Origin of the sequence: Janthinobacterium sp. SUN100 (assembly GCF_030397705.1) — a bacterium.
Classification (GTDB): domain Bacteria; phylum Pseudomonadota; class Gammaproteobacteria; order Burkholderiales; family Burkholderiaceae_D; genus Janthinobacterium; species Janthinobacterium kumbetense.
In genome coordinates this window covers 224,090-339,432 of the sequence record NZ_JAPUBU010000002.1, presented here as the reverse complement: position 1 = coordinate 339,432, position 115,343 = coordinate 224,090, and the positions used below count along the sequence as shown (strand labels likewise).

The 115,343-nt window shown below is 63.2% G+C and carries 98 protein-coding genes and 1 tRNA gene (2 of these 99 running past the window's edge); 52 read left to right on the top strand and 47 right to left on the bottom strand.

Features of this window, described 5'->3' with window-relative positions; all coding sequences use genetic code 11:
- Both O0881_RS13780 and O0881_RS13775 read right to left on the bottom strand, forming a co-directional pair.
- Positions 1 to 147, bottom strand: the beginning of a protein-coding gene (locus O0881_RS13780) for an ABC transporter ATP-binding protein (RefSeq protein ID WP_289911777.1). Its footprint begins 726 nt before the window's first position; only the first 147 of its 873 coding nucleotides appear in the window; its start codon is at positions 145 to 147; its stop codon lies beyond the left edge, outside the window.
- A complete protein-coding gene (locus O0881_RS13775; protein WP_077402228.1) occupies positions 144 to 524 on the bottom strand; it encodes a GntR family transcriptional regulator in 381 nt (126 codons plus the stop codon). The genes O0881_RS13780 and O0881_RS13775 overlap by 4 nt, the downstream gene beginning before the upstream one ends.
- A gap of 226 nt (positions 525 to 750) precedes the next feature.
- Here O0881_RS13775 and O0881_RS13770 point away from each other — a divergent pair, with 226 nt between their 5' ends.
- A complete protein-coding gene (locus O0881_RS13770; RefSeq protein ID WP_289911776.1) occupies positions 751 to 3,021 on the top strand; it encodes a hypothetical protein in 2,271 nt (756 codons plus the stop codon).
- Here O0881_RS13770 and O0881_RS13765 read toward each other — a convergent pair.
- The 4 genes from O0881_RS13765 to O0881_RS13750 form a co-directional block, all read right to left on the bottom strand.
- Positions 3,018 to 3,767, bottom strand: a complete 750-nt coding sequence (locus tag O0881_RS13765) for a DUF72 domain-containing protein (RefSeq protein ID WP_289911775.1) — start codon at positions 3,765 to 3,767, stop codon at positions 3,018 to 3,020. The genes O0881_RS13770 and O0881_RS13765 overlap by 4 nt on opposite strands.
- A 69-nt stretch (positions 3,768 to 3,836) precedes the next feature.
- Positions 3,837 to 4,592 carry a UDP-2,3-diacylglucosamine diphosphatase gene (locus O0881_RS13760; protein WP_077402238.1) on the bottom strand — a complete coding sequence of 252 codons (756 nt, stop codon included), beginning with the start codon at positions 4,590 to 4,592 and terminating at the stop codon, positions 3,837 to 3,839.
- Positions 4,593 to 4,678: 86 nt separating this feature from the next.
- A complete protein-coding gene (locus tag O0881_RS13755; RefSeq protein WP_070289832.1) occupies positions 4,679 to 5,170 on the bottom strand; it encodes a peptidylprolyl isomerase in 492 nt (163 codons plus the stop codon).
- A 73-nt stretch (positions 5,171 to 5,243) separates the two neighbouring features.
- Positions 5,244 to 5,873, bottom strand: coding sequence for a peptidylprolyl isomerase (locus O0881_RS13750; RefSeq protein WP_289911771.1), 630 nt, complete (start codon positions 5,871 to 5,873; stop codon positions 5,244 to 5,246).
- 279 nt (positions 5,874 to 6,152) lie between these two features.
- On the opposite strand from O0881_RS13750, the gene cysS reads away from it, so the two are divergent.
- The 11 genes from cysS to O0881_RS13695 all read left to right on the top strand — a co-directional run bounded on the left by cysS (position 6,153) and on the right by O0881_RS13695 (position 20,349).
- On the top strand, positions 6,153 to 7,550 hold the full coding sequence (gene cysS / locus O0881_RS13745) for a cysteine--tRNA ligase (RefSeq protein WP_289911770.1): 1,398 nt from the start codon (positions 6,153 to 6,155) through the stop codon (positions 7,548 to 7,550).
- Positions 7,550 to 8,260, top strand: coding sequence for a DNA-3-methyladenine glycosylase (locus O0881_RS13740; protein ID WP_077409058.1), 711 nt, complete (start codon positions 7,550 to 7,552; stop codon positions 8,258 to 8,260). Before cysS ends, O0881_RS13740 begins: the two co-directional genes overlap by 1 nt.
- 54 nt (positions 8,261 to 8,314) lie before the next feature.
- Positions 8,315 to 9,289 carry an acetyl-CoA carboxylase carboxyltransferase subunit alpha gene (locus tag O0881_RS13735; RefSeq protein WP_034756951.1) on the top strand — a complete coding sequence of 325 codons (975 nt, stop codon included), beginning with the start codon at positions 8,315 to 8,317 and terminating at the stop codon, positions 9,287 to 9,289.
- A gap of 100 nt (positions 9,290 to 9,389) precedes the next feature.
- A complete protein-coding gene (tilS, locus tag O0881_RS13730) occupies positions 9,390 to 10,808 on the top strand; it encodes a tRNA lysidine(34) synthetase TilS (protein WP_289911769.1) in 1,419 nt (472 codons plus the stop codon).
- Positions 10,809 to 11,004: 196 nt separating this feature from the next.
- Positions 11,005 to 12,252, top strand: coding sequence for an aspartate kinase (locus tag O0881_RS13725; protein ID WP_035817435.1), 1,248 nt, complete (start codon positions 11,005 to 11,007; stop codon positions 12,250 to 12,252).
- A 110-nt stretch (positions 12,253 to 12,362) separates the two neighbouring features.
- Positions 12,363 to 12,455: transfer RNA gene (locus O0881_RS13720), tRNA-Ser, on the top strand.
- 336 nt (positions 12,456 to 12,791) lie between these two features.
- Complete coding sequence (locus tag O0881_RS13715; protein WP_289911768.1) at positions 12,792 to 14,837, top strand: multicopper oxidase family protein; 2,046 nt, start codon at positions 12,792 to 12,794, stop codon at positions 14,835 to 14,837.
- 67 nt (positions 14,838 to 14,904) lie between these two features.
- Positions 14,905 to 16,608, top strand: coding sequence for a tyrosinase family protein (locus O0881_RS13710; RefSeq protein ID WP_289911765.1), 1,704 nt, complete (start codon positions 14,905 to 14,907; stop codon positions 16,606 to 16,608).
- On the top strand, positions 16,605 to 16,964 hold the full coding sequence (locus O0881_RS13705) for a hypothetical protein (RefSeq protein ID WP_077402257.1): 360 nt from the start codon (positions 16,605 to 16,607) through the stop codon (positions 16,962 to 16,964). The genes O0881_RS13710 and O0881_RS13705 overlap by 4 nt, the downstream gene beginning before the upstream one ends.
- Positions 16,965 to 17,011: 47 nt before the next feature.
- Positions 17,012 to 19,198: a LodA/GoxA family CTQ-dependent oxidase gene (locus tag O0881_RS13700; protein WP_289911763.1), complete on the top strand. Its 2,187-nt coding sequence runs from the start codon at positions 17,012 to 17,014 to the stop codon at positions 19,196 to 19,198.
- Positions 19,198 to 20,349 carry an FAD-dependent oxidoreductase gene (locus tag O0881_RS13695; RefSeq protein ID WP_289911762.1) on the top strand — a complete coding sequence of 384 codons (1,152 nt, stop codon included), beginning with the start codon at positions 19,198 to 19,200 and terminating at the stop codon, positions 20,347 to 20,349. The genes O0881_RS13700 and O0881_RS13695 overlap by 1 nt, the downstream gene beginning before the upstream one ends.
- On the opposite strand, the gene O0881_RS13690 is transcribed toward O0881_RS13695, so the two are convergent.
- From O0881_RS13690 to tssK, 4 genes are read right to left on the bottom strand one after another with little or no spacing between them, the layout of a single operon-like run.
- Positions 20,346 to 20,801 (bottom strand): hypothetical protein, encoded by a 456-nt coding sequence (locus O0881_RS13690; RefSeq protein WP_289911760.1) that lies wholly within the window; start codon positions 20,799 to 20,801, stop codon positions 20,346 to 20,348. The genes O0881_RS13695 and O0881_RS13690 overlap by 4 nt on opposite strands.
- Positions 20,802 to 20,842: 41 nt before the next feature.
- The gene (gene tssI / locus O0881_RS13685) at positions 20,843 to 24,664 is read right to left on the bottom strand and encodes a type VI secretion system tip protein TssI/VgrG (RefSeq protein ID WP_289911758.1); all 3,822 of its coding nucleotides are present in this window, start codon (positions 24,662 to 24,664) and stop codon (positions 20,843 to 20,845) included.
- Positions 24,664 to 25,446, bottom strand: a complete 783-nt coding sequence (gene icmH / locus O0881_RS13680; RefSeq protein WP_289911757.1) for a type IVB secretion system protein IcmH/DotU — start codon at positions 25,444 to 25,446, stop codon at positions 24,664 to 24,666. Before icmH ends, tssI (O0881_RS13685) begins: the two co-directional genes overlap by 1 nt.
- Before the next feature lie 9 nt (positions 25,447 to 25,455).
- Complete coding sequence (gene tssK / locus O0881_RS13675) at positions 25,456 to 26,802, bottom strand: type VI secretion system baseplate subunit TssK (protein WP_099664665.1); 1,347 nt, start codon at positions 26,800 to 26,802, stop codon at positions 25,456 to 25,458.
- A gap of 289 nt (positions 26,803 to 27,091) precedes the next feature.
- Here tssK and O0881_RS13670 point away from each other — a divergent pair, with 289 nt between their 5' ends.
- The 8 genes from O0881_RS13670 (at position 27,092) to tssH (ending at position 36,452) form a co-directional block, all read left to right on the top strand.
- A complete protein-coding gene (locus O0881_RS13670; RefSeq protein WP_257218664.1) occupies positions 27,092 to 27,664 on the top strand; it encodes a hypothetical protein in 573 nt (190 codons plus the stop codon).
- Between the two features lie 73 nt (positions 27,665 to 27,737).
- Positions 27,738 to 28,247, top strand: a complete 510-nt coding sequence (gene tssB, locus O0881_RS13665; RefSeq protein WP_077402277.1) for a type VI secretion system contractile sheath small subunit — start codon at positions 27,738 to 27,740, stop codon at positions 28,245 to 28,247.
- A gap of 1 nt (position 28,248) precedes the next feature.
- Complete coding sequence (gene tssC, locus O0881_RS13660; RefSeq protein ID WP_099664664.1) at positions 28,249 to 29,733, top strand: type VI secretion system contractile sheath large subunit; 1,485 nt, start codon at positions 28,249 to 28,251, stop codon at positions 29,731 to 29,733.
- A gap of 33 nt (positions 29,734 to 29,766) precedes the next feature.
- Positions 29,767 to 30,258 (top strand): type VI secretion system tube protein Hcp, encoded by a 492-nt coding sequence (locus O0881_RS13655; RefSeq protein WP_035817450.1) that lies wholly within the window; start codon positions 29,767 to 29,769, stop codon positions 30,256 to 30,258.
- A 95-nt stretch (positions 30,259 to 30,353) separates the two neighbouring features.
- Positions 30,354 to 30,845, top strand: a complete 492-nt coding sequence (gene tssE, locus O0881_RS13650; RefSeq protein WP_035817453.1) for a type VI secretion system baseplate subunit TssE — start codon at positions 30,354 to 30,356, stop codon at positions 30,843 to 30,845.
- Between the two features lie 2 nt (positions 30,846 to 30,847).
- On the top strand, positions 30,848 to 32,692 hold the full coding sequence (gene tssF / locus O0881_RS13645) for a type VI secretion system baseplate subunit TssF (RefSeq protein WP_289911755.1): 1,845 nt from the start codon (positions 30,848 to 30,850) through the stop codon (positions 32,690 to 32,692).
- A complete protein-coding gene (gene tssG / locus O0881_RS13640) occupies positions 32,656 to 33,741 on the top strand; it encodes a type VI secretion system baseplate subunit TssG (protein ID WP_289911753.1) in 1,086 nt (361 codons plus the stop codon). The genes tssF and tssG overlap by 37 nt, the downstream gene beginning before the upstream one ends.
- Positions 33,742 to 33,794: 53 nt before the next feature.
- Positions 33,795 to 36,452, top strand: coding sequence for a type VI secretion system ATPase TssH (tssH, locus tag O0881_RS13635; protein ID WP_289911751.1), 2,658 nt, complete (start codon positions 33,795 to 33,797; stop codon positions 36,450 to 36,452).
- A gap of 13 nt (positions 36,453 to 36,465) precedes the next feature.
- Here tssH and tssA read toward each other — a convergent pair whose 3' ends face one another.
- Genes tssA through O0881_RS13600 form a run of 7 tightly spaced genes read right to left on the bottom strand, consistent with a single transcriptional unit; the run spans position 36,466 to position 45,753 of the window.
- Positions 36,466 to 37,500, bottom strand: a complete 1,035-nt coding sequence (gene tssA, locus O0881_RS13630) for a type VI secretion system protein TssA (RefSeq protein ID WP_289911749.1) — start codon at positions 37,498 to 37,500, stop codon at positions 36,466 to 36,468.
- Between the two features lie 48 nt (positions 37,501 to 37,548).
- The gene (locus O0881_RS13625) at positions 37,549 to 38,361 is read right to left on the bottom strand and encodes an OmpA family protein (protein ID WP_289911748.1); all 813 of its coding nucleotides are present in this window, start codon (positions 38,359 to 38,361) and stop codon (positions 37,549 to 37,551) included.
- A gap of 2 nt (positions 38,362 to 38,363) precedes the next feature.
- Complete coding sequence (gene tagF / locus O0881_RS13620) at positions 38,364 to 39,347, bottom strand: type VI secretion system-associated protein TagF (RefSeq protein WP_289911746.1); 984 nt, start codon at positions 39,345 to 39,347, stop codon at positions 38,364 to 38,366.
- Positions 39,344 to 43,108, bottom strand: a complete 3,765-nt coding sequence (gene tssM / locus O0881_RS13615; RefSeq protein ID WP_289912230.1) for a type VI secretion system membrane subunit TssM — start codon at positions 43,106 to 43,108, stop codon at positions 39,344 to 39,346. The genes tagF and tssM overlap by 4 nt, the downstream gene beginning before the upstream one ends.
- 53 nt (positions 43,109 to 43,161) lie before the next feature.
- Positions 43,162 to 44,598, bottom strand: a complete 1,437-nt coding sequence (locus O0881_RS13610; RefSeq protein WP_289911744.1) for a hypothetical protein — start codon at positions 44,596 to 44,598, stop codon at positions 43,162 to 43,164.
- A 31-nt stretch (positions 44,599 to 44,629) separates the two neighbouring features.
- Complete coding sequence (locus O0881_RS13605) at positions 44,630 to 44,899, bottom strand: PAAR domain-containing protein (protein ID WP_077402302.1); 270 nt, start codon at positions 44,897 to 44,899, stop codon at positions 44,630 to 44,632.
- 11 nt (positions 44,900 to 44,910) lie between these two features.
- Positions 44,911 to 45,753 (bottom strand): M15 family metallopeptidase, encoded by an 843-nt coding sequence (locus O0881_RS13600; protein WP_077402306.1) that lies wholly within the window; start codon positions 45,751 to 45,753, stop codon positions 44,911 to 44,913.
- A gap of 220 nt (positions 45,754 to 45,973) precedes the next feature.
- On the opposite strand from O0881_RS13600, the gene O0881_RS13595 reads away from it, so the two are divergent.
- The 5 genes from O0881_RS13595 to O0881_RS13575 are packed head-to-tail and all read left to right on the top strand — an operon-like array spanning position 45,974 to position 52,923.
- Positions 45,974 to 46,777, top strand: a complete 804-nt coding sequence (locus tag O0881_RS13595) for a hypothetical protein (RefSeq protein WP_289911742.1) — start codon at positions 45,974 to 45,976, stop codon at positions 46,775 to 46,777.
- Positions 46,774 to 49,677, top strand: a complete 2,904-nt coding sequence (locus O0881_RS13590) for a type VI secretion system Vgr family protein (RefSeq protein WP_289911741.1) — start codon at positions 46,774 to 46,776, stop codon at positions 49,675 to 49,677. The genes O0881_RS13595 and O0881_RS13590 overlap by 4 nt, the downstream gene beginning before the upstream one ends.
- Positions 49,678 to 49,679: 2 nt before the next feature.
- Positions 49,680 to 50,600 (top strand): DUF4123 domain-containing protein, encoded by a 921-nt coding sequence (locus O0881_RS13585; protein WP_289911740.1) that lies wholly within the window; start codon positions 49,680 to 49,682, stop codon positions 50,598 to 50,600.
- Positions 50,601 to 50,613: 13 nt separating this feature from the next.
- Positions 50,614 to 51,276 (top strand): hypothetical protein, encoded by a 663-nt coding sequence (locus tag O0881_RS13580; RefSeq protein ID WP_289911739.1) that lies wholly within the window; start codon positions 50,614 to 50,616, stop codon positions 51,274 to 51,276.
- 3 nt (positions 51,277 to 51,279) lie between these two features.
- The gene (locus tag O0881_RS13575) at positions 51,280 to 52,923 is read left to right on the top strand and encodes a DUF2235 domain-containing protein (RefSeq protein ID WP_289911737.1); all 1,644 of its coding nucleotides are present in this window, start codon (positions 51,280 to 51,282) and stop codon (positions 52,921 to 52,923) included.
- Positions 52,924 to 52,941: 18 nt separating this feature from the next.
- Here O0881_RS13575 and O0881_RS13570 read toward each other — a convergent pair whose 3' ends face one another.
- From O0881_RS13570 to tssI (O0881_RS13520), 11 genes are all read right to left on the bottom strand, one after another.
- The gene (locus tag O0881_RS13570) at positions 52,942 to 54,045 is read right to left on the bottom strand and encodes a hypothetical protein (RefSeq protein ID WP_289911734.1); all 1,104 of its coding nucleotides are present in this window, start codon (positions 54,043 to 54,045) and stop codon (positions 52,942 to 52,944) included.
- The gene (locus O0881_RS13565) at positions 54,042 to 54,878 is read right to left on the bottom strand and encodes a PoNe immunity protein domain-containing protein (protein WP_289911733.1); all 837 of its coding nucleotides are present in this window, start codon (positions 54,876 to 54,878) and stop codon (positions 54,042 to 54,044) included. Before O0881_RS13565 ends, O0881_RS13570 begins: the two co-directional genes overlap by 4 nt.
- Before the next feature lie 2 nt (positions 54,879 to 54,880).
- On the bottom strand, positions 54,881 to 55,798 hold the full coding sequence (locus O0881_RS13560) for a PoNe immunity protein domain-containing protein (RefSeq protein ID WP_289911732.1): 918 nt from the start codon (positions 55,796 to 55,798) through the stop codon (positions 54,881 to 54,883).
- Between the two features lies 1 nt (position 55,799).
- Entirely contained in the window at positions 55,800 to 56,681 is an 882-nt protein-coding gene (locus O0881_RS13555; RefSeq protein ID WP_289911731.1) for a PoNe immunity protein domain-containing protein, read from the bottom strand.
- On the bottom strand, positions 56,678 to 57,754 hold the full coding sequence (locus O0881_RS13550; protein ID WP_289911730.1) for a type VI immunity family protein: 1,077 nt from the start codon (positions 57,752 to 57,754) through the stop codon (positions 56,678 to 56,680). Before O0881_RS13550 ends, O0881_RS13555 begins: the two co-directional genes overlap by 4 nt.
- 233 nt (positions 57,755 to 57,987) lie before the next feature.
- Positions 57,988 to 59,013, bottom strand: a complete 1,026-nt coding sequence (locus tag O0881_RS13545) for a PoNe immunity protein domain-containing protein (protein ID WP_289911729.1) — start codon at positions 59,011 to 59,013, stop codon at positions 57,988 to 57,990.
- 107 nt (positions 59,014 to 59,120) lie between these two features.
- Positions 59,121 to 60,146, bottom strand: a complete 1,026-nt coding sequence (locus tag O0881_RS13540; RefSeq protein WP_289911727.1) for a PoNe immunity protein domain-containing protein — start codon at positions 60,144 to 60,146, stop codon at positions 59,121 to 59,123.
- 136 nt (positions 60,147 to 60,282) lie between these two features.
- Positions 60,283 to 60,441 (bottom strand): hypothetical protein, encoded by a 159-nt coding sequence (locus tag O0881_RS13535; protein ID WP_289911726.1) that lies wholly within the window; start codon positions 60,439 to 60,441, stop codon positions 60,283 to 60,285.
- Positions 60,442 to 60,504: 63 nt separating this feature from the next.
- On the bottom strand, positions 60,505 to 61,530 hold the full coding sequence (locus O0881_RS13530) for a PoNe immunity protein domain-containing protein (RefSeq protein WP_099664642.1): 1,026 nt from the start codon (positions 61,528 to 61,530) through the stop codon (positions 60,505 to 60,507).
- Positions 61,531 to 61,532: 2 nt separating this feature from the next.
- Complete coding sequence (locus O0881_RS13525; RefSeq protein ID WP_289911724.1) at positions 61,533 to 63,293, bottom strand: hypothetical protein; 1,761 nt, start codon at positions 63,291 to 63,293, stop codon at positions 61,533 to 61,535.
- Positions 63,290 to 66,454, bottom strand: coding sequence for a type VI secretion system Vgr family protein (gene tssI / locus O0881_RS13520; protein ID WP_289911723.1), 3,165 nt, complete (start codon positions 66,452 to 66,454; stop codon positions 63,290 to 63,292). Before tssI (O0881_RS13520) ends, O0881_RS13525 begins: the two co-directional genes overlap by 4 nt.
- Positions 66,455 to 66,739: 285 nt before the next feature.
- Here tssI (O0881_RS13520) and O0881_RS13515 point away from each other — a divergent pair, with 285 nt between their 5' ends.
- The 7 genes from O0881_RS13515 (at position 66,740) to O0881_RS13485 (ending at position 71,985) form a co-directional block, all read left to right on the top strand.
- On the top strand, positions 66,740 to 67,345 hold the full coding sequence (locus tag O0881_RS13515) for a hypothetical protein (RefSeq protein WP_289911722.1): 606 nt from the start codon (positions 66,740 to 66,742) through the stop codon (positions 67,343 to 67,345).
- Between the two features lie 130 nt (positions 67,346 to 67,475).
- Positions 67,476 to 68,177 (top strand): DUF2325 domain-containing protein, encoded by a 702-nt coding sequence (locus tag O0881_RS13510; protein WP_289911720.1) that lies wholly within the window; start codon positions 67,476 to 67,478, stop codon positions 68,175 to 68,177.
- A 59-nt stretch (positions 68,178 to 68,236) separates the two neighbouring features.
- Positions 68,237 to 69,073: a TlpA disulfide reductase family protein gene (locus O0881_RS13505; protein WP_289911719.1), complete on the top strand. Its 837-nt coding sequence runs from the start codon at positions 68,237 to 68,239 to the stop codon at positions 69,071 to 69,073.
- Between the two features lie 123 nt (positions 69,074 to 69,196).
- Positions 69,197 to 69,472: a metal/formaldehyde-sensitive transcriptional repressor gene (locus tag O0881_RS13500; RefSeq protein WP_099664637.1), complete on the top strand. Its 276-nt coding sequence runs from the start codon at positions 69,197 to 69,199 to the stop codon at positions 69,470 to 69,472.
- 10 nt (positions 69,473 to 69,482) lie between these two features.
- Positions 69,483 to 70,457, top strand: a complete 975-nt coding sequence (dmeF, locus tag O0881_RS13495) for a CDF family Co(II)/Ni(II) efflux transporter DmeF (RefSeq protein WP_289911718.1) — start codon at positions 69,483 to 69,485, stop codon at positions 70,455 to 70,457.
- 90 nt (positions 70,458 to 70,547) lie between these two features.
- A complete protein-coding gene (locus O0881_RS13490; protein ID WP_077402365.1) occupies positions 70,548 to 70,889 on the top strand; it encodes a zinc ribbon domain-containing protein YjdM in 342 nt (113 codons plus the stop codon).
- Positions 70,890 to 70,956: 67 nt separating this feature from the next.
- Entirely contained in the window at positions 70,957 to 71,985 is a 1,029-nt protein-coding gene (locus tag O0881_RS13485; protein WP_289911716.1) for an RNA methyltransferase, read from the top strand.
- Here O0881_RS13485 and O0881_RS13480 read toward each other — a convergent pair.
- Positions 71,982 to 72,386, bottom strand: coding sequence for a hypothetical protein (locus tag O0881_RS13480; protein ID WP_289911715.1), 405 nt, complete (start codon positions 72,384 to 72,386; stop codon positions 71,982 to 71,984). The two genes, O0881_RS13485 and O0881_RS13480, sit on opposite strands and share 4 nt — an antisense overlap.
- Positions 72,387 to 72,448: 62 nt before the next feature.
- The gene (locus O0881_RS13475; protein WP_289906693.1) at positions 72,449 to 72,676 is read right to left on the bottom strand and encodes a protein L; all 228 of its coding nucleotides are present in this window, start codon (positions 72,674 to 72,676) and stop codon (positions 72,449 to 72,451) included.
- Between the two features lie 125 nt (positions 72,677 to 72,801).
- Here O0881_RS13475 and O0881_RS13470 point away from each other — a divergent pair, with 125 nt between their 5' ends.
- Entirely contained in the window at positions 72,802 to 73,479 is a 678-nt protein-coding gene (locus tag O0881_RS13470) for a phosphoribosylanthranilate isomerase (protein ID WP_289911714.1), read from the top strand.
- Here the strand turns inward: O0881_RS13470 and O0881_RS13465 are convergent.
- From O0881_RS13465 to O0881_RS13435, 7 genes are all read right to left on the bottom strand, one after another.
- Positions 73,476 to 74,381 carry a LysR family transcriptional regulator gene (locus O0881_RS13465; RefSeq protein ID WP_289911710.1) on the bottom strand — a complete coding sequence of 302 codons (906 nt, stop codon included), beginning with the start codon at positions 74,379 to 74,381 and terminating at the stop codon, positions 73,476 to 73,478. The two genes, O0881_RS13470 and O0881_RS13465, sit on opposite strands and share 4 nt — an antisense overlap.
- A gap of 198 nt (positions 74,382 to 74,579) precedes the next feature.
- Entirely contained in the window at positions 74,580 to 75,095 is a 516-nt protein-coding gene (locus O0881_RS13460) for a 4'-phosphopantetheinyl transferase superfamily protein (RefSeq protein WP_289911709.1), read from the bottom strand.
- A 21-nt stretch (positions 75,096 to 75,116) separates the two neighbouring features.
- Positions 75,117 to 79,172 (bottom strand): Pls/PosA family non-ribosomal peptide synthetase, encoded by a 4,056-nt coding sequence (locus O0881_RS13455; protein ID WP_289911707.1) that lies wholly within the window; start codon positions 79,170 to 79,172, stop codon positions 75,117 to 75,119.
- Between the two features lie 148 nt (positions 79,173 to 79,320).
- Entirely contained in the window at positions 79,321 to 80,028 is a 708-nt protein-coding gene (locus O0881_RS13450) for an anaerobic ribonucleoside-triphosphate reductase activating protein (RefSeq protein WP_289911706.1), read from the bottom strand.
- The gene (gene nrdD, locus O0881_RS13445; RefSeq protein WP_092610345.1) at positions 80,018 to 80,218 is read right to left on the bottom strand and encodes an anaerobic ribonucleoside-triphosphate reductase; all 201 of its coding nucleotides are present in this window, start codon (positions 80,216 to 80,218) and stop codon (positions 80,018 to 80,020) included. Before nrdD ends, O0881_RS13450 begins: the two co-directional genes overlap by 11 nt.
- Positions 80,215 to 81,963, bottom strand: coding sequence for a ribonucleoside triphosphate reductase (locus tag O0881_RS13440; RefSeq protein ID WP_289911704.1), 1,749 nt, complete (start codon positions 81,961 to 81,963; stop codon positions 80,215 to 80,217). The genes nrdD and O0881_RS13440 overlap by 4 nt, the downstream gene beginning before the upstream one ends.
- 122 nt (positions 81,964 to 82,085) lie before the next feature.
- Entirely contained in the window at positions 82,086 to 82,496 is a 411-nt protein-coding gene (locus tag O0881_RS13435) for a hypothetical protein (protein ID WP_289911702.1), read from the bottom strand.
- Positions 82,497 to 82,660: 164 nt separating this feature from the next.
- Between O0881_RS13435 and O0881_RS13430 the strand changes: the two genes are divergently transcribed.
- Genes O0881_RS13430 through O0881_RS13420 form a run of 3 tightly spaced genes read left to right on the top strand, consistent with a single transcriptional unit; the run spans position 82,661 to position 85,161 of the window.
- Complete coding sequence (locus O0881_RS13430) at positions 82,661 to 83,695, top strand: peptidase U32 family protein (RefSeq protein WP_289906743.1); 1,035 nt, start codon at positions 82,661 to 82,663, stop codon at positions 83,693 to 83,695.
- A 9-nt stretch (positions 83,696 to 83,704) separates the two neighbouring features.
- A complete protein-coding gene (locus tag O0881_RS13425) occupies positions 83,705 to 84,601 on the top strand; it encodes a U32 family peptidase (RefSeq protein ID WP_034783050.1) in 897 nt (298 codons plus the stop codon).
- A gap of 20 nt (positions 84,602 to 84,621) precedes the next feature.
- Positions 84,622 to 85,161, top strand: coding sequence for an SCP2 sterol-binding domain-containing protein (locus O0881_RS13420; RefSeq protein ID WP_289899053.1), 540 nt, complete (start codon positions 84,622 to 84,624; stop codon positions 85,159 to 85,161).
- Positions 85,162 to 85,194: 33 nt separating this feature from the next.
- Here the strand turns inward: O0881_RS13420 and O0881_RS13415 are convergent, their stop codons facing one another.
- On the bottom strand, positions 85,195 to 85,458 hold the full coding sequence (locus tag O0881_RS13415; protein WP_077402408.1) for a heavy-metal-associated domain-containing protein: 264 nt from the start codon (positions 85,456 to 85,458) through the stop codon (positions 85,195 to 85,197).
- 248 nt (positions 85,459 to 85,706) lie between these two features.
- Here O0881_RS13415 and O0881_RS13410 point away from each other — a divergent pair, with 248 nt between their 5' ends.
- The 15 genes from O0881_RS13410 (at position 85,707) to O0881_RS13340 (ending at position 104,864) form a co-directional block, all read left to right on the top strand.
- A complete protein-coding gene (locus O0881_RS13410) occupies positions 85,707 to 86,573 on the top strand; it encodes a transporter substrate-binding domain-containing protein (RefSeq protein WP_289911699.1) in 867 nt (288 codons plus the stop codon).
- Between the two features lie 261 nt (positions 86,574 to 86,834).
- Entirely contained in the window at positions 86,835 to 88,517 is a 1,683-nt protein-coding gene (gene aspT / locus O0881_RS13405) for an aspartate-alanine antiporter (protein ID WP_289911697.1), read from the top strand.
- Positions 88,518 to 88,573: 56 nt separating this feature from the next.
- On the top strand, positions 88,574 to 90,262 hold the full coding sequence (gene aspT, locus O0881_RS13400; RefSeq protein ID WP_099664622.1) for an aspartate-alanine antiporter: 1,689 nt from the start codon (positions 88,574 to 88,576) through the stop codon (positions 90,260 to 90,262).
- Positions 90,263 to 90,338: 76 nt separating this feature from the next.
- Positions 90,339 to 91,949 carry a bifunctional aspartate transaminase/aspartate 4-decarboxylase gene (locus O0881_RS13395; protein WP_099664621.1) on the top strand — a complete coding sequence of 537 codons (1,611 nt, stop codon included), beginning with the start codon at positions 90,339 to 90,341 and terminating at the stop codon, positions 91,947 to 91,949.
- A 177-nt stretch (positions 91,950 to 92,126) separates the two neighbouring features.
- Positions 92,127 to 93,551: a TolC family protein gene (locus O0881_RS13390; RefSeq protein ID WP_289911696.1), complete on the top strand. Its 1,425-nt coding sequence runs from the start codon at positions 92,127 to 92,129 to the stop codon at positions 93,549 to 93,551.
- Positions 93,552 to 93,553: 2 nt separating this feature from the next.
- Positions 93,554 to 94,528, top strand: coding sequence for an HlyD family secretion protein (locus tag O0881_RS13385; RefSeq protein WP_289911695.1), 975 nt, complete (start codon positions 93,554 to 93,556; stop codon positions 94,526 to 94,528).
- Between the two features lie 6 nt (positions 94,529 to 94,534).
- Positions 94,535 to 95,716: an ABC transporter permease gene (locus tag O0881_RS13380; RefSeq protein ID WP_289911694.1), complete on the top strand. Its 1,182-nt coding sequence runs from the start codon at positions 94,535 to 94,537 to the stop codon at positions 95,714 to 95,716.
- Entirely contained in the window at positions 95,713 to 96,864 is a 1,152-nt protein-coding gene (locus tag O0881_RS13375; protein WP_289911691.1) for an ABC transporter permease, read from the top strand. Before O0881_RS13380 ends, O0881_RS13375 begins: the two co-directional genes overlap by 4 nt.
- Before the next feature lie 170 nt (positions 96,865 to 97,034).
- Positions 97,035 to 98,615, top strand: a complete 1,581-nt coding sequence (locus O0881_RS13370; RefSeq protein ID WP_289906706.1) for an AAA family ATPase — start codon at positions 97,035 to 97,037, stop codon at positions 98,613 to 98,615.
- Positions 98,612 to 99,097, top strand: coding sequence for a hypothetical protein (locus O0881_RS13365; RefSeq protein ID WP_289911688.1), 486 nt, complete (start codon positions 98,612 to 98,614; stop codon positions 99,095 to 99,097). The genes O0881_RS13370 and O0881_RS13365 overlap by 4 nt, the downstream gene beginning before the upstream one ends.
- Positions 99,098 to 99,106: 9 nt before the next feature.
- Complete coding sequence (locus O0881_RS13360) at positions 99,107 to 100,078, top strand: hypothetical protein (RefSeq protein WP_289911685.1); 972 nt, start codon at positions 99,107 to 99,109, stop codon at positions 100,076 to 100,078.
- Entirely contained in the window at positions 100,075 to 101,853 is a 1,779-nt protein-coding gene (locus O0881_RS13355) for a VWA domain-containing protein (protein WP_289911683.1), read from the top strand. Before O0881_RS13360 ends, O0881_RS13355 begins: the two co-directional genes overlap by 4 nt.
- Before the next feature lies 1 nt (position 101,854).
- Positions 101,855 to 102,448: a hypothetical protein gene (locus tag O0881_RS13350; RefSeq protein ID WP_289911682.1), complete on the top strand. Its 594-nt coding sequence runs from the start codon at positions 101,855 to 101,857 to the stop codon at positions 102,446 to 102,448.
- Entirely contained in the window at positions 102,445 to 103,824 is a 1,380-nt protein-coding gene (locus O0881_RS13345; protein ID WP_289911679.1) for a capsule biosynthesis protein CapK, read from the top strand. Before O0881_RS13350 ends, O0881_RS13345 begins: the two co-directional genes overlap by 4 nt.
- Positions 103,821 to 104,864: an AAA family ATPase gene (locus O0881_RS13340; RefSeq protein WP_289911678.1), complete on the top strand. Its 1,044-nt coding sequence runs from the start codon at positions 103,821 to 103,823 to the stop codon at positions 104,862 to 104,864. The genes O0881_RS13345 and O0881_RS13340 overlap by 4 nt, the downstream gene beginning before the upstream one ends.
- Here the strand turns inward: O0881_RS13340 and O0881_RS13335 are convergent.
- A complete protein-coding gene (locus O0881_RS13335; RefSeq protein ID WP_289911676.1) occupies positions 104,821 to 105,399 on the bottom strand; it encodes a TetR/AcrR family transcriptional regulator in 579 nt (192 codons plus the stop codon). The genes O0881_RS13340 and O0881_RS13335 overlap by 44 nt on opposite strands.
- A gap of 179 nt (positions 105,400 to 105,578) precedes the next feature.
- On the opposite strand from O0881_RS13335, the gene O0881_RS13330 reads away from it, so the two are divergent.
- A complete protein-coding gene (locus O0881_RS13330; RefSeq protein ID WP_289899040.1) occupies positions 105,579 to 106,382 on the top strand; it encodes an SDR family oxidoreductase in 804 nt (267 codons plus the stop codon).
- 18 nt (positions 106,383 to 106,400) lie between these two features.
- Here O0881_RS13330 and O0881_RS13325 read toward each other — a convergent pair whose 3' ends face one another.
- The 8 genes from O0881_RS13325 to ugpC all read right to left on the bottom strand — a co-directional run.
- Positions 106,401 to 107,393, bottom strand: coding sequence for a GyrI-like domain-containing protein (locus O0881_RS13325; RefSeq protein WP_289911675.1), 993 nt, complete (start codon positions 107,391 to 107,393; stop codon positions 106,401 to 106,403).
- A gap of 49 nt (positions 107,394 to 107,442) precedes the next feature.
- Entirely contained in the window at positions 107,443 to 108,729 is a 1,287-nt protein-coding gene (locus tag O0881_RS13320; RefSeq protein WP_289911673.1) for an aminotransferase class I/II-fold pyridoxal phosphate-dependent enzyme, read from the bottom strand.
- 94 nt (positions 108,730 to 108,823) lie between these two features.
- Positions 108,824 to 109,735: a PfkB family carbohydrate kinase gene (locus O0881_RS13315; RefSeq protein ID WP_289911670.1), complete on the bottom strand. Its 912-nt coding sequence runs from the start codon at positions 109,733 to 109,735 to the stop codon at positions 108,824 to 108,826.
- Complete coding sequence (locus tag O0881_RS13310; protein ID WP_289911668.1) at positions 109,732 to 111,378, bottom strand: alpha-amylase family glycosyl hydrolase; 1,647 nt, start codon at positions 111,376 to 111,378, stop codon at positions 109,732 to 109,734. Before O0881_RS13310 ends, O0881_RS13315 begins: the two co-directional genes overlap by 4 nt.
- A gap of 2 nt (positions 111,379 to 111,380) precedes the next feature.
- Positions 111,381 to 112,271: a maltose ABC transporter permease MalG gene (gene malG, locus O0881_RS13305; protein WP_077402472.1), complete on the bottom strand. Its 891-nt coding sequence runs from the start codon at positions 112,269 to 112,271 to the stop codon at positions 111,381 to 111,383.
- Positions 112,272 to 112,281: 10 nt separating this feature from the next.
- Positions 112,282 to 113,793: a maltose ABC transporter permease MalF gene (malF, locus tag O0881_RS13300; protein WP_099664600.1), complete on the bottom strand. Its 1,512-nt coding sequence runs from the start codon at positions 113,791 to 113,793 to the stop codon at positions 112,282 to 112,284.
- A gap of 97 nt (positions 113,794 to 113,890) precedes the next feature.
- On the bottom strand, positions 113,891 to 115,111 hold the full coding sequence (malE, locus tag O0881_RS13295) for a maltose/maltodextrin ABC transporter substrate-binding protein MalE (RefSeq protein ID WP_077402478.1): 1,221 nt from the start codon (positions 115,109 to 115,111) through the stop codon (positions 113,891 to 113,893).
- Positions 115,112 to 115,219: 108 nt separating this feature from the next.
- Positions 115,220 to 115,343 carry the final stretch of a sn-glycerol-3-phosphate ABC transporter ATP-binding protein UgpC gene (gene ugpC, locus O0881_RS13290; protein ID WP_251351135.1) on the bottom strand. It continues 962 nt past the right edge of the window, so the window shows 124 of its 1,086 coding nt (coding positions 963-1,086); its start codon lies beyond the right edge, outside the window; it ends in the stop codon at positions 115,220 to 115,222.

Here is a 115,343-nt window from a genome sequence, read left to right as displayed (position 1 = left end):
GGTCTTGCCGGAACCGTTAGGCCCGATCAAGCCGACGATGCGCCCCGGCGCGATATCGAAGCTGATGTTGTCGATGGCCACCTGCTTGCCATACTGCTTGCGCAGGCCGCGCGCGCTGATGACGCTGTCCTTGTTCAATGCATTCATGCGTTCTCTCCGTGTGCGCCGCCGTCGCGGCTCGCTTGCAGCAGTTGATCGAGATCAAGGCCCAGGCGGGTGATGTGTTCCAGCAAGGCTGGCCATTCTTCGCGCAGGAAGCGTTCGCGTTCGCTGGCCAGCAATTTGTCGCGGGCGCCTTCCAGTACATACATGCCGAGTCCTCTGCGTTTTTCTACCAGGGCATCGTCGACCAGTTCCTGGTAAGCGCGCGAGACCGTGATGGGATTCAATTGATAATCGGCCGCCACCTGGCGCACCGAAGGCAAGGCGTCGCCGGACTGCAGCACGCCATCGAGCATCATGCCCACCACCCTGGCCTTGAGCTGGCGGTAGATGGGGCTATTGTCGTTCCATTCCGCGCTCATGGGATGCGCTCCGACAAGGGCGGGGCGGGGCGGCGCGTAAAAAGTGCTGTAGGCATCGAAGCTCCGTGATGTATTGGGTTGGTGTTGTAGTGAACTATAACAGTGTAAATATAAATGTCAACATTTTCATGTTTCTCTATCCATGGAGAAACTATAATGTTGCATGTTTGAGAATCTTACTTGATAACTTTTGGCGTGCATCGTCGCCACAACCATGAAAGCAGAAATGATAAATTGCTTTGGAGAAGTACAAAACCTGTTCAGGCGTGCCGGTTGCGGCGCCGCCCTGTTGGCCCTGCTGAGCGCCTGCGGCGGCGGTTCCGGCGGCGGCACGGCCACGCCGTCCACCACGCCTGCCGTTGAAACGACGCGTTACCTGCTCGGTGGCACGGTCAGCGGCTTGCTGCCTGGCGCCAGCGTCGTGCTGGCGAACGGCACGGATAAAGTGACCGTCACGGCCAACGGTCCCTTCAGTTTTGCCGGCAAGCTGGCGGCGGGCACGGCGTATCAAGGCAAGGTCGACAGCGCTTCCGCCGGCCTGGGCTGCAGCATCGCGCAAGGCGCGGCAACGATGGGCAGCGCCGACGTCAGCACCCTGGCCGTGCGTTGCCTGCCCATCGTGCTGGCGGGCGTGCAGGAGCAGATCCAGCGTGTCGATGGCATGGTGCAGGATGGCGCGGGCAATTATTACTTCGCCGATTCGTCCACGCAGGTGATCCACAAGCTCGCCCCTGACGGCAGCCTCAGTATTTACGCCGGCGTGCCGGGCAAGGCTGGTGCCGTTGACGGGCCTGGGATCAGCGCGACTTTCTATATGGGCGGCGGGCGTGCACCGCTGGCGATCGACGACAAGTCGAATTTGTACGTGGGCGACAGCTGCAATGGACTGGTGCGCAAAATTACGCCAGAAAGGATGGTCACTACTTTGGCCGGCAAGCGCCGCGCCAATTGCAGCGCGATACCGCCCGAGCCGAATGGCACGCCGGTGTATGCCGATGGGCCGGGAGCGCAAGCGGGGTTCGGATGGATCTCCAGCATGGCCGTGGAGCGTAATGGCGATCTGCTGCTCGTCGATGATGGGCAGTTCCAGCTTCGCCGGGTGACGCCAGATGGCGTGGTCAGCTCCGTGCATGTCATGTTTTTCGAACCGAACAGCCAGCTGCGGGCAGGGCAGGTTGGTCAGATTGCGGTCGATGCCAGCGGTCTCATTTATTTGAGCAACTATGGCGGCAGCAAGATATATCGCCTTGATAATAACCAGGCTTTCCTGATGGCTGGCAATGCGAGAACGACTGGCTACGATGGCAAGGGCGTCAATGCCAGCTTCAGGGGCGTACGCAATATGGTGTTCGAGCGCAACGGCAATTTGTTGCTGGTCGACCGCGACGCCATCCGCCGCATGGCGCCCGATGGCGAGGTGACGACGGTCGTGGGGCGCCTGGTGCCTGATGCTGCGGGGAAACCTGTCGACTGGAAAAACCTCGCGCTGATATTGCGCGAGAATTCAGGCGCCATGCTGGTCTTCGATTTTGCCTTGCAACGGCTGAGCCGGGTGGATGCCGGCAACAGGATTACGACCGTGCCGGTCATTCTGAGCGAAGCCGGGCCGGCGGACGGCGTGGGCGCGGCAGCCCGCGTGGGTGCGGTCAGGGCATCGGGCATGTGCAGCGACCCTGCAGGGAATGTCTATCTGCTCGATGCGGCCAACAAGGTATTGCGCCGGCTCGCGCCGAATGGCAAGCTGGAAGTCCATGCGGGGATTGCCGGCCGCGCGGGCAGCGATGACGGACCACGGCTCAGCTCGACCATGCTCAGCCCCGTGGCGATCGCTTGCGGTGCGGATGGCGCCGTGTATGTGGCGGACAGGGCGCCGAATGTATCTTCATTTAATTTGCGCAAGATCAACGCTGACGGGGTCATGTCCACCATCGAGCAATTGCCGACTGGAATGACAGGCATTCAGCAGTATATCCTGGCGATTGACAAGGATGGCTATATCACATGGACGGAGTCCTTCGGCGAGGGCATTTACCGGCGCCCGCCCGGTGGCGTATTTTCCTTGTTTGTATCTTTTGAGACGCTCGCGCGCTCCTTCAGCGACAGCGATTTCGGCTTGCAAGATATTCTGCCCTACAGCATGGTGTTTGACAGCAAGGGGGAGATGTATTTTGATGACTATTATCATCAGGTGGTATTCAAGGTGAATCGTTCCGGCGCCGTGAGCGTGTTTGCCGGCACCCTGTACTCGACTAAAAATATCGACGGTGCACCTGGCGTGGGCAGCCTGTCCTTTGCCGGCATACCCAGCCTGGCCATCGACAAGGCCGACAACCTGTACCTGAGCGGCCAGGATGGCGTGCGCAAGATCGATACGGCCGGGGTCATTTCCACACCGCAACTGGCATGGGGCAATCCCATCGTGGACATCGTGGCTTTTGGCAACGGTACCCTGTATGGCTATACCGCCCGCGCCATCGTCCAGACGCCCTTGCCTTAAGTGGAGCGATGCGCAGGCGCGGCTGGCGACTCCATCAGCCGCGCCTGCAATTCCAGCGCATTGAACAGGGCGGCTCCGGCCGCCGTGTTGTCGAAGATGCACCAGCTATCCGCCTGTGTTTGTGCGTGCAATTCAGCGGCCAGCGCCGCCAGGTAGTCGGCCGGGTAGTCGGAATAGTATATTGTCGGGCTGCCGTGCAGGCGCAGGTAGGCCACTTCCGTCGTCGGCACGTGCGGCCCCGGCTGGCCGGCGGGCGGATCGGCGCGCACGCGCGTGATGCGCTGCGCGGTCAACAGTTCGGTGGCCTGCGCCGCGAACCAGCCTGGGTGGCGCGCCTCGCAAGCGAGCATGCTGCCGAAGCGCTGGCGCAGCGCCTGAAAAAACTGCACGGCCACGTCCGCCTCGAAATGCAGGCTGGGCGGCAGCTGCACCAGCACGCAGCCCAATTTATTTCCCAGTTGCATGACTTCTCCCGCAAAGCGATCCAGTTCGGCCGCACAGTTGCGCAAGCGCCGTTCGTGCGTGATGCTGCGCGGCAATTTCACGCTGAAGCGGAAGTGCTCGGGTGTGCTGGCGGCCCAACGCGCGTAAGTGGCGCTCTGGTGCGGGCGGTAGAACGAGCTGTTGATTTCCGCGCAGGGCAAGACCTGGGCATAGCGCTGCAGGTGGCTGCCATCGAGGGGGAAGTGGCTGGCGGCGGCGCTGGACAGGCTCCAGCCGGCCGTGCCGACGTAATGAGTATGCATGCTGCCATTACAGCAAGGTCGGTCGGGTTCGGCTATCGGACAAACGCCCGTGACGTGGTCGGCGCCAGCCTAGTCGATGATGTCGCCGTTCAAGTCATGGCGCGTGATGTTGCCGCGCGCATCGATGGCGATCCAGCCGCCGCGCGGCTGTTGTGGCGGCGTCACGTCGCATTCCCAGTCGGGCAAGACATAGCGCAAGGTTTCGTCAACTTTATGCAGGGCGGGGCGGTGCGTATGGCCGTGGATCATGACGGTGCTTGCGTGTTCGGCAAATACTTGTGCCACGGCATCGGGCGTGACATCCATGATGTCCATGGATTTTTCGCCATTGTGCTCGCGGCTGCTTTTGCGCAAGCCGTCGATGATCGCCTTGCGCTGCGCCAACGGCATGGATAAAAACTGTTTTTGCCAGGCAGGCTGGCGCACCATGGCGCGAAACTCCATGTATTGGACGTCTTTCGTGCATTCGGCGTCGCCATGCAGCAAGACGATGCGTCGGCCGGCAAGCGTGGCCACGTGCGGTTCGCTGAGCAGGGTGGCGCCGGCGGCGGCGGCAAAGCCGGAGCCGACGAGAAAGTCGCGGTTGCCGGCGATCCAGTAGACGTGCACGCCCGCATCGCTGACGGCGCGGATGGCGGCCGTCATGCGCGCATTGAACGGGTCTTCCAGGTCATCGTCGCCGGCCCAGTATTCGAACAGGTCGCCTAATAGATACAGCGCTTGCGCATATTGCGCATGGTGTTCCAGGAAAGAAAGAAACGCCGCGCTGGTGCGCGGGTGCGAGCTCTGCAAATGCAGGTCGGAAATAAAGAGTGCGGCAGGCATTGTCATCGTTCAACGCTCCCAAAAAGTGATGTACATGGAGAGGCGCAAACGCTGCAATGCCTGTTATTCATGGTGCCAGAGCCGAATTAAGCGGCTTCTACCTTCTCGATGATGACGTCGGTGACTGGCACGTCGGCGAACATGCCGGCGCGCGAGGTTTTCACGGCGCGGATGGCGTCGACGACTTCCTTGCCGTCGGTGACTTTACCGAACACGGCGTAGCCCCAGCCGTCCTGGCCCGGGTAGTCGAGGAAGCTGTTGTTCTTGATGTTGATGAAGAACTGGGCCGATGCCGAGTGCGGGTCCGACGTGCGGGCCATGGCCAGGGTGTAGGTATCGTTTTTCAGGCCGTTCTTGGCTTCGTTTTCCACGGTGGTGTCGGCTGGCTTTTGTTTCATGCCTGGCTCGAAACCGCCGCCCTGGATCATGAAGCCGTCGATGACGCGGTGGAAAATCGTGTTGTCGTAGTGGCCGGCTTGCATGTAGGCCAGGAAGTTGGCAACCGTTTTCGGCGCTTTTTCGGCGTCCAGTTCAGCGGTGATCTTGCCCAGATTGGTGGTGATGATGACGGAGGTCATGATGATCCTTAATAAATTGGATGAATAATTGATTCAGCGGCGCCAGGCAGGCGGGCACCGCAAAAACGCTATTTTACAGTTTTGCGGGCGCTGTCTTGAGTAAAGTCGCCGATTCGATCACCACGGGGGTGACGGGCACGTTCTGGTGCGGGCCCTTGTCCGCCACGGGCACGGCCTTGATCTTGTCGACCACGTCCATGCCGCTGACGACTTTGCCGAACACCGTGTAGCCGAAACCGTCGCGGCCAGGGTAGTCGAGCGGGCCGTTGTCGTTGACGTTGATAAAGAATTGCGCGGTGGCCGAATGCGGGTCGCCCGTGCGCGCCATGGCGATGCTGTAGGTTACGTTCTGCAAGCCGTTCTGCGCTTCGTTCTTGATCGGCGCTTTCGTCGGTTTCTGCTTCATGTTCTTGTCGAAGCCGCCGCCCTGTATCATGAAGCCGTCGATGACGCGGTGAAATACGGTGCCCTTGTAGTAACCGCTGTTGACGTACTGCAGGAAATTGGCCACGCTTTTCGGTGCTTTTTCCTGGTCCAGTTCCAGCACGATCTCGCCCATGCTGGTTTTCAGGGCCACGTGCGGCGTTGGGTCGACGGCGGTCGCCGGAGCGGCTGCCACGACGGCACTGCCCAGGGTCAGGCCGGCAAACAGGGTGCAAAAGCGGGCCAGGAAAGACAGGCGTTTCGTTTTGATTTCTTGCATGAAGGCGTCCTTGATCGTTATTTTTCTTTAAACTTGCTTTAATTGTAAAGAAGTGAAAATTCGGTTGAACATCGTAAAAACCTGATTCATATCGGGCCAGTATGGTTTTTATCAATGTTATACTTGACCGCTAACGCCCTAATTCTAACAAACAAGAACAACAATATAGCGGGTCGTACAGTCTTCGGCGCACACGGCAGTTCTGTGGCGCGGCACCCCCGGTGTCCGCGCCTGTCTGTCGTTTTGCCAGGCTGGCGACCGCTCCACTTGCAAAGCACGATGAGCAATCTAAAGATTTACAACACCCTGGCTCGCGAGAAGCAGGTATTCGTCCCGATGGAAGCGGGCAAGGTTCGCATGTACGTGTGCGGCATGACCATCTACGATTATTGCCATATCGGCCATGCGCGCATGATGATGGCGTTCGACGTCATTTACCGCTGGCTGAAGGCGTCCGGCTTCGACGTCACCTATGTGCGCAACATTACGGACATCGACGACAAGATCATCCGCCGCGCCGTGGAAAACGGCGAGACGATTTCCCAGCTGACGACGCGTTTCACCCAGTACATGGATGAAGACACGGCCGCGCTGGGTATTTTGACGCCCGACCACACGCCGCGCGCCACGGAATATGTGCCGCAGATGCTGCGCCTGATCGAGCAGCTGGAAGCCAAGGATTTGGCTTATCAGGGCGCGGATGGCGATGTGAACTATGCCGTGCGCAATTTCCCCCACTACGGCAAGCTGTCGGGCAAGTCGCTCGACGACCTGCGCGCGGGCGAGCGTGTCGACGTCAACACGGGCAAGCGCGATCCGCTCGACTTCGTGCTGTGGAAGTCGTCGAAAGAGTCGGAGCCGGAAGAAGTCAAATGGGATTCGAAGTGGGGCAAGGGCCGCCCGGGCTGGCATATCGAGTGCTCGGCCATGTCGTGCGCCTTGCTCGGTGAACAATTCGACATCCACGGCGGCGGCGCGGACTTGCAATTCCCGCACCACGAAAACGAGATCGCCCAATCCGAAGGCGCGTTCGGCCATACCAGCGTCAATTACTGGATCCATAACGGCTTCGTGCGCCTGGACAATGAAAAAATGTCCAAATCGCTGGGCAACTTCTTTACCATCCGCGAAGTGCTGCAAAAATTCGATGCCGAAGTGATCCGCTTCTTCATCCTGCGCGCGCACTACCGCAGCCCCCTGAATTACTCGGACGTGCACCTCGATGACGCGCGCCTGTCCCTGACCCGTTTGTACACGGCGCTGGCCGACGTGGTGGTGGAAGAGGGCGCCATCGACTGGAGCGAAGCCCATGCCGTGCGCGTGCGCGAAGCGATGGACGACGATTTCAACACGCCGCTGGCTGTGGCCGCCCTGTTCGACCTGGCAACGGAAGTCAACAAGAGCAAGTCGCCGGCCCTGGCGCGTCAATTGAAGGGCCTGGCGGGCGTGTTCGGCTTGCTCGAGCGCACGCCGCAGCAATTCCTGCAAGCAACCGTCGGCGCGGCCGCCGGCGGCCAGGATGAGGCTGCCGGCATCGAAGCGGCCATCGCGGCGCGCAGCGCTGCGAAAAAGGCGCGCGACTTTGCCCAGTCCGACAAGATCCGCGCCGAATTGTTGGCTGCCGGCATTATTCTTGAAGACAAGCCTGACGGCTCGACCAACTGGCGCCGCGCATGATGCCAACGTCCAGGGAAAACGGGGAAGCCCCGGTGGCGGCGCAGGTGATCCAGGTGCCGCATTACTGGGAAGAGGCGAAGATCGAGCTGATGAAGCGCGACCGCATCATGAAAAAGCTCATCCCGCAATTTGGCGACCTGCACCTGGTCGGCCATAGCGACCCGTTTACCACCCTGGCCCGTTCGCTGGTGGGACAGCAGATCACGCCCAAGGCGGCGGATGCTGCCTGGAAAAAGCTGCTGCTGGCTTGCCCGAAATGCACGCCTTCGCAAGTATTGAAGGCAGGCGCCGAGCAGTTGTCCGCCTGCGGTTTGTCCAAACGCAAGACCGAATACATCCTCGACCTGGCCGACCATTTCAAGGCCAAGCGCGTGCACGCGAGCCAGTGGGACCAGATGGATGACGAAGCCGTCATCGCCGAACTGGTGCAGATCCGCGGCATCGGCCGCTGGACAGCCGAGATGTTTCTGATATTTAATCTGCTCCGGCCGAATGTCTTGCCGCTCGACGACCCCGGTTTGATCCAGGGCATCAGCGTCAATTATTTCTCCGGCGAACCAGTTTCCCGCAGCGATGCGCGCGAAGTTTCCGCCAATTGGGAACCGTGGCGCACCGTGGCGACGTGGTATTTGTGGCGCAGTCTCGACCCTGCAGCTGCCCCTGCCGCATCCGATACAGCCCCCGGCGCACCAGCCGGTACGGTAAAATAAACATAGATGACGCCGCGCGCCCTGGCGCCGTGGCCGGTAAAACCTGGAGGTACAATGACTAAAACGACTTTCCTCAATTTTGAACAGCCGATCGCGGAACTCGATTCCAAGATCGAAGAGTTGCGCTTCGTGCAAGACGATTCGGCCGTCGACATCTCGGAAGAGATCGACCGCCTGGCCAAGAAGAGCCAGCAACTGACCAAGGATATCTACGCCAAGCTGACCCCTTGGCAAGTGGCGCAGATCGCGCGCCACCCGCAGCGCCCCTACACCATGGATTACGTGAATGAAATCTTTACCGATTTCCACGAATTGCATGGCGACCGCAGCTACGCGGACGATTTGTCCGTCGTCGGCGGCCTGGCCCGCTTCAACGGCCAGCCGTGCATGGTCATCGGTCATCAAAAGGGCCGCGACACGAAAGAGCGCGCCATGCGCAATTTCGGCATGCCGAAGCCGGAAGGCTACCGCAAGGCCATGCGCCTGATGAAAGTGGCTGAAAAGTTCAACTTGCCGATCTTTACCTTCGTCGACACGCCAGGCGCCTTCCCCGGCATCGACGCGGAAGAGCGCGGCCAGTCGGAAGCCATCGGCCACAACCTGTATGTGATGGCGGAGCTCAAGGTGCCGCTGATCGCCACCATCATCGGTGAAGGCGGTTCCGGCGGCGCGCTGGCCATCGCCGTGGGCGACGCCGTGCTGATGCTGCAATACTCGACCTATGCCGTGATCTCGCCGGAAGGCTGCGCCTCGATCCTGTGGAAGAGTGCCGAGCGCGCCTCCGACGCGGCCGAAGCGCTGGGCCTGACGGCGCACCGCCTGAAAGCCATGGGCCTGATCGACAAGATCATCAACGAACCGCTGGGCGGCGCCCACCGCGATCCGAAACAGATGGCGACCTTGCTGAAACGCGCACTGGCCGACACCCTGCGCCAGTTCCACGGCATGAAAACCAAGGACTTGCTGGCCGCGCGCCATGAAAAACTGCTGAGCTACGGCAAGTTCAAGGAAACCACGCCGAGCGAGTAAACCATCGCCGGCGCAGGCCGGCAGCAAGAACACCAGGGACAGGCAGCCAAGCGACATCACTCGTTTGGCCACCTGTCCCTCTTTGCATTCCAGGAGTCTTATGAAAAAGCAACAAAACGCCACCGTCGCCGACATCTTCGCCAGCGCGCTGGCAACTTGCGGACCGCAAGCCGGCGAAGCGGTCGGCATCGCCCTCAGCGGCGGCCTCGATTCCTCGGCCCTGCTGCACCTGGCGCATGCCTGGGCGCAAGAGCACGGCGTGGCCCTGCACGCGTTCCACGTGCACCACGGCCTCAGTCCGAACGCGGATGCGTGGCTGGCGCACTGCGGGCAGTTGTGCGCCGGCATGGGCATCGCCTTCGAGGCACGCAAGGTCACGCTGGAAAAGAATGCGAAAACGGGCACGGAAGAGGCGGCCCGCAAGCGCCGTTACGCGGCCCTGGGCGAGCTGTGCGCCGCGCACGGCGTGCGCCTGCTGCTGACGGCGCACCACCAGGATGACCAGGCTGAAACGGTGTTGCTGCAATTGCTGCGCGGCTCCGGCACGGCGGGCTTGTCCGGCATGGATGGCGCCAACAGCGCGCCCGAGCTGCTGGGCAATCCTGACCTGGTGATGGCGCGTCCGCTGCTGCCCGTGTCGCGCAGGCAACTGGAAGCGTACGTGGCGAAACACGCGATCGCGCACATCCACGACGAGTCGAACGACGATCCCCGCTTCGCCCGCAATGCCTTGCGGCACCAGGTGATGCCCGTGCTGGCGCAGGCGTTTCCCGGTTTCCAGGAGCGCTTCGCCCGCAGCGCCCAGCACGCCCAATCGGCGCAGCGCCTGTTGACGGAACTGGCGACGCAGGACCTGGCCGCCTGTCTCGACGGCGACTGCATCGAACTGGCGAAATTGCGTGCGCTGAGCGCGGACCGCTGCTACAACCTGCTGCGCCACTGGTTCGGCACGCGCGGCTTGCGCATGCCGTCGACGGCGTGGCTGGCGGAAATGCTGGCGCAGCTACTGGAGGCGCGGCCCGATGCGCAATTGCTGGTCACGCATCCCGAATGCCACGTGCGGCGCCACCGCGACCGTCTGTACCTGACGCCGAAGCTCGATGACCTGGCCGGCATGCGCGAGCGTGACGATGCGGGCATTCCCGGCCTGGAAAAAGCCAGCCAGGAGTTTGCATGGAAAGGCGAAGCCAGCCTGGCCTTTCCCGCGTATGGCGGCGTGCTGCATTTCGATGCGGTGGACGAAGGGGGGCAGGGTATCGATATTGCCTGGTTGCAATCTCAAACCTTGAGCATCGATTTCCGCCAGGGTGGCGAGCGCTTGAAACTGGCCTTGAACCGTCCCACCAAGAGCTTGAAATACCATTACCAGGCGTTTGACGTGCCCGCCTGGGAGCGCGAACGCCTGCCCCTTGTCTGTGCGGCGCAACAATTGCTGTTCGCGGCTGGTATTGGCCTCGATTGCCATTGCCTGAGCTTGCTGGATCGTCCCCGCGTGGCCTTGCGCTGGGTCTCCTGCTGAGCGTAAGGGCAGCCGCCATGGCCACTCCCGGGGTGGCTGCCAAGCGGCTGCCCATGCGCTCCCGACTGCATGGATTGGTTATTTCCATATACGCAATCGGTATGAGCTAATGCGCTTTTTAGCTTGTTATTTTGCATTGCGGCATGTAGAGTAAAGCCCTCCTTTTTTATTCTTCTTGAGCGGAAACTTCACTCTTATGGCTTTAATCGTCCACAAATATGGCGGTACGTCGATGGGCTCGACTGACCGTATCAAGAATGTCGCCAAGCGCGTTGCCAAGTGGCACGACGCCGGGCATCAAATCGTGGTGGTGCCATCCGCCATGTCGGGCGAAACCAACCGCCTGATTGGACTGGCCAAGGAAATCATGGATCAACCCGATCCCCGTGAACTTGACATGATCGCCTCGACAGGCGAACAAGTGTCCGTCGGCCTATTGTCGATGGCATTGCTGGCGATCGGCAAACAAGCCGTATCCTATGCTGGCTGGCAAGTCGCGATCAAGACCGATTCCGCCTTTACCAAGGCACGCATCCAGTCGATCGATGACGAAAAAGTCAAACGCGACCTCGATGCAGGCAAGATTGTCATCATTACCGGTTTCCAGGGCGTCGACGAACACGACAACATCGCGACCCTGGGCCGCGGCGGTTCGGACACCTCGGCCGTGGCGATCGCCGCCGCCATGAAGGCGGCCGAATGCCTGATCTTCACGGACGTCGACGGCGTCTACACGACCGACCCGCGCGTGGTCTCCGAGGCGCGCCGCCTGAAGACCATCACCTTTGAAGAAATGCTGGAACTGGCTTCGCTGGGTTCCAAAGTGCTGCAGACGCGCTCGGTGGAATTTGCCGGCAACTACCGCGTTCCCACGCGCGTGCTGTCGTCGCTGACCGACCCGATGTTGCCGCTGGAAATAGAAGCCAATTCAGGCACCCTGATTTCGTTTGAGGAAGATACAAACATGGAACAAGCAGTCATCTCCGGCATCGCTTTCAACCGCGATGAAGCCAAAATCACCGTGCTCGGCGTGCCCGACCGTCCAGGCGTGGCGTACCACATCCTGGGACCGGTGGCGGACGCGAACATCGAAGTCGACATGATCATACAGAATCAGTCGGTAGACGGTAAAACGGACTTCACCTTCACCGTCTCGCGCGGCGAATACACGCGCGCGCTGGCCGTGCTGGAAGCGAACCGCGAATCGCTGGGCGCGGCCAGCATCACGGGCGACGCGAAAGTGTCGAAACTGTCCGTCGTCGGCGTGGGCATGCGCAGCCATGTTGGCGTCGCATCGCAAATGTTCCGCACCTTGTCGGAAGAGGGCATCAACATCATGATGATCTCCACTTCCGAGATCAAGATCTCCGTGCTGATCGATGAAAAGTACATGGAACTGGCCGTGCGCGCGCTGCATAAAGCGTTCGAGCTGGAAAAAGCTTAAATATCCAAAAATATTGCCCCACGCCCTTGACCAAAGGGGGGGCAATCGATATTATGACGTTCGTCGCTGCAGCGCAGTTAGCTACAGAGACATAGTTGAGTAATCAGCTAGGAGACGTGGCCGAGTGGCCGAAGGCACATCCCTGCTAAGGATGCATACGGCTTATACCTGTATCGTGGGTTCGAATCCCACCGTCTCCGCCAGAATCAAATAAAAAAGCCTCCCCTGCGGGAGGCTTTTTTATTTGTCTGGACGGAACGGTGGAATTCGAAGGGCTGGGCCGTGCCGGCCCAGCCCTCTCCGAATCGCCCAACCACCGCGCTCCGCGCGGGCCGTTGGCCGCGCAGCGGCCAACGCCTTCCCCCATCTCAGGCTGCAGCAGCCAGCTCCCCCGTCGGCCCCATTCCCTCAGCAATAAATACAACAAGTGACTTAGTGTGAGTATTGACTCTTTGTCATTATGGATAATGGCAATGTTATTAATAAAAATACGCATGCCCAGCCATGCTTCCATTGTCCAGTCCAATCGAGGAGTTGTCATGTCCCACCGCCTTTCCCACAGGTACGTGTCGCTGTGCCTGGCCGCCATGCCGTTCGCTTGCAGTGCCGCCTTCGCCGCGGAAAGCACGGTCAATCTGAATGTCGACCTGAACCTGCAGTCCGTGCCCAAACTCGAGCTGCGCCTGCTGCAGGAGCCGCCGAAGCTGAAGGCGCGCGCCAGGCCCGCCAACCGCGCGGCGAGCAAGCGCGACGAGTACGAGAAAGCGTACGACCTGTACATCCGCTATGCCAACGGCAGCATCTATAACCCGACCACGGCCAAGCATGACAAGGTGCGCCTGCGCTCCTACCAGCAGACGGACGGCTTGGCGCTCGATGGACGCGATGAGAATGCGGCCACCTTCATGGCGCCCACCGTGGTGATGGCGCCGGGGCAAACCGTGCGCTTCAAGCTGCATAACCAGTTGCCGGCGCTGCCGGACGAGCAGTGCGCGACGAGCGATATCAATGCAGCGCGTCCCATTGGCTGCTTCAACGATACCAATCTGCACTCGCATGGTCTGTGGGTCTCGCCCTCGGGCAATAGCGACAACGTGTTGATATCGATCAAGCCTGGCGTGGATTTCGAGTACGAATACAATATTCCCATCGACCATCCGGCCGGCACGTTCTGGTATCACCCGCACCAGCATGGCGCGACGGCGATGCAGGTCGCCAGCGGCATGGCCGGTGCGCTGGTGGTCGAAGGCGACCGTTATCCGAGCGCCACGGCGAATGGCGACCTCGATGTGATACTGAAGCCATTCCAGCCCGACGATGGCAGCGGCAGCGCCGGCGAGGTGATGCTGCTGCAGCAAATTCCCTATGACTGCCCCAGCAACAGCCTGACGCCGACGACGCCGTGCGCCACGGACGGGGTAGGCGTGCTGGAGGATTTCGGTCAGGTCAACGATCCGAATGCCTGGCTGAAGTCGGGCCGCTATACCTCCGTCAACGGCAAGGTGCAGCCGGTGCTGAAGATGAAGACGCAGCGCCTGTACCGCTGGCGCATGATCGACACGGGTTTCCAGGCAACCGTGGTGCTGCGCATCCGCCGCGCGAACGATCCGCAAAAGCTGTTCAAGGCGCTGGGCGTGGCCAACCAGGACAAGGACGTGATGGAGCTATGCGATGGCGAGGACGTCACGCAGTTCGAGGTGGCCAGCGACGGCTTGACGCACGACAGGATCATCCCCAAGACGCTCAATTACCTGCAACCGGGCTACCGCAGCGATATCCTGTTTTCGCTGCCGAAAGCCGGCGCCTATTGCGTGTATGCGGAAACCAACGTCAACAACATGACGACGATGCATGACGTCAACAACACGCGCCTGATCGGCGTGATCGCCGCCAAGACCAACGCCAAGGCATCCGCACGCGTCAGGTCGGGCGAGTCGCCGCGCGATTTCCTGCTGGCCGAGTTGCGCAATGCCGTCCAGAGCCTGCCCGGCGCCCAGTTGCCGGACAGCGTCAAGAGCACGATCCTTGGCGACCTGGAGAATGGTCTCAAGCTCGGCAAGTTCGTCCCGCATGCGGGCTTCAGCGCGGCGGCAAAGGACGCGATGCGCGGCAAGAAGAAGGAGTATGTGACCTTCAATATCGCCAAGTTGGGCGGCAAGGCCCGCTTCATGGTGGAAGGCAAGCCGGAAGACTCGCCGATACCCGAGCTGAAGTATGTCTATGACCCGCACCGCGTCGACCACATGCTGGTGCTGGGCACCGAGCAGATCTGGGAGCTCGCTTCGAAGAATGGCAGCCACCCCTTCCATATCCACGTCAACCCCTTCCAGATCATCGGCATTACCCGCACCGACGGCGGCGCGGTCGATGCGCAATACAAGGACCTGATCGGCACGTGGAAAGACACCTTGCTGGTGATCGAAAAGCACAAGATCGAGATCGCCACGCGTTACCAGCGCTACATCGGCGAATACGTGCTGCATTGCCACATCCTCGAACATGAAGACCAGGGCATGATGCAAAACGTCAAGGTGGTACTGCCGGATGGCAAGGGCGGCGGCGACGCGGGCGGACACGGACACTGACCGTTCCTGGCGGCAGCGCGTCCGGCGCGCTTCCGCCTTTCCCAACCTGTCTTTGGAGCAACTGCCCATGTTACGCATGAAAACTTCCATCCTTCCCCTCCTGGCCGGCTTGCTGTGCGCGGGTGTCTGCACCGCGGTACAGGCGCAGGTTACCGTATCGTGTCGCCCGGAATTGCAGGCCCAGGCGGAGCTGGGTGGCGCGCGCGTCGTGCGCTACCGCAAGAATATCGATGAACTGACCCCGGCCGAGCTTGACGCCTTCAAGCATGCGGTGAGCGAGATGAAACGCAAGAGCCAGGAAAACGTGTATGACCGGCGCGGCTTCCTGTGGCAAGCCTGGGTGCATAACTGCACCTCCGTCGACGTCTTCAATGACCGCCAGGCGGCCTTGCCCGGCGACAAGCTGAAGCAGTTGCTGGGCGATCCGACGCGCAACAGTTGCGACATTGCTTATTTTATCGACAAGGTGGCGACCGAGGACAATGCCCACGAGGAATTCCCGGGCGAGTGCGAGCACCAGAAGAACACCTTTTTGCAATGGCACCGGGCGCAGCTGTACTTTTACGAGCAAGCGCTGCAGGCGGCCGACCCGAACGGCGAACGGGGCCCCAGCACGCGCAACGTCGCGCTGCCGTACTGGAACTTCACCCGCAAGCCTTCCGGCGTGCGCTATCCGAAAGCCTTCGAGGACGTCGATTCGCCGCTGTACGATGCCACGCGCAAGAGGGAGGGGCTCGACAGCTCGCTGGCCACGGCTTCCCCCAACTTGCTGGCCTACCAGATCTACTACATGGATTGGGCCGATTTTGGCGGCGACGAATACGGCAGTCTGGGCGGTGGCAACCTGGAGACGAAGATCCACAATCACATGCACGCCACCTACATGGGCGGCAATATGGGCGACAACGTCACGGCCGGCCTCGATCCGCTGTTCTATGCCTTCCATAATTTCCTCGATTACAGTTTCGAGAGGTGGCTGGACGAGCATGGCGATGCGGGCATACGCGGCAGCGGGCGCACGGCGTTCATGCGCAGCGAGCAGGACGCCAGCTTGCCACGGCCCGTCGGCTGGAGCGCCGGCAGCGGCGATGCCCAGCGCAGCGATTCGGGCGACTATACGGCCAACATGGGCCAGGCGGTGCTGTACTTCGACACCCTCCGGCAAGGCTATGGCTTCCAGCCGCGCTATGGCGGCGAATTTGCCCGCAAGAAGGATATCCAGGCCTTGATCGACCGGCACCAGCAGGCGGGGTTTGTATTCGGCGACAACCAGAAAAGCCTGTTTGCCGCCTTGCTCAGCGACGATGCGGCCGATGGCGCGGTCGCCAGGCCCGACCTCACCGTCACCAGCGCCTACACGATCCCGGCGCGGCGGGTGGCCGGCGACAAGCGGGCGAACATGGTGCTGGACCGCGCGCATGCGGACGAAGACTACAGTTTTCAGGCCGATATCTACCTGTATCCCGCCAAGGTGACTGCGCGCATCGGCGACAAGGCGTTCCGCGACCGCTACCTGGTCACCAGCACCAGCCACTGGGCCCTGTCCGGCGCCCACCAGCATGATAAATATGTCATCGAAACGGATATCACCGGCATCGTCGACAGCCTGGTTCCCAAGAAGCGCAGGCAGGCCTGGCGCATCACGGCGGCCATCACCACGAATGACAAGGGCCGCGGCCTGATACGGCAAGGCGATTTTTCCACGCCCGTGATCCAGGTCGTCGACCGCCGCAAACCTGCCGAAGCCACGTATGAGGAGAGCAAGCCATGAGCGAACGGACCAGCTTCAAGCGCGACGTGCAGGGCCTGTTTTCCCGCTACGTGGCCGACATGAACAAGATCAAGCTGTCGAACCCCGAGTCGACGGGCGTGCAGCGGCTGTACCTGAATGACTATGCGAGCGTGAAGGCGTTTGCCTGGCAAATCCAGGTGGCCATCCACGGTTACGACTATGACAGCCGCAACGCAAAATGGCTGGTGGATGCCGGGCACCGCCTGCGCGCGCCGGGAGGGCGGGAAGGCGAGTATGTCATGTCCGCGCCGCACCCGATGCCGCCCGACGGCCCGATGCCGCAGGAAGGCATCGATATCTTCGACCAGTGGGTCAGGGACGGCATGCAGCCGTGACTCTCAGGCCAACCGGCACAGACACCCTTGATGATCAGGAGTTCAGCATGGCATACACAGGTTTGAGAATTCACCCGGCCATCGGCATCGCCCGCGTCGGCAACAGCGAAGAATACTATCTGGGCCCGGAAAGCCTGGCCGGCATGCCGCTCGATGGCCAGGATGGCACGGGAGGCTTGCCGATCCGGCCCGGCACGGAAGACACGACCATCGCCAGCACCGAATTGCGCGACGCCGGCGGAAAGCTCAAGCGGCAGGCGGCCCGCTTCCGCATTTACCAGTATGCGTTCGACGCGGCGGACGGCGTGGAAAGCTACCCGCTGGGCCGGCGGGGCGCGGCGGCCGAAGTGGCCATCGGCAGCATGGTCGATGGCAAGATCGTCAAGGACATCGTCTGGACCGTGCACCTGGCCAACAAGAAAGCCAATAGCTGGGAGGGCGGGGACGGCGTGGCGCCGTTTGAAAACCAGCGCGCGCCGGCCCTGCGCAATCCGGCCTTCGGCACGCCAGGCTCGCCGCACTTCGGCACGCCGGCCGACCCGCTGCGCCTGAAGCTGCTGGTCATCGATCCCGGACCGCGCACCGTGCAGGCTTCGCGCCAGGGCGTGCAGCAGTTCGACACATCGACGCCGCCGTCGTGCGCGGATGCGGCCAGCGGCGCCGTGCGCAGCCTGCCCGACTATCCCGTGTCGTTCCCGCGCGGCGGGCAGCCTGGCGCGCCGGCGCAGGGCCCTGGCGCCATCATCGCCTCGCTGGGCGCCATCACGACGGAAAAGAATGGACGATTGCTGGTGCTGGGCGGCTATGGCAAGGCCTGCGGCTTCGACGCGCAAGGCAATTATTCGGCCGCCGCCGTCCTGCACGACAATGTCAACAACGACAACTGGTTCGATGACGTGGCCGATGGTCCCGTCACGGCCATGCTGCTTTTTGCCGACGGCACGGCGCGCAGCGTCGAGGGCGGCGCCTGGGTGATCTCGAGCGACCCGTCGTACGCGCCGCAAACGGCGAACGTCGTATCGCTGTGGGACGACCTGTATTGCACCTGGCTGGAAAAGATGGCGCTGCGACCCGCCGTCCATGCGGACGGCCGCTACCAGGCGGGCTACCGGAGCAATTTCCGCACCGATGTCCAGCCCATCCTGCGCGCGGCGTCGCTGCAGCGCTGGACGACCAGCTTGCCGGCCAGGGCGATCAAGGAGCACGACTTGCTGGGCAAGATGAAGGCGGAAGGCCTGACCTACCCGATCATGAATTTCATCCGCCATCCCGACCAGACGGGCGCGCCGTCGCTGAAGCCGCAAATGCCGCTGTCGCTGGGCGATGCGGGCAGCAGCCTGCTGACCCTGACCCGGGCCCAGTATTTTTTCATGGACCAGTGGGCACATGGCCAGTATGTGGCCGACAGCGGTGATTTCCTGCTGGGCGCGGGCGAAGCGCTCGACCGTACGGTCCTGTTCAACTGCCTGGGCGGCCGCTACAGCCCCGGCATCGAGATGGGTTTTATCGTGCGCGACCCCGGCCTGTACCGGCAGGCGTGGCGGCGCCATGATGCTGGCGGCCCGTTCCGCCTCAATGCGCAGCATCTCGATTACGTGGCCGCCGTCAGGGACCAGCCATTCCTCGGCGCCGGCTACATGCCGCTGCGCGGCGGCGAGGTGCAGCCCGGCGACGTGTCGAAGTTCATGGCCTTGCCGTGGCATACCGATTACAACTCGTGCGCCACGCATTTGCCCGATCCGAATCCCGGCGGCACGGTGCTCAATAACCAGCAGGCGATCGATGCGGCCACGGCGCTCAATGGCAATGGCTACAATACCTTGCTGTATTCCTCCTGGCCGGCGCAGCGGCCCGTGGCCGTGTACACCTACGACGACGTTGTCGCCAACGGCGGCGAATTGACGACGCCGCGCTATTCCGTGCGCGGCAAGGGCACGCGGGCAGATGGGCTGCCATCGGCCACCCCGGAGAATGCGGAAATCGACCGGCCCGCCATGCATGTGGGCCGCTACCAGGACCGCGCGCAGTTCCTGCTGAACTGGCACCGCATCGGCGTGGTCGTGCAAAGCACGGCGATTGCGCGCAAGGCGGGCGAAAAGGCCATCTGCAAGGATTACTACCTGGAAGTCGAAAGCCTGTTCGACAGCGATGAAAGCAACCTGGTCGAGTATTGGCGCAACACGGCCATCGACAAGGTGTACCGGCCGAAGCCGCAGCCGAAACCGAAGCCCTGATGGCGGCGGTTGCAGACAGTCCCGGCGCGGCAGGGCCATCGCAGCAGCGCTACCGGGTCGCCATCATCGGCGGCGGCCCGGCCGGCTGCGCCTGCGCGCTGGCGCTGGCGCAGCATGGCGTGCACGACGTGCTCGTGGTCGAGGCGGGCGACTACGCTCAATTTCGTATCGGCGAGAGCATTCCGCCCGAAGCCAACCGTCTGTTCCAGGCGCTGGGCATTGCGCAGGATTTTTTCGCCGAGGCGCACGCGCCTTGCCATGGCAGCTGTTCCTGGTGGGGTAGCGACAAGCGCGGCTACAACGACGCGCTGCTGCATCCGCTGGGCCATGGCTGGCACCTGGAGCGTTCCCGTTTCAATGGCTTCCTGGCGCGCCAGGCGCGCTTGCGCGGGGCGGAGGTGCTGCTGCGCGCCAGCCTGGCCGCGTCGGCTCCGGCGCAAGGCGGCGGTTTTACCCTGGAATTGATGCTGGGCGATCTCGCGCACCCGCGACCGGCCAGCATCCATGCCGATGTGGTGGTCGACGCCAGCGGCACGCGCGCCGTCTTCGCGCGCCAGCACGGCAGCCGCAAGGTCGAAACGCTGCCGCTGGTCTGCCTGGCCATGCGCTTCGCCGCGCCCGACGGCCCCCGTTCCGGCCTGACGCACCTGGAAGCGGTCGAACACGGCTGGTGGTATGGCGCCCATCTGCCCGACGCCACCATGCTGCTGGCGTTCTACAGCGACGCGGCCACCGTCAAGGCGCGGCGCTTGCAGCATGCCGCGCACTGGCTGGAAGGGCTGGCGGCCGCGCCCAATACGGCAGCGCTGGCCCGCGGCGCGGTGCCGCTGGCAGGCGGCGTGCAGAGTTTTCCCGCGCCGTCCTACTGCCTCGAGCAACTGCATGGCGACGGCTGGCTGGCCATCGGCGACGCCGCCTCGGCCTACGATCCTGTCACCTCGCAAGGCATCGTCAAGGCGCTCGCCAACGGTATGGCGGCCGCTGGCGCCATCGCCGGCCACGCCACCCTGGACGCGGTGGCGCAGACGGTGGCGCAGCGCTACGCCGATTACCTGGCGCAGCGCCAGCAGTACTACGGTTGGGAGCAGCGCTGGCCCGCCGCACCGTTCTGGCGCCAGCTGCATGCGGATGCGGGTGCTCTAGCGGATTAACGGCGCTGCGCTTCGCGTTCGAGCGTATCCCTGCCGATGATCTTCAGGCTGGTGCCGCCCTTGAACGGCAGCGCTTCCTCGCTGCCCGCCGTCTGGATGCCGGCCGAGACGCCGATTTCGGCCGTCACATCGACGAATTCCGTACGGAACATGCGCAGCTCGGTATGCTTGATGACGCTTTGCAGCGCAATCGACTGGCCCGGCGCGATGGGGGTGAAGGCGCGCTTGAGCGCGTGATTGGCCAGGCCCGTCTTCAATACCTGGCTTTGTTCGCTCGCGTTGTCGATCAGGCGCATATTGGGACCCCGCGCTTGCATGTACTGAAGCGGATAGCCGACTTCCCCATTGCCGATATTCTTGATGACCACCTCGATGCGCATGTCGCTGCCCGTGAAAATGCAGGCTGGATTATCGATGCAGTGGGCGCTGATGGAGAGGATGTCGTTCGGCATGGCGTTTCCTGGGAGTTGTAGGGACACTGCGAGCAGTGCGATTAGGAGCCGTTCAGGATGATATCGCATTTGATCTGCCGTCCTATTTTCGTCCGTAGCAAGTCCTGCACTTCGATGGCGATCTGCCAGGCATGCCGGTCACGGATGACGATGGAGCCGGCCGAGTTCATGATGTTGGCAGCGGCCGGTTCCGGTTCCTCATCGTCCGAGAGCGAAGGCACGGGCGCATCCCAGCTGCCGTCCGGCTTCTTGTATTTGACGGTCTCGTCGTCTCCTTCCACATACGAGTATTCATCCGGCAGGCCATAGCAGTGACCGAACTCATGGGCGTGTGTCTGGCCATCGGTCGAGGCGGACACGTCGATGATGGTACCCGTCACGCTTTCGCGGTCGTAGCGTTTGTGGATCTGCATGACGTAATGCTCGTTGCTCTCCACATAAACGACGCGGTAGATGATGGGCAGGGTGCGCGTGCCGCATTCCGGATCGCTGATTTTCATCTGGAATTTATTGTTCCAGTGGCTTTCCAGCCCCGTGGTGGCGATGCCCTTGACGTACTTGATGACGGCGGCGCGCTGCTTGGCCCGCGTGGCGGCCTGCGGGGTACCCTTCTCGCGCTCTTCCAGCGCCTGGTCGGCCGGCTCGAGCACCGTGATCACCTTGACGCGCAATTCGGCGATGATGCCGGTATTCGACTTGACGGGCACGTAGATCTTGTAGCGCACGGTGTCGAAATAGTTATGCGGCGCGCCAGTGGCGCCGAAGGTGTTGTTGTAGCGCGGCACGCTGGAGACGCTAATCTCCTTTTCATAGTCGGCGATCCAGCAGGCGGGGCGCTTGATCAGCACTTCCTTGCGCTGTTTGTTGTCGACGGGGCTGGTGCTGGACGTGCCCGTTGCCTTGAATTTCGGCTCGGGTGCGGGCGGCGTCTTGGCCGTCGTGCCGGGCGCGGGCGACTTGGCGCGCGTATCCGGCCTGGGTGCAGGAGCCTGGTCAGGGCTGTTCTCCGTCTCGGGCAACTGGCCCGGCGACTTGAGCAGTTCGATCACCAGTGCCTCGACGGCGGCAGCGGCCACGATGTGGGTCAGGCCCCTGGCGTCCGTCATGCCCGTTTCGATGCTGCCATCGGCGCGCTTGACGCGATACGGCTGGCGCGCCATCAGTTCGCCCGTGTCGCGGTCTTTCAGCACGAAGCCTTCGTCGAACAGTTTCAAGCGGCTGTCCGGCAACGGCGGCAGGCCGGCCGCGGCGCTGGCGCCGCCATTGAAGAGATGCTGCCCGCCCTTGACCGTAAAATGGCCGGGGCAGCGGAAGGTGATGTCGCCGCCTTCGAGCGTGATCGAGGATTGTCCCGCCTGCAAGACGATTTTCTGGTTGGCCTTGATGTCGATGCTGTCGCTCACGGAGATCACCGTGACGGCTTGATCGGCGAGGATTTCCAGCTGGTCGGTATGTGCTTCGAGCGAGACGGGGCCATTGCCAGCGACGGCCTTGATGCCGCCTTCCTGGCTGAACAGCGTGGCCGCGTTGGCCGCCACCGAGGCGACCGTCTGGCCGGCCGTCATGTGCAGGTCGGCCTGCGCCGTCCAGTGCAGCTGCTGGCCCGCGAACAGCACGGTCGATGCGGGCGTGGCCCAGTTGATGCTGCTGGGCGACTCCATCAGCACGAGCGGCTGGGCGTAGCGTTCCACGGGCTGCGCCGTATCGGGCGCGCGCGTGCCGCTGCCCGCCTTGCTGGCTTCCTGGCCGCCGACACTGGCCTGGTACTTGCCGTCCTGCTGCGGGTCGATCTGCTTCGCCATGTCCAGCTGCGCCTGGTTCGCATCCTTGCTGACGAGGGCTTTTTGCTGGCTTGCCGATGTCGCCACCGCCTTGCTCAGTTCACAGGCGCCGCGCAGCAGGGCCAGCGCCTCCCTGGTGTCGAGCTGGCTCGACGCCACGCCAGCGCCCTGGCGCGCGCGCGCCGTGGTCGAGAGCAGTACGCCTTCGCCGGCGCGCAACATGGCCCAGGCATCGGTGCGCAACTCAAAGCCGCTGCCGCGGTAGCTGCCCCGTTGCGCCGAACTGGCGCCTTGCTGCACCAGGTAGCCCAGATTGAGCTCGGTGGCGGCGCTGCTCGACGCGAGCCGGGTGCGCAGCTGGCCCTGGGTATCGTCCAGTACCCACTGGTTGTAACCGGCGCCATCGAAATTGTGGCTGTGCATGCCCGACAGGGCGCCCGCGTGGTTGACGCCCGAATCCTCGCCGGCCGCATACGGCGGTGTGTCGCTGCCCGTGTAGAGCTGGGCGACGACCAGCGGGCGGTCCATGTCGCCTTCGATGAAGTCGACCAGCACTTCGGTGCCGAGGCGCGGCGTGAATTGCGAACCCCAGTTCGGGCCAGCCAGCGCTTCGGCCACGCGCACCCAGGCGCCAGACGCCTCGTTGCCGGGCGCGTTGCCCTGCTGGTCGGTGTTGTGCGCCAGGCCGCCGGGATTGGCGGCGCTGCCGCGCTGCCAGGCAAACTGGATGCGCACCTGGTGGTCGCGGCCCGTGGTGGCCACGCTGTCGGCCAGGCCCACCACCAGTGCCGTCTGCGGACCCAGCGCCACGGCCGGCGCACGCGCGGCGGTGGCGCGCGGCACGATGGCCACGCTGGTGCGCACGCAGCCGAAGCGGTTGCGGTAGGTGCCCGGCTCGATCTGGCCGGCGATCCAGTCGGCCACGCCGCCCAGGCCGGCCGTCCTGGCCAGCTTCGACAGCATGCCGCCCAGGCTGGCGCTGGCCGGTCCCGTATTGTTGCGCGCCTGGTGCTCCGCCCACAGCACGGTGAAGGCGTTGGCGCCATCGGCATGCTGCTCGTGCTGCAGCAGGCGCATGGCGTGGCCGGCGGCCAGGCGGCGCACGGCGCCGGCGCCGTCGAACTGCTTGTTGTCCAGCTCCAGGGCTTGCAGCATGCGCTCGCTGTGCGGCCCGGCCGCCGCGCGGTCGGCGTGCAGGCGCTCGCCGGCACCGTCATACACGGCCAGCTGCGGCAATTGCCCGGCCTCCAGGCTGGAGACTTGCTCGGCGGCGGGCGCCGTCACCTGCGCTGGGTCCCAGCTGCTGATGCTGACGGCGTTCGACTGCACCTGGCGGCGCGCGCCGAAGCGGTCGATGGCGTCGTCGGTATCGGTGGCGCGCACGCCGTGAAAGCGCATGTCGGCGCCGCCCGGCGTCTGCGGCGCGGTGGCCTTGCTGTCGAAGATCACCAGTTTGTGCCTGGCCTGGGCCTGGCCATCGCCGCTGTCCTGCGCGCCGCCGGGCTGGTCGTGCTCGAAGCGCCAGCTCAGGCCTTCGGCAGCGAGCAGGCGCGCGAAGAAATCGAAGTCGCTCTCGCGGTACTGGGTGCAGATGGCGCGCGTGGCCAGCGTCTGGCTGACGTCGAATGCGAAGCGCAGCTGCGGGTAGTCGGCCAGCAGCTCGGTGACGATGTCGCGCGCATTCTTGTCCTGGAAAATGTAACTGTCGCGGCGCAGCCGCAGCAGGGCCAGGGCCGGCTCGAGGCGCAGCCGGTAGCGCGCCACGCCGCCGTCGGCGCCTAGCCAGGCGCAATCGGTGCAGATGCCGTGCCAGGCGCGCTGGCTGCCGTCGGGCTGCAGCAGGCACAGCGTCATTTCCTCGCCGATGAAGGAGGCCAGGTCCAGGCTGGCCGCGGTGCTCAGGGCGTCGACCTCGAAGCGGAACAGTTCATTGACGGCCTCGCGGCCCTCGAACTGTTCCGCCATCAGCGATTCCGGCTGCCCGGACTGCTGGGCCGTGGCCAGGGTGATGAGCCGTGCATGCTGGCTCAGGCCCGTGCCGAACTGGCCCGTTGCCGCGGGGGTTTGTTGTGCGTCGCCCATCACGGCAGGGTAATGCTCAGGTTAGCCACGCGCGGCGCCAGCTTGACGATGTCGTTGTAGGCATTGATCTGCGCTTGCGTCTGTTTGGCCAGCATGGTGCGCAGCCCCAGGTAGCCCAGTGCGCAGATCAGGGCGAACACCGAGCACAGTACCCATGGCGGCACGTTGTTGCGCAGCTTGTGGATGATCTGGTCGGGCCGCTCCGCATGCGGGGCGAAGCCGGTTTTCTTGCCCTTCATCTGGGCGATTTCATCGCCCAGGCGCGCCGTCAGGTAATTGAGTTTTTCCTGGCCTTCGAGGATGTAGCGGCCCTGGAAACCCAGCAGCAGGCACATGTGGAAGACCTCGAGCGCCTGCAGGTGCGCGCTGCCGCGCGCGCGCAGCGCTTCGAGACGGATGAAGAAGTTTTCGCCGGCCAGCTGGTCGCCGAACAGCACCAGCTGCAACGGCCGCCGCGCCCATTCGTCGCGGATGCTGTAGGGCGAACGCAGGATGATTTCATCGACGGCCGCACAGAACGCATATTTGGCGGCGTCGATGTCGTCCGCCGACGCGCCCTGTTTTTTCGCACCGCGGCTGAACTCATCGAGGAAGTGCGTCATCTTGCTGATGAAATCAGCATTGTCTTGCGGTCCGCTGCCGTTCTTCAGCATGAACAGGGCGTAAAAACCGTCGTACATCAAGTCCATCAAGGTGTGTTCGGTGCCGGGGCCGGCAGCCATGCTGGCGGCATAGGCGGCCTGGCTGCCGGACATCAGGGAAGGGGGGGCGCTGGAGTGCATCGTTGGACCTCAGGAAGTGACGGCGACAAGTTCGAGTTTCAGTTCACGCATGCCGGAAGGGACATACACCAGCAGCGACTGCGCCTGCAGCATGCGTTCGTACATCTGGCCCTTGGCCTCGATGGTGAAATAAAACATGTCGGGACGTACCGGCACGGCGGCCGGCACCTGCGGCGCATGCTGCAGGCGCACCCCGGGCAGGGCGGACAGGACGAATTTTTCCACGTCGTCGGGCGCGCCCACCTTGAAGCGCAGCGGCACCACGTCGACCAGTTCCACGCCGGCCATGTCGGCGGACACGCCCAGGTAGAACGCCGTCTTGGCATCGATCTTTTCCGAGTCCAGCTTGCCGTGATGGTAGGACGGCTTGGTTTCCGTCAGCGCGATGGCGAAGTATTTCGACGAGATCACGGTGTCGAGCAATTCGCGGATCATGGCGTGCAGCTGGGCGAACGAGGGTCCGGGATCGGCATGCCGGTACGGCGGCAGGTCGGCCAGCGCATGGCTGCGTGAAAAGGTCATCAAGCCGCCGGCCAGGGCCAGCAGCTGTTCGTACAGGCGCTCCGGATGCAGCGCCGGATGATGGAAGTAGTGGCTGAGCGAGGCGTAGGCCGCGCTGGCCGTATGCAGCAGCCAGAACGAGGACATGTCGCCGGAGCGAAATTCGATCACGCTCTTGCTCGGCTCGCGGTGATGCCCATACAGCGCGTTGACCTTGGCCTGCAGCGCGTCGATCAGGCGGCGCAGCTGCAGGAACAGCAGGGGCGCGCTGCGGATGGACAGGCTGGGAGGCACGAAGGCCGGATCCTGCTCGAAGCCGCCCGTCGACAGGCGCCGCAGGCGCAGCAGGGGGAAGCTGACGTAGGAATCGCGCGGTTCGGCATCGGCGACCAGGCGCAGGGTTTTTTTCAGGTAGGTCAGTTCGGCCTGCGCGGCCTGGGTGTACAGGTCCGGCGTGCTGAGATTGGCCTGGGCGTAGCGCGCCGCGTTGTTGGGCTGGCCGCTGGCGGCGAAGTTGCCGCCGAATGGCTTGAAAGCCGGCAAGGCGGCGTGGAAGGTCACCGATTGCAGCGACGACGGCAAGTTGCCCAGGTCGAGCGCGTCGGGCAGGTCGTCGCTTCCGGCGGCGTTGTAGATTTCGCCGTCCTGGAAGACCAGCGACAGTTCCAGCAGGCGCAAGCTGTTGTTGGCCAGCGCATCGCGGTCGATCTGCAACTGGTTCACGCCCCACGCATACGGGTGCAGCGCCTTGACGCTCTCGTGCAGGCGCTGTTCGTGGTACTGGTCTTGCTGCTGGAAATGCTGGGGCCGCAGGAACAGCCCTTCGCCCCATAACAATTTGTTTGCCATGCTCATGAATTGCCCTCTATGCCAGACACAGTGAGGCGCGCGGCAGCGACTGAAAATCATGCTTCGCATCGCGCAACTTGGTGCTTTTTTCGCAACTGCAAGAACCTTAACATTATCTTGAGGAATGGTGCGTACGGTACGTTTTTAGCGTGAGTAGTGTGAGTTTTCGCGTATTTTCTATCGAACGCAGTGAATTTTGAAATCATGCTACGCTCCGAAAAATAAACAATTGGCAACTATAAAAAGCAACTTTTCAATCGCCAAAACCGTCTTCTTTTTTGAAGGAAAGCTCAACATGACACGCCCGGTTTCGCTATGCACGCTTGCAGTTATCGCCTGTGCTTTTACCCTCAGCGCCTGCAGTACGGCGCCGGTGGCCAAGCCGCCGCCCGTCGTGGCGCCGACGCTGGAAGAACTGATGGCCAAGGCCACGCAGGCGGTGGACACGGGCAACAAGGCGGCGGCGCTGGCGCTGTGGCAAGAGGCGGCCGCCGCGGCGCCCGCCGACAAGCAGCCCTGGGTGCGCATGGCGCAAAGCCGCTACGATGCGGGCCAGTATGGTGAAGCCATCCTCAATGCCCAGGAAGTGCTGGTGCGCGATCCTGCCGACAAGCTGGCCAACAGCGTGATCGCCATCAGCGGACTGCGCCTGTCGACGCGGGCGCTGGCCGACCTGAGCCGCCAGAACAACCTGTCCGGTCCGCTGCGCGCGGAATCGCAGGATCTGGCCAAGCTGCTGCGCGAGAGCCTGGGTGAAACCGTGCTGGTGCCGCCGCCGGACAAGCCGCCCGTGCGCGCGTCGCGCAAGCAGCCAAGCAAGCGCACTGCCGATGAGGGCAGCGCCAATCCATTCAATGCCCTGAAGTAGCCAGCCAGGCACAGGTACGCCGCAGTTCAACAGGCGCATCGCCGATGCCGCCAATATTTGGGAAGGGGATGTCATGTCGAAAAAAGATAGTGTGCAGAAGCGCTTGCAAAAGGTACGCCCGCCACGCGTGCAGATGACCTATGACGTCGAGATCGGCGACGCCATCGAAAACAAGGAGCTGCCCTTCGTGGTGGGCGTGGTGGGCGATTTCGGCGGCAATTCCGAACTCGAGCAGAAGCGCCTGAAGGACCGCAAGTTCGTCGATATCGACCGCGACAATTTCGATGAAGTGATGAAGGGCATCGAGCCGCGCGCCACCTTCCGCGTGCCGAATGAACTGGGCGCCGCTGGCGGCCAGTTCGGCGTCGAGCTGAAATTTCGCGCGATCGCCGATTTCCGCCCGGAAGCGGTGGTCGAGCAGGTCGAGCCGCTGCGCAAGCTGCTTGAGGCGCGCACCAAGCTGGCCGACCTGCGCAACAAGCTGGCCGGCAACGACAAACTGGAAGACATCCTGAATGACGTGCTCAACAGCACGGAAAAACTGGCCCAGCTGGAACAACATTCCCACGTCAGGAAAGATTGATATGTCCGCACAACTGACCCCCGCATTGAGCGCTGCTGGCGCCGCCGAAATCGACTTGCTCGACCAGATCGTCGAGCAGAGCAAGGTGGCCAAGTCCAGCGTCGAACACGCCCGCGCCAAGGATCTGATTTCCGAACTGGTCAGCCAGGTCATGGATGGCACGGTGGTGGTATCGAATAACCTGGCCGCCACCATCGATGCCCGCGTGGCCGAACTGGACCAGCTCATTTCCGCGCAGCTCAGCGCCATCATGCACGCGCCCGAATTCCAGAAGCTGGAAAGCAGCTGGACGGGCCTGCACTACCTGGTGAAGAACACGGCCACCGGCACGAATCTGAAAATCAAGATGATGAACGCGACCAAGCGCGAGCTGGTCAAGGATTTCCAGAGCGCGCTGGAGTTCGACCAGTCGACCATGTTCAAGAAGGTCTACGAGGAGGAATTCGGCACCTTTGGCGGCGCGCCGTTCGGCACCTTGCTGGGCGACTTCGAATTCAGCCGCCAGCCGGAAGACATGTATTTCATCGAGCAGATGTCGCACGTGGCCGCCGCCGCGCACGCGCCGTTCATCTCGTCCGCCTCGCCGGAACTGTTTGGGCTGGAAAGCTACAGCGACCTGGGCAAGCCGCGCGACCTGGCCAAGGTCTTCGACACGGTCGAGTATGCGAAGTGGAAATCCTTGCGCGAATCGGAAGATTCGCGCTACGTGGGCCTGACCTTGCCCCGCTTCCTGGGCCGGCTGCCGTTCAATCCGCTCGATGGCGCCACCGTCGACGGCTTCAATTTCGTCGAGGACGTCGACGGCACCGACCACCAGAAATACCTGTGGTGCAATGCCGCCTACGCGTTCGGCACCAAGCTGACGGCCGCCTTCGAGGATTACGGCTGGTGCGCGGCGATCCGCGGCGTGGAAGGGGGCGGCCTGGTGGAAGACTTGCCGACGCATACCTTCAAGACGGACGAGGGCGAGGTGGCGCTGAAATGCCCGACCGAGATCGCCATTACGGACCGCCGCGAAAAGGAATTGAGCGACCTGGGCTTCATCTCCCTCGTGCACTGCAAGAACACGGACTATGCCGCGTTTTTCGGCGCCCAGTCGGCGCAGAAGGCGAAAAAATACAATACCGACGCCGCCAACGCGAACGCCGTGCTGTCGGCGCAGCTGCAATACATCTTCGCCGTGTCGCGCATCGCCCACTACATGAAGGCCATGATGCGCGACAAGATCGGCAGCTTTGCCGCCGCCTCCAACGTGGAAGATTTCCTCAACCGCTGGCTGACGCAGTACGTGCTGCTCGACGATAACGCCAGCCAGGAACAGAAGGCCCAGTTTCCGCTGCGCGAAGCCTCGGTGCAGGTGGCGGAAGTGCCGGGCCGGCCCGGCGTGTACCGCGCCGTGTCCTTCCTGCGTCCGCATTTCCAGCTCGACGAATTGTCCGTTTCACTCCGTTTGGTCGCGGAGCTTCCGCAGTCGACCAAATCGTAATGTATTTTTCTTCACACCCTTGAAAGGAATAACATGGCAATCGACGTATACTTGCAAATTGATGGCATCAAAGGCGAATCCACGGATAACAGCCACAAAGATTGGATCGAATGCAAGTCGGTCCAGTGGCAGGTGTTGCAACCCAAATCGGCGACCGCCTCGACGGGCGGCGGCCATACCGCCGAACGTACCGAGCACAAGGATATCGTCATCGCCAAGATGGCCGATCTCGCCAGCCCTCTGCTACTGCAGACTTGCTCTTCTGGTAAGACCATCCCGAAAGCCAAGCTCGAGTTCCTGCGCGCCGATGGCCAGGGCGAGCGCATCAAGTACTTCGAGATCGAACTGGAGAATGTGATGATCAGCAGCGTGGCGCCATCGGTGGCCGCGGGCGACATTCTCGGCGAAGACCTGGCACTCAAGTATTCGAAGGTCAAGTGGAAGTACACGCAGCAAAAAGTGGGTGGCGGTTCGGGCGGCAACACCTCCGGCGGCTGGGACCTGTCGGCGAACAAGACAGCCTGACCGCATCTGACCGCGTACGCCAGCGGCGCGCTGCCGCCGCTGGCTTTCCTGGCCGCCGGCAGCGGCGTCCACGTCACCCATGAAACGGGAAGTCCATGAAAGGTTTTACGCCGGGCCTGTTCGACCGCCTGATGGATACGCCCGTGCACGGCGCCTCCAGCGGCACCGTCTCGCGCCTCTCGCTCGAGGACTTGAAAGACACCGTGGCGCGCGACCTCGAAGCGCTGCTCAACACGCGCGCCGTGCTGCCCGAGGCGCTGCTCAAACCCTTTCCCGAGTGCGGCAAGTCGATCATCACGTACGGCTTGAACGATTTCGCCGGGCTTAGCCTGTCGAGCACGGACGACCGCGCCTATATCTGCCAGTGCCTGGAAAAGGCCATCGCCCGCCATGAGCCGCGCTTGCGCCAGGTGCGCGCGTCGCTGGAAATCGAGGAAGGCTCGATCAACCGCCTCAATTTCGCCATCAGCGCGCTGCTGGTGGTGCATGCGGCGCACGAACCGGTCAGCTTCGACGCCATCCTGCAGCCTTCCAGCCTGCATTACACGATCAGCAAGGGGCGCCGTGCCGCGTCCACGGGAGCCTGACCTTGGATGAATTGCTGCCCTATTACGAGCGCGAACTGGGTTTCCTGCGCCGCTATTCGCGCGAGTTTTCCGAGCGCTACCCGAAGATCGCCGGCCGCCTGCTGATGGGCGGCGAGGTGTGCGAAGACCCGCACATCGAGCGCATGATCCAGTCGTTCGCGCTGCTCAATTCGCGCATCTCGAAGCGCATCGACGACGATTATCCCGAATTTACCGAAGCGCTGTTCGAAGTGCTGTATCCGCATTACCTGCGGCCGTTCCCCTCGTGCTCGATCGCGCGCATGGATTACGGCGCCGCGGCGGCGCAGCTGACGGCGCCTGCGGAAATCGCCCGCGGCACGGAGCTGACGACGCGCCCCGTGAAAGGCGTGGCCTGCACCTTCCGTACCGCCTACCCCGTGACGGTGGCGCCGCTGGCGCTCACGCATGCTGCTTTTTCCGCCATCATCGAGGCGCCGGAACAGGTGCTGCTGCCGGCGAATGCCACCTCGGGCGTGCGCATCACCATCGAGTCGAGCGCCGCGCAGCTGTCGCTGGGCCAGCTGGGACTGGCGTCGCTGCGCGTGTTCATCGATGGCCAGCCCTCGTTTTGCGCGGCGCTGCGCGACGCCCTGTTCATGCGCACCGTGAAGGCCTATGTTGAGGCGGACGGCAGCGGCAGCTGGGTCGCGCTCGACGGCATTCCCGTGCGCAGCGCCGGCTTTGCCGAGGACGATGCACTGATCCCGTTTTCCGCCCGCTCGCATCCGGCCTACCGGCTGCTGACCGAGTATTTCTGCTTTCCCGAAAAATTCAATTTCTTCGACATCGACCTGGGCGCGCTGTGCGCCGCGCTGCCGTCCGGCTGCCGCCGCATCACCTTGCACCTGGCGCTGAGCGGCTTGCGCACCGATTCGAACACGGCGCGCCTGCTGGGGACGATGAACACGCACAACCTGCTGCTGGGCTGCACGCCGGTGGTCAACCTGTTCCGCCTGCGCGGCGAGCCCATCCGCCTCACGCACACGGCCGCCAGCTACCCCGTGCTGGCCGATGCGCGCCGCGCGTATGCGTTCGAGGTGCAGGCCATCGACTCGGTGAAGCTGGTGCGGCAGACGCCGCAGGGCGAATCCGTGGTGGAATTCCGCCCATTCTATTCGCTGCGCCATGGCGAGACCCCGGCCAGGGATGGCCACTACTGGGTCATGCGGCGCGACGAGATCATCGCCAGCAAGAGTCCTGGCTACGAAATGCAGATTTCGATTGTCGACATCGATTTCGATCCGGCCGCGGTGGAAACGGACACGCTCAGCCTGGAGCTGAGCTGCACCAACCGCGACTTGCCGGCGCAGCTGACCTACGGCTTGCACGGCGGCGACCTGTTCCTCGAGGGCGGCTCCAGCGTGCGCAGCATCAGCCTGCTGCGCAAACCCAGCGAGTCGCACCGTTTCGAACGGGGAAGGGGCGCCCACTGGCGGTTGATTTCGCATCTGTCGCTGAATCACCTGTCGCTGGCCGGCAGCGGCCTGGAAGCGTTCCAGGAAATGCTGGCACTGTACGACTTGCCGCGCTCGGCCACGTCGCAGCGGCAAATCCGCGGCATCACGGCCATCGCCCACCAGGCCGCCAATGCCTGGCTGCCAGGCAATCCCTTCGCTTGCCTGGTGCGCGGCGTCGAAGTGCGGCTGACGATAGATGAAGAGGCCTTCGTCGGCAGCGGCATCCACGCCTTTGCGCATGTGATCGAGTGCTTCCTGGGCTTGTATGTGCATGCGAACAGCTTCACGCAGCTGGTGGTGCTGGCAAAAAAATCAGGAGAGGAGCTGTGGCGATGCAAACCACGCAGCGGCGATTCGAGCCTAGTGTAATCGAGCGCCTGTTCGCCCAGCCTTGCCGCTTCCAGTACTTCCAGGCGGTACGCATGCTGGAGCTTTGGCTCAGGCGCAATGGCTTGCCGCACGACGATGCGGTGGCCAGTTTCCTGCGCTTCCAGAATTCCGTCTCGCTCGACTTCGCCCCCAGCCAGATCGAAGCGCTGGCGCCCGAACCGCGCGAACTGGCCACGGACTCCAACGCCCTGGGCGCGGCGCTGCGCAGCTCCCAGCTGAAATACGTGCGCGTCACGCCGGCCTTCATGGGTTTTCTCGGCGTCGCCGGCGCGCTGCCGCTGCACTATACGGAACGCATCGCCACGCACCAGCTGTATGAAAAGGACGAGGGGCCGCGCGCCTTCCTCGACACGTTCTCGAATCGCGCCCTGGCCCTGTTCTATGAAGCCTGGCGCAAGTACCGGCTGGAGCTCAAGTATCAGCTCGACGGCAAGGACCAGTTCCTGCCGCTGCTGCTGTCGCTGGCAGGGCTGGGCAACGCCTCGCTGCGCCAGCGCCTGGCGGGGGACGGCACGGGCGTGCTCGACGAATCGGTGGGCTACTTTGCCGCCGCCATGCGCCACCGGCCGCCGTCGGCTGTGATGATTGGCCAGGTGCTGTCCGAGTATTTCGGGCAGCGCATCGCCGTCAGCCAGTTTGTCGGCTGCTGGTACGACGTGCCGCGCGAGCAGCAAAGCACGCTGGGCGGCAGCAACGCCGTGCTGGGCGCTACCGCCATGGTCGGTGCGCGCGTCTGGCAGCGCGACCTGCGCCTGCGGCTGACCATCGGCCCCCTGGCCCGCCGCCACTTCGACGCTTTCCTGCCCGGCGGCGCGGCCGCCCTCGCGCTCGAGAAAATGCTCGCCATGTTCACCGGCCTGTGCCTGGAATACGAAGTGCAGCTGGTGCTGCGCGCCGCCGATGTGCAGGGCGTGGCGCTGGCAGTGCCGCGCAGCGGCGGGCGGCTGGGCTGGGACAGTTTCCTGATCACCGGCGGCGAGGCGTGCGACCGCGCCGATGTCCGCTATGAACTGCATGCGCCGGCTTGAGCGCGCCACTCCACCGATTTCGCCAACCATCACCCGACAAGGACCGCCGCCCCATGAGCATCAACCTGAAAACCCTGATCAGCAAGTTGAACGACACCTGCCGCACGGCTGCCACGCGCGCGGCCAGTCTGTGCGTCGGGCTGGGGCAGTATGAAGTCGACCTGGAGCATGTCTTCCTCGCCTTGCTGGAGCAGCCGCGCAGCGATTTCGTGCTGATTGCCCGCAGGAGCGGGGTCAGCGTGAGCATGCTGGAAGCGGATTTGCGCGCCGAAGTGGCGCGCCTGCAGACGGGCAACGCGCGCACGCCCGTGTTTTCCGTGCGTCTGCCGAAACTGTTCGAGCATGCCTGGCTGATCGCTTCGCTCGATTTGCGGGCCGGGCGGCAGGTGAGCATCCGCAGCGGTCACCTGCTGCAGGCGCTGCTGACTGAGCCGGAACTGGCGCAGCTGGCCTACCGGGGCTCGGCGCTGTTCCACGAATTCAAGCTCGACGAGATCAAGCACGGGCTCGACAAGCTGACCGAGGGTTCGCAGGAAGCCGGCGAGGCGGCTGCAGGGCAGGAGGCGGCGGGCGACGCCGGCGGCGATCCCGTGGGGGAATTGGCCGGCGCGGCGGCGTCGAAAACGCCGGCGCTGGACCAGTTCACCGTCAACCTGACGGCGCGTGCGCGCGCCGGCAAGGTCGATCCCGTGATCGGGCGCGACATGGAAATCCGCCAGGCGATCGATATCCTGATGCGGCGGCGCCAGAACAATCCCATCCTGACGGGCGAGGCCGGGGTCGGCAAGACGGCCGTGGTGGAGGGCCTGGCGCTGCGCATCGTGCAGGGCGACGTGCCCGACATCCTGCAGGGCGTGGAAATCCACACGCTGGACATGGGCCTGCTGCAGGCCGGCGCCAGCGTGAAGGGCGAGTTCGAGAACCGCCTGAAAAACGTCATCGCCGAAGTGGGCAAGAGCGCGCACGCCATCATCCTCTTCATCGACGAGGCGCACACGATGATCGGCGCCGGCGGCAGCGCTGGCCAGAATGACGCGGCCAACTTGCTGAAACCGGCACTGGCGCGCGGCGAGCTGCGCACCATCGCCGCCACCACGTGGGGCGAATACAAGAAATATTTTGAAAAGGATGCCGCGCTGGCGCGCCGCTTCCAGGTCGTCAAGATCGAGGAACCGAGCGAAGAGCTGGCATGCGCCATGTTGCGCGGCATGGCGCCGCTGATGGAACAGCATTTCAAGGTGCGCATCTTCGACGAGGCGATCACCGAAGCCGTGCGCCTGTCGCACCGCTACATCGCGGGCCGCCAGCTGCCGGACAAGGCCATCAGCGTGCTCGATACAGCCTGCGCCAGGGTGGCGCTGGGGCAGAGCGCCACGCCGGCCCTGCTCGACAGCGTGGCGCGCCGGCGCGAGCGCATCGATGCGGAAGCTTCGGCCCTGGCGCGCGAGGAGAGCGGCGGCGCGCGCCATGGCGCGCGGCTGCAGCAACTCGACGTCGAACGCGGCGCCGCCACGCAGGAACACGCGCAGCTGGCCGCGCGCTGGGATGGCGAAAAGGCGCTGTCGAAACAGATCCAGGCGATCCGCCGGCAGCTCGAGGAGGGCAAGCCGGCCGACGCGGGCCAGGGGCGCGAGCTGCTGGCGCTGCAGGCCGAGCTGGCGTCGCTGCAGGGCGAGACACCGCTGGTGCCGGTGCAGGTCGACGGCCACGTGGTGGCGGAAATCGTCGCCGGCTGGACCGGTATCCCGCTGGGCAAGATGGTCAAGGATGAACTCAAGACGGTGCTGCGGCTGAAGGACTTGCTGCAGGAGCGCGTGCTGGGCCAGCCCCACGCGATCGAGGCGGTGGCGCAGCGCGTGCGCACGGCGCGCGCCAACCTGGACGACCCGGACAAGCCGAAGGGCGTGTTCCTGTTCGTCGGCCCGTCCGGCATCGGCAAGACGGAAACGGCGCTGGCGCTGGCCGACGTCCTGTACGGCGGCGAACGCAAGCTCATTTCCATCAACATGAGCGAATACCAGGAAGCCCACAGCGTCTCGGGTCTGAAGGGTTCGCCGCCCGGCTATGTCGGCTATGGCGAAGGCGGCGTGCTGACCGAGGCGGTGCGCCGCAATCCATACAGCGTGCTGCTGCTCGACGAGGTGGAAAAGGCGCATCCTGATGTCATGGAGCTGTTCTTCCAGGTCTTCGACAAGGGCGTGATGGACGATGCCGAGGGACGCGAGATCGATTTCAAGAATACCATCATCATCCTGACCTCGAACGTGGCGTCGGCCACCATGATGCAGGCGTGCCTGAACCTGCCGCAAGAGCAGCTGCCGACGCCGGAGCAGCTGGAGCTGGCCATCCGCCCGCAGCTGCTGAAGGTCTTCAAGCCCGCGTTCCTGGGGCGCCTGAAGGTGATTCCCTATTATCCGCTCGGCGACGATGTGCTGGCCCGTATCATCGGCCTGAAGCTGGGCCGGATCGCGGCCCGCATCGCCGCCAATCACCAGGCCGAGTTCCTCTACGACGAGGCGCTGGTCGAGGCGGTGCTGGCGCGCTGCACCGAAGTCGATTCGGGCGCGCGCAATGTCGACAATATCCTGAATGGCAGCCTGCTGCCGGAAATCGCCGAAGCCGTGCTGGCGCGCATGGCGGAAGGGCAGGGCATCAGCCGCATCAAGGCCAGCGCCGGCAAGCAGGGGCAGTTCCGGTACACGATCAAATAGGCGTCTAGCCGGCTCAGTGGCCGCTGCCGGGCGCGATGCCCAGCAGCTCCTCGATGTGGGCCAGCGAGGCGCCGTCCTTGACCACGCCGCGCAGCCATTCATGCAAGTTCTGCTCGCCGGCGTTGGCGGCCTTGTCGGCGAAGTAGGAGACGGGGCTGTGCGGTTCCGTCTGGCGGAAGTACTGCGCCACCTGGCGCAGTTGCGCCAGCGCCTGGGCGCGGCTTTGCAGCTCGCCGGGCGCCGCCGGCAGTGGCGCCGGCACGGCGGTCGCTGCCTGGCCGCCAGCCGGCACCGGCGCGGCGGCGACGCTGGAGGCAGGGATGGCCGTGGTGGCGGCAGGCAGGGCGAGCTGTATCGCCTGCAGGGCCTCGCGCGCCATGGAAAAGCCCGGGCTATCCCTGCCCAGGCGGGTATCGGCCGCCTGTTCCAGCTCGGCCAGCGCGTCCAGGCAGAACTGGGCGTCGGCGGCAAAGGCGGCGCGGAACTGCGCCGACGTGCCGCGCCGCGCCGCCTCCATGTCCACCAGCTTGGTGCCGTTGACGCCGTCCTGGTTGCTGGCGGCCCGCTTGCGCGCCGTCTCGAAGTCGACCGTCGACCAGCCGCCCGACTGCTTGTCCGTCAGCGCCATGGCGCGCACGAGGGACGGCGTGCGCGCGAGGATCCAGCTCAGGTTGCCGATGCGCTGCTCGTGGTCGTCGCCATCGGGCTGCGGGTACAGGCCCAGGTCCCAGTACTGGCGCAGCAGGCCTGCCAGCAGGCGATAGCCTTCGCCCAAACCGCGCAAATGGTCTTGCCTGGCGCAAGCTTCGGCCAGCCAGGCGGCGAGCCGCAAGTCCTTGCTCTTTTCGCCCAGCAGGGTGGTGCAGCGCTGCAGTACGAAGGCCCAGTCGGCTTCCTTCAGGTCGGTGACCCACTCGCCCTGGTCGAGCGTGGGGTCGTCGAACTTGCGCGCCTGGCCGATGGCGTCGAAGTCGGTGGAGAAGGACAGATCGACGCCGCATGGCTGTTCGGCGCTGATGGGAAGCAGGAGCTGGTCGGCTGAAATCATGTGTGTTCTCGGCAGTGGGGCGGATGGCTTGCGGGAGGCGTGGCGGTCTTACTGGACCATGCGAAATTCGATGCGGCGGTTGCGCGCGCGGCCATCGGCGCTGTCATTGCTGGCGATGGGACGGTCCGGGCCCTGTCCGGAAGCGCTGAGCAGGTCGCCGTCGATGCCCTTGCCGGCCAGGTAGGTCTTGACCGCCTCGGCGCGCGCCTGGCTCAGATTCTGGTTGCTGGCGCGCAGTCCCAGGTTGTCGGTGTGGCCGATGATGTCCACCTTGCGGCCCGCCAGCTTGTGCAGCGCCGCGCTCATTTCGTCGAGGATGGCGCGGCCAGACGGCGTCAGCGTGGTCTTGCCGCTCTCGAATTCGATGGTGCGGTTGGCCAGCGTGCCGTCGAGGATATTCTGGTCGGAGGCGGACACGCGCAAGCCGTTGTTGACGGTGTACGTGGGATTGAGGCTGGTGGCGAAGTCGCTGGCGATCTTTTGCCGCTGCGCCTCGTTGGCCACCTCGCCGCGCACGCTGACCACGCTGCCTTCGATCTTCAGCTGGCCGCGGCGGATCTGCTTGAGGTCCGCCGTCAGCAGCTTTTGCACATAGGCGTTCCAGTTGGCTGGCTGCGCGACCTGGCCGACGGCGATCTGGTCGACCACCTTGTCGGCGCCATACAGTTCGCGCAGGCGCACCAGCACCGCAGCCTTGGCCGCTTCGTCCGGCACCGTGCCGCTGGCCAGGACCTGGCCCGGTTGCGGCGTGGCGGCGGCGGGCGCCGAGACAGCGGCCGCCGGCGCGGCGGCGCTTTGCGCGCTGGCGCCGGCCGGGGCGAATACCAGGCTGAGAAGGATGGCAAGGCGGAGGTGGCGCATGATCAGGTCCCGATGAAGGCGGCACGAAACGTGTCGTGCGCCGATTTGAGTGACAGGTTGGGCTGCGCGAGGTAGCTCGAGGCTTTCTTGATGGCGTAGTCGCTGTTGGCGTGTTCCTCGACCCAGGCCAGGTCGTCGAAGGCGATGTGGTGTTCCAGCGCCGCCTGCGGTTCCATGATGGCGTGCAGGGTCTGCGCCGAGGCGCCGCAAAAGCCCAGCACCAGCGCATGGCGGCCGCGGATGCGGGTGATGAACAGCGCCAGTTCGAAGTCGGCGCGCGCCAGGAACGGGGCGATCAGGTGCATCCAGAAGGCCGCCACCAGATTGCGGTACAGCGGGTCGGCCGGCAGCGGCAGTTCCAGGCTTTTTTCCAGCCGGCTGGAGCTGCTGGCCATGACGGGCTGCAGCAGCATGCCCAGGGCCAGCAGCACCTGGCGCACGGAACCGCCAAAACCCGTGGGCGCCAGCAGGGCGTCGAGCGCGCCCACCGTCTGCAAGCCGAGGAAATCGTCGAAGGCGGCATCGTAGGCGCTGCCGCGCAAGTCCAGTTCGATGCTGGCGCCCGCGGCGGCGGCCGGCAGCGCGGCGCCGGCCGCCGCGCCGCACATTTCGGCGCTCAGGGCATCGAGGCGGTTCCACAGGCGCGACAGCACAAGCGGACTGGTCGGCACGAAGCCGGCCGGCTGCGCCACTTCCATGGCGCCCATCATCAGGAAGGGAAAGCGGCGCGACGAGGCATCGCTGCTGGCGGCGATGTGCCCGGCGATGGCGCGGCCGCGGCGCGGGCCGATGAAGGCGAAATGCAGCGGCGGCAGCGCGTCGTAGGTCAGCTTCCAGCGCGCATCGGCCGTCATCAGTTCCATGGCGTTGGCGAGCCACTCATCGAGCATCTTCAGCAGGGCCGGGTTGTCGCCGTGCTTGATGAAGTCGCCGCGGCTGGGGATCTTGCCGAAGTAGCCGATCTGGGTAACGGTAGGGCGGCTCATGGCGTGTTCCCGGCGATGGCGGTGGCCGTTTCCGGCGCGCCGATGACGACCGATTCCGGCAGTTTCAGGCCGCGGAAACCCTGGTTGCCGGCGGAGGTGGCGGCCGGCGCGGTCGCGGCCACGATCTTCAGGTTGGCCATCACGGTGACGCCGCCGTTCTCCCAGCTCAGTTCGAATACGCCGCCCTCCTTGCGCGTGCGCCTGGCCGAGTCGATCATCTTCTTCAGGCCGAAATGCCCCGGTTCGTTCAGCAGTACCACCGTGCGCCCTTCCGGCGTGATGGCGCTGATGCGCGAGCCGGGCACGCCCTGCGGATTGGGCCAGACCATGTGCACCCAGGGCTGCGGCTGGCCGCGCCAGCGCAGCGCCTGGCCATCGATCTCGATCGTATATTCGGTGGCGCCGGGTGCGCTCAGCGCCTGCAGGTCGAAGCGCGTCTGCGCTTCGGCGGCGCCGGCCGCCGTGGCCACGCCGTTGGCGCTGAGCGGGGCGACCCAGCCGGGCAGGCTGGCCACCACCGGCGGCGCCAGGGTGATGCCCATCGCGGCCCAGGTCCTGGCGCTGATGGCGTCGCCGCGCCGCACGACCAGCGGGCCGATGGTGGTGTTGAAGAACTTGGCGATGGCGCCTTCCGGGCCGAATACCTGGCCGATGTCGGCATTGCTCGCCTCGATGCGCGAGTCGGGCGCGAACGGATATTTCGGCGCCAGGGTTTTCTGGAACGGTTCGAGCACCTGCGCCAGCCATACCTTGTTGATTTCCGTCTCGGTGGGCTTGACGATGACGGCGAAGGTCTGCATCAGCGGGCGCACCAGCAGCGGGCGGATGGCCTGTTTTTGCGGGTCGCTCATGCCGGTCAGCATTTGCTCGTCCACGTATTTCAGCGCGTCGGCCAGCTCCGAGCCGCTGCCATCGAGCGTCTGCTGCATCAACTGCTTGGCGCCGGGGCCCGTGTCGCCCTGGTTCTTGATCTGGTTGAAGCGCACGCGCAGCTTCGACAGGGCCGCCAGGTAGCCGCGCATGGGCGAGGCTTCCTTGTCGCGCGCCACCACCAGGCGCGCCACGCCGGAAAATTCGCGGCCGACGGGCCCCATCGGCATGGCGCTGCCGGCCTGGCCCGCCGCCGCGGCGGCAGGCTTCTGGCGCAGCACCGTTTCGCGAAACCAGTCCATCGCCCCGCGCTGGGCGCGCTGCAAGCCCTGACCCAGCAGGGACGGGTTGTCCCACGAGGTTTCCTGGTACACCGTTTCGATCAGTTTGTTGAGGGGCGAGGCTTGCGGATCGCCGAGGCGGTTCATCGCCTGCGCCGCATTGTCGAAGCCGTTCAATTCGCGGATGCTGACGCCCTGGATGAATTTCTGCCACTCCCGCGCGTAATCGGTCTTGTACAGTTCCACCAGCGCCTTCTGGATCTGTTCCGGGCTGCCTTCCAGGGTCAGGTCGTCCTTCGACGCCGTTTTCAATACCCAGTCGGCGCTTTGCAATTCGCGGTTGGCCGCTTCCTGGAAGGCCTGCTGGATGTATTTTTCCCACGCGTCGCGCGTGAAGGTGCCGGGGATGGCGTAGCTGCCCAGCACCAGTTCCTTGTCCTGCTCGCCAACGATGCGTGCCACCGTCATCGACGGGAAGCGCGTGGCGGCGCGCGCCTTCACGTCCGCATACACGCGATCGCGCGCCGGCATGCCGCGCACCACGCGCCGCAGGCTGTCGCGCGACTGGTCGGCCAGGGCCAGCTTGTTCTCGATCTGCGGCCAGGACGGGTCGTCGATCTGCGTCAGGTAGAACGAGATCAGGCGTTCGGCGCTGCGGATCATCTGTTCGCGCGGCATGTTGCCCCGGTTGGCGTCGAGCCAGCCGCGCCAGTAGCGGGTCAGCTGGTCGTTCAGGTGGCCGGCCTCGGCGCGCGACTTGTCGCCCAGCATCAAGTAGGTTTTCAGGGCATTGTAGGCATCCTCCACATTCGTCGGCGCGGCATCCTTGAAGGGCTGGCTTGTCGTACCGACCGCCGTACCGGCTGCCGTGCCGACTGTGGCAGCGGCCGCCGTGCCGGCCGGCGCCGCCGTCAGCGGCTGCAGCCGGTCGGCGCCCGCGTTCACTTCCGCGAGGAAGGACTCCAGCGATTGCGCCACCGGCGCGAGCATGACTTCCTTGAGACCGGAAAAATACTCCTCGCGCAGTTTGCGCTCCAGCAAATCCCCCTGGTACAGGCCCAGGCTGAGCGCCAGCGGCCGCTTGCTGCGGTACGCCTCCAGCTGCTCGATGCGGTCCTGCATGATTTCCAGGGCCTGGAAGCGCGACTGCAGGTCCAGGCGCTGGTCCTGCACCTTGATGGCTTGCTCCAGGTCGGCCTGCACGTTGGCCGCCAGCTGGCGGTTGGCCAGGTAGGACCAGCTCCAGCCGCCCAGCGCCAGGCCGGCCAGCGCGATGGCGGTGAAAAACGTGGCATAGCGCAAGCGTGTCTTGCGTGGGCTGGCGTATTGCGCCACCAGTTCCCTGTCGGCGAAGATCACCTTGCGAAACAGGTTCAGCAGGAAATAGCCGTGCTGGTCCTGGGCCTGGACCGTCTTGTGTTCCTGCTGCTGCGGCTTGAGGTCGAAGCGCTGGGCCACCCGTTCCGACGAGGCGGAGACGGAGGCGCCTTCCTGCAGCGCGCTGGTGAAATAGAAACCGCGGAAGACGGGCTTGAACTGGAAGGGATTTTCCTCGAACAGGGTGGCGATGAAGGCGCGCAGCGGTCCCTTTACGGAACTGAATTCCAGCGGGAAGGTGAATACGCCGGGCGGCATGCGCTCGCGTCCCAGCAGCGACATATTGGCCAGGCTGAGGTCCTTCAAGCCATCGTACAGCTCGTCGAAGCGCTGGTCGAACTGCTCCAGCACATCCTGCTTCGAGCTGTTGACGCTGTAGGGCAGGGTGGCGCCCCAGACCTTGTCGCGTTCGGCGCGTTCGGCATCCTGGAAAAATTCGCTGAAGCCTGTGATCAGGTCGGCCTTGGTGAATACCACGTACACGGGCGCATGGACTTCCAGCTTCTCCGTCAGTTCCTGCACGCGCTGGCGCAGGTTCTTGGCCAGTTCGATGGCGAATTCGGGCTTGCTGCCGGTCAGCTCGGCAATACTGACGGCGATGATGATGCCGTTGATCGGCGCGCGCTTGCGGTGCTTTTTCAGCAGGCCGAGAAAGCCGAACCATTCGGCGCGGTCTTCATCGTTGATGGCGTAGCGCCCGGCCGTGTCGAGCAGGATGCCGTCGGTGGTGAAAAACCAGTCGCAGTTGCGGGTGCCGCCCATGCCTTGCACGATCTTGCTGTCGACAAAAGGAAACTGCAGGCCGGAATTGGCGATCGCCGTGCTCTTGCCGGCGGCGGGGTTGCCGATGATCATGTACCACGGCAATTCATACAGCGCGGCATCGCCCGACAGCTGGCCCAGCCGCGATGTCTTGATGGTATTGATCGCTTCCAGCATGCGCTTACGGATGGCTTCGGTTTCCTCGCGCTGCACCGGACCGGCCTTGGGCGCGGCGCCCGCCGCCTGCTGCTCCAGCATGCTGTTGAAGCTGGCGCCCTCGCGCCGGCGCCGGCGGCGGCGCAGCCACCATACGATGACGCCCAGCAGCGCCGCTGCGGCCAGCAAGGGCAGCAGCCGCATGGCCGGCCAGTCGAAAATGGCGGCGCAGGCGAACAGCAGCAGGATGGCGGCCGCGATGCCGAGGATGAGCAGGCTGGTGCGTGAAGTCAGGGAGTGCCAGAATCGTTGCATCATAGTTTTATAGTGTGCAAACCGTTAAGGTGCGTGAATGGGACGTCGCTGTATCAGGTGGTGCCGTGACTGTTTTTCGCGCGCGGGCCAATGACGAGGGCGCCGCGCTGCAGTGAATCGAGGTTGCTGAGACATAAAACGTGCGCACCGTCGTCGGCCGCCGCCTGCCGCGCCATGGCCAGTGCGGCCAGCGTCGTGACGGCGCCGCACTGGCCGCATGCGGTGCCGACGCCCAGCACCTGCTCGCCCAGGTCCAGCTGGGGCAAGATGGCACCGGCGCACTGCATCAGTTCGAGCACGCGGTTGGCGCGCTGGTCGGTATCGGCGCTGACCAGCGCGATGCCGGCCGCCGCATCGTCGCCGGCTGCCGCTAGCGCCTGCCTGCCCAGGTCCGCCAGCATGCTCTTGTCGGCCGGGCCGCGCTGGCTGGCGCCTTGCGGCAGTTCGCCCGTGGCGGCGCGGTGCAGCAGGACAGGCGCGGGCTCGTCCGGTGGCGCCGTCGCGCCAGGGATGGCCAGCAGCAGGCCGGCCGCGCCTTCGCCGGGAATCTGTCCGTTCGCCTGGCTGGCGCTGAACAGCTGGCCCTGGCTCGCCAGGACATGCACGCGCAGCTCGCCCAGGTGCGAATCGCAGGCCAGCACGATGGACAGGCCGGGCGGCTGCGGTGGCGCGGCATGGCCGGCAAGCTGGTTCAACAGGGCAAACGGCGCCGGTGGCCGGTTGGCGGCTTCGGCGGGCGGCGGCAATGTCTGCGCTGGCCAGCCCTGCTCGCGCGCCAGGTGGCGCAGCCAGGCGTCGCCGGCCTGGCGCTGGGCGGCGCTCCACGAGGCCGGCATCAGCAGATGCAGCCGCAGCATGGGCGGCGCGCTGGCTGGCGAGGCCCGTGCGCCTGCGGACAGCGCATGCTGCAGGGCTTCGTCCACCAGTTCGGCCAGCACTTCGGCGCCCAGGGCCAGCGCGCGCACGTCTTCCGGATTGAAGGGAAACGGTTCGCTGGCCAGGCCGGCCTGCGGATGCTCGCGCAGCCAGGCGGCCAGCACTTGCTGCTGCTCTTCTTCGTCGATGCCGTCCACCCTGCCGCACAGCAGGGGATAGCCGTCTTCATCGAGCAACTGGCCGTCGAGCGCGGGTCGCGCCTGGCGGGAGCGCATGGCGGCCAGCAATTCCGACGGCGTGGCGCCGCCCGGCATGCGCAGGGTGGCCGCCACGATATGCAGCGGCAACGGTGCCGCGGGAGGTGTCGCCGCCTCGGCCTGAAGTGGTGCGGCAAGACCCGGCGCCGCCAGGGCTGGCCCGGCCAAGAGCCTGGCCAGCAGTTTTTTACCCAGCCACAGCGTCAATAGCAGGACCAGCGGTAGCGCCAGCATGGCGCCGGCCAGTTCGCCTGGCGTCGGCATGCGCGTGCTGTCGCGCCAATAGGCGATGGCGCCCGTCCAGCTCAGCGCAAAGACGGACACGGTCAGCAGCCCGCGTCGCAACCAGGGGCGCATCAGCGGGCTCCTCCGCGTATGGGCAGGGCCGTCATGCCTGGTCGATGGTGGCTTGCTGGCTGGCGATCAGCAGCGCCCCGCAGCTGGTCTTGTCGCCGTGGCGCGCCACGGGCTTGCCATCGACGATGAAGCTGGAGTCGCCGCTGACGATGGGGCAGACGCCATGGCCGGGCAGGGGACAGGCAACCTTGTCGCCGACCCGCGCCATGCCGATGCCGCCGCTGTCGCTCACCGCCGATGCTTCCAGCACGGTGCCGCCATGCGATGTCTTGTCGCCCAATCTGATTACCGGACCCGCCATACGCGCTCCCCTCAGTGTTTTTTCATTACGCCGGGCAGGCGCAGTTCGGTATGCCCGAAATCCATCATTTTCCAGCGTCCGCCCCAGGTCATGCCGACCGATTCGGCCACTTCGCCATACAGCTGGTAGCCGCGCATGGCCCACGGGTCCTTCTCGGAAATGACCAGCTTGCCATTGCGCAGGAAGGCGCAGTCGGCCGCCAGGCCGTACTGGTGCCAGCTTTGAAAGGCGGCCGCGTTGCTGACGTTGGGACCCATGCCAGCCAACATGTCTTGCCGCTCGGGGCTGCGATAGCCTTCCAGCAGCGCCATCTCGTAGCCATGCTTTTCCTTCATGATCTTGAAGACCAGCAGCAAGCGCTGGGCGTATTCCACATTCAGCAAGGTCCAGTTGCGGCTGGCCGATACCAGCAGCGGGCGCTCCTGGCGCACTTCTTCCGTGGCAAACACGAGCGGCGGCAGGTCGACGGGCGGCACCAGCTGTTCGCCCTGCAGCAGGCTGGCGACCTGCGTATTCATTTCCCGCGTCGATACATCGTAGGCGCCCAGCATGGATTTGCTGTCGGCCATCAGGGCCAGCAGGGTCGGCAGGCTGAGCGCAGCCACGCCCGCGAGACACAGCAGGTAATGACGGCGCAGCAGGTCGGCAGTGCGGGCCCACAGCGCGCTGCTGCGCTGTCCCAGGCTGGCCATGCCCGTCTGCCTGCGCCTCGCCACGCGCTGCAGGCAGGCGGCGAGGCGCTGCTCCGCGCCATCGACGGCGTGCAGCACGAAATCGCGCCCGGCCGGGAACAGGATCAGCCAGCTGATCAGGCATGCCAGGATGAAATACAGCGCTACCGCGAGTAGGAACACGCTAACCTCAATCAAGAAATGTTTGGCTGCGGGGAACGGTGCTGTCCATCGGGGAAAACAGAGAATCGACGGATATTGCCTGGAAGTATATCTTACAAAACTGATAATTAAGGAGGGCTTTTTTCAATTGTGCGGAGGGTGCGCACTGTTGATTTTATGGCACGCGTCATGATTTTGTTGAATAGCGTAAAGTCTTGCAAATATTACAGGAGCGCACATTTTGCGAACTCATGACGATAGCCCCCGGCTCCCGGCCCGGCCCAGCCTGTTGACGCAGGCGCAGCAGGCGGAGGCCGACCGTAACCGCATCCTGAGCACGCTCGAGGGTGGCAACGCCGGCGCGTCCGCGAAGGCCAGGCGCGGCAGCCTGGCCCTGCGCGGAGGCGTGGGCGCGCTGCTGCTGTTATTGGCAGCGGGCGTCTGGCTTGGGCAGCGCGGAGAACGGGTTGGCGACGACGATGCGCCGGCGGCGCCGGTTTCCCCGCCCGTCGCCACCGCCGCGCCCGCCGCCGTGGAAGCGCCGCCGGTCGTCGCCAGCATCCGTGACGAGGCGCCGCCTGGCGCCGCCGCACCGCAGCAGAGCCTGAGCGAGATGCTCGATGCCGGCGCGTCCGCCACAGCCGCCACTGCTGCTGCCCGGAACGCGGGTGCCGCGCACCCGGGCGATGTCCTGAGCAAGGCGCTGGAAACGCCGTCGCCCCCGGCCGCCGCCTCGAAACCCGTCACGAAACAGGTGGCCAAGGCGCCCCGTCCGGCAGCCAAAAAACCGCCGGCGAAAGGGCCTGCGGCTATGCCCGCCCGCCGCGCGGAAGACAGCGATATCGCCCTGCTGTCGGCCCTGCTGGCACACGCGCAGGCCGCGCCGGCGCCGAAGAAAACCGTTCCCAATTTGCGGACCCAGTTGCAGCAATGCGCGGCGCTCAAGCGCGACGCCGCCGCCGCGTGCCGCGCGCGCGCCTGCCAGGGCCATGCCGAGAATGTGCAATGCAAGGCCGGGCAAGCTGCCGCAAAAGGTGAAAAATGAGCGCCGCCAGCGCCGCTCAGGTCAACGCTTCCCTCGCTGGTTTCAGCAGCGTGACGCGGCTGTATGAGCTGTCGCTGGACGGCGGCGAAGGCGGGACGGCACAGTGGCTGGTGGAAGCGTTTGTCGCCGACGAGCAGTTGCAGGCCGTGGGCGTGCGCGACATCATCGTGCTGTCCACGCAGGCGAATGTGGCGCTGGCGCCCCTGCTGGGCAAGCGGGCCGCGCTGCACGCCAGCCTGGCCGACGGCAGCCGTGCTGTCTTCAGCGGCTATGTCAGCGAAGCGGCGATGCTGGGCAGCGACGGCGGACTGGCCCGTTTCCGGCTGCGCCTGACGCCGTGGCTATGGCTGTTGAGCCAGGTACGTAACAGCCGCGTCTGGCAAGACAAGAGCGTCATTGAAATCGTCGACAGCGTGTTCCAGGCTTACGCGCCGCAAGCCGACTGGCGCTGGAGCGGCGACACGGGGCCGTTCATGGCCGAGGCGCTGCCGCGCAGCTATTGCTGCCAGTACCGCGAGTCGGACCTGGCCTTCGTCACGCGCCTGCTGGGCGAAGAAGGCCTGGCTTGGCGTTTCGAAGAACACGAGGGTGGCCATTGCCTGGTACTGTTCGCCGACAGCAGCGCCTTGAGCGCGGTGCCGGAAGACGCCAGCAGCGCGCAAGGCGGCGGCATCCGATTTCATGGCGCGCGGGCCGTGGAACAGGCCGACGCCATCCAGGCGCTCAGCCGGGCACACGCCTTGCGCACGGCGGTGGCGACCGTGCTCAGCTATGATTACAAGGCCAAGAAGGCCGTCAGCGCCAGCGTGCCGACGCGCTTGGCGCCGGGTGGGAAAAATGCGCCCGTGCTGGAAAGCTATGACATGCCAGGCCAGTATTTCTATGCCAATGCGGCCCAGGCCGAACGCTATGCCTTGCTGCGGATGCAGGCGCTCGAAGCGCGCGGCGAACGCTGGCAGGCGCGTTCGACCGTGCGCACCTTGCGTGCCGGTACGCGCTTTACCCTGACGCAGGGACCGTTGCAGCAGGACGGCGCCGACGCGCCGGCGCTGGTCGTGCTGCGCGTGTACAGCGTGGGCGTGAATAACTTGCCGGCGCCCGCCAGGCAGGGCCTGGCTGAGCTGTTCGGCCCCATACCCGAATTGCTGCAGGAAGGCCTGGCTGGCCAGGCGCTGGCGCCGCGCGATATCGCGCATGTCCAGCAAGTGATCGCCCAGGCGGTCGAGAGTGGCTATGCCAACCATATTGAGGCGATCGCGGCCGATACGCCATGGCGCCCGGCACCAGAGGGCGGCGACGCGCGCCACCATCCGGCACCGACGGCCCGCGGCAGCCAGAGCGCCATCGTCGTCGGTGCCGACGGCGGCGCCAGCGCTAGCGGCGGCAGCGAGATCCATTGCGACAAGCTGGGCCGGGTGCGCATCCGTTTCCATTGGCAGCGGGAGGGCGGCGCCACCTGCTGGGTACGCGTGGCGCAGCGCTCGGCAGGCGGCGGCATGGGCAGCCAGTTCCTGCCGCGCATCGGCCAGGAAGTGCTGGTGCAATTCCTGGAAAACGATATCGACCGCCCCATCATCGTCGGCGCCCTGTACAACGGGCAGGGCGAGGGCGGCGTCGCGCCCTCACCGGGCGGCATCACGGACAAGCCCGCGGATGCCAGCGTATTCGAGCCAGCGCGCGACCATGCGTCGTCGGCGCAGGGCAACATGGCCGGCGGCAACAGCCCGGTCTGGCATGGCGCGGCCGGCGGCAGCGCCGGCCACCGCAACGGCGCGGCGCAATGGGGCATCCGCAGCAAGGAATTCGGCGCCGCCGGCTCCGGCTCTGGCTCTGGCTATAACCAGTTGCTGTTCGACGATACCGACCAGCAGGGGCGCATCCAGCTCGCGAGCAGCCATGCGGCAAGCGAACTCAATCTTGGTCACCTGATCCATGCGGCAGATAATTACCGGGGCAGCCTGCGCGGCACGGGCGCCGAGCTGCGCACCGACGCTTACGGCGCCGTGCGGGCCGGCGCCGGCCTCCTGATTTCCAGCTACCTCGTCAATCACGACGCGCAGGCGCGCGATCCAGCCGGCGACAATGCACCGGGCATGGTCTTGCTCAAGCAGGCGGCCAAGCTGGGTGCAACCTTCAGCGCCGCCGCCGTCACGCACAAGACGGTCGCGTATGCCAGCCACCTGGGGCCGGCCAAGGCGAATGCCAGCGTGCTCGACGAAAAGGCGGCGCCCTTGCCGGCGTTTTTGACGAGCGTCTCCGGCATGCTGAGCCAGGACGATACGGCCGCCGCCAAGCGCGACGCGGCGGGCAAGCCGACCAGCCCCGGCGATGACAAGTTGCCGCACAGCAGCGACGCCATCATCGCCATCGCCGCCCGCGCGGGCCTGGGCGTGCTGGCGGGCCAGGATATCCAGCTGGCAAATGGCGAAACCACCTCCTTGATGAGCGGCCTGGACACCCAGTTCGTCGGCGGCGGCCAGCTGCGCGTGCACAGCGGGCAGGCCATCGGCGTCCTGGCCGGGGTGGTCAAGGCGGGCGAGAACAATATGGGCCTGCAACTGATCGCCGCCAAACAGGCCATCGACCTGCAGGCGCAGGCTGACGTGCTCAACGTGCAGGCGCGCGAGGAAGTCAACATCGTCAGCGCCGCCGCGCACATCGACTGGGCGGCGGCGAAAAGCATCCGCCTGTCGACGGCGGGCGGGGCGAACATCACGATCGAGGGCGGCAACATCACCGTGCAATGTCCGGGCAAGATCACGGTGCATGCCGGCAAGAAGAGTTTTACGGGGCCATCCCGTGCAAGCTACCCGCTGCCGGTCATGCCTCGCAGTATTTGCAAGGAATGTCTGTTAAATGCGGCCAGGAGCGGCTCGCCCTTTGCCGCGAAGGGGGAGTAAGCATGCGCGACGACGATGGCGGGGCCCCCGCCTGCGGCTTGCAGTTGCTTGCGCTGCTCGATAGCCATCCTACCGACCAGGGCGTGACCCTGTACAGCTTGATTGATGGCGCCAAGTTCGATGGTTTGGCCCGTATCCGCTTGCCAAGCGATCACAGCGTCGAGTTGTATTCCTTGTTAGGTGAATTGGCCGAGCCAGACGCCCTGTACGCCGGCCCGATATTGTTGCGGCATATCAAGCGCGAGCAATGTCCCTTGCTCGCCCAATTGCTTTGCACTGCCGGCAGCGCCCATTTCATGTCGCTGATTGTTTCTGACCGGCCCCTGCCGCAAGTGCTGGAACGGCTGACTTGGCTGACCGAGGTGGAGCACGATGACGGTACGGAGTGGATCATGCGCTACTACGATCCGCTTATCCTGCCGCACTGGCTGGACGTATTGGAAACGGCGCAGCGCAAGGTTGCACTCGCAGAAATCACAGGCTGGTTGTACATGGACGTGCGTGGGGTGCCACAAATTGTACCTGGCGAGAAGGATGAGGAGTCTGTGCCCCTTGGAAGTGAACGAATGCTTTTGACACAACATCAATATGTTGAGCTGATGAATAGAACAGCGCCGTACATGCTGATGAAGCAAATGGAGAGCGATGATCCGCAGGCGTTAGATGGTTTACCTCAGGATCAGCGCTATGACTTTTTCTTTCAACAGCTGGGCAGGGCGCAGGCATATGGACTCAGTTCGCCCACAGACTTGAAAAGCTACTGCATGTTGTCGCTCGTGCTGGGCGCCGATTTTCATCTGGCCCCAATCGCCGCCGTCGCTTTGCAGGCCACGGGAACGGCGCAGTCATTCAGCGACCGGATATTGGCCTGGACTCCCCAGCAATGGGCTGCACTCGAAGAAATTTCCGCTTCCAGCATATGAATGCGATCCCGACATGAAAAAACTGACCTCTATCGTATTGTGCCTGGTTATTTTGGCCGCTTGCAATTCCAAGGAAAAGGAAAATCGCTTGCAACAGGAATTAAGCGAGAAAACCTTCACTACCACCTCATATAACTACACGCCGTACGATATTTACTCCATCACCTTCAAGGATATTTCACTGCCATTCAAGATCGATGAAGCCCCCAGCGGCGGTTCCATTTTTTTTCGCGACGCCAGCGAGGCGGAAATGGACAATGGTGAAAAAGTCCGCTTCAGTAGCGGCAATTGCTGTTTTATCTGGGACACTCCCGTGGATAAACCGCTGAGAGTGCGCGTGGTCTGGAGCGTGGTGTTCGATACTGCCTACCACAATGGAAAATCGAGTGTTGACTATGACGAACGCACTTCCAGGCTGAGTTCTCCCGGAAGCCGCTGGTGTCAGGCCACTGTGGACATCCTGCCCGCCAAAGGGCCAGATCGCCCAACCACCGTGCTCTTGCACTTTCTTGCCGATGGAACAGTCCAAGCACATCTGGGAACCTTCAAGACGCAGGCGCCACTTGCTGCCGAGCAAGTGAAACTGCATGCCACGCGCCTTCCCCAAGGCCAGTTCTGCAAGCAGGAAATCGAGAATCCTTTTTATGGCATACCTCGCACACCGCATAGGGAATAGACCATGAGTAAACCAACGATACGCCGGCTTAGCGACGTCACGAAGAGTGAAAGGCTTGCCCGAGGAATTTATCGCAAGGAATTGGAAAAATGTGCGAAGGAGTCGGATTGCCGAAAGCCCGTCTGGATCAGCTGTTTTTTTGACGGAACTGGAAATAATTTCAAAAAAGATGGAAATGGTTCGCTGGCTTCGTCGAATGTAAAGTACAGCAATATTGCGAAACTGGGAAAGTTTGCGCATACGGCCGAAGATGAAAAAAACAAGACCTACGCGATATATACGCCAGGGGTCGGCACGCCGTTTCCGGAAATTCAAGACAGCGGTGACGGAATCGATGGGGCACTCGGCATGGCATCGGCTGCAAAAGGTCAGGCCCGGATCAGCTGGATGCTGAAGGAGTTGAAGGTGCGGGTGGACAAGCACATGCCGCATGTAAATCAAATCAATGTTGCCGTGTTTGGTTTCAGTCGGGGGGCGGCCCAGGCGCGGGCCTTTGTGCGTCAGTTGGCTGGACAGTGTTATCAGCAGGGAGATGGATTGATCTGGATCAAAAGTGGCGGATTTATTCAGCCGCGTCTGGTGATTTACTTCCTCGGCATTTTTGATACCGTGGCTTCGGTGGGGTTTGGCGGTAGCCGCCTTGAGTCGAATCTCAAATATCACCTGGGACCTGTCTGGGGCGGCGTGATGTATCTGGCAGACGAGGGCGGCCATGCGGAATGGGCCTCCGATCTGCGTATTCCACCGTATGTGCGCTTTTGCGAGCATTATGTCGCAGCGCATGAAGTGCGCGAGAAATTTCCATCAGACTCTATCCGAATCGACCAGGCCACTGACTCGAACTGTCGGGAAACCCTTTATCCCGGGGCACACTCCGACGTGGGCGGCGGTTATGACGACATGAATCAGGAGGGGCGGTCAAATGAACTGGCGCGCATTCCGCTGTGCAATATGTATCTGTCGGCATACGCCGCCGGGGTGCCGTTCAAGTCACCCGAAGAGGTTCTTCAGGATTATGGCTCGCTGTTTAACATCAGCAGCGAATTGGAGGCATGCTTCGACGCTTACATGAAGCACGTGAGCGCGGACAAGCGGCTCGAGACACAAGTTATCAGCCACATGAACAATTACTATCATTGGCGCTGGGGACGCACGGAACGCCAGCGCGCGGCGCGCAAAGAACGCGAAGCCATCATCGCAAGGGGGCAGTCCGTCATGTATGCCACGCCGGACAAGTACATGACCACGACGGACAGCGAATGGGAACGCGACGTTCAGAATATTGCAGAAAAGAAAACCGGCTTTTTTCGCAGTGCCACGGAACCGCTGGAGGACGCGATCTACGATGCCTGGAAAGGCAAGCTCCGAAAGTCGATGTCGGTTGCGGAGCGGACTTTATTTGACAAATTCTTCGATCGCTATGTGCATGATTCTGTTGCGGGATTCAAGAATCAGATGAGTGACGCCAGTATCGGCTTTGTTGAAGCCAGTCGCTGGTCCCGAAACCGGCAGTATTTCATGGGGAAACGAGGCAAGAAATATCTGTATTGGCGATATGAGGGGGCAAAACCGGCATCGGGCGGCGTAAAAGAGGCGATGCTGGTGCCGAAAGAAGCATCGACAGGTGGCGACACGGCGATAGCCTAGCAGAAATGGGCCTAACCGCTATCTGGCGCGGGCCGCCGCCCTGGCTTGCTTGTCGCACTCGTGCACGGCCGCCTTGCATGCGGAAAACGCTTCCAGATACGTCACGGCGGCCAGCCGCTCTTCGACCATTTGCGCCACCCGCTGCGTGAGCTGCAACGGTGTCGTCGGGGGCAGTTTTTCCAGCTTCTTGCTGATGTCTTTGAGAGAACGTTGCTGACGCGCCAGTTCCGCTGCCAGCACGGCCTTGCGCTCGGCAGCGGGCAGGGCCGGATGCAGCCTGCCGTTGCCGGCCTTGACGCTGCCATCCGCCGTCATCGACTGCGATTCGTGCGGGGTGCGAAATTCCAGCGCCAGCTTGCCATCGGCTTGCACGACGACCAGCAGCTCCTCGGTGGGATTGCCGGCCGGTAGCGGCAGCGTGCGCGTTTCCGGCTTGCCGTCAGGCAACCAGCGGTACTCGATGGTCAGCTGTACCGGCTTGTGCGGCGTGGCTGGCAGGTAGAAACAGCAATTGGCGGAGCTGCTCATGTAAGGGTTCAGGGGATCGGTATCGAGGGCATTGGCCGGATTGCCGGCATCGCTGACGCCGACCTGGATGGGACGGGCGCTGTAGTTCAGGGTGCTGACCGCTATCTTCGTTTCATCGGCCCCGGGCCGGTAATCGTGCTGGCCGCGCTCGCCACGTTCGGCATGGCCTGCCAGCAGCGGCCGGCGCTGCATGGACTTGATGCCGATGGCAAAGATATGACTCAGGTAGCCGGTATCCGAACGTCCGTCGCGCGAATAGCTGTCGCCGGGCGTGCGGTAGAGGTAGCCGATGTCTGCGATGGCCAAGGTGCGTACCTTGCTGTCCTGCGGAAATAGTGCTTCCTCCAGATAGCGGTCCCTGGCGCCCATCACCTTTCCAGAGAGCACGCCAGCCCACGGCCGTTCCCCTGCGAAGCGGGGAAAGACGTTGAATTCGCCGTTGATGAACGGTTCGATTTTCAGCACATCCTGCGTCATGCCCGTGACGGGATCGATGACGGAATAAATCCCCGGAAAGGGCGAGTCTGCGGCGTGCGCCTGCGCGGGCATGGCGCAGAGGAGGCAGGCTGCGATCACGGCCGGTTTGTGGCTCATGCCGGCTCCGATCGCATACAGGCTGGCTGACGGTGGAATGCCACCAGGTCGGCGGGATAGAATTTGGCATCGCGGTAGCTGCTGTCGTCGATATCGAGCAGGCAAGTGATGGCCGCCGCTTCCCATGACCAGTAGCCTGAAAAAGAGGTGTCGCGCGCGTGGCTGTCATAGTAGGGTTCGCGGCGGCTGGCGTCATACCATTGCCTCAGGTAATCCTTCATCAGCGCCGGGCGCTGGTTTTCTTCTGCCGCGAATATCTTGAGCGTCTTGATGTAGGGCAAGTGGCGGGTACATTCCGGCCAGGCGGTATCCCTGTTATCGATGGAAAATGCCAGCAGGCGTTCGACCAGCCCATCTTTTTCGTGGTTGTTGAAATCGATGACTGGCGCCAGACGGGGCAGCAAATTGCCCCAACCCAGGAGAATGCCAAGGCAGATCATGCGGTTGACCTGCTCGTAGCCATCACCGGGCAGGGCGAAGTGGGGAAATCCCTGTTCCGCAGCGCAGGCCTGCACGTCAAAAGCCCTGTCATAGTTGGCAAACTCTTCCCAGTGTTCGAGTATCGTGGGATACAGCGCGCGCAGATCGGCTATCGTATGGCCCGCGCTGTAGGCCAAGCTGAGCAGGTCTATGCCATCCCAGGCCCGCTGGCGCGTGGCCGTCATGAAATTTTCTGGCGGGATATTTTGCAGTACTTCGGCAGGCTGTTGCAAGCCTGCCTCCACCATGTCGAAGCACTCGTCGTGGCTGTCTTTGCTTTCAAGGTAAATCGCGTAGGACAGCAGCGGTTCCCTGCGCCAGGCCAAAAAAGTGTGTTCGTCCAGAGTCTGCATTCTTACTCCCGAAAATCCGTGTCACGGCAGGGCTGTTTGCCTTCGACATGCCCGCCATCGCTTGCCTCATTCCTATCTATGCTGGAATAGCGACCTTCTTTCGATAACTGTCGCGCATAGTCAACGAGGTCTTTTGGATAGACCAAATGGTCTATGTCGCTGTCATCGAGGTCAAAAACAAAAACCATTGCAGCTGCTTCAAATGCCCAATAACCATAATATGGCGCGTAGCCTTCATCGCTGATTCTGAGATGGCCGTTGTACCAGCGAGGATGGTCCTTCATCGCCGGGTACCATTGTTTTAAATACCTCTTGAGTAAATTTCGTGCCGAATTTTCATCATCTTCATAAACTGTCTGCAGCAAGACATCGTACGGTTTGCCCAGTACGCAAGTGTCGATCATGATCGCATCCTCCACATAGGCGCTAATCAGTTCCTCGAACAAGCCATCCTGTCCACGGTGGCTGCTAAGTATGCGTATGATGCGACTGACCGAACGCTGGTCACGCAATAATATAGCGATACTCAGTAATTGCAGCGTATCTTCATAATCGGCAAGTTCGCCAAAATTTGGTGCTGCCCGATATCTATATGGGCCATATTCAGGGTATTTCGATAATATTTCCTTCTGATGAATTTGATCGACTTCATTCCACTCCGCAAACTTGTCCACGATGCCAGACAGGCGTGGTGCGAGGTCCTCTATGGGCATGCCCGCAGTGTAATCGAGTAGCCAAATCCAGAAATTTTCAAGATACAGAAAATTGTAAGCCAGACTGAGATCTGCCGCGGATTCAGCCGATTCCTTATTCTTCTGTTGGACTTTTATCAGGGCAAGTGAATTTTCCAGGGTTTTTTCATACAGTTCCTGGTAAATGAATTGCTGGCGGCGGCGATCATCGAATGGTGGATTTTTCATTTTATTCGCCGCCTTCTCGTTTGGCCGATGGTTTCATCTCCACGCTGCTGTGGCGGCCTTCTTTCCGCAGCTGGCGCGCATAATCGACCAGGTCCTTGGGGTAGAGCAGATGGTCGATCTGGCTGTCCTCCAGGTCAAGTAAAAAAACCGCCGCACCCGCTTCAAATGCCCAGTAACCGTAATAGGGAGCATACCCCTCGTCCCTGATTCTCAGATGCCCGTCGTACCAGCGGGGATGATCTTTCATGGCTGGATACCACTGTTTCAGGTATTTCTGGACCAGTTTGAGTATCTCTCTCTCATTATTTTCATAGAAAACCTGAAGCAAAGTATCATAGGGATTTTCGAGAATGCACGAATCAAGATCTTGCTTATTCTCGACATATGCGCCAATCAATTGCTCAAATAATCCATCCTGGCCACGGTGGCTGCGTAGCACGTGGATGATGCGTAAGGCCGAATGTTGATCGCGCAGTAATAGTGCAATACTGAGTAGTTGTAGCGTGTTCTCATAATTTGCAAGCGTGGAAAAGTCTGGTGCTCCCTTGTATTCGTACGGCCCATAATCCGGAAACTCAAGCGCCGCTTCCTGTTGACAGAATTGATCGACCTCATTCCATTCTTCAAACATATCCACGATGCCGGCGATACGCGGCGCCAGTGCATCGATCGGTTCACCCGCTGTGTAGTCCAGCATCCAGATCCAGAACGCTTCCAAATACAGAAACTGATGTACCACAGAGTTTTCCAGCGTTGATTCCACTATTTTTTTATTTGCAAGTCGGACTTCAATTAATGCGAGCAGGTTTCCCCGCGTTTTATGATAAAGATCTTCGTAGAGAAATTTCTGCCGGCGCCGCATGTCGAACGGGGCGGTCATCATTGTTTGTCCGTCGTTTTTGCTGCTCGCTGGCGCAACTCGGCGCTGGGCCAGTCGCTGTCGGCGTCGAAGCGCCGCATCCAGCGCAGCGAGTCGGCGTCATTGAAGCGTTCGTTAGGATCGCCGTCCCATTGGCCAAAGCCCAGCAGCGCCATGTGGTCGTTGCGGATCGGCTTGAGCAGTTTGTTGAGTAACGCCGGCAATTCCGGCACACCGTCCTCCACCGGGTAGAGGGCCGGTTCCTCGCCCAGTTCGATCCATAGGCCTGCACCGAGCTCGTCGATCCGGATGTGCGGATGTTGCAGGCTGAGTTTTATCTGGTCGCGGCTGAGATCCAATTTTTCGCGCCACATATCCGACAGCAGGAAGCCCCAGGTTGGCGGGCGAATGCCGTCTGCCAGCGAGCCGCTCATGGAAAAAGGATAATCAATGTCCAAACCAAAAAATCGAGGTGCCAGAGAGCGTTCCCACACGGTCACTGCCGAGCGGGTGCCGAAAGCAATCGGATTGGCCATCGAAAAGCCGCTATAAACCTGATCAGGTTTCAGTTTTTCCATGGTTTCCAGAACAAATTGCCGCCATGCATTCTTGTTATCCTTCCACCATGACCAGCGATAGTAGAATTGAATGGATGAGTAAACCTTGTTTGATGGTTCTGAATTATCGTTCATATGATCCCGCATTTTCCAGAAATATCCAGCAGTGGAAGGCGACGAGTTATGTTTTTTCTGATCGGTAAATTTGAAAATGAAATAGTCTTCTTCTTTTGTTTTTTTTGCAAACTCACGCAGATCAGGCAAACGTTTCGATCCGTAAGGTTGCGGTCTCTCAGAACTCGGATGCGTTGCGATAATATATGGATTTCCTGTGATTTTATAAAATTCTTCATGGATATCAATCATGAGATTGGATATGTCAAGATGGCGTTTAGTATCATACAAGAAGTAAAATGTTATGAAAGGAGACACCCCCAGATCTTGATTTCCATCGTCACAGGACATGTTTGGCCATTCCTTGAGGTCAGCAACCATTCCCTCTACATCTTCGGCAGTAAAAAAACGTTCCGTTGTGCTCATCTTTTCTCCTCTCACTGCATTGTTTCTTTACGCCTTCATAAAACGCCACACCGTCAAGCCATAGGCAGAATCCAGATTGCTCATGATCTCGCCCTGTTCAAATCGCCGGGTTGACGGAGGAACGTCCAGCGCTTGCCACTGGCCGGCCTGCGGGCAGACCTAGCCGGCTTCAGCGCGCAATTCCAAAGGCCTCTGCACTGGACCAGCCGCTGACTGTGCGAGATGGAATTTGGCTATTGTTCTTCACTCCAATGCCAGATGGTTTCACCGTATGCCGCATCGTCAAAAACAGGCATCACTTGGCCTTGCGCGAAGTGGCTACGGCTGTGTAACCTTGTTGGGGCTTCCCAGAAGCCAGTTTGGGGGCAGGGGTGACCACCCTCAACACGACCGGCCTTATTTATTAAGTCAGTATCCATGCTTGTGTAACGGTGTTCCGCGCGTAACTTGCGGCCATAATTGACCAAGTCTTTAGGGTAGACCAGATGATCGATAGCGCTGTCGTCCAGATCGAGAATAAAGACCGCCGCTCCGGCTTCAAATGCCCAATAGCCATAATAGCCGGCATAGCCCTCTTCGCTGATCCTAAGGTGCTCGTCATGCCAGCGTGGATGATCCTTCATTGCCGGATACCACTGTTGTAAATATTGCTTGAGCAAGCTGAGTGTGGCCGTCTCATCTTCTTCATAAAAGACACCTAGCAAGGTGTCATAAGGGGCGCCAAGCACGCAGGTATCGCGCTCGACGACGTTGTCGGCATAAGCACTGATCAATTGCTCGAACAGGCCATCTTGACCGCGATGGCTACGTAGTACGTGGATGATGCGTTGGACCGAATGCTGATCGCGTAGCAAGATGGCAATGCTCAGCAGTTGTAGCGTGTCTTCGTAGTCGGAAAGTGTCGCGAAATCGGGCGCCCCCGAATATTTATATGGACCATATTCAGGCAGCTTCAGTGCACACTCCTGTTGATATTTTTGATCCACTTCGTTCCACTCTTCAAATTTGTCCACGATATCGGCGATTCGAGGCGCCAGTTGATCGAGGGCTATGCCAGCCGTGTAGTCAAGCATCCATATCCAGAGTAATTCCAGATACAGGAAATGATGAACGGAGGAGCTTTCGCCTATCGAATATGCATCCTTTTTGTTTTCTTCTCCTCCCCGGATCAAGGAAAGTTGATTTGTCCGTGTTTTTTTATAAAGTTCTTCATAAAGAAATTGTTGCCGACGCCGTTCGTGAAAGACGTTATTTTTCATGGTGAAGTACCATTTTTTTGTTTGGTGCAGATTTCTGCAAGATGTTGTCGGACATTACTTTCAACGTAAATGCCTAACATACTTGGCAGTGTGAGATGAAATATTGACTATTGTCCTTCACTCCAGTGCCAGATTGTTTCGCCGTATGCCGCATCGTCAAAAACAGGCATGACTTGGCCTTGCGCGAAGTCGCTGCGGCTGTGTAATTTTGCTGAGGTTTCCCAGAAACCACTTTGGGGACACGGATTTCCCCCTTCAACACGGCGGACATTGTGCTGCTGTTTCGTATACAAGCTGGTGTAGCGGTTTTCTTCGCGTAATTTTCGCCCGTAGTCCACAAGGTCTTTTGGATAGACCAGGTGATTGATACCGCTGTCATCGAGATCGAGTAGATAGACTGTTGCGCCTGCTTCGAATGCCCAGTAACCATAATAACCGGAATAACCTTCCTCGTTGATATGCAAGTGTTCGTCATGCCAGCGTGGATGATCCTTCATGGCTGGGTACCATAATTTCAAATAACTTTTCACAAGATTGAGCGTCGCACTTTCGTTTTCTTCATAAAATACCTGCAGCAGCGTGTCATAGGGCTTTCCAGGAATGCAACTGTCTAGATTTATTTCTTCTTCGACATATCCGCCAATTAATTGTTCGAATAAGCCATCTTGACCACGGTGACTACGTAGCACATTAATGATGCGCATGACCGATTGCTGGTCGCGCAGTAAAATGGCAATGCTAATTAATTGAAGGGTATTTTCGTATTCAAAAAGATTGGAAAATTGCGGGGCGCCGACATATTCGTAAGGTCCAAATTCTGGAAATTCAAGTGCCGCAGCCTGTTGAAATGATTGATATACATCATTCCATTTTTCAAATGCGTCGATAATAACAGCAAGGCGCGAGGCAAGTTCATGGATGGGGACGCCTGCGGTGTAGTCCAACATCCAGAGCCAAAATAGTTCAAGATGCAAGAACTGATAAATCGAATTTTTTCTTTGTGTTGTGCTGGCTACTTTGTCATTATCATGTCCTACTTTAATGAGGAGGAATTGATTTTCTCGTGTTTTATTGTAAAGTTCTTCATGGAGAAATTGCTGTCTGCGTCGGTGATGAAATGGTAAATCTTCCATGGCTACTTGCTTTTTTCTTGGGTAAATTGTATTCGTGTCAAAGAAGGTACGCGCATGCTGAAACCGCAATGCATGATTGCCTTTTTCAGTCGAGCATCAGGTTGATGGTTTCGAACATCAGTACCGTCGCTGTTCTTCATGCGTTCAGGAAGCGCCACACCGTCAAGCCATAGGCGCAATCCAGATTGCACATGATCTCGCCTTGTTCAAATCGCCGGGTTTGCGGCGGAATGTCCAGCGCTTGCCACTGTCCGGTCTGCGGGCAGGCCTCGCCGGCGTAGGCGTGCAATTCCAAAGGCTTATGCGCTGACGCAGCTCGGCGCTGGGCCAATCGCTGGCTGTGCGAGATGGAATTTGGCTATTGTTCTTCACTCCAATACCAGATGGTTTCACCGTATGCCGCATCGTCAAAAACAGGCATTATTTGGCCTTGCGCGAAGTGGCTGCGGCTGTGTAATTTTGCTGGGGTTTCCCAGAAGCCAGTTTGAGGGCAGGGCTGGCCGCCCTCGACGCGTCCCTTGCGCATCAGTGGTTCTGTTTCCTGACTGGTAAAGCGGCCAACTTCCCATAACTGTCGTGCATAATCGACCAGGTCTTTGGGGTAGACCAGATGGTCGATCTGGCTGTCGTCCAGGTCGAGTATAAAGACGGTCGCCCCTGCTTCGAATGCCCAGTAGCCGTAATAGGCGGCATAGCCTTCCTCGTTGATGTTGAGATGCTCATCGTACCAGCGCGGATGATTTCTCATAGCTGGGTACCACTGTTTCAGGTATTTTTGCAGCAGGACTAAGCTAGCTTTCTCATCTTCCTCATAGAATACTTGCAACAGGGTGTCGTAGGGTTTGCTGATAATGCAGGTGTCGAGGTCTTGACTGTCCTCGACATATGCGCCAATTAATTGCTCGAACAGCCCATCGTGGCCACGGTGGCTACGCAGTACGTGGATGATGCGTCGCACCGAACGCTGATCGCGTAGCAGGATGGCGATGCTGAGTAGTTGAAGCGTGTCTTCATAATCGGAAAGGATGGAAAACTGTGGCGCTCCCTCGTATTCGTATGGCCCGTATTCTGGAAAGTCAAGCGCCGCTTCCTGTTGATAAAGTTGATCGACTTCATTCCATTCTTCAAATTTATCCACGATGCCTGCAATGCGCGGCGCCAGTGCATCGATCGGCTCACCTGCCGTATAGTCGAGTATCCAGATCCATAGCGCTTCCAAATACAAAAACTGGTAAATGACAGTTTGACTTTGTGTTGATTCGGCCACTTTTTTGTTGGCAAGTTGACCTTTAATTAGTGAAAGTTGATTTTCTCGAGTTTTAGTGTAAAGCTCCTCATAAAGGAATTGTTGGCGACGGCGTTCATGGAATTCTGGGTTCTTCATTGTTATTTTCTCCGCTTTCTCTTTCCTGAAACTGCTTTGCTTGATTTATTCTTGTTCTCTTGCTGTTCTTGTTGATCGACTGGTTTTTTAGACGTTGCTTTTTCGAGGCTTCTACGTCCTTTGTCTATGCGATCAATTTCCATATAGTTGAATGTGTCGCTTATGCCATGAGTTTCTTTGTGTTTGTCATGTATTTTTATATTGTAATGATCACCTGACGCGAGTAATTCCAATGTCGCTGCAAGATGGTCGACAACTCCAGGTGCTGCTGCTAACTTGAGCTTGCCATGCGGGTGTGCCGCCGTCACGAACGGATTAGAGAGTGCGGTGCTTCCCAGTATTAGATATGTCCAGCGATTTTTTAAATTTTCAACGGATTGCATGGCACCGTTTTTGGTGCTGTTGGTAAGCCATTTTTTCCCCATCTGCGTGCCCTTTACACGTTCACCGAGCAAAGTCCATAACATCAGCTCTCTGTCGTTGAGGGATGCCGGGGGGCGTGGGATGTTGCCACGTTCCACTTCCTTTTGCAGCCGCTGGAACAGTGTGTAGGCACTGCTACTGAATTTTGCTTCGATGAAATGGAATGTGTCGCTATTTGTCTGCCAGATGGTATCCACACCATTCTGTACCATTTTTTTTAAGTCTTCGGGTACAAGCTCTGTCGGGCGTTTGTGTGCGTTATCGGGACCGACAACGCGCGGGTAGTCAAAGCGCCATTTTCCATTGACGTTACCGTGCGGCCAGGCGGTGGCTTTTTTAAGCACGTGTTCCATATGATAATAATCTGCCATATGCTCGCCGATGAGTCCCTTTGGCCCGAATGGCACTTTGGACAGCAATTCGCGAATCGGCCGCGACGTATTCTTCACCGGTGCGGTGCCGCCGTCGCTGCTCTGGCGGTGCGAGTCGTCCACGGGTTTGTGTTCCTTGCCCTTGCCCGGCGAGTCCCGTTCTTTGGTTTTTGCTTTGGTATCCACGCCCTTGGTTTTTTTATCGGTGCTGATCGTGGGCGACTTGAACTGGGCGTTGGCGCTGTGCGGATGTGTGTTGCCGGGCTTGTGATTGTGCCTGGCTGCCGTATTGGCGCCGGTGCCGGCGGCGACGGCGATTTTTTTTGCTGCCCATAACGCGTCTTCGCCCAGCATGTCCTCGATCAAGTCCTGCAACGCCTTGGCGCCTTGCGCAATGCCGGCCTTGAGGGGGCCGCGCACCGCTTCGACTTGCGGCTTCATGTCGCGTGCCAAATGCTGCAAGTCCGATGGCAGCCACCAATGGCTGGTCGACAGGTAGCCGAGCAATTGCACGCAGTTGTCCAGCGCGCTCATGGCCGTGCTGATTGCCAGCTGGGTGTTTTGCGCCCACTGGAAGGTTTTCAGGAATTTGATCGCGGCGCCCTTGCTCTTGCCCAGCATGGCTTCGATCATGACATTGCCGCCAGCGGCCGCCGCGCCAACCTCCTTGCGGTACTTGCGCAAAGGCTTGATGATGGTCTTGAACAGGCTGCCGACTTCTGGAATGCAGCCGAACGCCGCCAGCGCCATGTCGACCCAGTCATCGCGGGTCGCGCGCGACACGCCTTTCCTGCCGACCCGGTAGATCATGCCCGAGACATCGCGCACATCCATCACCTGGTCAACCACGGGGATCAGGGAAATGGCGCCGCCGACGATCATGGCGGCCTTGCCCTGGTCATCCTCGAAGTCGCCCAGGATCAGGTCCTTGAAAAACTCTACAATCTCATCGACAAAGTTCTGGCTCATGGTTGGGGATCCGGTTTACTGCTTTTCCTGGCCGCTTCCAGCAATGCGGAAGCCTGTTTCAGCTGCTGCCTCGCTTGCTGCAGACGGGGTTCCGCTAGCAATGGCGGCGCTACCCAGTCGCGCTGGTCCTCGCCATATTCAATGTGATATGCGCCGGGAGGAATGTTTTCGAGGCGGGCATGGCCCTTTTCGTTGAGCAATCCACTGAGTGAAGTACCATTGGCGAACGTGATTTTGTAGGGGGAGTTAATGACAGGTTCGAGATCGCCATAATGCAGGTTCAGTTCGACTGCCCGGCCCAGGTCGGCTGCATTCGGCATCGCCGGCAAGGTGGGCTGGCTGCTCGCCGGCCCCGTCAATTCCTTCATGCTGGCGTTGAAATCGATCTTGCCCGGTCCATGCAGCATGATGTTGCCGCCTTCGAGGCGGATGTACGCGCCCTGGGCTGTCATCAGGATGTGCTGCTTGGCCGCCGCCGTGACGCTCTTGGCGGTGCTGCTGACGGTGATGGCCTTGTCGGCCGTCAGCCGTGTCGCATCGGACTGGCTTTGGCTGCTGACCTTGCCGCTGGCCGCATGCAGGCGGATGCCGGTTTCCTGGTTGGGCTTATCCTTGCTGCTGGCCTTGCCATAGGTAAACAGGCTGATGCCCTTGCCCAGCGCGTACAGGCTGTTGCCCTGCGCGGCAAAGTTGAGATCCGCGCCCGCTGTCAGACTGCCATTGCCGCCGGCGACCAGCACGGCGTTGGCCGGTGTGGTGGCGGCGATGCCGGACGGACTGGATAATTGCAGCTGCGGGTCGCCATACGCGCTGGCCTGGCCTTCGCCGCCCGCCGCCTGCTGGCCCTGGCCCGCAGCGGCGGCGCCCTCGGCCGTCGCGCCCAGGACCTCGATGCTGTGCTGCATCTGGGCAAGGACGGGGAGCTGGGCGGCTGGCGCAGGCGTCTGCGGCTGGTCCGGCGTGGCAGCGGAAGCTGGCGCGGCCGCACCGGCTGCGGCCGGGCTGGGCATTTCGAGCGCGAAATGTTTTTGCGCCTGCTCGGCCAGCGAGGTCTGCAGTTGCAAGCTTTGCCTGAGCTGTTCCAGCGCTTCCTGCGCATCCATCTGGCTGCCGCCGGCATCGCGGCCATGCGCCGACAGCAGCATGCCCGCTCCCGCGCGCAGGGCGGCGCCGTGTTCTGTTTTCAGCTCGGCGCCAAAGCCGGACGGCGCCAGCCGCTGGTTGTCGCTCTGGTGGCGCAAATGGCCCAGGTTCAGTTCGGCCGTGCCCTGGTGGGGGCCGGCGTGACGCTGCAAGGCGACGCGGCCCTGGCCTGGGCTGTCGTCGAATACCAGCTGGCTGTAGGCGCCGCCGCCGCCCTGGCTGGCTTGCATGGCTTGCGTCTTGATGCCGGACAAGGCCGCCGGGTGGGCGTGGGCGCCGGCCTGGCCGGGAAACCAGGCCGGCGCGTTGCCCGTCGCCGCGCCCGTGCCCTGGCTGACCTGGTTGTTTTGCGCGTCTGCCTGGCCGCGGCCGTTGTACAGCGTGCCGATGACGACGGGGCGGTCGATATTGCCTTCCAGGAAATCGACGAGCACTTCCTGGCCCACGCGGGGCAGGGCGTTGCTGCCCCAGTTGGCGCCGGCGACGGGCGCCAGCGGCGTGGCGACCCTGACCCAGGTGCCGGCGCTATCGTCGCCGGGCGCGCCCGTGTGGCCGTCGGCTGCCGGATGCGCCAGGCGGCTATGGCTTTGCGCTCCCCGCTGCCAGTGGAATTGCACCTTGATGCGGTGGTCGCGGTCCGTATGCAGCTGGACGCCGGCCGGGCCGACGACGATGGCGGTCTGCTGGCCCATGATGCTGGGGCGCGGATGCAGCAGTTGCCCATGCTGGTCGGCATAGCTGCTGCGGTAGGGGATCTTGCTGCGGATGGCGTCGATGCGGTTGCGGTAGGGCGGGCGTTCGCCGATGGTGTCGCCGACGGCATGCAGGCTGCTGGCCGCTTCGTCGCCGATCAGCGCGTCGAGCAAGCCCTTGCCGAAGCGCTGCAGCAGTCCGCCGCCCAGCTCCGCATCGAGGTTGTTATGCATCAGGTGCACCGTGCGGGTGACGAGGAAAGTCGCTGCGTCGCCATCGCCCGCCGCGTCCGTTTGCGCCTGGCCGCTCAGGGTGAAGGTGGTGCCGGGTGCCAGGGTGCGCACGGTGCCGGCGCCGGTAAACACTTCCCTGGCCGCCGTCAGCGCCTGCAACTGGCGCTCGGCAAGCCGTTGTCCGTGCTCACGCGACGGGTAGGCATAGGCGCCGGGAGCGTCGCGGCTGAGCAGCGCCATCGTCCCGTCCCTGGCGCCAGCGGCGCTGATGGGGCGCTGGCCCAGCGCGCGGTAATCCCAGCTGGACAGTTCGATGCCGTTGGTTTGCTGGCGCAACTGCATGCGCCAGCGGTCCATCGTGTCTTGCGGCATGACGGCGCCTGGCTGGCTGTAGGCGATGCTGGACTGGGTGTTGGGCTTGAAGCTGCCGTTGTGGTCGGCGATGACGAGGGTATGGCTGCCCAGGCTGGCGCTGCCCGCATCGCCCGTGTGTTCCGCATAATAAAACAGCCCTTCCTCGCTCATCAGCCGTTCCGCAAAGGCCCAGTCGCTTTCCTGATACTGGCTGCAGATGCTGCGTTTCGGATAGGCCGCGCGGTCGAGCAGGTCGAAGCGCCAGGCGGGCGCCAGCATGCCCTGGCCTTGGTAGCGGGCGAAGACGACTTCGAGGATGTCGGGTACCGCCAGGTCCTGGAAGACGCGGCTGTCGCGGCCGTACGCCAGGAAGGCCGTCCAAGGCTGCATGGTCAGGTTGTAGCGGGCAAAGCCGCCATTCGCGCCCGCCAGTTCGACGGCGGTGATGTGGCCGTGGAACGGGCGCCAATCCTCTGTGCCGGCGGCCGTGCGCAATTCCAGCAGGATGGGCTGGCCGATCAGCGACTTGAGGGGAATGGCTGCGTCGAGCGACAGGGCGGCGATATTGAAGACATAGCCCAGTCCCAGGCCTTCCTCGCCGCGCACGCATTCGGCCAGCAGCTTGTCCGGGCCCAGGGGCGTACTCAGCTTCAGCAGGCGCGTGGCCTGGCTGAAGCCGGTGGCGACGGGTGACGTAGCAGGTGACGGCGACGCGCTTGCTTGGACCGGTTCGGACATTGATTGGAACTCCGTGTGGAGAAATGAGCGTACTTGCATTTAATTCAATGACTTGCTTATAAGATTACACCTTAGAAATAGTGATTTAACAAGCGCGATTCAATTGAATCGTGCGGCAGGCCGGGTCGTGCGCGGGCCGTGCGGGCCGTTTTTTCCCCTTCTGCTAGAGTGCGGATCTTGCCAATTCCACCATTGCAAAAAATACTGCTAAATATTACTTAGAAGCAATAATATGGCGTGCCGTGCCTGTTTTTCGGCAGCCGTCCCACGTGAACCGGAGCAAGAATGAATACAATGAAATGCGCGGCTGCCGCCGTGCTGTGTGCCAGCCTGTCGCCCCCCATGGCGGCGGCATCCCCCGTCGAACCACCGTTTCTCGATGTGCTCGTCCATCAGTACGCCAGTTGCGTCCAACCCGCCTATCACCAGGCCGAGCTGCGGGTACAGGACGGGACGGGGCGCTACCAGATCGACGTCAAGGGCGAGGCCTACACGGTCGAACTGCAGGAGCGCATGGGCTTTTCGCTGCAGGCGGGCATTGACGGTCCCGTGGCAGCCGTCGTCAAGCTGGACCGGCCGCCAACGGGGCAGTTCGGGGAGCAGGCGCGCTGGCGCGAACGCTGGCTGCGCGATGTGGCCGAGCGCAGCGGCGTGGCGCTGGAAGAGCGGGCGCTGGCTGGTGGCGCGCGCCTGCTGATCGTGAACAAGGGCGAGATCAAGGGCAATTATGTGGGCCAGTCCCTGCTGATCGATCCGGCGCGGCTGTTGTTCATCGATGTGGCGTGGCCGAACACGCTGGGGATCTATCGTGGCCCCGACGGCTTGCGGCATGTGCGGCAGGTGCAGGACGACGTCTGGCAGCGCCTGCTGTCTTGTCCGCCGGCTGCGTGACGCTGGCGGCCGCCGCATACCCCTACTGCGCGCACGCGCATAGACAAATAATAATGATTCTCATTTATAATTCGAATCCATGGGGGTGCGATGGGCTGGCGCCATGGCGCCACGGTCGGTGAAGGAGGGCATGATGGGCAGTGTGTATGGCAACGAAGACATGATCGCGCACGAGCATCGCGTGCTGATGGGGGAATATGGCCGCGCGCAGGCGCGCTGCAGTGCGCAACTGGCTGCGCAGGCGGCCCGCATCGCGCAGTTGGAGTCGGAATTGATGCGCGCGCGGGCGCAGGTCGTGATCCGCGATACCCGGCTGGCGCTGGCGCGCGATGAACTGGCCGAACTGGCGGCCAGCGTGCCGGGTTTGCCGACGCGTGCCCGGCTGGCCCGCCGGGTCGAGTGGCTCGGTGAACGGGTGCAGGACCTGATGCGCGAATTGCTGCGCCTGCAGTGGCTGCCCACGCCTTCCGTCGTACCCGTGCCCGCCTTGCAGGCCGATGTGCGCGAAAAAGCCGTGCTATATGTGAGCAACTATTCAAGCCTGGAGCTTGGCCAGGACGCGGGTGGCGCCAACGTGGCGCAGCAAGCCATCGAGCAGGCCGGCGGGCGCTTCCTGCACCATGCCGGCGGCGACGATGGCGCCGACGATGCGGCGGCGCTGGAAGCGGGCCTGGTGGCTGCCGACCTGGTGATTTGCCAGACGGGCTGCGTCAGCCACGACGCCTACTGGCGCGTGCACGACCACTGCAAGCGCACGGGCAAGCAGTGCGTGCTGGTGGACCAGCCGCAAGCCATGCATTTCGTGCGCAAGGAAGCGCTGGCCGCTTCTTAACGCCCGCTTAATCCGCATCGGGCAGAATGGCCGTCCATTTGACGTTATAAAGAGCGCCCATGCTGTCCCTGCAAATCGGCCCCCTGGCCCTGCCTACGGGCCTGGTCCTGCTGATCGTTTCCCTGTGCGTCGCCTACGGCGCGGCGTGGTCGCTACGGCGCTATCGCCAACTGCCGGACGCCGGTCCCCTCGTTTCCGACATGCTGATTGTCGGCTTGCTTGCGGCGCGGCTGGCATTCGTCTTGCGCTGGCACGAACAGTATTTCAGCTCCCCCTTGGCGGCACCCTGGTCCATCCTCAACATCCGCGATGGCGGCTTTATGGCGCCGGCCGGCATCGCCGCCGCGCTGGCCATCGCCGCGTGGCGCTGCCGGCGTCCCGCCATGGCGGCCATGCGCCGCCCTCTCGCCATCAGCGTGGCGTCGGGCGCGCTGGTCTGGGGCGTGCTGAGCGCGGGCATCTCGCTGGCCTACGACAAGCCGGCGGCCTTGCCGGCCATGGCGCTGCAGGCGCTCGACGGCTCGCCGGTGACCCTGGCGGCGCTGGCCGGCGGCAAGCCGCTGGTGGTCAATCTGTGGGCCAGCTGGTGCCCGCCATGCCGGCGCGAGATGCCCGTGCTGGCCGCCGCGCAGCAGGCGCGCGCCGATATCGTCTTCGTGTATGCGAACCAGCGCGAGGATGCGGCAGCGGCCAGCGCTTTCCTGGGCAGGAGCGGCGTGACCCTGCGCAATGTGCTGCTCGACAGCGAGGCAGCGCTGGGCAAGGCGGCCGGTTCCTCGGCCCTGCCCACCACCCTGTTCTATGACGCGCAGGGGCGCCTGGTCGATACGCACCTGGGCGAATTGTCCGACGCCTCGCTGGCCAGCAAGCTGCGCAAGATCGCCCCGGCGCCATAGCGCCTGTTCCAGCCTGAATGAGCCGCCCATCCGCGAGGATGCGCGGCTTTTTTTTAACGCCTTGCCGCACGCGGCGCGCTTTCTGATAGTATACCCCCCTATAGTATTTATCGGAGTGAAACCATGGGACACACGGCGCACAACAAGACCAAGCTGTTGAACAGGATCAAACGCATCAAGGGACAGGTGGAAGGCCTGGAGCGGGGCCTGGAAGAGGGGCGCGACTGCGGCGAAGTGCTGCAGCTGATCGCGGCCGTGCGCGGCGCCGTGAATGGCCTGATGGCCGAAGTCATCGAAGAACACCTGCGCGAGCACGTGGCCAGTCCCGATATTTCCGGCGACGAGCGGGCCAGGGGCGCCGACGACATCGCGGGCATCCTGCGCACCTACCTCAAATAAGGAGCACGTCATGCAAACGCCATCCATCAAGGAAGACCTGTCCGCCTGGCAGCATGAACACGTGTTTGGCGCCGCCAGCGACAAGGCGGAACGCCGCGCGCGCATCGTCATGTGGATCACCCTGGCCACCATGGTGCTGGAAATCGTCGCCGGCTGGTGGTACAACTCCATGGCCCTGCTGGCCGATGGCTGGCATATGAGTTCGCACGCGCTGGCCATCGGCCTGGCCGCGTTTGCGTATGCGGCTGCGCGCCGCTATGCGCGCGACCCGCGCTTTGCCTTCGGCACGTGGAAGATCGAAGTGCTGGCCGGCTACACGAGCGCCATCCTGCTGCTGGGCGTGGCCGTGCTGATGGTGGCCGCGTCCGTCGAGCGCCTGTTCTCGCCGCAACCCATACACTATCCGCAGGCGATGGCGGTGGCGGCTTTTGGCCTGGCTGTCAACCTCGTGTGCGCGCTGATCCTCGGCGGGCACCACGACCATGGCCACGACCACGGGCCTCATGATCATCATGACCATCACGGTCACCATGGGCACCATGGTCACGGCGAAGACTTGAACATAAAGGCCGCGTACATCCACGTGCTGGCCGACGCCGCCACATCCGTCCTGGCCATCCTTGCGCTGGCTGGCGCGTGGGCTTACGGCTGGAGCTGGCTCGATCCCGTGATGGGCATCGCGGGCGCCATGCTGGTGGCCCTGTGGGCGAAAAAGCTGATGCAGGAGACGGGCAAGGTCTTGCTGGACCGCGAGATGGACCACCCCGTGGTGGATGAAATCCGCGAAGCCGTGGAAGTGGAAAGCGCCGGCGACACGCCGCGCGTCGTCGACCTGCACGTGTGGAGGGTCGGCAAGCAGCTGTATTCATGCGCCCTGTCCGTCGTCAGCCGCGACGCCAGCCTGACGGCGGCCGAACTGCGCGCGCGCATCGGCATCCACGAAGAAATTGTCCACAGCACCATCGAGATTATTCGCCGCCATTGATAATGATGGTGAAAAAGCAAGCTGATGCGGGGCGTAGGCAGTATAATGTCGGCTTTTACAGCACGCGCTGTTCACCAGACAGAGAAGAAAATGAGCACATTACCACCATGCCCGCAATGCCAATCCGAATTCACGTATGAAGACGGCAGCCAGTTGATCTGCCCTGAATGCGCGCATGAATGGTCGGCCACGGCTGCAGAAGCGGCGGAAGAGGGCGCCAAGGTGTACCGCGATTCGGCCGGCAATATCCTGCAGGACGGCGACACGGTCAGCGTCATCAAGGACTTGAAATTGAAGGGCGGCGGCGGTGTCGTCAAGATGGGCACCAAGGTCAAGAACATCCGCCTGGTCGACAGCGACCACGATATCGATTGCAAGATCGACGGCTTCGGTTCCATGAGCCTGAAAACCGAGTTCGTGAAAAAGGTCTAAGCCTTTTCCTTGCCATTCGCGGCGCGCCTCGCATTCCTGCCGGCGCGCCGTTTTTTATTCAGAATCCATGCAAATCGATCATCTCCGCCAGCGCCTGCGCGCCCTGGGCGCCAAGCCCCTGCACGAACAGCGCGTGCTGCGCGACTGGATACAGGCGCAGCCGCATGACCAGGGCCGGCGCCGCGCCGAGGATTTTTTGCCGCTGCCCGTGCGCGAGGCCTTGCCCGCGCTCGACCTGGAATTGCAGGGCATGCTGAAATTGCTCAGCACCCACCCGGGCGCTGACGGTTCCGCGCGCCTGCTGGTGGGGCTGCACGATGGCCAGACGGTGGAGAGCGTGCTGCTGCCGCGCGACGGCTTGTGCGTGTCCAGCCAGGTCGGTTGCGCCGTCGGCTGCCAGTTCTGCATGACGGGCCGCGACGGCTTGATCCGGCAAGTGACCAGTGGAGAAATTGTCGCCCAAGTGGTACTGGCGCGCACCTTGCGCCCCGTGAAAAAAGTCGTCTTCATGGGCATGGGCGAACCGGCGCATAACCTGAACAACGTGATGGAAGCGATCGACCTGCTGGGCACCGAGGGCAATATCGGCCACAAGAACCTCGTGTTTTCCACCGTGGGCGACCCGCGCGCCTTCGAGCGCTTGCCGCAAGGTCGCGTCAAGCCGGCGCTGGCCCTGTCCCTGCACACGACGAAGCGAGAGCTGCGTGAACAGCTGCTGCCGCGCGCGCCCAGGCTCACCCCGCAGGAACTGGTGGACTTCGGCGAATCGTATGCGCGCCTGACCGGCTACCCGGTACAGTACCAGTGGACCCTGATGGAAGGCGTCAACGATGGCGAGGACGAGATGGACGGCATCGTTGAACTCTTGCAGGGGAAATATGCGGTGCTGAACATGATCCCGTATAACACCATAGCCGACTTGCCGTTCAAGCGCCCCAGCTGGGAAAAGGCACGGGCGATCGCCGCCGCCCTGCACGCGCGCGGCGTGCTGACCAAATTGCGCGATTCGGCCGGGCAGGACGTGGAGGGCGGTTGCGGACAGTTGCGGGCGCGCGAAGCGAAGGGCAGGGTCATTCCCATCCGCGCCGGCGTCTAGACACCACCCAGCAAGTCGTTTTCATTCAGGATCGCAAAGGCGATCTCGGGATGCGCGGCCAGGCAGCGGCGCACGGCGGCCGGAATGGCGGCGCGCGTCTTGCGGCACAGGCCGGGCCGCTCCAGCAGGCGGATCTGGAAACCGCGCACGGTGCGCACTTCGCCGCTGCCCGGTGTAATCTGCAATTCCACGCCCAGGTTGTCGCGCAAGCGCTGCTGCAGCTTTCGCAACTGCGCATGGGTGGCGATGCCCTCGATATGCGCCAGCAGGCGCTTTTCTTCCGTCAGGTTCAGGCGCAGGATGGCAAGGTCCGCCTGCGCATCGTCGAGCAGGCGCTCGCGTTCGCAGTCGCACAACTGCGGCGGGCACTCCTTGCGGATTTCAAAGTCGACGATGCGCATACGCGGCTTCCAATGGCGATCCCGGATAAATCAAGTATCGTCCGCCACCTGGCGCATGTCAATCAGCGCGGGCTGACGATCAGGCGCCAGCGGATCGGCCCCTGCTCGCTGTTGTGCTGGTGGTGGTTTTGCGGCGGCATGACGTGGCCTTCCGTCGACACGATTTCGTGCGCGCAGCCGTCGCAGCGGTAGATACCCGAATACGGCACGGCTTCGCCCGGTGACGTCAGTTCATCGAAACGCGGGTGCATGGAGCGGGCCACGTAGCTGGGGTTCTTGTAGTCGGCCATGGATTCCTCGGGAAGTGGGCAGGCCCCATTCTGGCACACAATCGCGCGCGGCCTTGACCGCGTGTCTTGGCGTGCGCGCCGCCCTGTGTTGTAATGTTGATTATCCCGATTGAACACGCCAGGCCATGAGAACCCGCATCAAGATTTGCTGTATCGCTTCCATCGACGAAGCGCAACTGGCCATTGCCGCCGGCGCCGACGCGCTGGGCCTGGTGGCGGCCATGCCGTCCGGCCCTGGCCCGATTCCCGATGCGCGCATCGCGCAAATCGCCGCCTGGACGCCGCCGCCCGTGGCCACGTTCCTGCTGACGTCCGAGACGACGGCGCCAGCCATCGCCGAGCACGTGCGCGCCACGCAGCCGTCCACCGTGCAGATCGTCGGGCATATCGACCCGGACGAGGTGGCTGAACTGGCGCGCTTGCTGCCGCACGTGCGGCGCGTGCAGGTGATCCACGTGGAGGGGCCCGAGGCTTTGGCGCTGATCCCCGCCTATGCGCCCCACGTCCATGCGTTTTTGCTCGACTCGGGCCGTCCCGGCGCTGCCGTGCCTGAACTGGGCGGCACGGGCCGTACGCACGACTGGTCTGTCAGCGCGCGCTTCGTGCGCGCCAGCCCCCGTCCCGTCTTCCTGGCCGGTGGGCTGGACGCCACCAACGTAGCCGACGCGCTGCGCCAGGTACGCCCCTACGGCATCGACCTGTGCTCGCGCGTACGCACGGACGGCAAGCTCGATGTCATGAAGCTGGCCTTGCTGATGGCGGCCGTGCGCGACGCGGATGCGGCGCTGTATGCGGAAGGCTAATCGGCCGGCGGCTTGGCCATCTCGTGCACGAATGCTTCCGTGAACGCGGCCACCATGCCGCTGGCGACGCGCGGCGAGATCAATCCCACGACGGAATGCGATTCTTCGTCCGGCAAGGGAATAAAACGCACGCCGGGCGGCGCCACCAGGCGCATGCTGTCCGGGACGATGGCGATACCCATGTTCGCTTCGATCAGGTTCAGCTGTGAAGTCTTGCGCGACAGGGCGCGCGCCGCCTTCGGGAAGAATCCCTGCGCCAGGCACAGGCCCGCCACCAGGTAGCTGAGGCCTCCCCGGTCCTTGTGCGGGATCGAGACGAAGGCTTCGTCGCGCAGGGCGGCGATCGTCGTGCGTTCCAGCGCGGCCAATGGCGACATCGCTGACACGGCCACCACCAGCTTTTCCGCGTACAGTTCGCGCACGACGATGTTGGCATGCTTGCGCAGGGTGGGCAGGCGCACGAGGCCCAGGTCGGCGCGGCCTTCCTCGATGTCCGCCGCCTGGTTTTCCGACGATCCCTTGGAGATATCCAGCGAAACGCCGGGGAACTGCGCCAGCAGGCGGTTCAGTACGGCGCCGATGGCGGGCGTGAGGGTGACGGAACTCGAATGCAGCAGGCGGATGATGCCTTGCGCCCCTTGCCCCACATGGCGGGTCTGGCGCACGGTTTCGTCGATATCTTCGAGGATGCGTTTGGCCCGCTCATAAAAGACCTGTCCCGCAGGCGTCAGTTCGATATGGCGCGCATCGCGCGTCAGCAGCAGCGCCTGCACCTCGCCCTCCAGCTCCTTGATCTGCCGGCTCAGGGCCGATTGCGCGATATATAATTTTTCCGCCGCGCGCGAGTAGCTGCCCGCATCGACGATTTCGACAAAATAGCGGAACTGTCTGATGGAAATCAATCGTATGCCTTTTCGAGATCGGAGACTGCCTGATTTGATATTAGCCTGGCCCCGGGGTTCGCGTTACAGTGGCCTGGTCTGCTGTCACTGCAAAGGAATGGCCATGCTGGAATTGATCGGGGTGCTGGGACTGCTCGTCAGTATTATCGTAAAACTGATTTTCGTCCAGATCGGCGCGGCGGCCGAGGGCAAGGAAGACTAGTATGCCAGGGTCGCCACATACGGAGCTGCCAAGCTCAAAGCTTGCAGGCGGCGAGCTGGCGCGGCTCCGTCCCATTCCGCCAGCGGCAAGCCCGCGCACTTGAGCGCCGCCTCGCGCGCTGTCCACGCTTGCGCCAGGGCCAATGGGCGTTGAGCATCGGGCAATGAAGCCAGCTCCTGTGTCACCTGCGGCCCCAGGTAATCGCGCGCCAGATTGAACCAGTCGGCAATAGCCTGCACCCGCATCACGTCAAGGCCGACAGGGCCGTGCAGATGGACGGCGGCCAGCGAGATGCCCTCGTCATGGGTCAATGACAAACCCGCCGCGCGGCCGGCCAGCAGCAGGCGCGGGGCCTGGCCAGGCGTCGACACCACCGAAATCGCATCGATGTCCAGCTTCAGCCACTGGGCTAGCGCCTCGCGCACGGCGGCGCGGATGCGCAAGCGGGCTTCGGCGCGCGGCAGCACGGCGGCGATGCCGATCACCAGCACGCCGTTTCCAGACCAGAGCACCGTACGATTCATCGACTGCGATCAGCTGCGCAGCGGCGCGGCCGGGCAGCCCGCCCAGTTGCTGCCGGCGGGGATATGCTCGCCCTTCATCACCAGGGTCAACGGTCCCAGGCGCGCATTGTCGCCCACCTTGGCGCTGTACAGCACGGAGCTGCGCGGACCCATGTAGACGCGCTGGCCGATTTCCACGTGGTCGATCTTCATCACGCGGTCTTCGAACAGATGCGTTTGCGGGCAGGTGAGGGCGTTCAATTCGCTGTAATCGCCGATGTGCACGCAGTCGAATTCCGTGATGTCGGTCGTGTCCATGTAGACGCCGCAGCCGATCTTGCAGCCGAACAGGCGGAAGGCGAGAGGCAGCCACGGTGTGCCGCGCAGGTAGCGCATGAAGTTGGGCACGGCGATGCCTTCGTACAGATTCGTCACGCCTTCGGAAATCCACACGAATGGCGTCCACATGGGCGCCGCGTGCTTGCGGTAGCGTCCCAGCAGCAGCCATTTGAACAGCACCACCACCAGGAAATTGCCGATGCCGTAGGCGATGCCGGCGATCGCCAGGTCGCTGACCACTTCGCCCCAGCGGCCGGCACCCGCGATCGGCATCACGTCCAGCACCAGGGTATAGCCGACGGCGATCACCACCGCGTGCGGCGCGACGATGCGGAAGGCTTCGATCAGGCTGCGGCCCAGGCGGCGCAACAGCGATGGCTTGAACGTCAGGTGCTCGGCAAAGCCGCTGACCTGTTCGCGCGCGGGCAGGTGCATGGGCGGGGAGCCTAGCCACGTGTCGCCGCTGTGCATCTGCTCATTGCGCGGCGCGTGCGTGTGTACGCCGATCAGCACGTGTTCGGGCAGTACGGTGCCATCCGGGATATAGCTGCCGTTGCCGACGAAGCTGCGGTGCGAGATGACGGTGGGGCGCATGGTCATCCAGCCGCCGTCGATCTGTTCGTCGCCCAGCATGACGGCGTCGGCGATGAAGGTGTCGTCGCCCAGGGTCAGCATGTCGGGCACCACGCCCAGCGCCGTGGAAATCTCGGCGCCCTTGCCGACCTTGGCGCCCAGCAGGCGGTACCAGTACGGCGCGTAGACGGTGGCGTAAATACCGTGCAGCACGTTCAAGCTCGATTCCTGGATATGGCTAACTAGCCACTTGGCGCAATAGATATTGCTGTGCACGGGCGAACTGCCCGGCTTCAGGCGGGGCAGCGCGCCCCAGCGGATGGCGGCCGACAGCAGTGCCGTCAGCACGATCAGCACGGCGCTGGCGGGGAAGGCCAGCAGGAAGTAGCGGGCCAGCTGGGTCGTCACGTCGCGGCCCTGCAGCCACGGCATCATTTCGCGCTCGTCGAACCAGTCGATCAGCACGAAGCTGGGGAAGACGGGCATGAAGAACAGCACGGCGATGAGGACCATGCCAAAGCAGAAGAACAGGGTTTCGCCCGTCAGGCGCAGGCGCGAGACGGCGGGGCGCGGCGGCTGGCTGGCCACGTCAAACGGGCCGATATCGCGCGCGGGCGAGCCAGTCCAGACCCTGCCGGCCGGCACCGAGGCGCCATCGGCCAGCGCCGATTGTCCCTCCAAGTGGCCAAACGCGCCCACGCTGGTATTGCCTTCCAGGATAGCGTAAGAGCTGATGCAGGCATCGTCGCCGATGCGGATCTGGCCCAGCAACAGGCGGCCCCGCTCGACCCTGGCGTTTTCAAAGTTGACGGCATTGCCCACGCTGACGTTGTCGCCGATGGCCAGCAGGTCGGGCGCGCGCAGGGTCATCGAGCCAATGACGACTTCCTTGCCCACCTTGGCGCCCAGCGCGCGCAGCCACCAGCTGTTCAGGGACGAGCCGCTGAGCAGGTAGGCGGGCGCCGATTCGACCAGGCGGTCTGCCAGCCACCAGCGGTAGTAGGTGACGCCCCATAGCGGATAGCTGCCCGGCTTCAGGCGCCCGGCGATCAGCCACTTGCCGGCAATCGCAATGGCAAATTCGGCCAGGGTCGCCAGCAGGAACACGCCGATGGAGGCGGCGATGGCGCGCGGCACGGTGTCGCCCGTGTCGCCCGTGAAGAAGTGATAGGTGAAGAACGGCGCCATCCACTGCGCCATGCGCAGGGTGACGAGGCCAGGCACGGCCGCCGCTTGCGCGGCACCGCACAGCCAGCGTTTCCAGGTCGATGGCGGCGTCCAATCCGCTTCCGGCGTGGCCAGCGCGGGCGCTTCACCCAGCACGGCGGCGATCTTGCCGATCTGCCGGTTCTGGTAAATATCGCGCACCGTCATGTGGGCGTAGGCCGGATCGGCGCGCAGGGCGGATGCGAGGCGCGCAGCCAGGAAGGAGTGGCCACCGAGGTCGCTGAAAAAATCCAGCCGGCGCAAGATCGCCTGGCCGGGAAACAGCTTGGCCAGCGCCGCGAACAGGGCCGCTTCGGCCGGCGTTTCCGGCACGTCCGATTCGCCCGCCTCGCCTGCTGGCGGCGCCGACAATGGCATGGCCTTTAATGCTTTCCGGTCGATCTTGCCGGAAGTGAGGCGCGGCATCAGCGGCAGCAATTCAAAACGGCCCGGCACCATATACGGCGGCAAATGCAGGTTCAGGGCAGCGCGCAGTGTTTTTGCCGCCAGGGCATCCTCGGGCGCCTCGTCGCTGCCGACGATATACGCCACCAGCTGGTCGATGCCGTCGTCCTTGCGCAGCAATACTGCCACCGTGCCCACGCCCGCCTGCTGCGCCAGCACGGCTTCGATTTCGCCCAGCTCCACGCGGAAGCCGCGAATTTTCACCTGGTCGTCGGCGCGGCCCAGGCACAGCACCTGGCCGTCCGCATCGATGCGCGCCAGGTCGCCCGTGCGGTACAGGCGCGCGTCATCGTCGCTGGTCGCCCAGGGATTGGGCAGGAATTTTTCCACCGTCAGGTCGGGCCGGCCCAGGTAACCCTCGGCCAGGCCGGGGCCGATGATGCACAATTCTCCCGTCTCGCCCCTTGGCAGCAGGGCCAGGGGACGGTTTTCTCCCGCTTCGGCCACCTGCAGCACCAGCAAGCCATAGTTGGGCAGCGGCGTGCCGATGGTGACCGGTTCGCCGGGCCGCAGTCGCGCCAGGCTGCACGAGACGGTGGCTTCCGTGGGCCCATAGGTGTTGAACATGGCGCGGCCCGGGCGCGACCAGCGTTCGACCAGCGACTCCGGGCACATCTCGCCGCCCAGATTGATCAGGCGCAGGCTCGGTACTTCTTCGGCGAACAGGGCCAGCAGGGTCGGCACGGCGTGCAAAACGGTGACCTTGTTCTCTGCCAGGGCGCGGGGCAAGGCTTCCGGGTCGCCCGAGATATCCTTGGGTCCCAGCCACAGGGTGGCGCCCACCAGGTAGGCGATCCAAATTTCCTCGAACGACATGTCGAAGGCGACGGAAAAGCCCTGGTAGACGATGTCGTCTTGCGTCACTTCCAGCACGGCGTTTTCGCTGCGCAGGAAGTGGCAGATGCTGCGTTGATTGATCAGGATGCCCTTCGGCTTGCCCGTGGAGCCGGACGTGTAGATCACGTACGCCGGGTGTTCGGGCAGCACGGCGCCGCGCGCGGGCAGCGCTTCGCCCGGCGCGGCGGGCGCCAGCAGGCTTTCCGCCGTCCACACGGGGCGCTGGATGCCCGCGTCAAGCAGGCGTGGCGCGAATTGCGCGCAGCTGATGACGCCCGCGCCATTGGCGTCATCGAGGCACACTTGCAGGCGCTCGACGGGCGTGTCTTCATCGACGGGCAGCCAGGCGGCGCCAGCCTTGGCGATGGCCGCCTGCATCAGCAGCAAATGGGCGCCGCGCGGCAGCCACAGGCCCACGATGTCGCCGGGCTTGACGCCGGCCGCCACCAGGCGCGACGCCGCCAGGCCCGCTTGGGCATCGAGTTCCGCATACGTGATGCGGCGCGCGCCATCGATCAGGGCGATTTGCTGCGGGCAGCGGCGGGCCGTCGCTTCCAGCAGGTCGGCCAGCACTTCCTCGCGCAGCAAATCCGGTCGCGGCGGGCCGTACAGGATGTCGGCATGGGTGGAAGGGGTGCCTGGGCTGGCTGCGGTGAAATCGTTCATGGATGACGCTTATCTGTAATGCGGTGTGAGGAATCTGACGGGCTGCGCGTGGTGCGCAGCACAGTCGATACATTACAGCACGCAAGACATTTCAGCGTTGCAGAACGGGGAATTTTGCGGGGCTTTCCGAAATAATCTGCTTGTCGGCTCAACTGCCATGATTACGGAATGTAAAACGGGGAAACATGGCGCCGATTTGCGCCACCGTGCGCGCCGCCGGATAGCCGTGCAGGGGGCGCCCGGACAGTGCCGCATCCGCGCAGCCTTCGGCGCGAAATTGCTGCAGCACGTAGTTATCGACGCCTTTGGCGGCCAGGGTGGCGGCCAGGGCCAGCAGCTGCTCGTCCGGCAGCAGGTCCGGATGGGTGGTGGTGCGGCATTCGTAGGCGACGCCGCTGGCGAGGATGGCGTCCAGGCAGGCGCGCGCCGGGTCGCCGCTGCCGGCCACGCGGGTCACATGTCGATAGTCGGCAAACGGCGCCTTGATGTCGAAACCCACCCAGTCGACCAGGGGCAGCACTTCCTGCAGACGCTGCGGATAGATGCAGGCCGTGTGCAGGCCGATGCCGAAACCCAGTTCCCTGACGTCCTGCATGGCCCGCCCCAGCGCCGGATCCATGCACGCCTCGCCGCCGCTGAAGACGACGGCGTCGACCAGGCCCGTTCTGCGGCGCAGCCAGGTCAGGACGTCTTGCCACGGCATGGCGCCTTCAGGCGTGCGCGCCTGCAGGTGCGGATTGTGGCAATAGCCGCAACGCCAGGGACAGCCCTGCACGAACACCACCGCCGCCAGCTTGCCGGGATAGTCGGTGGCAGAAAAGGGCGTCAGGCCGCCCACTTTCAGTTCAAGCGCCATGGCAGGCGGGCTGGCCAACCCGGGCGCTCGCTTCCGTAAAATACTGGCGCTCGTGGAATTCGCCCTGCTTGCCGATGTTGAACGAGGCGACGGGGCGGTGGTAGCCCATCACGCGGGTCCAGATTTCGCAGCGCTGGCGTTCCGTATCGAGCAGGGTGATGGCGGGAGTGAAGTCGGGACGTGCATTCATGGCGTTTCCTTGAGTGGGTGAGCAAGATCGGATTGTTTGCGGGCGATCAGTTCTGCGTCGCAGGTGGGACAGAATTCATGCTTGCCGGCCAGGTAGCCGTGGCGCGGGCAGATGGAAAATGTGGGCGTGACGGTGATGTAGGGCAGCGAAAAGCGGCTCAGCGCGCGTTTTACCAGTTCGCGGCAGGCGTTCGCGTCCGACAGCGCTTCCGTCATGTACAGGTGCAGCACGGTGCCGCCCGTGTACTTGCGCTGCAGCGCGTCCTGCAATTCCAACGCCTCGAACGGGTCGTCGGTGTGGCCGACGGGCAGCTGCGACGAGTTCGTGTAATACGGGTTGTCGGCGGTGCCCGCCTGCAGGATGGCGGGAAAGCGCTTGCGGTCTTCGCGGGCGAAACGGTAGGTCGTGCCTTCGGCCGGCGTCGCTTCCAGGTTGTACATATGGCCCGTTTCTTCCTGGAAGGCCACCATGCGGGCGCGCACGTGGTCGAGCAGGCGTACGGCCAGCGCGTGGCCTTCTGGCGTCGTGATGTCCCAGGCGTCGCCGCTGAAATTGCGGATCATCTCGTTGATGCCGTTCACGCCCAGGGTGGAAAAGTGGTTGCGCAGGGTGCCCAGATAGCGTTTCGTGTAGGGGAACAGGCCTTGCTGCATCAATTCCTCGATGGTGCGGCGCTTGATTTCCAGGCTGGTCTTGCCCAGCTCCAGCAGACGGTCCAGGTCTGCCATCAAGGCTGGCTCGTCGCCGCGCCACAGGTGGCCCAGGCGCGCGCAATTGATCGTCACCACGCCCAGGGAGCCCGTCTGCTCGGCGGAGCCGAACAGGCCATTGCCCCGTTTCAGCAGTTCGCGCAAGTCCAGCTGCAAGCGGCAGCACATGGAGCGGATCATGTTCGGCTTGAGTTCCGAATTGATGAAATTCTGGAAGTAGGGCAGGCCGTAGCGGGCCGTCATTTCGAACAGGCGTTCGGCATTCTCGCTATGCCAGTCGAAATCCTCGGTGATGTTATAGGTGGGGATGGGGAAGGTGAAGACCCGGCCCTTGGCGTCGCCCGCCATCATGATCTCGATGTAGGCGCGGTTGATCATGTCCATTTCCGCCTGCAGCTCGCCATAGCTGAAGTCCATCTCCTGGCCGGCGATGACGGGAATCTGCTCGCGCAGGTCGTCCGGGCAAACCCAGTCGAAGGTGAGGTTGGTGAACGGCGTCTGCGTGCCCCAGCGCGATGGGACGTTGAGGTTGAAGATCAGTTCCTGCATGTACTGGCGCACGTCTTCGTAGCGCAGGCTGTCCTTGCGGATGTAGGGCGCCATGTAGGTGTCGAAGGAGCTGAACGCCTGCGCGCCGGCCCACTCGTTTTGCAGCGTGCCGAGAAAATTGACGATCTGGCCGATGGCGCTCGACATGTGTTTCGGCGGGCCCGATTCGATCTTGCCCGGCACGCCGTTCAAGCCTTCATGCAGCAGCGTGCGCAGCGACCAGCCGGCGCAATAACCGGCCAGCATGTCGAGGTCGTGGATGTGCAGCGCCGCTTCGCGGTGCGCCGCGCCCACTTCCGGCGGATAGACCTGGTCCAGCCAGTAGTTGGCGATGACCTTGCCCGACACGTTGAGTATCAGGCCGCCCAGCGAGTAACCCTGGTTGGCGTTGGCGTTGACACGCCAGTCGCGCCGGTCCAGGTATTCATTGATGGACGCGGCGACATCGACCTGGCCGCGCGTGGATGGAACTGCATTCGTCGTCATGAAACCTCCAATAAACACAACATGCGGTGTTTTTATGGAGATTAATCACTAAATATAGTGGCGTCAAAGGGCGCGTGCAGTGGCGTGACGAATCCTTGATGCAGGTGAAAAAAGCGCCCCGTTTACTTTTTCGCGCGGCCCTGGCGCAGGATGAAGGCGCTCGCGGCAAAGTAGGCGGCGCCGCAGACGGCGATGCTGAGGACGGAGGCGGGCAGCACGTGCGCCCAGATTTCCCGCGCCGAGAAGGTGCTCCAGCTGGCCACGCGCGCGTCGAACGTGACGTAATTGGCCAGCAGCCAGTAGACGGCCAGCAGTCCCGTGCAGATGGCGGCCTGGCGCGTCACGGGCATGGCGCGGCGCGCGAAGACGGCTTGCAGGAACAGCAGCAGCACGCCCGGATACGCGCCCAGCACTTCGGGCGACAGCACGGAGAGCGCCTCGGCGTCGTAGCCTTCCGTGGGGGTGGCCCACTGCACCTGCAGCACGGTGAGAAACAGGGTGAGCAGGAAGATCAGCAGCGGTTTGCGGGGCATGGCGGGCAATCGAAGAGGGAGAAAAGGGGGCATTTTACAGCCAGGTCAAGCAAGTTGAACGCGCACCAGCCATGCATGCATTCCTTCACCTGCGTCAAGGACTGGGCAGCCTGGGCGGGGCTATAGTCTGCACCCTGAGCCGATACAGGACTGTGAACACCATGATGCTTGAATCAACCACCGCCACCCGCGTGGCCGGACCGCTGGAACTGGTCTGCCCCGCCGGCAGCCTGCCAGCCTTGAAAGCGGCCATCGACAATGGCGCCGACACCGTTTACTTGGGTTTTCGCGACGCCACCAATGCGCGCAATTTCGCCGGCCTCAATTTCGACGAGAAGGCCATCGCCGAGGGCGTGCGCTACGCCCACCAATATGGACGCAAGGTGCTGCTGGCGCTGAACACCTATCCGCAGCCGCACAACTGGGCCGTGTGGCGCAGCGCCATCGACCGCGCCGCCGATGCCGGCATCGACGCCATGATCGTGGCCGATCCGGGCCTGATGGCGTATGCGGCCCAGCACCACCCGCAGCTGCGCCTGCACCTGTCCGTGCAGGGCTCGGCCACCAACTACGAAGCCATCAATTTTTACCATGAACACTTCGGCATCGCCCGCGCCGTGCTGCCGCGCGTGCTGTCGATGGCGCAGGTGGAGCAACTGATCGCCAAGACGGAAGTCGAGATCGAGGTGTTCGGCTTCGGCAGTCTGTGCGTGATGGTCGAGGGGCGCTGTGCGCTGTCGTCGTATGCGACGGGCGAGGCGCCGAACACCCACGGCGTGTGCTCGCCGGCGAAATCCGTGCGCTGGCTGGAAACGCCGAACGGCCTCGAATCGCGCCTGAACGGTGTGCTGATCGACCGCTATGCGCCCGGCGAAAACGCCAGCTATCCCACCCTGTGCAAGGGGCGTTTCGAAGTCAACGACGAAGAGTATTACGCCATCGAGGAACCGGCCAGCCTGAACACCTTGGCGCTGCTGCCGCAACTGATCGCCATGGGCGTGCGCGCCGTGAAGATCGAAGGGCGCCAGCGCAGCCCCGCGTACGTGGCACAGGTCACGCGTGTGTGGCGCGAAGCGATCGACGCCTGCCGCGAAGGCAATGCGCGCTACGCCGTCAAGCCGGGCTGGATGGCGGCCATGGACAAGCTGGCCGAAGGCCAGCAGCACACCTTGGGCGCCTACCACAGATCTTGGAAATAAAGGATGAACATGCTGAAGCTTTCACTGGGCCCTTTGCTGTACTACTGGCCGCGCGCCACAGTTTTCGAGTTTTACCAGCAGATCGCCGGCACCGCCGTCGATATCGTCTACCTGGGCGAGACCGTCTGCTCGCGCCGGCATGAGGTGCGTCTGGCCGACTGGCTCGATATCGCCGACATGCTGGCCGCCGCCGGCAAGGAAGTGGTGCTGTCGACGCAGGCGCTGATCGAGGCGGGCGCGGAACTGGCGACCCTGCGCCGCATCACGGGCAATGGCCGCTACGGCGTCGAGGCCAACGACATGGGTGCCGTGCATTGCATGGAAAAGGGCACGTCCTTCGTCGCCGGTCCCCATCTGAACCTGTTCAATGGCCCCAGCCTGCAATTGCTGGCGCGCCTGGGCGCGCGGCGCTGGGTGATGCCGCTGGAAATGGGGCAGACGGCGCTGGCCGAGATGCAGCGCCAGAAACCGGAAGGGCTGGAGACGGAAGTCTTTGCCTACGGGCGCATGCCGCTGGCGTTTTCCGCGCGCTGCTTCACGGCGCGCAACCGCAACCTGCCGAAGGACGATTGCGGTTACAGCTGCCTGGAAGAGCCGGACGGCCTGTTGCTGCGCACGCGCGACGAAGTGCCCTTCCTCGTACTGAATGGCACGCAGACGCAGTCGGCGCTCGTCTACAACCTGGTGCGCGAACTCGACGCCATGCGCGACATGGGCGTGGCGGTGGCGCGCATCAGCCCGCAGGCCATGCATACGGAACAAGTCATCGCCATCTTCGACCGCGCCCGCCGCGGCCAGGTCAGCGGCATCGGCGCCCAGGCCCAGCTGGCGGCCTGCCAGCCGGCCGGCGCCTGCGACGGCTACTGGCACGGCCAGCCCGGCATGGAACAGCACGCCGCCCATTGAACGCCTCGAAAGGAAGCACCATGCAAGATCAACTGGAAAGATTGCCCGTCCCGGCGCCGGTCCCCGCCCGGCCCGGCATGAGCAAGCCCGCAGTGTCGTACCGGCTGCCGGAACCGCTGGCCGAATTGCTGTCCAAGCTGCCCCCGTATCCCGCCTCGTGGCTGTTCGTGCAGGGCTTGAATCGCCTGCTGGCGCCGCAATTGCCCGACGACGTGCGGCGCAGCCTGGAAGGGCGCAGTTTGCGCTTGCGGCTGCTGGACGCGGGCATTGCCTTCGACTTCGAGTGGCAGGGCACGGTGTTCGTGGCGGAGCGCTATGCGGACGTGCCGGACCTGTGCATCGCCGCCAGCGTGCATGATTTGATGCTGCTGGCGCGGCGCCAGGAAGATCCGGACACGCTGTTCTTCAGCCGCCGTCTGAGCCTGGAAGGCGACACGGAACTGGGCTTGCTGTTCAAGAATACGCTCGATGCCATCGAGTTGCCGCCATTCGACCTGCAGGCGCTGGGACCGCGCCGCGTGCTGGCGCATCTGCGCGACCGGGGCGCGCGCGAAGGCTGAGCGAAAAAAGGGAGGGCGGGCGCTCAGTGGCGCTCAGTGGCGGCAGTGGCCGCAGGCGCCGCTGCACGAGGCCAGCTGTTCTTCATCCGTCGCCTCGCCCATGAAGCCGGCGTCGTTGACGGCGGCCAGCAGGCGTTCCTGCGTGGCCAGCCGCTCGTCGAACTGCACCGTGGCGCCGTGGCGCGCCAGCGAGACGCACACGGTGGCCACGCCCGTGACGGCTTCGAGCGCGCCCGTCAGCCTGTCGGCGCAGCCTTCATGATCCATTCCGATAATATTCAAGCGTGCTGTCTGCATGGGTTCCTCTTGTTTTTCAGATAAAAAAACAGCGTAGGCGAGCCATGCGCATGCCGTCCAGAGCAGCACGCAAGATTTATTTTGTATTTGCGGTTTTATTGATCTGGATTAATCCCCAGCCCTGCGGGTCACCTTGAAAGTGCTGTTGTTTTGTACACAGTTGCCGTATTCCAGTCGACAAGCGTGCCCTGCTGCGCGATACTGTCATTCTGATAAGAACGCTATGACAGCGCTGGAAAGGAGGGGCCATGCAGCGCCGCCCCCTGCTCAAGCTTGCCGCCCTGTGGCCGTTGGGTGCGGCCGCCGGCGCGGTGCTGCCGCTGCCGCTCGTGTATCCGCGCCACCAGGCGCTCGATGATCCGCAGCAAGGTTATGTGACGGCCTTGCTGCAACAGGCGCTGGCCAGGTCGGGTCAGGTGTATGCCTTGCGCCGCTCCGAACTGCGCATGGTGCAGACGCGCGCGATGCAGGAAATCGCCACGGCGTCGGGCGGTGTCGACGTCGTCTGGGCCATGACGAGCCGCGCGCGCGAAACGCAATTGTTGCCGGTGCGCATCCCCATCGACCGCGGCCTGATCGGCTGGCGCGTGGCCCTGATCCAGGCTCGCCAGCCGCAGCTGCTGCGCGGCGTGCGCAGCATCGCCGCCCTGGCGCGGCTGTCGGCCGGCCAGATGCGCGACTGGCCCGACTCCGCCATCCTGCAGGCGAATGGCTTGCGCCTCGATACCTCGAGTACCTACGAAGGCCTGTTCCAGCAACTGGCGGCAGGGCGCATCGATTACTTTCCCCGTTCCGTGATCGAGGCGCAAAGCGAACTGGCCAGCCATGCGCACTTGCCGCTGGCGCTCGACGCCTACCTGGTCATCCGCTACCCGGCCGCGCTGTACTTCTTTGTCGGCAAGCACAGGCCGGAATTGGCACGCCACATTGAAAGGGGATTGGAAAGCATGCTTGCCGATGGCAGTTTCGCGCAGCTGTTCCAGCGCCATTTCGGCCGCCTCGCGGATGGCTTGCAGCTGTCCCGGCGCCACGTGCTGGAGCTGGCCAATCCCGACCTGCCCGAGGAGACGCCGCTGGCGCGCAAGGCACTTTGGTATCGTCCCAAACATTACTAATAATCTTATTGATCAATGTCAAACAGTGGCTTCAATCGTGCGCCCGATGTTTGATGAAGCGCAAAGCGAGTTCAACAGAACACCTGTTGACACTTATTAAATTTTCGCCGAACATAATTCCACGTTGCAACTTTTTCCCAGCACAAGCGCTTGCCGCAGGTGTCGTGCGGGAGCCGTGCGCCCGTTCCACAGCCAGCTGCCGCCAGCCGCCGAACGCGCTGTCCCCTTGTCACCATCCGTTATCTTTTCGAAGGTTCGTCCATGCTCGATTCGATCACGTCCGTATTGCACCAGGTGCCGGAACTGGCCCTGTTCCTGGCGCTGGCGCTCGGTTACGCGGTAGGGCAGATACGCTTCGGCCCCATCCAGCTGGGCGGCGTGTGCGGCACCCTGGTCGCCGCGCTGCTGATCGGCCAGCTGGGCATCACCCTGGACGCCAGCGTCAAGAATGTCTTCTTCATGCTGTTCATCTTTGCCCTCGGCTATGCGGGCGGTCCCCAGTTCTTTGCCAACCTGAATGCCAAGGGCTTGCGCCTGGGCCTGCTGTGCCTGATCGAAGTGGTGGTGGTGCTGGCGCTGGTGCTGCTGGCCACGCGCTTCCTGGGCCTGGACCAGGGCACGGCGGCCGGCATGATGGCGGGCGCGGCGACGGAGTCGGCCGTCGTCGGCACGGCCACAGACGCCATTTCGAAGCTGGCGCTGCCGGCCGCCCGCATCGCCGAGCTGCAGGCCAACGTCGTCACCGCGTATTCCATCACGTACATTTTCGGCTTGATCGCCATCGTCATCGTCACCAGCCAGATTTTTCCGCTGTTGCTGCGTGTCAATTTGCGCGAAGAAGCCGATAAGTTGTGGGAAAAGATGGGCGGCGCGCAGACCGACGGCGACGGCGTGCAAGCCACGCCGGAGATGGTGGGGCGCGCCTACCGCATCAGCCGCGGCGCGGGACGCCGCCTCGACGCCTTGCAGCATATCTTTGCGGGCCGCGCCAGCATCACGCGCGTGCGCCGGCATGGCAAGGTCTTGCCCTTGGAGCCGGCATTGCGCTTGCGCAATAACGACGAAGTGCTGGTGATCGGCCACCGTCCCGCGCTGGTGGCGGCCGAAGCCATCCTGGGCGAGGAATTTGCCGATACGACGGGCTTGAACATGGCGGTCTCGGCCGTCGAAGTGGTGCTGCAGCAAGCCGCGCTGGTGGGCCAGCCCTTGCGCCAGCTGGCCTTGCCCTCCAGCGTGCACGTGGCGGCCGTCGTTCGTGGCGAGCACAGCATGCCGCCCTTGCCGGATCTGGCCCTGCAGCGCGACGACGTGCTGCGCCTGTACGGTACGACGGAAGGGCGCGAGCTGAACACGGCGCTGGCCGCCATCGGCAAGCGCGTGCCCACGGGCGACCGCAGCAATATCGTCTATGCCAGCATCGGCATCGTGCTGGGCGTGTATATCGGCGGCTTTTCCGCCAAGCTGGGCGGCATCCCGTTTTCGCTGGGCACGGGCGGCGGCGCCTTGCTGACGGGCCTCGTGTTCGGCTGGTACCAGGCGCGCAAGCCGGGCATGCAGGGTATCCCCTCCAGCGCGCTCGACATGATGAAGGATATCGGCCTGGCCACCTTCATCGCCTGCGTGGGCCTGGCGTCGGGGCCGCAGGCGATCGATTTGATCCGCCAGTACGGCCTGTCCTTGCCGCTGATGGGGATATTGATCGCCGTCATCCCCGCCTCGCTGTCGCTGCTGGTGGGACACTTTTTCCTCAAGCTGGAAGCGCCCGTGCTGCTGGGCGCCATCGCCGGCCAGCAGTGCAGCACGCCAGCCCTGTCGGCCGTGCAGAATGCGGCCGGCAATTCCACGCCCTTGCTGGGCTACACGATTACGTATGCCATCTCGAACGTGGTGCTGCCCCTGCTGGGGCCGCTGATCGTGGCCCTGGCAGGGTCGGTGCACGCATGAGCAGCCAGCAAGGGCAAACGCAGTAAAGAATTCCTTCAACACGAAAGGCGGTCCGCATGGAATGGTTGCATGAGTTATTCAAGAAGTCGCCTGAAATTGCCTTGTTTCTCTCCCTGGCAGTGGGTTACTACATCGGCAAGATCAAGTTCGGCTCGTTTCAGCTGGGCGGGGTCGCCGGTTCACTCCTGGTGGCGGTGCTCGTCAGCCAGGTGGGCGTCGCCATCGATCCCGGCGTGAAATCGGTGCTGTTCGCGCTGTTCATCTACGCCGTCGGCTATGAAAGCGGGCCGCAATTCTTCAATTCCCTGGGCCGCCAGTCGGTGCGCGAAATCATCCTGGCCGTCGTGCTCGCTGTGACGGCGCTGCTGACGGTGGTCATCCTGGCCAAGGTCTTTGGCCTGGACAAGGGCCTGGCGGCCGGCGTGGCGGCGGGCGGCTTGACGCAGTCGGCCATCATCGGCACGGCAGGCGACGCGATCACCAAGCTGGGCCTGGCGGCCGACGAAGTGGCGCGCCTGCAGGGCAACGTGGCCGTCGGCTATGCCGTGACGTATGTATTCGGCTCGTTTGGCGCCATCATCGTCTGTGTCAATATCTTGCCCAAGCTCATGGGGCGCACCATCCGCGAAGATGCGATCAAGGCGGAAACGGCGCTGCAGGCGGGCGTGCAAGTGCTGGGGCCGGGCCAGACGCCGGCTGCGCCCGACCTCATCGGCCGCATCTACGACGTGGGTCCGGGCGCCGGACGCTCCGTGGCGGACATCGAAAGCGCCCATCCGAGCACGGCCATCACCATCGAGCGCGTGAAACGCAATGGCCAGATCATCGACGTCAGCCCGGACCTGGTGCTGGCGGCCGACGATATCGTGCTGCTGGTGGGCCGGCGCGAAGCCATGCTCAGCGTGTCTTCCCAGCTGGGCAAGGAATTGCTGGCCGTCGAAGGCATGGAACTGGTGATGCAGCGCCGCGACATGGTGCTGACCAACAAGGCTTACCACAACAAGACGGTGGGCGAAATCCGCAGCGCCACGGCGCCGGGTGTGCGCCACGGCATCTTTGTCGTGCAACTGAGCCGCATGGGCAAGATTCTGCCCATGCAAGCGGAAACCGTCGTGCAGACGGGCGACGTGGTGACCATCTATGGCGCCGAGCAGGACGTCAAGCGCGTGGCGGCTGAAGTGGGCTACATGATCGTGCCGAGCGCCAAGACGGACTTCGTCTACATGGGCGCCGGCCTCGTCGTCGGGCTGCTCGTGGGCTTGCTGGTGGCGCGCATCGGCTCGATTCCGCTGACCCTGGGCAGCGGCGGCGGCGTGCTGCTGTCGGGCCTGGTATTCGGCTGGTTCCGCGCCAAGCGCCAGACGTTTGGCTACATGCCCAGCGGCGCCGTGCAAATCCTGAAAGACCTGGGCCTGGCCGGCTTCGTTGCCGTCGTCGGCCTCACGTCCGGCCTGCAAGCCGTGCAAACCGTGCGCGAACACGGCCTGACCCTGTTTGGCGTGGGCGTGGTGGTGACCATCCTGCCGATGATCTTGACCATGCTGATCGGCCGCTACATCTTGCGTTATGACAACGTGGCAATCTTCGCGGGCGCCTTGTCCGGCTCGCGCAGCGCCAATCCCGCGTTCGGCGAAGTGCTGAACGCGGCGCAAAACTCGATTCCCACCGTACCGTTTGCCATCACGTATGCCCTGGCCAACGTTTTCCTGACCTTGCTGGGGCCGCTGATTGTGGCCTTTGTCTGAGTCGGGCGTATTTGCAGGACCTAAGCCGCCTGTGCGGGGCTTTTCCCATATTGTCAGTTGATAAGGAGTCGTTGAAATGGATTTCAGTAACCCAAGCAAACTCGCGCTGTTGAGCCCCTTCGAATTGAAGGATGCGCTGATCCAGACGGCCAAGCAAAGCAACCGTCTGATGCTCAATGCGGGCCGCGGCAACCCGAATTTCCTGGCCACCACGCCGCGCCATGGCTTCTTCCAGTTCGGCCAGTTCGCCATGACGGAAGCGGAACGTTCCTATGTGTACATGGATGACGTGGGCGGCTTCCCCACGCGCGACGGCATCGAGGCGCGCTTCGAAATCTTCGTGCGCAAGCATGAAGGCAACCCCGGCGTGCATTTCATCGAGGCAGCCATGTCGTATGTGCGCGACCAGCTGGGCCTGGACGCGGGCGACTTCATCTATGAGATGTGCGAAGCCATTCTCGGTTGCAACTATCCCGTGCCGGACCGCATGCTGCGCCTGTCCGAGAAAATCGTCGGCCAGTATATCCACCGCGAAATGATCGGCGACCATCCGTTTGTCGGCAACTTCGACATGTACGCCGTCGAAGGCGGCACGGCGGCCATGACGTATCTGTTCGCCAGCCTGAAATCGAACCACATCATCCAGGAAGGCGACACGATCGCCCTGGGCATGCCGATTTTCACGCCCTACATCGAGATTCCCCAGCTCAATGATTACAAGCTGAACACCGTGCATATTGATGCGCCGCAATCGAACAATTGGCAATTCACAAAGAAAGAACTGGACAAGCTGCTGGACCCGAAAGTCAAGGCCTTCTTCCTCGTCAACCCCAGCAATCCGCCATCCGTCAAGATCGACGATGACACACTGGAATACATCGCCAAGATCATCAAGAAGCGCCCGGACCTGATCATCCTGACCGATGACGTGTACGGCACGTTTGCCGACAACTTCGTCTCGCTGTTCGCCATGTGTCCGTACAACACCATCCTCGTGTATTCATTCTCGAAATACTTCGGCGCGACGGGCTGGCGCATGGGCGTGGTGGCCACGCATGAGAAAAATGTACTGGACGACAAGATTGCCAAGTTGCCGGAAACCATCAAGAAGCAGCTCGATGCGCGCTATCACTCGATCACGACGGAGCCGCGCGAGCTGAAATTCATCGACCGCCTGGTGGCCGACAGCCGCACGGTGGCGCTGAACCACACGGCCGGCCTGTCCACGCCCGTGCAGGCGCAGATGACCTTGTTCTCCCTGTTCTCGCTGATGGATGAAGAGCAAAAGTACAAGCAGTCGATGAAACGTATCGTGCTGCGCCGCAAGGAAGCGCTGTACCGCGAACTGGGCTTGCCGATGGTGCACGACGCCAATTCCGTGCGCTATTACCACCTGCTGGACATGGAATCGCTGGCCGCGCAGATGCATGGCGTGGAGTTTTCGCAGTGGCTGCTGAAAAAGCTCAAACCGAACGAAGCGTTGTTCCGCCTGGCCGAGGAAACGGGCGTCATCCTGTTGCCGGGCCGCGGCTTCGGCACCACGCACCCGTCGGGCCGCGTGTCGCTGGCCAACCTGAACGAATACGACTACGCCAACATCGGCCGCGCCATCCGCAACATGGCGTCCGAGTTCTTTGCCGTATTTGAAAAGGAAAAGGAGAAGGGCGGCAAGAAGGCGAAGAAGTAATTCACCGGGTAGCTGCTTGAGCTCAACGGGCGCCCCGCAAGAGGCGCCCGTTTTTGTGTATCCGCCGCAGTAGGCAATAGTGCAGGCCGGAATAGACATCCGTAGATATAATTGCTATTGTGAAAGTATAAACATGGCAACCCCGTGCTTTCCCCTCATTCATTGACTGGACGCTACATGGGCAGATTGCAAGGACACTTATCATTATTGCTGGCGGGCGCGCTGGGCGCGGCCATGCCCGCCCTGGCGCAGTTGCCGGCCGGCGCGCCGCTGACATTCAACGAAGCGCTGCAGCAGGCGGCCCAGGCTTCGGGCGCCGTGCAGGGCGCCGCGCTCGACGTGCGCGCCAAAACCCTCAAGGCGGAGGCGCTGTCGAATATCGACGGCCCTTCCGTGGACTTGACGGCGTTTCGCGGCCGTTTGTCGACGGATTTGAGCATCGACACGAGCGGCTTGTCCGGCGTGGTGGGCGGTATCGAATCCGTGCTGCCGCCGATTCCGGGCTTGCCCACGCCGCACATTCCCAACTCCCTGAACCGCGAAGTGGTGACGGACCTGACCTCGTTCGGCTTGCTGGGCATGTGGCCCATCTACACGGGCGGGCGCCTGGACGCCGTCAAGGGGCTCGCATCGAGTCTGACCCTGGCCGCGCAGGCGGAGCGCACGGAAGCGGAAGAGCAACTGGCCACCCTGGTGGCGCAGCGCTATTTCCAGTTGCTGCTGGCCAAAAGAGTGGTGGCCGTGCGGGCCGAAGTGACGGCCGGCGTGACGCAGCACCAGCGCGATGCAGCCAAGCTGGAAAAGGGCGGCCTGATTTCGCGCGCGGAACGCTTGCGCGCCGACGTGGCCCTGGACAGCGCCCGCAGCGACGAAGCGCAGGCGCGCAGCGACGAGGAAATCGCGCAAGTGGCGCTGGACCGCTTGCTCGCCGTCAATACGCAAGTGCGCCCCAGCACGCCGTTGTTCGTCAACAGCTTGCCGGTCGGCACCTTGCAATCGTTTATCAGCACGGGCGTGCGCGAAAATGCGAACTGGAAAAAGATCGACAGCAAGCGCGTGCAGGCCGAGCAAGCCTTGAAGCTGCATGGCAAGGAATACGCACCTACCGTGTTTGCCATCGGTAACTACAATTTGAACCGCGGCAACGAAAAACTCGTGCGCTCGAACTGGGCCGTCGGCCTGGTCGTGTCCGTACCCCTCGTGCACCGCATCAATACGGGCAAGATGATCGCCGCCGCCAAGCTGGACCAGGAGCGGGTGGAAGTGGTGGCGCGCCAGGCCGAGCGCGACATTCCCACCCTGATCGAAAAGAATTGGCGCGCGCTGGAAAACGCCCGTATCCAGTACCTGTCCACGGCCTCGTCGGTAGAGCTGGCCCGCGAAAATATCCGCCTGCAAACCGTGGCTTTCCAGCAAGGGCAAGTGACGTCGCTGGAAGTGGTCGACGCGCGCCTGAACCTGGCGAAGGTGGAAACCCAGCGCGCGCAGACGGCCTATAACTATGTGATGGGGCTGGCGCAATTGCTGGAAGCGACGGGCGAGACCCAGCGCCTGGGCAGCCTGGCGGCCGCGGCCGATATCCAATTACCTGTGGACAAATAATAATGAGCACCTCCAAAAAATCCTTGGCCATAGTCGCCGCCGTCATTGTCCTGGCCTTCGTGGGCTGGGGCTTGTATCAGGCCTTCCAGCCGCAGCGCCTGCCCTTGCAGGGACAGATGGATGCGCAGGAAGTCAATGTCTCGTCGAAAGTGCCGGGCCGGGTGGGCGAGCTGTACGTCAAGCTGGGCCAGACCGTGCCGAAAGGTGAGCTGCTGTTCCAGCTGACGAGCCCGGAAGTGGATGCGAAGATCGCGCAAGCGACGGCCGCCACGCAAGCGGCCGAAGCCGTGGCGCACAAGGCGCAAGCGGGAGCGCGTCCGGAAGAAATTGCGGCCGCGAAAGCGAACTGGGAGCGGGCGCAAACGGGGGCCAGCATCGCCAAGACCACCTATACCCGCGTCAACAATATGTTCGAGCAAGGCGTGATTGCCCAGCAGAAACGTGACGAGGCGCAAGCGCAATGGCGCGCCGCCGACCAGCTTGCCCAAGCGGCCCGCGCCCAGTTTGATATGGCGCAAAAGGGCGCCCGTCCCGAAGACAAGACGGCCGCCGCCGCCCAGGCGCGCCAGGTGGGCGCCGTACTGACGGAAGCGCAGATCGCGCTGGCTGAAACGAAGATCGCCGCGCCGGTGGCGGGCCAGGTCAGCAAGATCCAGATCCAGCCGGGCGAACTGGCGCCACAAGGTTTCCCCGTGATTACGCTGGTGAACCTCGATGACGCCTGGGCCGTGCTGCAAGTGCGCGAAGATGAAATGGCGGCGTTTTCCATGGGCAGCACGCACACGGCGAACGTGCCGGCCTTGAAACAGCAACTGAGCTTCAAGGTCAGCTCGGTTGCCGTGCTGCCGGACTTCGCCACGTGGCGCGCGGCCCGTCCGGGCGGCACGGATTTGCGCACGTTTGAAATCCGTTTGCGTCCCGCCATCAAGGTCGAAGGCTTGCGTCCGGGCATGTCGGTCGTGTTCCCGCCGCTCTGATAGCCGATGAGCGAGATTGACAAAGAGCAGCCGGCGGCGCTGGCACGCGAGTGGCGGCGGCTGCGCGGCGACTTCTGGGACTTCGGCATGCTCAGCTGGATTCCTGTCGTGCTGTGCGGCATGCTGTGGCTGGTGTTTTCCGCCGGCATCGCGCGCGACTTGCCCATCGTCGTCATCGATAACGACAATTCCACCCTGTCGCGCCAGCTCACGCGCTGGCTCGACGCTTCGCCCGGCATCGAGGTGGCGGCGAAAGTGGCGTCCAGCGACGAAGCCCTGCATCGCTTGCGCGAACGCACGGCGTTCGGCTATCTGCTGATCCCGAACGATTTCGAGCAGAAACTGCTGGGCGGCCGGCAAGCCACCGTGCAATGGCTGTACAACGCGCAGTTTTCCTCGCACGCGGGCGCCTTGCTGCGCGACGTGCGCACGGTCAGCACGACCTTGTCGGCCGGCATCGAGATGACGGCGCGGGTCAAGAAAGGCATGTCGGGCGTGCAGGCGGCGGCCCAGTTCGAGCCGATACGCACGACCTTGAACAGTTTGTATAACGAAAACATCAGCTATGAAGCATTTTTAACGTTGGCGCTGATGCCGGCCATGCTGCAGATTTTCATCGTCGTCGCCGTCGTCACGAGTATCGGACGCGAGTTGCGCGACGGCACGGTGCCACAATGGCTGGCCTCGGCCCACGGCAGCTGGCTGCGCGCCGTGCTTGCCAAGCTGCTGTTTCCCCTCGTCGCCTATTGCGCGCTGGCGCTGCTGTACTTGCTGTTCTTCAGCCTGGCGCGGGATTGGGCCGTGGCGGGCAGCTTGCCGGCGCTGCTGCTGAGCATGCTGCTGCTGGTGCTCGCGTATTGCGGCCTGGCCACCTTGCTGATCGCCGCCACCCTGTCCCTGCGCCTGGCGCTGTCCGGCGCGGCCTTCATCACGGCGCCCGCGTTCGCGTTTGCGGGCCAGGCCTTTCCCTTGATGGCCATGCCGGCGCCAGCCCGCGCCTGGGCGGAAGCCTTGCCGCTCACGCACTATCTGCAGCTGCAAACGAAATACTGGCTGGCCGGCGCACCGTGGCGCTATGGCGTGCAGGAAATGCTGATACTGGCCGGTATCGCCATCGGCTGCGGCGCCGTGGGCGTGTTCCTGCTGGCGCGCCGCGCGAATGCGCCTGCGGCCTGGGGACGCACATGATGTGGCCGGCCTTTGTCGCCACCTGGCGCGCCATGCTGACGGACAAGGGAGCGCTGACCTTGCTGTTTATCGGCGGCATCATCTATTCCTTCTTCTATCCGTTGCCGTATTCGACGGAAATCGTCCAGCGCGTGCCCGTGGCGGTCGTCGACCAGGACCGCAGCGCCATGTCGCGCCAGCTGACGCGCTTTGCCATGGCCCACCCGTCGCTGCACGTGGTCGCCGTCACGCCGGACCTGCCCGTCGCACAGGATTTATTATGGCGCGACCAGGTCATGGGCGTATTGATCATTCCCGATGGTTTGCAGACGGACGTGCTGGCCGGCCGCGCCGCCCACGCGCAAGTGGCGGGCAATGGCTTGTATTTGATGCTGAACAAGGTGGCCCTGAACGGGCTGGCCGAAGTGGTGGGCACGGTGTCGGCCGGTATTGAGCTCAAGCGTTTGGGCGCGGGCACGCCGTCCACCATCCAGGCCAGCCAGCAGCGCTCGCCCATCGCCTTCGACGCCGTGCCCCTGTTTAACGTCAAGGAAGGCTATGGCGCCTACGTCGTGCCGGGAGTGGCTACTCTCATTGTGCAGCAGACTTTGCTGATCGGCATGACCATGCTGTTCGGCACCTGGTACCAGCGCAAGGCCTTCCCCGTGGCGGGCAGGCGCACGGCGGGCGGCTACGCGGGCATGCTGCTGGCGTTTGCCTGCGTGGCGTTTTTGAACTGCTGCTATTTCTTCGGCTTTGTCTTCTGGTTCCAGGATTACCCCCGTGGCGGCAACTTTGGCGGCATGCTCTTGCTGCTGGTGCTGTTCTCGCTGTGTGAGGCGGCCTTCGGCATGTTGCTGGGCATGCTGTTCCGCACGCGCGAGCGGGGCACGCAGCTGATGATCGCCACCTCGATGCCCGTGCTGTTCCTCGCGGGCCTGACCTGGCCCGTGTCGTCCATGCCCGTCGTGCTGCAATGGCTGCGCTGGCTGCTGCCATCCACGGCCGGTATCCAGGGCTTTGTTGCGCTTAATCAAATGGGCGCCTCGCTGTATGAAATCCGCCATGAAGTGGCGGGCCTGCTGGCCTTGCTGGTCGCTTGCGTGGCGCTGGGCTGGTGGCGCTGGCGCGGGATGGAGGAGACTGTTGTCGATTTGAACAAGGCGTAACTGGGCCGATATGCAATAATTTCGTTTCCACATTAAATAACAACGCCTGACAAAAACCGTAGCGAGCGGAAGGGAGTTGCGGCCGAGAAGCGCAACTGTGCGAATGTACAGTGAGCATCGCAGGCCGTAAATACCGACGCGCAGTAGGTTTTGACAGGCGTTAGCCAATCATGTCAGCTTTTAATCTGTTCCAGCGCCTGTCCCAGGCCCCCACCAAACCCAAGGCGGCGCCCGCCGCGCGGCAGTTCGACGTGGCGGACCTGTACCAGGGGCCCATCGCGCTGGGAGCGGAAGGCGAGGCGCAAGCGCGGCCTTTCGATGAAAAGCTGCGCCAGGCGTATTTCTGGATCGTCAACCATGCCATCATCAGCCCCCATTACGATATCGAATACAACGATGGCCCGTCGCAGACGTATGCTGTGGGCGACAGCCGCCGCACCCTGAATTTGCCGTCGGCGCAAAGCTATTCCAGCTTCATTTTGCTGCCCCTGCTGACGTTCGCCACGCGCCGCAAATGTCTGTTCGTTGGCGGGCCGGGGCGTGGCAAGACGGCCAGCGCCCTGTTGATGGGCGTGCTGGCCGGTTCCACCGTCAAGGAAGTCAAACGGGCCATGCAGCATGGCCACCCGCAGATGACGGTGGCCGACTTGCTGGGCAATCCGCTGCCGGCGGACCTGGTGAACGCGCAAAGCATGGACGACATTCGCATCGCCTGGCGCGCCTGGCTGGGCATGCGCGTGAAGATCGTCGATGAGTACAACCGCATCCCCACGCGCACGCAAAGCGCGCTGCTCACCGTCATGGGCGACAATTACGCGGAAGTGCTGAACCATATTTACGAATGTCCGGAAGCGGCCTGGTATCTGACGGCCAACGATGACCAGGGCGGCGGCACCTACCAGGTGATCGAAGCGCTGCGCGACCGGGTCGACGTGACGGTGCAGGCACTGGCCTTCAACCCCCGCTTCCTGAATGAGTTGCTGCTGCGCGTGGAAGAAAACGTGCGGCCAGAAGAACTGGTGCCGCCCGATATCATCTTTACGGAAGCGGAGGTAGATCAAATTGGCGAATCCATCCGCCAGGTGGGCGTGCCCGAAGCCGTGCGCCGCCGCCTGGAATTTTTCGCCAGCCAGTTCGAGCTGTTCGAGACGGCCGGCGGCCAGTTCGAATACATGACCAAGGATACGGCCCGCCTGGCCGGTGCCGACCGGGGCGCCGCGCAGGCGGCGGACAATGGGCGCGATCGATTGAAGGATCTCGGCTGCCAGACCTTGAATGGCATTTCCGTGCGCACCCTGATGGCGCTCTTGATCTATGCCAAGGCCATGGCTTATTTCCGCGGCAATGGCGAGGTGGAGCTGGAAGACTTGCGCCAGGTGCTGCCGTTCGTCCTGCATAACAAACTGCAGCCGGACCCGGATGCGCCATTTTTCGCGCTGCCGGAAAACGCCGCCTATCGCAGCGACAGGCTGGGCTGGCTGCGCCGCCTGTTCGATTTGTCGAACGATGAATTCAACCGCCTGGACCTGGACCGCGACGACCCTGTGGGCGTGCTGTCGGCCGAATTCGACCTGGGCCTCGATGGCGTGAGCGAGCGCGAGACCCTGGCGCGCCTGAACCGCATCGAAAAGCTGATCGGCGAACGTACCAAAGGAAGAAAACTGTACGGCCCCCTGTATGACGATTTGTTGAAGCTCAAATACCTGCACCAGCGCTATACGAATTACCGCAGCTGGCTGCGTTCGCAATGAATGACGCACTGAATATCGACCATTGCCGCGGGTTTCTCGACGCCCTGGCCATGTTGAACAGCGAGGCCAGCGACCTGTGCGCAAGCTATGAGCTGCAACGGCTGCCCGACGCGCCGGACCTGCTCACGGCGCTGGGCTTGCGGGTGGAAGATTACGCCCTGAATGTAAGCATCCCGGCGCGCGCGCTGCCGGCGCCCTTGTGGCAGATCACGGTGGCGCCGTGCGGGCGCGCGCACCTGGAGCAGGTGTGCCAGCGCTGGTTCTTCTCGTCGGACCACATGCGGACGGCGCCGCCGGACCGTTTCCGCGCCTGCCTCGTCAACGCCTTCCTCGACGCGCTGGACATGTCGCTGGCCGCATTCACTATGCATATCGTGAAGATGACGCCGCCGCCTGGTGTCTGGTATGCGATCCACTGGGACGAGATCGCGTTTGAATCAGGGGATGAGCGCTATCTGCTGCATTTTTCGCACAGCGATTGAGGAGGAACAATGATTTCTCCTGCCTTCGCAACTATCCTTGCCAGCGGCCGCGCCCAGTTCAACGGCCGCGCAGCGGAAGCGCGCCGGCGCTTTCCCGCGCTCGACATGGCCGCCTTCGGCGCCTTCTTGCACGATGGCGTCGATCCGCTGGTGGTGGCCGTGGCCGCCGCCGCGCCCGAGCGCGTGGGCGGCGTCACTTTGGCCGCCTACGACATGGCCCTGGAGCTGGTGGGCCATGGCCTGGCCGGTCCGGCCGCGAAAAATCCCTTCCTCAATACCGTCTGGCGCGAGCTGGCGCCATCGTTTGCGCCGCTGCTGGCGACGGCCCCCGTCGACGTGCTGGGCATGCTGAGCAACGCCGCCATCCACATTTCCTCCGTGGCGGGCGCGCGGCCCGCGCAATGGCAGGCCGGGATGGCTGCCGTGGCGCCGCAAGTCGGCAGCGTCGCACAACTGCGCGCCGTGGGCCAGGTGCTGGCCTGGCGCGCCGGCGTTGCGCATTTCCGCCAGGGCGCGCTGGCCGCCGCCGACACCTTGCCGCATGCGCTGGCACTGGCCGCCTTTGGCGAGCCGGGCGCGCAATGGCCGCAGGTGCATGCGCAGCTCATGGCGAATCCGTGGCGCGGCAATGCCGAGGGCAGGGAGTTCGGCAGCTTCAGTGGCCTGGGTGGCGATTTCGGCACGCCGCCGCAAGTGCGCGCCACGCTTGACGGTTTTGTCGTGCGCAGCGCCGAGCGCCATTATTTGCTGGTGGCCGATGCCTATGGCGCCGTGCTGCACAGCGCCACGGCGCAGGAGTTTGAGTTGGCGCAAACCGGCGTGCCGGCGTCCGTGCGCCTCGATGGGGCCACCGTTCACGTCGGCGCACGCAGCATCGCGCTCGACCTGCCGGCCGGTGACATCGCGCTGGCCGCGAATGCGCATACGCTGGCCATCACGTCACCGTGGACGCACGCCATCCGCCTGCTGCCGCTCGCATGAAGAACGATGCCGACACCGTCCTGATCGACCGCTGGCGCGCCGCCTGGCCCGAGGCCCTGGCCGTGTGGAGCAAGTTTACGCGCCTGCGCGACCCCAGCCTGTGCGCCAGCCGCGTCGAAGCCGGCAAGCAGGGCTTGTCCGGCAGCTTCGCCATGATCCGCTTGCTGGACCAGAGCGTGGTGGTGGACTTGCCGCTGGTGACGGAACTGGGACTGGACGACTATGCGCTGGAAATCCTCGCCCATGAAATCGGCCACCACATCCTCGCACCGGGCAGCGCCAGCGACCAGTTCCGCCTGCTGGCGCGCATGCGCCGCGCCTTGCCGACCTTGGAGCAGCACGCGCCCATGGTGGCCAACCTGTACACGGACCTGTTCATCAACGATCGCCTGCAGCGCCAGGCGAACTTGCGCATGGCCGACATCTACCGCAAGCTGCAGCAGGGGAAAGCGCCAGCACCGGACGGCAAGGGCAGCGGCGGCGTATGGACCCTGTACATGCGCATCTATGAAAACCTGTGGCAGCTGGAAAAGGGCGAGCTGGGCGGCGGCCACGCTGACGAGCGCCTGGACACGGATGCCTGGTTGGGTGCGCGCCTCATTCGCGTGTATGCGAACGACTGGATGCTGGCGGCGGGCCGCTTCGCCACCTTGCTGCTGCCTTACCTGGTGGAAGATACGGATGCCCTGGGTGACATTGACCCCAGCCGCTACCTGCAGGACACGCGCGACGCGGCCCGTGGCTGCCAGACATATGGCGCGCAGCAGATCGAGGATGACGAAGAGGACGGCGCCATCCACCCCGTGCACGACAAGCGCATCTCGGGCCTCGATGGCGAGGAACCGCAAGCCGAGGCGCGGCCTAGGGCTGGTGGCGGCCAGCTGCGCGAACCGTTCGAGTTGGGCGACATTCTGAAGGCCTCGGGCGTGGACTTGAGCGGCCATGAAATCGCCATCCGCTATTACCGCGAGCGGGCCTTGCCGCACCTGGTGGCATTTCCCAGCCTCCCCGCACCCGAGTCGCAGGAGCCGCAGATGGAAGGGCTGGAAGCGTGGGAAATCGGCGATCCCCTGGAAGACATCGACTGGCTGCAGTCCGTGATGCAGTCGCCGCGCCCCGTGCCGGGCGTGACCACCGTGCGCCGCGTGTATGGCCGCGAACCGGCGCGCGCCACCGACGCCGTGCCCGTCGACCTGGACATGTACGTGGACAGTTCCGGCTCCATGCCGAACCCGCAGGCGCATACTTCGTTCCTGACCCTGGCCGGCGCCGTCATCGCCTTGTCCGCCCTGCGCGCCGGCGCGAAAGTGCAGGTCACCCTGTGGAGCGGCAAGAACGAAGTGATGCTAACGCCAGGTTTCGTGCGCGATGAAGACATGATCCTCGGCGTGCTGACGGAATTTTTTGGCGGCGGCACCTGTTTCCCCATTCACCGCCTGCGCCAGACCTATGCGGCCAAACGCGAACGGCCCGCGCATATCCTGATGATTTCCGACGATGGCATCACCACCATGTTCGACCAGGATGAACTGGGCAACAGCGGCTGGGATATCTCGGCGAAAGCGCTGGCCCAGGGCGGTGCGGGCGGTACCATGGCCCTGAACCTGGCGCGCGACTGGGATGGCGCGGCCAGCCACCAGTGGCTGCAGCAGACCTATGACGATTTGAAACGCGCGCGCCGCGAACAGGGCTGGGATATCCACGCCGTCGAACGCTACGAGGACTTGCTGGACTTTGCGCGGGCGTTCAGCCGGCGCCACTACATACAACAATGACATGCATACTCCCGGTCCCCACCTCGAAAGATTAACCCACCGCCTGGCCGACACGCCCGTCGAATTCCTCGCCGAGCCCCGTATCGCCGGCGTCGCCAATGCGCAGGCAGTGGCGGTGGCGGCGCTGGTCAACGACGTTTTGCTGCTGCATGGCGCGCGCGCGCCGGCCGCGTCCCTGCAGGGGTTCATCGGCGCGCAAGTGAAGGCGGACCGCAACCGGCTGGCGCTGGCCATGATCCTGTGCTGGCTGCTGGCCGACGAGTGGTTCACCGCGCAGCAACTGCCGCAGCCAGCCTTGCTGCAGGTACTGGGCGAGGCGGCGCGTGAACTGGCCGCCGCCACGCCGGCCCACCAGTTTACGCAAGACCCCGAGCGGCGCGAGGAACTGGCGCGCATCGTGCTGGCGCGCCTGGGTTTTCGGCCTCGCGATGAAAGCGTGGCGCAAGCCACGGACAGATTGTCCGCCATCAGCGGCACGGAGCGGCGCCGCCTGCTTGAAGCGAGCCGCCTGGCCGAACAGCGCGCGCGGGAGATCCGCGAGGCGCTGGCGAAGAAGGCGGCCGAGGAATCGGCCGACAAGTGGTCGCGCGAATGACGCTCGCTGGCAAAGCCGATGTCAATCTGCCGGGCGGCGCCTGGGAATCGGACCGCGACTACTGTCCCACCCTGACGCAGGAGGGCGCGCGCATGCTGGAAAAACTGCGCAGCCACCCGGCGGCGCCCCGCTACCGCAACCGCAGCGGCAACAAGCTGCAGGCCGGGGAAGTGGCGGCCTTGCGCGCCTATGAGCAGGAAGTCATGCAGGCGGATATCGGCTGGAGCGCCGATGCGCCGCCGCCCTGGCTGGCGGATTTTCTCAGGACGGCCTACGCCACCGTGCCGCATTACCGCGCCTGCGGTTCGCCGCCCGCACGTCTGGCGGACGTGGCGCCCATCAGCCGCGCCGAACTGGCGCACGACATTGCCGCCTTCGTGCCCGACGATGCGGACCTGGCGCGCATGATCAACTTCCAGACGACGGGCACCACGGGCCACCCGCTGCTGATCGCCTCGCACCCGCTGGTGGCGGGGCGCTACCTGGCCTTCCACAAGCGCGCGCTGCGCCGCTTCGGCGTGACCTTGCGCCATGGCGCGGGGCAGGTGGGCGTGATGCTGCTGGGGCACCAGCGCCGCTGCTTCACCTATGTCTCCGTCACGCCCTCGATGAACGAATCCGGCCTGGCGAAGATCAACCTGCACCCGGACGATTGGCACCACCCGGACGACCGCGCGCGCTACCTGGACGCCATGGCGCCCGAGCTGATCGCGGGCGACCCCATCTCGTTTGCCGAGCTCCTGACCTTGCCCATGGCGCACAAGCCGGCCGCGCTGATGTCTGTCTCGATGATGCTGTTGCCCGGCATGCGCGCGCGCCTGGAAGCGCGTTTCGCTTGTCCCGTGCTCGACATCTATTCGCTCAATGAAGTGGGCCCCGTGGCCGTCTACGACGAGCAGGCGGGCGGCCACGTGCTGCTGCAGCACCGGCTGTACGTGGAAATCCTCGATAGTGCGGGCCAGCCAGTGCCGGATGGCGCGCGCGGCGAAATCACGGTGACCGGCGGCTTCAATTTCTGCCTGCCTCTCGTGCGCTACCGCACGGGCGATTACGCCTCGCTGGCGCATGGCCCGCATGGCCCCGTTCTGGTGGGGCTGGCCGGCCGCAGCCCCCTGCGCTACAGGACGGTCAACGGCGAGTGGATCAATAATATCGATATCACGCATGCCTTGAAACCGCTGGCCATCGCCCTTTTCGGCGTGCACCAGCATGGCGACGGCGCCATTGCGCTGCGCCTGGCGCCGAACGCCATGCCACAGGCTGACCGGGCGCGTGCCTTGCTTGCGCCTTTTTTCGGCGCCATCACGGTCGAGACCCTGCTGGCGGAAGACAAGATCATTCAATACACCTCGGATTTGCAGGAAGCAGTGGCATGAACCTTTATAAGCGCGGCCTCGTGGTCGGCAAATTTTGCCCGCTGCACCAGGGCCACGAACTGTTGATCAAGCGCGCGCAAGACGCTTGCGAAGAACTGCTGGTGGTCAGCTACACCAGGCCCGAATTTCCCGGCTATGAGCCGGCGCGCCGGGAACGGTGGCTGCGCGCGCAATTCCCGCAAGCGCACATCGTGGTGCTGGACGATGCGCGCCTGGCAGCCCTGTGCGCCGCGCGCGGCGTGCCTGCCCGTCATCTGCCGCACAACGACGACGATGGCGAGCTGCATCGCCACTTCATGGGCTGGTTGTGCTGGACGGTGCTGGCGCTGCCCGTCGATGCCGTGTTCACCAGCGAAGACTATGGCCCCGGCTTTGCCCAGGTGCTGGAACGGCATTATGCCGGCGGGCCGGTGGCGCACGTGAGCGTGGACCAGGCGAGAGCGCAGGTGCCCGTTTCCGGAACCTTGGTGCGGCAAGACCCGCATGCGCACAGCGCCTTCCTGTCGCCGATTGTGTGCGCCGATTTTGTCACGCGCGTGTGCGTGCTCGGCGGCGAATCGAGCGGCAAGACTACCTTGGCGCAGGCGCTGGCGGCGCATTTCGAGACGGCCTGGGTGGCCGAATATGGCCGCGAATTGTGGGAAAGCCAGGATGGCATATTGAACTATGATGATTTGCTGAAAATCGGCCGGGAACAGCTGCGTCGCGAAGCGCAGGCGCTATTGGCTGCGCGGCGCTGGCTGTTTTGCGATACCTCGCCCATGACGACGTATTTCTACTGCGTCGAGATGTTCGGCAAGGCGGAGCAGGAGCTGGCGCGGCTGGCCGAGCACCGCTACGATCTGGTGCTGCTGTGCGCGCCCGATTTTCCCTTCATCCAGGATGGCACGCGCCGCGACGAGGATTTCCGCGCGCGCCAGCATGCGTGGTACCAGGCCGAGCTGGCGCGGTGGGGGATCGCCTTTGTCAATGTGTCAGGTTCGGTGGACGAGAGGGTCAGGCAGGTGGCGCAAGTGCTGGCGGCGCGAATGCCGTGCTGACCGCCGCCAGTATCTCGTCCGAAAACGCGGCATCGTCGACGGCGCGCGCCAGCGCCACGGCGCCCACCATGGCCGACAGCATGACGATGGCTTCCTGCCGGGGGGGGCGTTTTTTCTGCCACGGAAAATGCGTGGTCAGCTTGCCGATGATGGATTTCAGGTGGAAGGTGAAGGCGGGCAGCACTGCCGGCTGCTTGCGCGCGTCGCCGGCCAGCGCCGCCAGCAAGCAGCCGTTTCCCGGCGCATCGCGGTGGGCCGCGCTCACATAGTCGCGCACATACTGGCGCATGGCTTCCGGGCTGATGGTTGCCGCATCGAGCGCCGCGCGCGAGTGCTCCGAGCCGTGCAGCGTGCTTTCCGCCATCAGCGCTTCCTTCGAGGCAAAGTGGTTGTAGAAGGGGCCATGCGTGAGTCCTGTCGCCTTCATGATCTGTCCCACGCTGACGCCGTCAAAGCCCTGTTCACGGAACAGCCGCGCCGCTTCCTGCAGGATGCGCTGGTGTTTTTCTGCCGTTTCGGCCGCTGGGTATCGCATGGTGTTCTCCCGATTATTAAATAATTTCTGTTGACATCATACATTACGTGCGTCATGCTTGCGACGCTAAGCATGATGATCGTCATGTTTAGTGTCGCATCAAAACATGATGTCTATCATGTTTGATCCGTCCTGCTGAAAGCCATTCATTCGATTTTACCAATTGCAAAGGAACCATCATGAGTACAGTCAATACACCGGGCACGGCCCTCGTCACTGGCGCGTCGTCGGGCCTGGGCGCCGTGTATGCGGACCGCCTGGCCAGCCGCGGCTTCGATTTGATTCTGGTGGCGCGCCGGGTCGAACGCCTGGACGTGCTGGCCAAGTCGCTGGCGGAAAAGTATGGCGTGTCCGTGCGTGCCATGGCGGCGGACTTGTCCGCACCGGCCGACCTGCAGCGCGTGGCCGATGAACTGGCCAGCAATCCGGCCATCACCATGCTGGTCAATAATGCGGGCGCGTCGACCCTGGCGCCCGTCGTCGATACGCCGAAAGCGGGCATCGCCACCATGGACAAGGTCAACGTGACGGCCGTGGCGGAGCTGAGCTACGCCGTGCTGCCGCGGTTCAAGCAGCGCAACAGCGGCACCATCATCAATATCGGCTCCGTGCTGTCCTTCCACATCTTGCCCGTCAGCACGATCTACAGCGCCACCAAGGGCTATGTGATGAATTTCACGCGCGGCTTGCAGCAGGAGCTGGCCGGCACGGGCATCGTGGTGCAGCTGGTGCTGCCCGCATCGACGGCGACGGAAATCTGGGAATTGAGCGGCGTGCCGCTGGCGCAGCTGGACCAGGCCACCATCATGCGCGCCGAAGACTGTGTCGATGCGGCGCTGGCGGGCCTGGACCAGGGCGAACTGGTGACCTTGCCTTCCGTCGAAGACCAGGCATTGTGGGAGAAGTTTGATGCAGCCCGCCTGGCCCTGTTCGCAGGCGCGATGCGCGGCAAGCCGGCATCGCGCTATGGCATCGCGGGCTGATACACGCGAAAGAGGAAGCTACAGCGGCCGTACGGGGATGCAGATGTCGCAAGAGAATTCGCCGGTGGCCGGATCCAGCGCCGTGGCCGCGGAAAAGCGCTCGAAGCACGGGCGCTCATCCCACTGCAGGCCGCTGGCCGGCAGCCATTCGCGCGTCATGCGCGTCCACGTTTCGGCAATGGCGCTGGATGGTCCCTTGAATTGCGCTACCGCATAGCGCCCGCCCGGCAGGGTGGTGATGCTGGCCCGGCCGCCCGACTGGAATGCATCGGGCACGGCGACGCAGGCGTCGTAGCGGCATTTGTCCGGCGGCGTGATGCTGGGATCGTCATGGCCGATGCCGTAGCACGTCGCGTCGCCCAGGCCGTGCGACTGCATCCATGGCGCGACGGTGTCGCGCCAGAAGGCGCCGATGGCGGGGCCGTAAGGGCCGATATGGCGCCGGCACGCCACGGTGGCGGGCGGCAGGTCGAGGATGGTGACTTGCATGGGACTCTCTCTATGAAGTGGATTGGAGTGCCCATGGTGCTGGAAGTTCGGCCCGTTTTCCTGACCGGGATTGCGCATGGCCTGATCCGGATTGCTATCTTGCCGGCGCAGGCGCATGGCTGCGAGCATGGCAGCGTTTTTTGCGGCGACGCCGGCGCGCCAGGCCGTCGGCGTGCAGCCGAATTTCAGCTTGAAGGCGCGCGCGAACGCTTCGCCGGAGCCGAAGCCCGTCGCCAGCGCGATGTCCAGTATCGCTTCGCCGGGGCGGCAGGCCAGCCGCAAGGCGGCCGTTTCCAGGCGCCGGCGGCGCGCATAGTCGCCCAGCGTCTCGCCCATCCAGGCGGCGAACACGCGGTGAAAGTGGAAGCGTGAAAAATGCGCGACGTCGGCCAGCTGCGCCAGCTCCAGCGGCGTGTCGAGGTGGCGGTCGATATGGTCAAGCACGGCATTCATGCGCCGCGCGTATTCGGCGCGGAAATGGCCGGATGTCGGCTGCTCAGGGGGAGTAGGAGGGGAAGACATGCCGCCGATTATGGCATGAAGTCCCCTCCGGGCGGCGTGGAAAAGAGGCTTACGCCGCGTTCAATGCCTGCTCCAGGTCTTCGCGCAAGTCGTCGATATGCTCGATGCCCACGGACAGGCGCAGCATGTCTTCGGACACGCCCGCCTTGGCCAGTTCTTCGGGATTGAGCTGGCGGTGCGTGGTGGAGGCCGGGTGGGTGGCCAGCGACTTGGCGTCGCCGATGTTGACCAGGCGCGTGAACAGTTGCAGGGCGTCGAGCACGCGGGCGCCGGCCGCGCGCGGATCTTCTCCACTGGCCAGTTTCAGGCCGAAGGACAGGATGCCCGAGGCGCGGCCGTGCATGTATTTTTTCACCAGCGCGTGGTCCGGGTGGTCTTCCAGGCCCGCGTAATTGACCCACGCGACCTTCGGATGGTTTTTCAAGTGCTTGGCCAGGGCCAGCGTGTTGTCGCAGATGCGGTCCATGCGCAGGGCCAGGGTCTCGATGCCCTGGATCAGCTGGAAGGCGGAGAGTGGCGAAATGGCCGCGCCCATGTTGCGCAGCGGGACGACGCGCGCGCGGCCGATGAAGGCGGCGGGGCCGAACGCTTCCGTGTAGACGACGCCGTGATACGACACGTCCGGTTCGTTCAGGCGCTTGAAGCGCTCCTTGTGTTCGGCCCATGGGAATTTGCCGCTGTCGACGATGGCGCCGCCCACGGTGGTGCCGTGGCCGCCCAGGTATTTGGTCAGCGAGTGGACGACGATGTCGGCGCCATGCTCGATGGGGCGGAACAGGTAGGGGCTCGGTACCGTGTTATCGACGATCAGCGGGATGCCGTGCGCGTGCGCGATCTCGGCCAGCTTGGCCACATCCGTGACGTTGCCCAGCGGGTTGCCGATCGATTCGCAGAAGATGGCCTTGGTGCGCGCATCGATCAGCGCGGCGAAGGTTTCGGGCTGGCGCGCGTCGGCGAAGCGCACTTCTATGCCGATTTGCGGCAGGGTGTGGGCAAACAGGTTGTAGGTGCCGCCATACAGCTGGCTGGCGGAGATGAAATTGTCGCCCGCTTCCGCGATGGTCTGGATCGCGTAGGTGATTGCCGCCATGCCCGACGCCACGGCCAATGCCGCCACGCCGCCTTCCAGCGCCGCGACCCGCTTTTCCAGCACGTCCTGCGTGGGGTTCATGATGCGCGTGTAGATATTCCCGGCGACCTTCAGGTCGAACAGGTCGGCGCCATGCTGGGCATTGTCGAAGGCGTAGGCCACCGTCTGGTAGATGGGGACGGCGGCGGCCTTGGTGGTCGGGTCGGGGGTGTAGCCGGCGTGCACGGCCAGGGTTTCGATTCTCATGTGGTCTCCGGTTCGAATGGTCTGCAATGGTGAAATCCGCAGCCATTGTGCCATGCGCCCGTTACCAAGTTATCACGCTTGATAGAATTTTAAGTCATAAGCTAGTGCTGTCTTGATATAAGTCATTCAGCTCTGCCTTGCCGATAAACCGTTCATGCGTGCCATGCTGGGCGCAGGCAAACGCGCCGCCGATGGCGCCGCGGCGCATGGCTTCGTCCAGGCCCGCGCCGCCCAGCCAGGCGTGCAGGAAGGCGGCCACGAACGAGTCGCCTGCGCCATTCGTGTCCACCACGGGCAGCTTCAAGCCAGCCGCCGGAGTGTGGCGCACGGTCTCGCTGCCCCGTTCCAGCAGGTAGGCGCCGTGCGCGCCCGCCATGGCGATCACGGCCTGCGCGCGGCCTTCCGCGACAATCGCGCGCATGACGGACTCCGTGCGCTCGCCAAGCGCCGCCGTGCTGAGGAAGACCAGGTCGGCGCGCAGCGCAAAGACCATGTGGTGCGGATTGACGCCATCCCAGTCGTGCAGATCGGTCGACACGGTGGTGCCGCACGTTTGCGCATCGTCAAACAGCGCGGCCACCCAGCCCATGATGGAAAAGTGCGCGTGGCGCGCCGGGCCCAGGTAGGGCAGATAGAAGGCGGCGGGCATGCGCACGTCTTCCGGGTGGCGGCCGTCGTACAGTGACATCCTGCGCCCTTGCGGGTCGACCAGGTTGACGCTGCGCCGCGTGCCCGACGGTTCGACGATGTGCGAGAAATCGAGCCTGGCATCCTTATAGCGCTGCAGGATGGCCGCGCCTTGCGCATCGTCGCCGATGAAGTCGATGAACTTGCAGCGCAGTCCCAGCGCGTGGCAACCGAGTGCCACGCCATTGCCCGTGTGCGCCACGTAGTCGCGGATGGGCGGCACGTGCAGCGAATCGGTGACGGGCAATTGCAGGTCGGGGACGCGCACGATGGTGTCGATGCCGGCGCCGCCGACTACTAAGATGTCATAGCTACTCATGGTGCTGCCTTTTCTAACAGGACGGTGCCGGCCGCATTCACGGCGACGGCGCCGTCTTTGACGGTGTAAGTGTGATTGGTGTAGGCGTCGCGCAGCGGGGTGCCATCGGCGAAGACGCCGTGTACCTTCAGTTCGAGTGCGCCTTGCGCTTCGGGCACGGCGATGATGGCGTCGCCATCCATCACGCGGGCAAACGCGTACGGCTTGTCGTCGATGAATCGGTGTTCGCCGCGCGCCAGGGCAGGGTGGCGCAGGCGGAACTGGCCCAGCTTGCGCGCATGCGCGAGGGTGACCGCATCCATCGAGCTCCAGTTCATGTCGGAGCGTGTGGCCTGCTGTTCGTCGCCGATGGGCGCCACGCCAGGCTGGCGCGCGCTTTCATCGCCATAGAACAGCTGCACGCCACCCGGCGCCAGCAGCAGGGCGGACAAGCCATGCCGCAATTGCTCGCGCGGGAACAGGCTCGTGTCGTGCGAGGAGATGTACGACAGGATGTCGTAGCGGGGCGCATTGCCGATGCGCTTGCCCAGCAACGTCGCGTACTGGCGGTACACGCCATCGATGCTTTTCCAGTCGCCGCTCGCGCGATTCTGGAAATCGAAATTGATCATCGAGTCGAAGCCCGCGTCATGCCAGCTGCTGCGCTCGGGGCCATGGCCCCACGCTTCGCCCGTCATCCAGAACGGTGCGTCGTCGATCTTCTGCTGCGGGTGGCGGGTTTTCCAATCCTTCAATGCATCAGTGGCGGCAGCGCGCAGGGCCAGCCAGCTGGCCGGCTCCACGTGCTTGACGGTGTCGGCCCTGAAACCGTCGACGCCGAATTCGCGCACCCAGTCGGCCAGCCAGCTGACAAGGTAAGTGCGGACAGTCGCATCGGGCAGGGCCACGGCGCGCGTATCGCTTTTACGCTGCAGGATGGGCGGCAAGCCCACGGCCTTGCTGCTTTCCGTGCGGAAGTCGGGCAGATACGCCAACTGCATGGTGAAATCGTCCTTGCCGCCGTCGGGATAGCCTGGCAGGCCGGCGCGTACCCAGTCCGGCCCCCACCATTGTGCGAAATCAAAGTTGTTGTAGTCGATGTAGCTATGATAGTCGCGCAGGGTGGCTTTTTCATGGCCTGGCCACAGCACGGGTACTTTGTATTCGGACAGGGTGCGCAAGTCCGCATAACCGGGGTGGTTCAGCACCACGTCGAACAGCACGCGGATGCCTTGCGCGTGGGCAATATCGATCATCTCGCGCAATTCCTCGCGCGTGCCCATGTTGGCGTCCATGGTCGTGTAGTCGAGCGCCCAGTAGCCGTGGTAGGCGTAATGCTGGAATTGCTGCTTGCCGCCCACCACCCAGCCGTGGATCTGCTCGTATGGCGCCGTGATCCACAGGGCGTTGACGCCCAGTTCCTTGAAGTAGCCAGCTTTGAGCTGCTGCGTGAGGCCGGCGATGTCGCCGCCGTGAAAGCTGCCGACGTCGCCGCCTTGCGGGTCGGCGGCGCGGCCATAACTGTGGTCGTTGCCGGGATTGCCGTTGGCGAAACGGTCCGTCACGGCGAAGTAGACGATGGGGTTGTCAGCGAAGCTGAAGCTCCCTGCCTGCGCCGAAGCGCTGAGTAACAGGGCGGCCAGCGCAGTCAGGGAGCGTCGCATGGTCAGCCTTTCACGCCGCCAGCCGTCAGGCCGGAGATCATCCATTTTTGCGCCAGCAGGAACACGGCCGTGATGGGCAAGCCGGACAAAATGGCGGCCGCGGCGAAGTCGCCCCACAAGTATTTTTGTTCGTACAGGAACAGTTTCGAGCCGACGGCCAGGGTCAGGTTGTTCTGTTCATGCAGCAGCACGGAAGCGATCGGGTATTCGATGATGGCGCCGATGAACGACAACAGGAACACCACCATCAGGATGGGCACCGTCATCGGCAGCAGCACGTAGACAAACGCCTGCCATTGCGTGGCGCCGTCGACCTTGGCCGCTTCCTCGATTTCGATGGGGATGGTTTGATAGTAGCCTTTGATGGTCCAGATATGCAGGGCGATGCCGCCCGTGTAGGCCAGCACCAGGCTGCCGTGGTGGTCGATGCCCAGCCACGGCACGTAGCTGCCCAGCACGTCGAAGATGGCGTAGATGGCTACCAGGGCCAGCACGGCGGGGAACATCTGCAGCAGCATCAGCGCGGACAGGGTTTGCGACTTGAAGCGGAACTGCATGCGCGCGAATGCGTACGCGCAGGTGGTCGACAGCAGCACGGTGACGGTGGCGCTCATGCTGGCCACCTTGATGGAATTCCATAGCCACAGCAGCACGGGGAAGTCCGGCTCGACCAGGGTGCCGTTGGGCGCCTGGTAAGACATGCCCAGCGCCAGGCGCCAGTGTTCGAAGCTGATCTCGGGCGGAATCAGGCTGCCTGAGGCGAAATTGCCAGGGCGCAATGAGATCGACAAGATCATCAAGAAGGGAAACATCACCAGCGCGATCAGCGCGATCACGGCGACGTGGGCCGCCAGGATGCGCCAGCGGTTGGAACGGTCGACAACGATAGCCATGGTCGGTCCTTTATGCTTTGTTCATGCGCGTCAGGCGCATGTTGACCAGCGAAATCGCGGCCACGAGGAAGAAGATCAGGGTCGAGATGGCGGCGGCCAGGCCAAAGTTCTGGCCGGAATCCTCGAACGCGATGCGGTAGGTGTAGGACACGAGCAAGTCCGTCGTGCCGGCCGGTAACGTCGTGTCGAGGAAATCGGGACGTCCGCCCGTCAACAAGCTGATCAGCACGAAATTGTTGAAATTGAAACCCAGGCTGGCCACCATCAGCGGCGTCAGCGGTTTGATGATCAGGGGTAACGTTATTTTGAAGAAATTCGTCAGCGGTCCCGCGCCGGCCAGGGCCGACGCTTCGTACAGGTCCGACGGGATCGCCTTGATCAAGCCCATGCACACCACCATCATGTAGGGGTAGCCGAGCCAGGTGTTGACGATCAAAATCATGGCCTTGGCCAGGGTGGTGTCGGAGAACCAGGCGGGCTTGATGCCGAACAAGGCGTCGAGCACGAGGTTGATTTCGCCGAAGTTATTGTTAAACAAACCTTTGAAGACCAGGATGGAGATAAAACCCGGTACGGCGTACGGCAGGAACAGCAGGGTGCGGTACAGGCCGCGGAAGCGCAGCGCATCCCAGTTCAGCAGTACGGCCAGCACCATGCCCAGGCCCGTCGTGGTGGCCACGCTGATCAGGGCGAAAACGATGGTCCACACGAAAATGCGCAGGAAAGGACCGCGGAACGCTTCGTCGGAGAAGATCTTCACGAAATTGGCGAAACCGACGTTGACCTTGAAGCCCGGTTCCAGTTTCGTGCCGTCCGGCATTTCATAAAAGCCCGTCTTGAAGTTCGGTGTCACGAGTTCGCCCGTGGCGATTTTCTTGAGCGTTTTGTCCGGCAACTGCTTGTAGACGTGCGCGACGGGGCCGAATTCGCGCAAGCCCACCATGCGCAGCTCTATCCTGTTCGGCAAGATCAAGGTGAGCAACTTCAAATCCTTTTGCAGGGCGATGATGTCCTTGATGGGCAGCGGCGGGGCCAGCACGGGCGCCTGCACGGGGTCGAGCGGCGTCACTTCCACGTTCAGGGGCACGGCGCGCTTGAGGGCCAGCGGCTGCGTCAGCAGCACTTCGCCCGTGTCCGGGCTTTCCAGGCGCAAGCGGTATTCCTTGTTGTCGGCATGCACGGTCATGGCATAGCCGGCGCTTTCCACGCGCTGCGTCTCGTCCAGCAGGTATTGCGTGGCGCGCTCATAGGTGAGCAGGTTGCGCGAACTGAAATTGGTAAAGCCGATCGACACCGTGTACACCATCGGCAGCAGCACGAAGACGATCACCGCCGTAATGCCGGGAAACAGATAGCGGTAGGCATAGGCGCGCGGCGACGTGAAGACAAACGTCGTCAGGGTCAGCAAGCCGAGGAAAACGGCGGCCAGCATGGTCTGGCCGGAAATGTACAACATGAAGAGCAGATACAGACCCAGCGCCATGCTGATGGTCAATACCGTAGGGCCGATAAACTTGCGCACGATGGGATACCTGTGAAGATGGAGTGATACGAGATGGCGCAGGTCGGATCAGGCCCGAAGGCCCGTGATCCGGCCTGCGCCAGGCAGTACGATATGCTTAATTCGCCGTCGTAATCCGCTTCGCCGCCGCATCCAGGCCATCCTTGGTCGTCTGGCGGCCTTGCGTGATGTTTTCCAGCGCCGATTGCATCGACGACCAGAAGCGGCCCATTTCCGGGTTGTTCGGCATTGGGCGGCCCGCTTGCGCGCTTTCCATCGTCGCCTGGATGTTCGGATTGGCTTTCAATTCCGCGAACAGCACTTTGTTGGCTGGCGTGCCCAGCGGGACGTCGGCGTTGATGGTTTTCAGGCCATTGATCTGCAGCATCTGGTTTTCCAGAAATTCCGTCGCCAGGTCCTTGTTCGGGCTGGCTTTCGAAATCATCGCGCCCAGCACGCCCACGAATGGGGTGGCCGTCTTGCCGGCGACGGTAGGGATCGTTGCCACGCCGAAATTGATCTTCGACTTGCGCGCATTGTCCCACGACCATGGGCCGTTGATCATCATGGCGATCTTGCCCTGGTTGAAACCGGCTTCCATCTCGGCATAGCCCGCGCCCTTCGGCATGGCGCCGCTGTTGATCAGGGTCATCAGCGCATTCACGCCAGCTTGCGAACCGGCATTGTTCACGCCCGTTTTTGCCGCATCGTAGCGGCCGTCGGACTTGACTTCAAACGGGAAGCCGCCGCCCGCGCCCAGCAAAGGCCACGTGAAATAGGTATTCGTGTAATCCCACAGGATGGCTTTCTTGCCTTGCGCGGACAATTTCTTGTCCAGCGCGGCGATTTCTTCGAAGGTTTTCGGTGGGGTCGGCACCAGGTCCTTGTTGTAGACGAGGGCGACGGCTTCGATGGAGATCGGGTAGCCCCAGGTCTTGCCGCCCACGGTGAAGGCGTTCCAGGCCAGCGGCAGGATGGCGGCGCGCGCTTCCTTGCTTGGCGTCAATGGTTGCAGCAAGCCGGCGTCGATCCAGGTGCCGATGCGGTCATGCGGCCAGATCCAGATGTCCGGGCCCTTGCCGGCGGCCGCTGCCTGCTGGAATTTGTTTGGCGCATCTTCCGGATGCTCGACGACGACCTTGATGCCCGTCTTCTTGGTGAATTCCTCGCCGACCTTGGCCAGGCCCTTGTAGCCCTTGTCGCCGTTGATCCAGATCAAGAGGGTGCCTGCTTCGGCCGCGTTCGCCATGCTGACGGCGGCCAGGTTGCCGATGCCGGCCAGGGCGGCGGCGATCAGGGTGGTTTTGATGAAGCTGCGTTTCGGGTGCGTGAAGGACATGTCAATCTCCAGTATCTTTTTTTATGCTAAGTTTATGTTGAATATCAAGGCTGAAACGATGCAACCAGGCCAGGCGGCGCCTGTAGCGCCTGGCCCTTAAATCCGGAATCAGGTACGCGTCTGGCCATGCTCGTCGAACACATGGACGCGGGCGGGCGCCACCTGCAGCGCCACGGATTGGCCAATGGCCCAGTCCGTTTCCGCATCGGCGCGCACCACCAGCGGCTCGTCG

Excerpts from the sequence above, each read along its gene's own strand:
- O0881_RS13550 (WP_289911730.1), bottom strand. The coding sequence starts at position 57,754 with ATGAGCACAACGGAACGTTTTTTTACTGCCGAAGATGTAGAGGGAATG.
- O0881_RS13380 (WP_289911694.1), top strand. The coding sequence starts at position 94,535 with ATGAGCGAGATTGACAAAGAGCAGCCGGCGGCGCTGGCACGCGAGTGG.
- O0881_RS13755 (WP_070289832.1), bottom strand. The coding sequence starts at position 5,170 with ATGACCTCCGTCATCATCACCACCAATCTGGGCAAGATCACCGCTGAA.
- nrdD (WP_092610345.1), bottom strand. The coding sequence starts at position 80,218 with ATGAATGCACGTCCCGACTTCACTCCCGCCATCACCCTGCTCGATACG.
- O0881_RS13710 (WP_289911765.1), top strand. The coding sequence starts at position 14,905 with ATGTTACGCATGAAAACTTCCATCCTTCCCCTCCTGGCCGGCTTGCTG.
- malE (WP_077402478.1), bottom strand. The coding sequence starts at position 115,111 with ATGTCCTTCACGCACCCGAAACGCAGCTTCATCAAAACCACCCTGATC.
- O0881_RS13610 (WP_289911744.1), bottom strand. The coding sequence starts at position 44,598 with ATGCGCCCCTGGTTGCGACGCGGGCTGCTGACCGTGTCCGTCTTTGCG.
- O0881_RS13440 (WP_289911704.1), bottom strand. The coding sequence starts at position 81,963 with ATGACGACGAATGCAGTTCCATCCACGCGCGGCCAGGTCGATGTCGCC.
- O0881_RS13510 (WP_289911720.1), top strand. The coding sequence starts at position 67,476 with ATGATGGGCAGTGTGTATGGCAACGAAGACATGATCGCGCACGAGCAT.
- O0881_RS13450 (WP_289911706.1), bottom strand. The coding sequence starts at position 80,028 with ATGGCGCTTGAACTGAAAGTGGGCGGCCTGACGCCCTTTTCTGCCACC.
- tilS (WP_289911769.1), top strand. The coding sequence starts at position 9,390 with ATGAAAAAGCAACAAAACGCCACCGTCGCCGACATCTTCGCCAGCGCG.
- O0881_RS13325 (WP_289911675.1), bottom strand. The coding sequence starts at position 107,393 with ATGTCTTCCCCTCCTACTCCCCCTGAGCAGCCGACATCCGGCCATTTC.
- O0881_RS13420 (WP_289899053.1), top strand. The coding sequence starts at position 84,622 with ATGCAAGATCAACTGGAAAGATTGCCCGTCCCGGCGCCGGTCCCCGCC.
- O0881_RS13375 (WP_289911691.1), top strand. The coding sequence starts at position 95,713 with ATGATGTGGCCGGCCTTTGTCGCCACCTGGCGCGCCATGCTGACGGAC.
- O0881_RS13475 (WP_289906693.1), bottom strand. The coding sequence starts at position 72,676 with ATGGCCGACTACAAGAACCCCAGCTACGTGGCCCGCTCCATGCACCCG.
- tssE (WP_035817453.1), top strand. The coding sequence starts at position 30,354 with ATGAAAGGTTTTACGCCGGGCCTGTTCGACCGCCTGATGGATACGCCC.
- O0881_RS13370 (WP_289906706.1), top strand. The coding sequence starts at position 97,035 with ATGTCAGCTTTTAATCTGTTCCAGCGCCTGTCCCAGGCCCCCACCAAA.
- tssM (WP_289912230.1), bottom strand. The coding sequence starts at position 43,108 with ATGCAACGATTCTGGCACTCCCTGACTTCACGCACCAGCCTGCTCATC.
- O0881_RS13430 (WP_289906743.1), top strand. The coding sequence starts at position 82,661 with ATGCTTGAATCAACCACCGCCACCCGCGTGGCCGGACCGCTGGAACTG.
- O0881_RS13770 (WP_289911776.1), top strand. The coding sequence starts at position 751 with ATGATAAATTGCTTTGGAGAAGTACAAAACCTGTTCAGGCGTGCCGGT.
- O0881_RS13505 (WP_289911719.1), top strand. The coding sequence starts at position 68,237 with ATGCTGTCCCTGCAAATCGGCCCCCTGGCCCTGCCTACGGGCCTGGTC.
- O0881_RS13760 (WP_077402238.1), bottom strand. The coding sequence starts at position 4,592 with ATGCCTGCCGCACTCTTTATTTCCGACCTGCATTTGCAGAGCTCGCAC.
- O0881_RS13365 (WP_289911688.1), top strand. The coding sequence starts at position 98,612 with ATGAATGACGCACTGAATATCGACCATTGCCGCGGGTTTCTCGACGCC.
- O0881_RS13670 (WP_257218664.1), top strand. The coding sequence starts at position 27,092 with ATGACACGCCCGGTTTCGCTATGCACGCTTGCAGTTATCGCCTGTGCT.
- tssG (WP_289911753.1), top strand. The coding sequence starts at position 32,656 with ATGCAAACCACGCAGCGGCGATTCGAGCCTAGTGTAATCGAGCGCCTG.
- O0881_RS13700 (WP_289911763.1), top strand. The coding sequence starts at position 17,012 with ATGGCATACACAGGTTTGAGAATTCACCCGGCCATCGGCATCGCCCGC.
- tssC (WP_099664664.1), top strand. The coding sequence starts at position 28,249 with ATGTCCGCACAACTGACCCCCGCATTGAGCGCTGCTGGCGCCGCCGAA.
- O0881_RS13555 (WP_289911731.1), bottom strand. The coding sequence starts at position 56,681 with ATGATGACCGCCCCGTTCGACATGCGGCGCCGGCAGAAATTTCTCTAC.
- O0881_RS13750 (WP_289911771.1), bottom strand. The coding sequence starts at position 5,873 with ATGCAAGAAATCAAAACGAAACGCCTGTCTTTCCTGGCCCGCTTTTGC.
- O0881_RS13415 (WP_077402408.1), bottom strand. The coding sequence starts at position 85,458 with ATGCAGACAGCACGCTTGAATATTATCGGAATGGATCATGAAGGCTGC.
- O0881_RS13655 (WP_035817450.1), top strand. The coding sequence starts at position 29,767 with ATGGCAATCGACGTATACTTGCAAATTGATGGCATCAAAGGCGAATCC.
- O0881_RS13560 (WP_289911732.1), bottom strand. The coding sequence starts at position 55,798 with ATGAAAAATCCACCATTCGATGATCGCCGCCGCCAGCAATTCATTTAC.
- O0881_RS13590 (WP_289911741.1), top strand. The coding sequence starts at position 46,774 with ATGAGCGCCGCCAGCGCCGCTCAGGTCAACGCTTCCCTCGCTGGTTTC.
- O0881_RS13315 (WP_289911670.1), bottom strand. The coding sequence starts at position 109,735 with ATGAGTAGCTATGACATCTTAGTAGTCGGCGGCGCCGGCATCGACACC.
- O0881_RS13385 (WP_289911695.1), top strand. The coding sequence starts at position 93,554 with ATGAGCACCTCCAAAAAATCCTTGGCCATAGTCGCCGCCGTCATTGTC.
- O0881_RS13410 (WP_289911699.1), top strand. The coding sequence starts at position 85,707 with ATGCAGCGCCGCCCCCTGCTCAAGCTTGCCGCCCTGTGGCCGTTGGGT.
- O0881_RS13500 (WP_099664637.1), top strand. The coding sequence starts at position 69,197 with ATGGGACACACGGCGCACAACAAGACCAAGCTGTTGAACAGGATCAAA.
- O0881_RS13335 (WP_289911676.1), bottom strand. The coding sequence starts at position 105,399 with ATGCGATACCCAGCGGCCGAAACGGCAGAAAAACACCAGCGCATCCTG.
- O0881_RS13340 (WP_289911678.1), top strand. The coding sequence starts at position 103,821 with ATGAACCTTTATAAGCGCGGCCTCGTGGTCGGCAAATTTTGCCCGCTG.
- O0881_RS13725 (WP_035817435.1), top strand. The coding sequence starts at position 11,005 with ATGGCTTTAATCGTCCACAAATATGGCGGTACGTCGATGGGCTCGACT.
- O0881_RS13355 (WP_289911683.1), top strand. The coding sequence starts at position 100,075 with ATGAAGAACGATGCCGACACCGTCCTGATCGACCGCTGGCGCGCCGCC.
- O0881_RS13695 (WP_289911762.1), top strand. The coding sequence starts at position 19,198 with ATGGCGGCGGTTGCAGACAGTCCCGGCGCGGCAGGGCCATCGCAGCAG.
- O0881_RS13470 (WP_289911714.1), top strand. The coding sequence starts at position 72,802 with ATGAGAACCCGCATCAAGATTTGCTGTATCGCTTCCATCGACGAAGCG.
- O0881_RS13690 (WP_289911760.1), bottom strand. The coding sequence starts at position 20,801 with ATGCCGAACGACATCCTCTCCATCAGCGCCCACTGCATCGATAATCCA.
- O0881_RS13735 (WP_034756951.1), top strand. The coding sequence starts at position 8,315 with ATGACTAAAACGACTTTCCTCAATTTTGAACAGCCGATCGCGGAACTC.
- O0881_RS13530 (WP_099664642.1), bottom strand. The coding sequence starts at position 61,530 with ATGAAGAACCCAGAATTCCATGAACGCCGTCGCCAACAATTCCTTTAT.
- O0881_RS13570 (WP_289911734.1), bottom strand. The coding sequence starts at position 54,045 with ATGAGCCACAAACCGGCCGTGATCGCAGCCTGCCTCCTCTGCGCCATG.
- tssB (WP_077402277.1), top strand. The coding sequence starts at position 27,738 with ATGTCGAAAAAAGATAGTGTGCAGAAGCGCTTGCAAAAGGTACGCCCG.
- O0881_RS13605 (WP_077402302.1), bottom strand. The coding sequence starts at position 44,899 with ATGGCGGGTCCGGTAATCAGATTGGGCGACAAGACATCGCATGGCGGC.
- O0881_RS13565 (WP_289911733.1), bottom strand. The coding sequence starts at position 54,878 with ATGCAGACTCTGGACGAACACACTTTTTTGGCCTGGCGCAGGGAACCG.
- O0881_RS13715 (WP_289911768.1), top strand. The coding sequence starts at position 12,792 with ATGTCCCACCGCCTTTCCCACAGGTACGTGTCGCTGTGCCTGGCCGCC.
- O0881_RS13515 (WP_289911722.1), top strand. The coding sequence starts at position 66,740 with ATGAATACAATGAAATGCGCGGCTGCCGCCGTGCTGTGTGCCAGCCTG.
- O0881_RS13740 (WP_077409058.1), top strand. The coding sequence starts at position 7,550 with ATGCCAACGTCCAGGGAAAACGGGGAAGCCCCGGTGGCGGCGCAGGTG.
- O0881_RS13585 (WP_289911740.1), top strand. The coding sequence starts at position 49,680 with ATGCGCGACGACGATGGCGGGGCCCCCGCCTGCGGCTTGCAGTTGCTT.
- tssA (WP_289911749.1), bottom strand. The coding sequence starts at position 37,500 with ATGATTTCAGCCGACCAGCTCCTGCTTCCCATCAGCGCCGAACAGCCA.
- O0881_RS13320 (WP_289911673.1), bottom strand. The coding sequence starts at position 108,729 with ATGAGAATCGAAACCCTGGCCGTGCACGCCGGCTACACCCCCGACCCG.
- O0881_RS13580 (WP_289911739.1), top strand. The coding sequence starts at position 50,614 with ATGAAAAAACTGACCTCTATCGTATTGTGCCTGGTTATTTTGGCCGCT.
- O0881_RS13625 (WP_289911748.1), bottom strand. The coding sequence starts at position 38,361 with ATGCGCCACCTCCGCCTTGCCATCCTTCTCAGCCTGGTATTCGCCCCG.
- O0881_RS13485 (WP_289911716.1), top strand. The coding sequence starts at position 70,957 with ATGCAAATCGATCATCTCCGCCAGCGCCTGCGCGCCCTGGGCGCCAAG.
- O0881_RS13360 (WP_289911685.1), top strand. The coding sequence starts at position 99,107 with ATGATTTCTCCTGCCTTCGCAACTATCCTTGCCAGCGGCCGCGCCCAG.
- tssI (WP_289911723.1), bottom strand. The coding sequence starts at position 66,454 with ATGTCCGAACCGGTCCAAGCAAGCGCGTCGCCGTCACCTGCTACGTCA.
- O0881_RS13575 (WP_289911737.1), top strand. The coding sequence starts at position 51,280 with ATGAGTAAACCAACGATACGCCGGCTTAGCGACGTCACGAAGAGTGAA.
- O0881_RS13490 (WP_077402365.1), top strand. The coding sequence starts at position 70,548 with ATGAGCACATTACCACCATGCCCGCAATGCCAATCCGAATTCACGTAT.
- O0881_RS13525 (WP_289911724.1), bottom strand. The coding sequence starts at position 63,293 with ATGAGCCAGAACTTTGTCGATGAGATTGTAGAGTTTTTCAAGGACCTG.
- O0881_RS13480 (WP_289911715.1), bottom strand. The coding sequence starts at position 72,386 with ATGCGCATCGTCGACTTTGAAATCCGCAAGGAGTGCCCGCCGCAGTTG.
- O0881_RS13545 (WP_289911729.1), bottom strand. The coding sequence starts at position 59,013 with ATGAAAAATAACGTCTTTCACGAACGGCGTCGGCAACAATTTCTTTAT.
- O0881_RS13390 (WP_289911696.1), top strand. The coding sequence starts at position 92,127 with ATGGGCAGATTGCAAGGACACTTATCATTATTGCTGGCGGGCGCGCTG.
- O0881_RS13435 (WP_289911702.1), bottom strand. The coding sequence starts at position 82,496 with ATGCCCCGCAAACCGCTGCTGATCTTCCTGCTCACCCTGTTTCTCACC.
- aspT (WP_099664622.1), top strand. The coding sequence starts at position 88,574 with ATGGAATGGTTGCATGAGTTATTCAAGAAGTCGCCTGAAATTGCCTTG.
- icmH (WP_289911757.1), bottom strand. The coding sequence starts at position 25,446 with ATGCACTCCAGCGCCCCCCCTTCCCTGATGTCCGGCAGCCAGGCCGCC.
- O0881_RS13540 (WP_289911727.1), bottom strand. The coding sequence starts at position 60,146 with ATGGAAGATTTACCATTTCATCACCGACGCAGACAGCAATTTCTCCAT.
- tssK (WP_099664665.1), bottom strand. The coding sequence starts at position 26,802 with ATGAGCATGGCAAACAAATTGTTATGGGGCGAAGGGCTGTTCCTGCGG.
- aspT (WP_289911697.1), top strand. The coding sequence starts at position 86,835 with ATGCTCGATTCGATCACGTCCGTATTGCACCAGGTGCCGGAACTGGCC.
- malG (WP_077402472.1), bottom strand. The coding sequence starts at position 112,271 with ATGGCTATCGTTGTCGACCGTTCCAACCGCTGGCGCATCCTGGCGGCC.
- O0881_RS13395 (WP_099664621.1), top strand. The coding sequence starts at position 90,339 with ATGGATTTCAGTAACCCAAGCAAACTCGCGCTGTTGAGCCCCTTCGAA.
- tagF (WP_289911746.1), bottom strand. The coding sequence starts at position 39,347 with ATGAGCCGCCCTACCGTTACCCAGATCGGCTACTTCGGCAAGATCCCC.
- cysS (WP_289911770.1), top strand. The coding sequence starts at position 6,153 with ATGAGCAATCTAAAGATTTACAACACCCTGGCTCGCGAGAAGCAGGTA.
- O0881_RS13310 (WP_289911668.1), bottom strand. The coding sequence starts at position 111,378 with ATGCGACGCTCCCTGACTGCGCTGGCCGCCCTGTTACTCAGCGCTTCG.
- O0881_RS13350 (WP_289911682.1), top strand. The coding sequence starts at position 101,855 with ATGCATACTCCCGGTCCCCACCTCGAAAGATTAACCCACCGCCTGGCC.
- O0881_RS13330 (WP_289899040.1), top strand. The coding sequence starts at position 105,579 with ATGAGTACAGTCAATACACCGGGCACGGCCCTCGTCACTGGCGCGTCG.
- O0881_RS13765 (WP_289911775.1), bottom strand. The coding sequence starts at position 3,767 with ATGCATACTCATTACGTCGGCACGGCCGGCTGGAGCCTGTCCAGCGCC.
- dmeF (WP_289911718.1), top strand. The coding sequence starts at position 69,483 with ATGCAAACGCCATCCATCAAGGAAGACCTGTCCGCCTGGCAGCATGAA.
- O0881_RS13455 (WP_289911707.1), bottom strand. The coding sequence starts at position 79,172 with ATGAACGATTTCACCGCAGCCAGCCCAGGCACCCCTTCCACCCATGCC.
- O0881_RS13775 (WP_077402228.1), bottom strand. The coding sequence starts at position 524 with ATGAGCGCGGAATGGAACGACAATAGCCCCATCTACCGCCAGCTCAAG.
- tssH (WP_289911751.1), top strand. The coding sequence starts at position 33,795 with ATGAGCATCAACCTGAAAACCCTGATCAGCAAGTTGAACGACACCTGC.
- O0881_RS13425 (WP_034783050.1), top strand. The coding sequence starts at position 83,705 with ATGCTGAAGCTTTCACTGGGCCCTTTGCTGTACTACTGGCCGCGCGCC.
- O0881_RS13345 (WP_289911679.1), top strand. The coding sequence starts at position 102,445 with ATGACGCTCGCTGGCAAAGCCGATGTCAATCTGCCGGGCGGCGCCTGG.
- O0881_RS13705 (WP_077402257.1), top strand. The coding sequence starts at position 16,605 with ATGAGCGAACGGACCAGCTTCAAGCGCGACGTGCAGGGCCTGTTTTCC.
- tssI (WP_289911758.1), bottom strand. The coding sequence starts at position 24,664 with ATGGGCGACGCACAACAAACCCCCGCGGCAACGGGCCAGTTCGGCACG.